Origin of the sequence: Pseudomonas sp. efr-133-TYG-5 (assembly GCF_030209175.1) — a bacterium.
In the GTDB taxonomy this organism is placed as follows: Bacteria; Pseudomonadota; Gammaproteobacteria; order Pseudomonadales; family Pseudomonadaceae; genus Aquipseudomonas.
The window spans coordinates 678,713-793,520 of sequence record NZ_JARVSM010000004.1 but is presented as its reverse complement, the minus strand read 5'-3'; the positions used below and the strand labels follow the sequence as shown (position 1 = coordinate 793,520).

The window sequence follows — 114,808 nt, the reverse complement described above, 5'->3', positions numbered from 1 at the left end:
CTCAAGGAGTTTTCCGTTTCGACTGCGCCGGAAGTGGGGCGAATTATAGACCTCTAGAATTCGCCGTCAACCCCTAATTTCAACTTTATTCAGATTTCAGCGTAATACGTGCAAATGCCTTCTTGCCGGCCTGGCAGACGTGGGTGGCGCCCAGTGCATATATAAAGGAGCGATCAACTACCTCGCCATCCACACGCACACCACCGGAAGCCAGCAGATCACGCGCGGCCGCCGAGTTCTTCACCAGACCTGCTTTATTAAGGACGGCCGCGATCGGCATGTCTTCGCCAGCACTCAGCTCGACCTCTGGCAGGTCATCCGGCAACTCGCCATCCTTCATACGATTGCCCGCCCCGCGATGAGCATTGGCCGCAGCCTCCTCACCATGGAAGCGAGCTACGATTTCTTCGGCCAACTTGATTTTGATATCGCGCGGATTGGCTCCTGCCTCTACATCGGCGCGGAACGCATTGATCTCATCCATCGAACGGAAGCTGAGCAGTTCGAAATAACGCCACATCAAGGCATCCGGGATCGAGACCAGCTTGCTGTACATGACGCCCGGTGCCTCCTGAATGCCGACGTAGTTGCCCAACGACTTGGACATCTTCTTCACGCCATCCAGACCTTCGAGCAGAGGCATGGTCAGAATGCACTGTGCTTCCTGGCCATAACCGCGCTGAAGCTCACGACCCATCAGCAAGTTGAACTTCTGATCGGTACCACCCAACTCGACGTCCGCACGCAGTGCCACCGAGTCATAACCCTGAACCAGCGGATAGAGGAACTCGTGAATGGCGATTGGCTGGTTGGTGGTATAGCGCTTGTCGAAGTCATCACGCTCGAGCATGCGCGCGACGGTGTACTGCGAAGTCAGGCGAATGAAGTCCGCCGGCCCCATCTGATCCATCCAGGTGGAGTTGAACGCTACTTCGGTTTTCGCCGGATCAAGAATCTTGAACACCTGAGTCTTGTAGGTCTCGGCATTCTCCAGAACCTGCTCACGAGTCAGCGGCGGACGAGTGGCGCTCTTGCCGCTCGGATCGCCAATCATCCCGGTGAAGTCTCCTATAAGGAAGATCACCTGGTGACCCAATTCCTGGAACTGCCGCAGCTTATTAATAAGCACGGTATGCCCCAGGTGCAGATCCGGCGCAGTCGGATCGAAGCCGGCCTTGATTCGTAGCGGCTGACCGCGCTTGAGCTTTTCGATCAGCTCGGACTCGACCAACAGTTCTTCCGCACCACGTTTAATCAGCGCTAGCTGCTCTTCAACCGACTTCATAACAGACCCGCAAGGCTCAGATTCAAAGGGAACCAACCATACAAGAACGCACACCAATTACAAGTTTTGCCCGGCGCACGGACACCAATCCACAGACAGGGTGTCTGTAGACTTGCCTCAGAGATGATTTGGTTATATTTTATACAGTTATTTCATCTTCATCATGTCATTCATCTTTTCCAATTCATCTTTTTTCAAAGTCAAAACTACTTATGACCACTGAACCGTCTAAAGCGCCACCGCTTTACCCGAAGACCCACCTGCTCGCCGCAAGTGGAATCGCCGCCCTTCTCAGCCTGGCGCTCCTGGTATTTCCTTCCAGTGATGTGGAAGCCAAAAAGACGACGCTGAGCCTTGAACTGGAAAGTCCTGCTGAACAACTGACACAAGATCAAGACGCTGCTGACGCCGTTCAAGCCACAAATGAACCCGCAGCCTCACCCTTCGCACAGATCGAAAACAGCGCAGAAGACACCACGCAGACCGCTCAGGCCGAGCCGGCACCCGCAGCAACACCGGCTGTCGAAGAAAAGAAGGCGCCCGGCCACCGGGAAGTGATCGTCGGCAAAGGCGATACGCTCTCGACACTGTTTGAAAAGGTCGGCCTTCCGGCTGCCACCGTGCATGAAGTGCTGGGCAGCGATAAACAAGCCAAGCAGTTCAGCCAGCTCAAGCACGGCCAGAAACTCGAATTCGAATTAAACCCGCAAGGCCAGTTGACCAGCCTGCACAGCAAGGTCAGCGACGTCGAAACCATTACCCTGACCAAGAACGACAAGGGCTATGCGTTCAACCGCGTCACCGCCAAACCGACCGTCCGCACCGCTTACGTGCACGGCGTGATCAACAGCTCCCTGTCCCAGTCCGCCGCCCGCGCCGGCCTGTCCCACAGCCTGACCATGGATATGGCCAGCGTGTTCGGCTATGACGTCGACTTCGCCCAGGATATTCGCCAGGGCGATGAATTCGATGTGATCTACGAACAGAAAGTGGTCAACGGCAAAGCGGTCGGCAACGGGCCGATCCTGTCCGCCCGCTTCACCAACCGCGGCAAGACCTACACCGCCGTCCGTTACACCAACAAACAAGGCAACAGCAGCTACTACACCGCCGACGGCAACAGCATGCGCAAGGCGTTCATCCGCACGCCGGTGGATTTCGCCCGGATCAGCTCGAAGTTCTCCATGGGCCGCAAGCACCCGATCCTGAACAAGATCCGCGCGCACAAGGGCGTCGATTATGCCGCGCCACGCGGGACGCCAATCAAGGCTGCCGGTGACGGCAAAGTGCTGCTGGCTGGCCGGCGCGGCGGCTACGGCAACACCGTGATCATTCAGCACGGCAACACCTACCGCACGCTGTACGGCCACATGCAAGGCTTCGCCAAGGGTGTGAAAACCGGCGGCACCGTCAAGCAGGGTCAGGTCATCGGCTACATCGGCACCACCGGCCTGTCCACCGGACCGCACCTGCACTACGAGTTCCAGGTCAATGGTGTACACGTCGATCCACTCGGCCAAAAGCTGCCGATGGCCGATCCGATTGCCAAGTCCGAGCGCGCTCGCTTCCTGGCGCAGAGCCAGCCGCTGATGGCGCGGATGGATCAAGAGAAGGCCACCATGCTGGCTTCGAGCAAGCGCTAAGCCATGGCTCTGTATATCGGCGTGATGTCCGGCACCAGTCTCGACGGGCTGGACATCGCCCTGATCGAGCAGACTTCGGCGATCAAGCTGATCGCCACCCACTACATCCCCATGCCCGACTCCCTGCGCGCCGAGCTGCTTGGCTTGTGCGCCAGCGGCCCGGACGAGATCGCCCGCTCGGCCATTGCCCAGCAGAACTGGGTGAAACTCGCCGCGCAGGGCATTCATACCCTCCTCGAACAACAGCAACTCCAGCCCCCAGCCATTCGCGCGATCGGCAGCCACGGCCAGACCATTCGCCACGAACCGGCACGCGGCTTCACCGTGCAGATCGGCAACCCTGCCCTGCTCACGGAGCTGACCGGCATCACCGTCGTCAGCGACTTCCGCAGCCGTGATGTCGCTGCCGGCGGCCAGGGCGCCCCGCTGGTGCCGGCCTTTCATGAGACGTTGTTCGAAGAGCGTCGCGGCCGCCGTGCGGTGCTCAATGTCGGCGGTTTCAGCAATCTCAGCCTGATCGAGACGAACAAGCCTGTAGCCGGTTTCGACTGTGGCCCCGGGAATGTGCTGATGGATGCCTGGATTCACCGGCAGCGCGGAGAGAATTACGACCGCGGCGGCCAATGGGCCGCCAGCGGCACCGTTGAGCCTGCGCTGCTCAAGGCGCTGCTCGGCGATCCGTTCTTCCTGACCAAAGGCCCGAAAAGCACGGGTCGCGAGGTGTTCAACCTGGCGTGGCTGGAGCAGCACCTGGCCCGCCTGCCAGGTTTCGCAGCGCAAAACGTGCAGGCGACGCTGCTGGAACTGACGGCGCTGACGATCATTGAATCACTGCAGAGTGCGCAGGCGGACACTGAGGAACTGTTGGTTTGCGGCGGCGGCGCGCATAACAATGCCCTGATGCAACGCTTGGCCAGCCTGCTGCCGAACGCCAAGGTGGCCAGCACCGCGACCTACGGCGTCGATCCGGACTGGGTCGAAGCCATGGCCTTCGCCTGGCTGGCTCACTGTTGCCTGGAAGGCATCGCCGCCAATCGCCCCAGTGTCACCGGCGCCAACGGCTTGCGCGTGCTCGGCGCGATCTACCCCAACTGAGCAAAACGCCGACAACAAAAAACGCCGCAGAACCGTGAGGTCCTGCGGCGTTTTCGTATTGGCCGTGACGTGCGATCAGATCGAGAACGAAGAGCCGCAACCACAGGTCGTGGTAGCGTTCGGGTTCTTGATCACGAAACGCGAACCTTCCAGACCTTCCTGATAATCCACCTCGGCACCGGCCAGGTACTGGAAGCTCATCGGATCAACCACCAGACTGACGCCTTCGCGCTCGACGATGGTGTCGTCTTCGGCCACATCTTCATCGAAGGTGAAGCCATACTGAAACCCTGAACAACCGCCGCCCGTAACGAATACGCGCAGCTTCAAGCGATCATTCCCCTCTTCATCGACCAGGCTCTTCACCTTGTGCGCGGCACCCTGGGTGAATTGCAAAGCCGTGGGGGTGAAGGATTCGACGCTCATGCTGACTATCTCCCGGCGTTACGCCGCCATAATGCGTGATGACGCGCATTATCCGCTTGTCCTAGAAAATCGGTCAACTATTGTTACGGTATATCAATAAACCCGATCAACTGCACAGAATGCAAAAAGGCCCGTTCGACGGGCCTTTTTGCTGTCCGGGATAACGCGTTACGGCAGCATGCCCGCATGGGACAGGCCCAGGCGCTCATCCAGACCGAACAGGATGTTCAGGTTCTGCACGGCTTGTCCCGACGCCCCTTTGACCAGGTTGTCGATCACCGACAGCACCACCACCAGATCGCCATCCTGCGGACGGTGCACGGCGATACGGCAGACGTTGGCACCACGCACGCTGCGGGTTTCCGGGTGGCTGCCGGCCGGCATCACGTCGACGAACGGCTCGTTGGCATAACGCTTTTCGAACAGCGCCTGCAGATCCACCGAACGATCAGCCACGGTCGCGTAGAGCGTGGAGTGAATGCCACGAATCATTGGCGTCAGGTGCGGGACGAAGGTCAGGCCGACGTCTTTACCGGCAGCGCGACGCAGGCCTTGGCGAATTTCCGGCAGGTGACGGTGACCTTTCACCGCGTAGGCCTTCATGCTTTCCGACGTCTCGGAGTACAGCGAGCCGACCGCGGCACCACGACCGGCACCGCTGACGCCGGACTTGCAGTCGGCAATCAGACGGGACGTATCGGCCAGGCCAGCCTCCAGCAGCGGCAGGAAACCCAGTTGCGTGGCCGTCGGGTAGCAACCCGGCACCGCGATCAGGCGGGCTTTCTTGATCTGCTCGCGATTGACTTCCGGCAGACCGTAGACCGCTTCGTCGAGCAGCGCTGGCGCGCCGTGCGGCTGGCCGTACCACTTGGCCCATTCCTCGGCGTCCTGCAGACGGAAGTCCGCCGACAGATCGATGACCTTGGTGCCCGCCGCCAGCAGCTCGCCGGCCAGGGCATGGGCGACACCGTGCGGCGTGGCGAAGAACACCACGTCGCAGGCGCCCAGGGTCTTGGTGTCCGGCACGCTGAACGCCAGGCCGTCGTAGTGGCCGCGCAGGTTCGGATACAGGTCAGCCACGGCCAGACCGGCCTCGGATCGGGAAGTGATGACAACCACTTCTGCCTGCGGATGCTGTGCCAACAGACGCAGCAGTTCGACACCGGTGTAACCCGTGCCGCCGACGATACCGACCTTGACCATAAACCTGCCCTCAACGAACCCACTGGAAAGCCGTCGATAATAGGGGCCGCGCGCGCCTGCGACAACCGTCAAGGTGACGTGCGGACGCTCAAGCCTCTACTATCCGGCCTACCGTGAACCTGGGAATAACCAAAATGCTCTATCTGTGGATCAAAGCGTTTCATATCGTCAGCGTCGTGTGCTGGTTTGCCGGCCTGTTCTACCTGCCGCGGCTGTTCGTTTATCACGCGCAAAGTGAAGACGCGATCAGCAAGGACCGCTTCAGCATCATGGAGCGCAAGCTGTATCGCGGCATCATGGGCCCGGCGATGATCGCCACGCTGATCTTCGGCGGCTGGCTGATCTACCTCAATCCGGGCATCTTCAGCATGGGTGGCTGGATTCACGCCAAACTGACCCTGGTCGTGCTGCTGATCGGTTATCACCACATGTGCGGCGCGCAGGTCAAACGTTTCGCCCGTGGCGAAAACACCCGCAGCCATGTCTTTTATCGCTGGTTCAATGAAGTCCCGGTTCTGATATTGCTGGCTATCGTAATTCTGGTCGTGGTCAAGCCGTTCTAACTCATACGCACAACTGCCTGGGGTACTTCCGATGTCGCTGCCCGCTCTGCTCGATCAACGCCTGCGCCTGCCCGTGGTGGCAGCGCCGATGTTTCTGATTTCCAACCCGCAACTGGTGCTCGCCTGCTGCCGTAATGGCGTGGTCGGCAGCTTCCCGGCGCTGAACCAGCGCGAAAGCAGCGGCTTCAAGGCCTGGCTGGAAGAGATCGAGGCCGGCCTGGCGGCACTGGAAAACCCTGCGCCGTACGCGGTGAACCTGATCGTGCACAACAGCAACCCGCGCCTGCAGGCCGATCTGGCGATCTGCGTCGAGCACAAGGTGCCGATCGTCATCACCAGCCTCGGCGCGGTGAAGGAACTGGTCGATGCCGTGCACAGCTACGGTGGTCTGGTATTTCACGACGTCACCACCCGCCGACACGCCGAGAAGGCCGCCGAGGCCGGTGTCGATGGCTTGATCGCCGTCGCGGCCGGCGCCGGCGGGCATGCCGGGACCTGGAGCCCGTTCGCGCTGATCGCCGAGATCCGTCAATTCTTCGATAAAACCCTGCTGCTTGCAGGATGTTTGAACCACGGCCATGAGATTCTTGCCGCCCAACTGCTCGGTGCGGATCTGGCCTACTTCGGCACGCGATTTATCGGCACCAGCGAAAGTCATGCGCCTGACGCCTACAAGCAGATGTTGCTGACTGCGAAAGCGGCCGACATCATTCATACTCCTGCCGTGTCCGGAGTACCGGCCAGTTTCATGCGCCAGAGCCTGCAAGCCGCCGGTTTCGACACGGCTGCGCTGCAAGGCCGGGGCGAAGTCAATTTCGGCGACAAACTGAAGCCGATCAACGACGAAGCCAAGGCCTGGAAAACCGTATGGTCCGCCGGCCAGGGCGTTGGCGATATCGATGATCTGCCGAGTGTCGATCAACTGGTCGCCCGCCTCGATACGGAGTATCGCCAGGCCCTGGTGCGCGCCGCCGAGCTGCCGAAACGCTGGCCGCGCTGAAAAAATCCGGCCAGTTTCACACTGGCCGGCCTTACACTGGCGCACTGCAACACTTTTGCTTTCAACTCAACTCGCGACAAGGATGCCTCGCCCATGAGCGAACCGCGCTACAAGATCGTTTTCGACGGAGCTCTACAGCCCGGTGTCGATATCACCACAGCCAAACTCAACCTGGCTGAACTGTTCAAAAGCGATGTCGCCGCCATCGAGCGCCTGTTCAACGGCCGCACCGTTGCACTGAAACGCGATCTGTCCCACAGCGATGCACAGACCTATCTGCAAGCCCTCGGCAAAACCGGGATCGATGCGCGAATCGAGACGGAAACCGCCATCGAGCTGAATCTGTCGGACGTTCACGACCACGCTCCCGCAGCCGCAGCTGCAGCCCCGGTCATGGAACCCAGCTCACCCTACGCGCCACCCCGGGCGCACGTCGGCGAGACCCAGGCCGAGTTTTCCATCCTCAAGCCATTCGGCGTCGAAGGCCGGATCGGCCGCCTGCGCTTCCTGGCGTGGTCGATGGTATTGAGCCTGGTGACCATGCCGATCATTGGCGTGTTTGCCCTGATCGGCCTCGGCCTGGTCAGCGCCGACTCCACCACCGGGCTGATCATCGGCGGCATCTTCGCCTTCTTCCTGTTCCTCGGCTTCATGATCGTCAGCATCATGTTCAGCGTGCAGCGCCTGCACGATATTGGCTGGTCAGGCTGGCTGTGGCTGCTCAACCTGGTGCCGTTCCTCGGCAGTTTCTTCCCGCTGGTGATGATGGTCGTCCCTGGCAGCAACGTCGCCAACCGCTACGGCCCGCCACCGCCGCCCAACAGCACCGCCGTCAAGGTTCTGTGCTCGTTGTGGATCGTGGTGATCGGGCTGTTTTTTGTCGGCGCGATGGTCGGCGGCATCTCGGCCATCCAGCAGGAATATGAAAGCAACCTGGAAAGCAGCTACGAAAGCGGGTCGGTGACCGCCGATGAAGTCGACGTCGAGACCGAGCCGGCGATTTCGCCGGACGAGGCAGCCGAAGAAGCCCAGCCCCCTGTAGACTCTGCGAAAGAATGAACAGCGCTTCCCGTCGCGACACCTGCGTCGACGACGCGCAGCTGTTGCGATGGAGAATTGCATGACCCGTTACGCTCTGATCACCGGCGCCTCCAGCGGCATCGGCCTGGCCATGGCCGAAGCCCTGGCACGCCGGGGTCGCAGCCTGATTCTGGTGGCCCGCCAGCGTGATCAGCTGGAAAGCATCGCGATCGAACTGACTCAGCGCTTCGGCGTCGAGGTGCTGTTTCGCGCCTGCGACCTCGGCGAACCGTTGCGCCTGTCCGGTTTCCTGCTGGAGCTGGAAGAAGGCGACCGGCAGATCGACCTGCTGGTCAATTGCGCCGGCATTGGCACCTGCGGCCCGTTCCTGGCCCAGGACTGGATGACCGAGCAGGATCTGATCGAAGTCAACATCCTTGCCCTGACGCGCCTGTGCCACGCCATCGGCAACAGCATGGCGCTGCAGGGCGGCGGGCAGATTCTCAACGTGGCCTCCGTCGCGGCCTTCAATCCCGGCCCGTGGATGAGCACTTACTACGCCAGCAAGGCCTATGTACTGCACTTCTCCGAAGCCCTGCGGGTGGAGCTGAAGAAATGTGCGGTAAAGGTCTCGGTGCTCTGCCCTGGCCCGACCCGTACCGCGTTCTTCCGCACCGCCCAAATGGACACCGCCAAGCTCGACACCAGCCGCTTGTTGATGAGCCCCGAGGAAGTGGCGCTGTACACCGTGCGCGCCCTGGACAAAAACCGCGCGATCATTATTCCCGGGCGACTGAATCGCTGGTTCGCCTTTCTGCCACGGTTCGGTTCGCGCTGGCTCAATCGCACCGTCGTGGGCATGGTCAACAAGGCGCATTGCCCGCGCTGAAGCAGTAAAACACTGGGCGGGCTCATCCCCCGTGAGTACACTCAGGCCAGCCCCCACAACGGAGAAAACAGCAGTGGATACTCTGTTCACCAAGATCATCAACCGGGAAATCCCGGCCAACATCATTTACGAGGACGACCAGGTTCTGGCGTTCCACGACATCGCCCCACAGGCACCGGTGCACTTCCTGGTGATCCCGAAGAAACCGGTGCGCACCCTCAACGACCTGACCGAAGATGACAAGGCACTGGCCGGGCACATCCTGTTCACCGCCCAGCGTCTGGCACTGGAACTGGGTTGCGAGGAAGGCTTCCGGGTCGTGATGAACTGCAATGAAAAAGGCGGGCAGACCGTCTACCACATTCATATGCACGTACTCGGGCAACGCCAGATGAACTGGCCGCCGGGCTGATTCACAGCAACCTGTGCAGGAGCCGCCGTCGGCAACTCCTGCATCCAGCGAACAAGCGCCACCCGGCCGCAAATGACCCAGCGCAAACCTTCCCCGGCCGATTCGGTTAAACTGGCCGCCGAGATTCTTCCCGGAGGTCAGCATGACTACCCAACGTCACTACTCGCCGATTGACCGTCTTCTGCTGCAAGCCGATGCCGCGATGCGCACTTTGCTGCCGTTCAGCGGCCAGCCGTACCGTCCGTCGCCGGCCATCGTCCAGCCGGATGTGCAGATGAGCGACGAGGACACCCGCCACGTCGCCGGCCTGATGCGCATCAACCATACCGGCGAAGTGTGTGCCCAGGCGCTGTATCAGGGCCAGGCGCTGACCGCCAAGCTGCCGCAGGTACGCGAGGCCATGGAGCACGCTGCCGAAGAAGAGATCGATCATCTGGTCTGGTGCGAACAACGCATCCATCAACTGGGCAGCCACACCAGTGTGCTCAATCCGCTGTTCTACGGCATGTCATTCGGTATCGGCGCGGTCGCCGGGCTGATCAGCGACAAGGTCAGCCTCGGTTTCGTCGCGGCGACCGAGCACCAGGTGTGCAAACACCTGAACGAACATCTCGAGCAGTTGCCGGCCGCAGACGAGAAGTCCCGGGCGATTCTCGAGCAGATGCGCATCGATGAAGAGCATCACGCGGAAAGTGCGCTGGATGCAGGTGGCTTCCGCTTCCCGGCGCCGGTGAAGTTCGGCATGAGCCTGTTGGCCAAGGTAATGACCAAGAGCACGTATCGAATCTGACCGATTGGGCACCTGACAGGGCGCCGTCGCTGGCAAGCCTGCTTCCTCAGACCCTGCGTTCTGGCAATAAAAAAGGCGACTACCGTGAGGTAGTCGCCTTTTTTGTGCCTGGATGTCTTAGCTCGGCATGTTGCGAGCGTAGAAGATTTCCAGCATTTCATGTTTCACACGCTCGGTCACCTGAGCACGCTGCTCAGCGGACAGATTGCTGGTGGCGTCGCCGAACAGGTAGTTATCCAGCTCGAAGTTCTTCAGCAGCATTTTGGTGTGGAACAGGTTTTCCTGGTACACGTTCACGTCGGTCATCTGGTACGCGTCGCGGGTGTCTTCGGAGAGGTAGTTCTGGATCGAGTTGATCTCGTGGTCGATAAAGTGCTTGTTGCCTTCAACGTCACGGGTGAAGCCGCGCACACGGTAATCCACGGTCACGATGTCCGAATCGAACTGGTGAATGAGGAAGTTGAGCGCTTTGAGCGGTGAAATGACCCCACAGGTCGACACGTCGATGTCCACACGGAACGTGGCAATACCGGCATCCGGATGGATTTCCGGATAGGTGTGCACCGTGATGTGGCTCTTGTCGAGGTGGGCCAGGATGATTTCGGGCAACGGGCCCGGGGACTCTTCGATCTGGCTGTCGGTCGGAGTGACCGGTTCTTCCGAGATCAGAATCGTGACGCTGGCACCCTGAGGCTCATAGTTCTGACTGGCAATGTTCAGAATGTTGGCACCAATGATTTCGACAACTTCCGTGAGGATCTGCGTCAGGCGTTCGGCGTTGTACTCTTGATTGATGTACTCGACGTAGGCCTGCTGGTCTTGCGGGGTTTCCGCGTAGCAGATGTCATAGATGTTGAAGCTCAAGGTCTTTGTCAGGTTATTGAACCCGTGGAGCTTGAGTTTGCTTTTCACCGTTAAAAACTCTCTATGTATGCGGCACAGCCGCGTGATCAAGCATGCCCGTCAAGTGCGAACAACGCACCTGCGTAGGACGGTTAACACCTCTTCGCGATGGCGATTTTGGTTATCTGTTCAGGCGGATGACCCGTCGGCTGACCGATCACTGCCCTGAAAAAAGTGGCGCATTATGCAGACGTCAGCGGGGGATCGCCAGAGTCTGCACTGCTTTTATGATAGTTGAATGTCGCTTCAACCGAGTTCGACGATTTCGTAGTCGTGGGTGATCGCGACACCGGCCGCGCCGAGCATGATCGAGGCCGAGCAATACTTTTCCGCGGAGAGTTCGATGGCGCGCTTGACCTGGGCTTCTTTCAGGCCGCGCCCCTTGACCACGAAATGCATGTGGATCTTGGTGAACACCTTCGGATCTTCGCTCGCGCGCTCGGCTTCGAGGAAGGCTTCGCAGCTCTCCACGGCCTGGCGGGACTTCTTCAGAATGCTGACCACGTCGAAATTGCTGCAACCGCCAACGCCGAGCAGGAGCATTTCCATCGGGCGAACCCCCAGGTTGCGACCACCCGCGTCCGGCGGACCGTCCATGACCACGACATGACCGCTGCCGGATTCGCCGAGGAACATGGCTTCGCCAGCCCATTGGATGCGTGCCTTCATCGCCAAGACTCCACTGTAGAAAAAAGGGTCGCCAGCTTAGCACAGGGCCCTGCTATGACAGCGAGCGACGTTCCTAGGACGCATGCCTTTGCAGCGTAGGTAATTTCTCGAATCTTCAAGGAAGTGTCTGGTAAGCTGGCGCCAATTCACTGGCGCCTGCCAGTTCCTGTAGCGATCGCCTCAGCGCCTCATAAAAAAATCACCCATTACCGTGCAGTCTTTTCGGGATACAACCATGGTTGGTATTACCCCTACACCCAAAATCAAGAACCTCGACAAACTGCTGATGCATTGCCAGCGTCGTCGCCATGCGGCCAAGAGCAACATCATTTGCGCAGGGGATCGCTCGGACACGCTGTATTTCATCATCAAGGGTTCGGTGACGATCCTGATCGAGGATGACGACGGCCGCGAAATGATCATCGCCTACCTCAACGCCGGCGATTTCTTCGGCGAACTGGGTTTGTTCGAGCAGGCCGGCCAGGAGCAGGAGCGCAGCGCCTGGGTACGGGCCAAGGTCGAGTGCGAGGTCGCCGAGATCAGCTACGCCAAGTTCCGCGAATTGTCACAGCAGGATCCAGACATTCTTTACGTCCTTAGCGGACAAATCGCACAACGGCTGCGCAACACCACGCGCAAGGTCGGCGATCTGGCGTTCTTCGACGTCACCGGCCGTGTCGCCCGTTGCCTGCTGGATCTGTGCAAGCAGCCGGACGCCATGACGCACCCGGACGGCATGCAGATCAAGGTGACCCGTCAGGAAATCGGCCGGATTGTCGGTTGTTCGCGGGAGATGGTCGGTCGCGTGCTCAAGGATCTCGAGGAACGCAACCTGGTCGATGTGAAAGGCAAGACCATGGTGGTCTTCGGTACGCGCTGAGCCCGTAGACTCAGGCGCTGTAGACCTGCGCCAGCATCAGACGAAACAACTCATCAAGACGCGCCAATGCCGTTGGCGCGACGAACTTCTCATGCAGGGCGATGTGGCTTTCGGCCCGCACTCGCTGCTCCAGACCGCAAGCCTCGTTGAAGCGATTGACCGCTGCAACCATCGACTCGCGCTCGTTATCCATCAGCATCGCCCCGTGCACCAGCCCCACCGGACGCTGACCGCCCTGGCTCTGGCGCCAGCGCTGAGCGGTACCGACCAGCTTGCGGCCGTCGAGATTGACGTTGAAGCGACCGTCGCAGAACGCACCGTCGATTTCGCCCAACGACGACGTGCCACCCAATTCATCGAGCAACTCACAGATCGGATCGCACAGGCGCCGATAGCCGGTTTCAATGCGATTCAGATCACCCTCGCTGCGGGGTGGGGCGTAGACCAATGCGATGTTGATCGTTGAGGCGGATTGCGGGACCGGTTCACCACCGGTTTCGCGCAGCAAGACTGGCCAACCGGCGGCGGCGGAGACTTCGCAGGCATGCTCGAAGTCGGGCAGGCGATTGAGACGGCGCGGCATGACCAGGGCACGGTCGCTGGGCTGCCAGAACAGCAGGCCGAATTCGGCGTCGCCCGCGCAAACCGACGCGAGCAGATCCTGTTCGGCTTGCAGGCCGGCTTCGATGGTGAGGGAGACTGGCAGCGACATGACGAACTCCGGCAGACCTGGAATCTGTAGGGAACTGACTGGCCTCTTCGCGGGCGGGCCCGCTCCCACAGGGGACGCGGGCGCCCGCAAAGACTCGATCAGTCGAGGGTCGAACCACTGACCGGCACGCCACGCTCCGGGAAGAACAGACGCTGCAGCTCAATGCCCGGGCTCTCGGCGCGCATGAAGGCTTCGCCGACCAGGAACGCGTAGACGTCGCTGATCTCCATCAACTCGACATCGGCGCGGTTGAGGATGCCGCTCTCGGTGATCACCAGGCGATCGCGAGGAATGCGTGGCAGCAGGTCAAGGGTGGTTTCCAGACTGACGTCGAAGGTGTGCAGGTTGCGATTGTTGACCCCGACCAGCGGCGTGTCGAGGGTCTTCAACGCGCGCTCCAGTTCGTCGCCGTCATGGACTTCCACTAGCACGTCGAGGCCGACATCCTTGGCCACCGAAGCCAGTTCGGCCATTCTCACGTCGTCCAGCGCCGAGACGATCAACAGCACGCAGTCGGCACCCAGCGCGCGGGCTTCGACGATCTGGTACGGATCGATCATGAAGTCCTTGCGGATCACCGGCAGCTGGCACGCGGCACGCGCCTGTTGCAGGTAGATGTCGGCGCCCTGGAAGTAATCGATGTCGGTCAGTACCGACAGACAGGTCGCCCCGCCCTTCTCGTAGCTCTTGGCGATGTCGGCAGGCACGAAGTCCTCGCGGATCACGCCTTTGCTTGGCGAAGCCTTCTTGATTTCGGCGATCACCGCCGGTTGCTTCTTTTTCGCCTGCGCCAGCAATGCCTGGGCAAAGCCACGGGGTGCATCGGCCGCCTTGGCCAGACTTTCCAGCTCGCTCAGGCTGACCCGGGCACTGCGCTCGGCGACTTCCTGAACCTTGCGCGCCAGAATGTTTTCCAGAACCGTCGGTACACTCATCCCTCATTCTCCACTTTGAATACCGCGGTAAAGGCACCCAACTCCTCGAGTTTTTCCCGAGCAAGGCCGGTATGCAGGGCGTCGTGCGCAAGCGCCACGCCTTCTTTGAGACTGCTCGCCAGGTCAGCGGCGTACAACGCCGCACCGGCATTGAGCACGATCATTTCGGCGGCTTTCTGGCCGTTCTCGGTCTTGCGCTTGCCCAGCGCGTCGCGGATCAGCGCCAGCGATGCTTCCGGACCTTCGACCGACAGACCGTGCAGGCTCTGGCTCTTCATGCCGAGATCTTCCGGCTCGACCCAGTATTCAGTGATTTGGTCGTCTTTGAGTTCGGCGACAAAGGTCGGCGCGGCGAGGCTGAATTCGTCCAGGCCGTCCTTCGAGTGCACCACCAGAACGTGCTTGCTACCCAGGCGCTGCAAGACTTCGGCCAATGGCCGGCACAGCGCGGGAGTGAACACACCCACTACCTGATGTTTCACACCGGCCGGATTCGTAAGCGGGCCAAGCATGTTGAACAGGGTCCGCAGGCCGAGATCGCGACGCGGCCCAGCGGCGTATTTCATGGCTTTGTGGTGGGTCTGGGCAAACATGAAGCCGATGCCGACGTTGTCGATGCAACGGGCGACCTGGACCGGCGTCAGGTTCAGGTAGATACCGGCCGCCTCGAGCAGGTCGGCGCTGCCGCTCTTGCCCGAAACCGCGCGGTTGCCGTGCTTGGCCACGGTGCAACCGGCCGCGGCGACGACAAACGAAGACGCAGTCGAGACGTTGAAGATGTTCGCGCCATCACCGCCGGTGCCGACCACATCGACCACGCGATCGAGGGTCCGCAGTTCGACTTTGTCCGCCAGCTCGCGCATCACCGATACGGCGCCGACGATTTCGTCGATGCTCTCGCTCTTCATGCGCATGGCCATCATGAACGCGCCGATCTGCGCGTCGGTGCATTGGCCGGTCATGATTTCGCGCATCACATCGCGCATTTCATCGGTGCTGAGGTCGAGGTGATCGACGATACGGCTCAGGGCTGTCTTGATGTTCATGCAAAGTCCTTAGCGCGTGCCGCCGGTTTGTTTGAGGAAGTTGGCAAACAGTTCATGGCCCTGCTCGGTGAGGATCGACTCAGGGTGAAACTGCACGCCCTCGATGTTCAGGGTCTTGTGCCGCAGGCCCATGATCTCGTCGACCGAGCCGTCGTCGTGCTGGGTCCAGGCGGTCAGCTCCAGGCAGTCGGGCAGGGTCTCGTGCTTGACGATCAGCGAATGATAGCGGGTAACGGTGAGCGGATGGTTGAGGCCGGCGAACACGCCCTTGTCCTCGTGGAATACCGGGCTAGTCTTACCGTGCATCACCTGCCGGGCGCGGATCACGTCACCACCGAATGCCTGGCCGATGGACTGATGGCCGAGGCAGACGCCGAGGATCGGCAGCTTGCCGGCGAAGTGCTTGATGGCGTCGATGGAAATACCGGCTTCGGTCGGTGTGCACGGGCCTGGGGAAACCACAATGCGCTCCGGGTTGAGCGCTTCGATTTCGCCGATGGTCAGCTCGTCGTTGCGCACGACCTTGACGTCGGCACCCAGTTCGCCGAGGTATTGCACGACGTTGTAGGTAAAGGAGTCGTAGTTGTCGATCATCAGCAACATGGCGTTTCGAACCTCTTGAATTCTGACTGGGAGACAGCCTTCAGATGACTTGCCCGCAGGGCGCTGCACGATGTCGAGCGCACGGGTGGCGACGGCAAAGCGGCATTTCAGACAGGCAAGGAAGGCAAAGCGATACAGATCCGGCCGGGCCGGCAGAGAAAATTCAGGCGCGCCAACGCCAACGGGCGTGTGCCTTGATGACTTGATCCAGAAGTTTGCTGACGATCAACACGGGGAAGGTCTCGTTCATACGTTCCGGCACAGTAACTTAGCTGGGCGGGGCGTGCAATATGGCCGGGCTTGCCCGGGGGTAAAACTCAGCAGACGAACAAAAGATGCACGGGGAAAGCGACCGATGGCAAAAGGCCGGAAGTTTTTGGTACTGTCGTTTCGTTCACCTACAACAATAAATAAACGGACTTGCTCATGATCAAACAGACGTTGTTTGTACCGCTCGCCGGATGCCTGCTCGCGATGGCGTGCGCCCAGGCCTACGCAGCACCCAATCCCTATTCGAATTTCGTCGTCTTCGGCGACAGCCTCAGCGACGCCGGGACCTTCACCGACAGCGGCGGACCGGCCGGCTCGGGCAAGCGCTTCACCAACCGCACCGGTCCGAACTACCAGGATGGCAGCGGCGAGTTCTACTCACTGAACGCGACCCAGTTGCTCGGCGGACGCCTCGGTTTCACAGCGGACCAGACCGCTTCCGCCGCCTCGGCGGTTCGCGCCAGCGAAGGCCTGCCAGACGGCAATAACTGGGCCGTGGGCGGCTACCGCACCGACCAGATTCTCGACTCGATCACCGGCACGTCCGCCACCGGCGAACGCACCCGCGCCGGTTATCTGCCATCGAACGGTTTGCGTGCCGATCCAAACGCCCTGTACTACTTGACCGGGGGCGGCAACGACTTCCTGCAGGGGCGCGTCACCAGCCTCGCGCAGGCCAACGCCGCCGCCGACCGCCTGGTCGACAGCGTGCAGACCCTGCAAGGCACGGGCGCGCGCTACATCATGGTCTGGCTGCTGCCGGACATCGGTCTGACCCCGGCCATCAACGGCTCGCCATTGCAGGCCTTCACCTCGCAGCTCAGTGCGCAGTTCAACAGCGAACTGGTCAGCCAGCTGCAAGGCGTCAATGCCAACGTCATCCCGCTGAACATTCCGGTGCTGCTCAACGAGGCGTTCGCCAACCCGGCGCAGTTCGGCCTGGCCACCGATCAGAATCTGATCGCCACCTGCTTCAGCGGTAACGGTTGCACGGAAAACGCGCGCTACGGCATCAACAGCGCCACCCCGGATCCGACCAAGCTGATCTACAACGACTCCGTGCACCCGACCGAAGCCGGCCAGCGCCTGATCGCCGACTACGCCTACTCGCTGCTGGCGGCGCCCTGGGAGCTGACCCTGCTACCGGAAATGGCCCAGGGCACGTTGCGCGCGCATCAGGACGAACTGCGCAGCCAGTGGCTGGCCGACTGGCAGAACTGGCAAGGCATCGGCCAGTGGCGCGCCATTGTCGCCGGCGGCGGCCAGCACCAGGATTTCGATGACCAGCGCAGCGCGGCGAGCGCCGACGGTAACGGCTATAACCTCAACATCGGCGGCAGCTATCGCCTCGATGAAGCCTGGCGCATCGGCCTGGCGGCAGGCCTCTACCAGCAGAAACTCGAAGCCGGCGACGCCGACTCCGAGTACAAGCTCAACGCATACATGGGCACGGCATTCGCCCAGTACCAGCAGAATCGCTGGTGGGGTGACCTGGCGCTGACCGCCGGTAAACTCGACTACGACAGCCTCAAGCGCAAATTCCAGCTGGGCGTGAATGAGCGCGGGGAAAAAGGCGACACCGACGGCTACGTGCTGGCCATCAGCGGTCGCGTCGGCTACGACATCGCGCCGCAAGCGAGCAGCCCGTGGCACCTGTCGCCCTTCGTCAGCGCCGATTTCGGCAAGACCGAAGTCGACGGCTACTCGGAAAACGGCGCCGACTCCACCGCGCTGACCTTCGACGACCAGTCGCGCAACTCGCGGCGCCTGGGCGTGGGTATCCAGGGCAAGTACCAGATCACCGCGCAGACCGAAGTGTTCGGCGAGTTCGCCCACGAGCGTGAGTACAACGACGACAGGCAAGACCTGACCATCAACCTCAACAGCCTGCCGAACAACCGCTTCACCCTCGAAGGCTACGAGCCGCAGACCAACCTCAACCGTCTGAACCTGGGCGTGAGCCACAAGCTGACTCAGGACCTGGCCCTGCGCGCCAGCTACAACGTGCGCAAGGATGACGACTTTACCCAGCAAGGGGTCAACCTCGGGGTCAGTCTCGACTTCTGATCTGCAGCCATGAAAAAACGCGGCGCCCTCACGGGCGCCGCGTTTTTTTATGCCTGAACATACAGCCCATGTGGGAGCGAGCCTGCTTGCGAAGCGGTGTATCAGCCAACCTCTACAGCGACTGGTACGCCCACTTCGCGAGCAAGCTCGCTCCCACAGGGGACAATGTGAATCAGGCGTCCGGGGTTTGCTCGGCCAGGGCCACGGCGCGGAACATTGCCCGGCGCTTGTTGATGGTTTCTTCCCATTCCAGCGCCGGCACCGAGTCGGCGACGATGCCACCACCGGCCTGCACGTGCAGTTCGCCGTTCTTGATCACCGCGGTACGAATCGCAATCGCGGTGTCCATGTTGCCGTTCCAGGCGAAGTAACCGACCGCGCCGCCGTACACGCCACGCTTGACCGGCTCCAGCTCGTCGATGATTTCCATCGCACGGATCTTCGGCGCGCCAGACAAAGTACCCGCCGGCAGGATCGCCCGTAGCGCGTCCATCGCCGTCAACCCGGCCTTCAACTGCCCGGTCACGTTGGAGACGATGTGCATCACGTTGGAATAGCGTTCGATGACCATTTTCTCGGTGAGCTTCACCGAGCCGATTTCCGAGACGCGGCCCGTGTCGTTGCGCCCCAGATCGATCAGCATCAAGTGCTCGGCGATCTCCTTGTCATCCGACAGCAGGTCTTCTTCCAGCGCCAGATCCGCCTCTTCGGTGGCGCCGCGCGGACGCGTACCGGCAATCGGGCGCACGGTGATCAGGTTGTCTTCGACCCGCACCAGCACTTCCGGCGAACTGCCGACGACGTGGAAGTCGCCGAAGTTGAAGAAATACATGTACGGCGTCGGGTTGAAGCAACGCAGGGCGCGGTACAGGTCGATCGGTGCGGCCTTGAAGTCGATCGACATGCGCTGCGAAGGCACGACCTGCATGCAGTCACCGGCAAGGATGTACTCCTTGATGGTATCGACGGCTTTTTCATAGTCGGCCTGGGTGAAACTGGAGCGGAACAGCGGCTCAGCGGCTTGCTGCTTGCTGAAGTCCAGGCCTCGGCGCGGGGTGATCGGCTGGCGCAGTTTCTCCAGCAGCGCCTGCAACTGCGCCTGGCCCTGCTCGTAGGCATCGGCCTGCGCCGGGTCGGCGAGGACAATCGCATGCATCTTGCCGGCGAGGTTGTCGAACACCACCACCGCGTCGGACACCATCAGCAGGATGTCCGGCACGCCCAGCGGATCCGGGTTCGGGCATTGGCCCAGGCGTTTCTCGACGTAGCGCACGCAGTCGTAACCGAAGTAACCGACCAGGCCACCGTTGAAACGCGGCAGACCGGCGATGGTCGGCACGTTGTAGCGGGCCTTGAAGGTTTCGACGAAGGCCAGCGGGTCTTCGACGTCATGGCTTTCGGTCTCGACGCCGTCGACGGTCACGCTGACGTGATGGTCGTGAACCCGCAGCACGGTGCGGCACGGCAGGCCGATGATCGAGTAACGCCCCCATTTCTCGCCGCCCTGCACCGACTCGAGCAGGTAGGAGTTGGGTTGGTCGGCCAGTTTCAGGTAGATCGACAGCGGCGTGTCGAAGTCGGCCAGGGTTTCGCAGGCCAACGGAATGCGGTTGTAGCCGTCAGCGGCCAGGCGCAGGAATTCTTCGCGAATCATGGGATGCCTCGTGGGGTGAGGAGCTGTCAGTCAGGTGTGCAAACGCGCCGGCAGGCCGGCCAGGAACAAGTCAGGCGCGCCAACGCCAGCGGGCCAGGGCCTTGATGACTTTCATCCAGAGTTTGCGGGTGACCACCACGATGGCGTTTCCAGAAGGGGATTGAGCAGCGTCGGCCAACGTTATCCCAGCGGCCGGATCCAGGCAACCGGGAATTAGCTTGCGCAGGTCGTCGATCACCAGCGCCGGCGATTCTTCGGCAATCGGTCGGCCATGGTTGTAGCCGTAGCTCAGCGCGACACATTTGACCCCCGCCGCTTTCGCCGCCAGCACGTCGCTGCGCGAGTCACCGACGAACAGCGATTGCGAGGCCGGGATGCCGGACATTTTCATGACGAAGAACAGCGCCGCCGGATCAGGCTTCTTCTGCGGCAGGGTGTCGCCGCCGATGATCCACTTGAAGTAGCGGCCGATTTTCATCTGGTCCAGCAACGGCGCGACGAAGCGCTCCGGCTTGTTGGTGATCAGCGCCATCGCCACGCCCTGCTTGTGCAGCCACTTCAGGGTGTCGCGCACGCCGGGATAGACCACGGTCAGCTCGTGGCTGGCCCCGTAGGCTTGCATGAAGATTTCCAGCGCATGCTCGGCCTCGGCGTCGTCCACCATCGAGTGATCGATGCCACCGGCCAGCGCGCGGCGCACCAGCACCGGCGCGCCGTTGCCGACCCACTCGCGCACCGACTCGATGCCGGCGGGCTTGCGGCCAAGGGAGAGCAGCATGGTGTCCACAGCCGCCGCCAGGTCGGGAACCGAATCGATCAGCGTGCCATCCAGATCGAACATCACCAACCGCGGCAGTTGCCCCGGGAACAGCTGCTCAAAACCGCTCATGGGCGCGCCAGCGCCAGTTCGGAGCGCATCTTGTCGATGACTTCCTGATAGTTCGGCGCGTTGAAGATCGCCGAGCCAGCGACGAAGGTGTCGGCACCGGCAGCGGCGATTTCGCGGATGTTGTTGACGTTGACCCCACCGTCGATTTCCAGACGGATGTCGCGGCCCGAGGCATCGATGATGGCGCGCGCTTCGCGCAACTTGTCGAGGGTGCCGGGGATGAACTTCTGCCCGCCGAAGCCTGGGTTGACGCTCATCAGCAGGACCATGTCGACCTTGTCGATCACGTACTTGAGCACGTCCAGCGGGGTCGCCGGGTTGAACACCAGGCCGGATTTGCAGCCGCCCTCGCGGATCAGTTGCAGCGAGCGGTCGACGTGCAGCGTGGCTTCCGGGTGGAAAGTGATGTAGGTGGCACCGGCCTCGATGAAGTCGCCGACAATGCGATCCACCGGGCTGACCATCAGGTGCGCGTCGATCGGCGCCGTGATGCCGTACTTGCGCAGCGCGGCGCAGACCATCGGGCCGATGGTCAGGTTCGGCACGTAGTGGTTGTCCATGACATCGAAATGGACGAAGTCGGCACCGGCGGCCAGGACGTTGTCCACTTCCTCGCCGAGGCGGGCGAAGTCGGCGGAGAGAATCGACGGGGCAATTACGAAGGGCTGCATGACGCACCTTTTCTGAGCTAAATCACGATGGCGCGCATTGTATACCTCAAGTTTCGGCGCGCGCACCGGGGCAGCGATGATTGGGTTGTGCCAGGCGCGGTGGCCGACCGCGCCTCAGAAAGCGGCGCGGTAGATCTTCTCGATGTCCGCAGCGCTGAGTTTGCGCGGGTTGTTGCGCATCAGGCGCTCGATCCCCGCGGCTTCCACGGCCATGGCCGGGATCGCCTCCTGCGGTACGCCGAAGCTACGCAGGCCGGCGGGAATTTCCACGGCGGCGCACAGTTCGGTCATGGCCCGCACGGCTTCATCCGCCGCCTGCGTGGCACTCAGATGCGCGGTCTTCACCCCCATGGCTTCGGCGATATCCTGCATGCGCTCGACGCAGGCCATCTTGTTCCAGGTCATGACATACGGCAGCAGCAAGGCGTTACTGACGCCGTGGGCGATGTTGAAACGCCCGCCCAGCGGATACGCCAGCGCATGCACCGCGCCAACCCCGGCATTGCCGAACGCCATGCCGGCCATCAGGCTGGCGGTGGCCATGTCTTCCCGGGCCTGCAGATTGGCACCGTTGGCGTAGGCCTTGGGCAGCGCCCTGGCGATCAGTCTGATGGCGCCGATGGCCAGGGAGTCGGTGATCGGCGAAGCGTTGACCGACAGATAGGATTCGATAGCGTGCACCAGGGCGTCGACACCACTGGCGGCGGTGACGCTGCGCGGGCAGGTCAGGGTCATCTGCGGGCTGACCAGCGCCACGTCCGGCAACAGATAGTCGCTGACGATGCCCTTCTTCAGCTGGGCGACCTTGTCGGACAGAATCGCCACGTTGGTAACTTCCGAACCGGTGCCGGCGGTGGTCGGGATGGCGATCAGCGGCGGGCCTTTGCGCGGCACCTGATCGACACCGAACAGATCTTCCAGCGCGCCGTGATAACCGGCGTACGCCGCCACGCTTTTGGCGATGTCGATGGCACTGCCGCCGCCCAGGCCGATCAGGCCGTCATGCCCGCCCTCGCGGTAGACGCGCATGCAGTCCTCGACGATGGCGATTTCCGGGTCCGGCAGCACCCGGTCGAAAATCTCGTGGTCGCGCCCGCCCAATTGGCACAGCGCCAGCTCCACGGTGCCGGACTTGACCAGTGCGGCGTCGGTGACGATCAGCGGGTTATCGATGTCCAGCCGTGTCAGTTCCGCCGCCAGTTGCTCGATGGCCCCGGCGCCGGTGATCAGTTTGTGAGCGATTTTGAACTGGGACAGACTCATCGTGCGCAGCCTCTTATAGATGTGGGAGCTGAGCACAAGCGTAGTCGGGGAATTGGGGTTGTCTGTCATTCAGCGCGTGAATGACTGCCTGCACACTGATCGTTCCCACGCTCCGCGTGGGAATGCAGCCAGGGACGCTCCACGTTCCATTCGGGAGCTGGAACGCGGAGCCTCCTTAGAGTTATTCCCACGCGGAGCGTGGGAACAATATCGGGCGTGGTTCAGACCTGCGCAGTACGCAGTTTCTCGCTACGCCCACGCAGCCATTCCAGGGTCAGCAACAGGATCACCGAGAACGCGATCAGCAAGGTGGCCGCCGCGGCAATCGTCGGGCTGAGGTTCTCGCGAATGCCGCTGAACATCTGCCGTGGCAACGTCGCCTGCTCGGGGCCGGCGAGGAACAGCGTCACCACCACTTCATCGAAGGATGTCGCGAAGGCAAACAGCGCCCCGGAGATCACCCCCGGCGCAATCAGCGGCAAGGTCACCCGGCGGAACGTGGTCAGCGGCGAGGCACCCAGGCTGGCTGCCGCCCGCACCAGGTTCTGGTTGAACCCCTGCAACGTCGCCGACACGGTGATGATCACGAACGGCACGCCCAGCACCGCATGCACCACGATCAGCGAGAAAAAGCTGTTGCCCAGGCCCAGCGGCGCGAAAAACAGATAACTGGCCACACCGATGATCACCACCGGCACCACCATCGGCGAAATCACCAGCGCCATCACCAGCGCCTTGCCGGGGAAGTCGCCACGGGTCAGGCCAATGGCCGCCAGCGTGCCGAAGATCATCGCCAGCACGGTCGCCGCCGGGGCGACGATGATGCTGTTCTTCAGTGAGCGCATCCATTCCGCCGAGGCGAAGAAGTCCTGGTACCAATGCAGCGAAAAACCTTGCAGCGGATACACCAGAAAACTGCCCGAGTTGAACGACAGCGGCACGATCACCAGCACCGGCAGGATCAGGAACAGCAGGATCAGGCCGCAGAGAATCCGCAAGCTGTAGAACCACACCCGTTCGATGGGCGACATGTAAGGACTCAGCATTTCAAACTCCCCTTAGCTCAGGCGCAGGCGACTGGCGCCCACCAGCCAGCTGTAGATCAGATAGAGCACCACGGTCGCCAGCAACAACAGCCCGCCAAGCGCGGTGGCCATGCCCCAGTTGATGCTGGTGTTGGTGTAGAACGCGACGAAGTAGCTGACCATCTGATCGTTCGGGCTGCCGAGCAGCGCCGGGGTGATGTAGTAGCCAATGGCGAGGATGAACACCAGCAGGCATCCGGCGCCGACACCGGCGTAGGTCTGCGGGAAGTACACCCGCCAGAAACTGGCGAACGGATGGCAGCCCAGCGAAATCGCCGCGCGCATGTAGGTGGGCGAGATGCCTTTCATCACGCTGTAGATCGGCAGGATCATGAACGGCAGCAGGATGTGCACCATCGAGATGTAGACCCCGGTGCGGTTGAACACCAGTTCCAGCGGTTTATCGATGATGCCCATGGCCATCAGCGCGCTGTTGATCAGACCGCCCGATTGCAGGAGCACGATCCACGCCGCCACCCGCACCAGGATCGAGGTCCAGAACGGCAGCAGCACCAGAATCATCAGCAGGTTGCTCTGCCGAGAAGGCAGGTTCGCCAGCAGGTACGCCAGTGGATAGGCCAGCACCAGGCAGATCACGGTAATGATCAGGCCCATCCAGAAGGTCCGCGCGAAGATGTCGAGGTAGATCGCCTGGTCCGGGGTCGCCGGGGCGAGTTCGCCGAGGTCGTCGATGCGGTGATCGACGGCCGCCAGCAGGTAATACGGGGTGATGCTGCTGGTGTTGCGGCGTACCGCTTGCCAGTAGGCCGGGTCGCCCCAGCGTTCATCGATACTTTCCAGGGCTTCTTTGTACGAAGCCGGCTCGGTGGCGAACGGCAGGCCCCGGGCAGTTTTGGTCAACAGGCTGCGATAGCCGGCCAACTCCATGTTCAAGCGCTTGGACAGATCGCCCAGCGTCTGGTTTTTGCGGGCTTCGGCGAGGTCTTCGCTGGCCGCCTTGTACACCGGCTCGGCAGGCAGGCCACGGCCGTCCCAACTGGCGATGGCCGCCACGGTGCGCGGCATGCCGCCGACCACTTCCGGGTTGCCGACGCTTTTGTAGAGCAGCGCCACAATCGGCACCAGGAACACCAGCAACAGAAACAGCACCAGTGGCGCGATCAGCGCCTGGGCCTTCCAGCGGTTGACCCGCTCGGCATGCTTGAGCCGTTGCTTCAAGGTGGGGCTGCTGCCCTCGTTCAGGGGAACGGCGATGGCCATGACGTACTCCGCAAATCTTTGATCGTTACAGAGGCGGCGAACCCCCTCTGTTGTGTTGAAACACAGCTGTCTGTAGGAGCGAGCCTGCTCGCGAAGAGGTCAGCACATTCAACATCTATGCTGGCTGATCTGCCGCTTTCGCGAGCAGGCTCGCTCCCACAGGGGTAGGCAAGCCCACCGTCACCAGGCCTTGCTTACTTCGCTGCCCAGGAGTTGAAGCGCTGCTCCAGTTGCTCGCCGTTGTCAGCCCAGAAGCTGACGTCGATCTGCACCTGGTTGGCGATGTTTTCCGGGGTGGTCGGCATGTCTTTCAGCACGTCCTTGCTCAGCAGCGGAACGGCTTGAGTGTTGGCCGGGCCGTAGGCGATGTTTTCCGAGTAGGTCTTCTGCTGCTGCGGCTGCACCGAGTAGGCGATGAATTTCTTCGCCGCTTCCGCACGTTTGGCGTCCAGGCCTTTCGGAATGGCCCAGGCGTCGAAGTCGTAGATGCCGCCGTTCCACACCACTTTCAGGTTGGACTCTTTCTGCACCGCGGCGATACGACCGTTGTAGGCCGAGCTCATGACCACGTCACCGGAAGCGAGGTATTGCGGCGGCTGGGCGCCCGCCTCCCACCACTGGATGCTTGGCTTGAGTTCATCGAGTTTCTTGAACGCGCGATCCTGACCGTCCTTGCCGGCCAGCACTTTGTAGACGTCCTTCGGCGCCACGCCATCGGCCATCAGCGCGAATTCGAGGGTGTACTTGGCGCCTTTGCGCAGGCCGCGCTTGCCCGGGAATTTCTTCGTGTCCCAGAAATCCGCCCAGCTGGTGGGCGCGGTTTTCAGCTTGTCGGCGTTGTAGGCCAGTACGGTCGACCAGACGAAGAAGCCCACGCCGCATGGCTGGATCGCACCCTTGACGTAGTCTTCGGACTTGCCGAACAGCGCCGGATCGAGCTGTTCGAACATGTCTTCGTCACAGCCACGGGCCAGTTCCGGCGACTCGACTTCGACCAGGTCCCACGACACGCTCTTGGTGTCGACCATGGCTTTGACCTTGGCCATTTCGCCGTTGTACTCACCCGCGACGATCTTGCCGTTACCCGCCGCTTCCCACGGTGCATAGAAGGCTTTGACTTGCGCCGCCTTGTTCGCCCCGCCAAACGACACCACGGTCAAATCCGGGCCAGCGGCCATTGCGCTGGCCGCACCCATCAGGCCCAGGGTCAGGGCGGTGAACTTCAGGGATCTCAACATTTATTGTTCTCTCCACGTGCAGGGTTGGTGTTGGTATTGCGGGGGCGATCAGTTCGCCTCTAACAGCGGGTCGAGTGCACGAACGTGCTCGACCTGCCAGCCAAGCGGAACCACGTCGCCGACCGCGAGCGCTGGATCGAGCTCGGCAATCGGTTGTTTCACGAAGAAGTCGGTCTTGCCGCAGACTTCCAGGCGCACCCGGACGTGGTCGCCCAGATAGATGAATTCCGCCACCCTCCCTGAGAAGCGGTTGACGCATTGATCGCTGGAGCCATTGAGGCTGACGCGCTCCGGGCGGATCGACAGGGTCACCCGCTCGCCGGTCTGGCCGACGTTGACCGCCAGCGCCTCGACCTTCTCGCCACGCCCCAGCTCGACCACGCAGCGCTCGCCGCTCTGGCTGAGCAAACGCCCGTTGAGACGGTTGTTCTCGCCGATGAAGTTGGCGACGAAGGTGTTTTTCGGTTCTTCGTAGAGGGTGCGCGGCGGCGCGATCTGCTGGATTTCGCCCTGGTGGAATACCGCGACACGGTCGGACATGGTCAGGGCTTCGCCCTGGTCGTGGGTCACGTAGACCACGGTCACGCCGAGGCGCTGGTGCAGGTGCTTGATCTCCATCTGCATGTGTTCACGCAATTGCTTGTCGAGTGCGCCCAGCGGCTCGTCCATCAATACCAGTTGCGGTTCGAACACCAGCGCCCGCGCCAGGGCCACACGCTGTTGCTGGCCGCCAGACAGTTGCGCCGGATAGCGCGAAGCGAACGCGTCGAGCTGGACCATGCTGAGGACTTTCTTGACCTTGTCGCTGACGTCGCTCTTGTTCAGGCCACGTACGGTCAGCGGGAAGGCCAGGTTCTCGGCCACGGTCATGTGCGGGAACAGCGCGTAGTTCTGGAACACCATGCCGATGTCGCGCTTATGCGGCGGCACGTTGTTGATGGCGCGACCGGCCAGAAGGATTTCCCCGGCGGTCGGCGTTTCGAAACCGGCGAGCATCATCAGGCTGGTAGTCTTGCCGGAGCCGGACGGCCCGAGCAGGGTCAGGAACTCACCCTTGCGGATATCCAGGTTGAGGTCTTTGACGATCAGGTTCTCGCCGTCGTAGCTCTTCTGCACTCCACGAAAGCTGACCAGCACATCACTGGCCCCTGCGTTTGAATCGACCTGGCTCATACCCACACCTTTGTTATTGGTAACTGCTGTGGATTAAGCCTAGTGGCTGCCGGCAGCCACGCAAATCGGGGCGCAGGAGAGAATCGCCTCAGCCGGATGGAAGGGCGGGGGTAGGGATTGCCCTACAAGGCTGACGCTAATAGATAGAGCAGTGGCGAGTGTTGAGCTGCAAGCTGCAAGAACAGGCAAAAGCGCGTGTCGCTAACAGATATGCCCACCATCCGGATCCAAAGCAGATCCCTTGTGGGAGCGAGCCTGCTCGCGAATGCGGTGGATCATCCAGCTTATTCGGTGACTGTTGCAGCGCTTTCGCGAGCAGGCTCGCTCCCACAGGAAAACAGTGCTGATCAGAGGAGTTTGTTTTCCATCGCGTATTTGACCAGCTCAGCCAGCGAAGTGATGTTGAGCTTCTGCATCAGCCGCGCCTTGTGGGTGCTGATGGTCTTGCTGCTCAGGGCCAATTGCTGGGCGATGTCATTGACGTTGGCGCCCTGGGCCAGGCGTTCGAACACCGAGAACTCGCGTTCGGACAGCAACGAATGCAGCGGCCGGGCATCGGTCAGGCCGACTTCGAAGACCATGCGGTCGGCCAGTTCCGGATCGATGTAGCGCCCGCCCGCCGCGACCTTGCGGATCGCCGTCAGCAGCAGCGCCGGATCGCTGTCCTTGGTCGCATAACCGGCGGCGCCGACTTTCAGCGCCCGGGCCGCCATCTGCGCCTCATCGTGCATCGACAGCACCAGGATCGCCGGCGGATTGTGCAGCGCGCGGATCCGCGGAATCGCCTCCAGGCCATTGACGCCGGGCATCGAGATATCCAGCAGCACCACTTCGCACGGCACGTTGCGCAGGGTTTCGAGCAACTGCTCGCCGTTGCTCGCCTCCCCCACCACTTGCAGATCCTTGGCCAGGCCGATCAATTGCTTGATGCCTTCGCGGACGATGGTGTGGTCTTCGGCTACCAGTACACGGATCACGGTGTTCTCCCTTGTTCTTGTTCATTGGCGAGCAGGCTCGCGGCCCCATTGGATTGCGGGTGGGAGCGAGCCGGCTCGCGAAGGCCAGCATCGACAGCACGACCATCAGACCTCGCTAACCGGCACCCGCACCACCAGGCTGGTGCCCTCCCCCGGCTCACTCTCAAGCAGCAACCGCCCGCCCATGATCAGCACCCGCTCGCGCATGCCGACCAGGCCAAAGGACGTCGGCCGATCCTCGGCGGTGACAAAGCCTACGCCATCATCGCTGACCGTCAGACACAATTCGTCGCCTTCCAGCGCCAGGGTCAATTCCACAGTATGCGCCTGGGCATGGCGCATGACGTTGGTCAGCGCCTCCTGAAGAATGCGGAACAGGCCGATGGCCTTGGCATCGCTGAGCGCGGGCAGATTGTCCGGCACCTGCACCAGGCACGGGATCTGCGTACGCGCCTCGAAGCGCCGCGCCTGCCACTCGATGGCCGAGGCGATCCCGGCATCGAGAATCGGTGGGCGCAGTGCCGTCGCCACATCGCGCACCAACTGGAACAACTGGGCGATCAGGCGCTTCATGCTGTTGAGCCGCTCGTGCAGTCCGGGGTCGAGTTGCGCGTAGGCCAGTTCGCACATCGAGGTTTCCAGTTTGAGCACGGTCAGCATCTGCCCCAGCTCATCATGAACCTCGCGGGCGATCCGCGCCTTTTCCTCCTCGCGCACGCTTTCCAGATGCGCCGACAGCTCGCGCAACTGCTCGCGGGACGCCGCCAGCTCGAGTTCGATGCGCTTGCTTTCGCTGATGTCCCAGACGATACCGTCCCAGACATAGGCGCCATCTTCCAGCTGGCGGGTAATGGCCTTGATCTCAGCCCAGCGCTGTTCGCCCTGACGGGTGACAATGCGCCCCTGCCACGACCAGTCACTGTCGGTGTCCAGGGCGTGATCCTGGGTCCGGTGATAACCGGCCCGGTCGTCCGGGTGCACCAGGCTGCGCAAGCCCATGTCACGATGAGCGATGGCCGCCGGGGCATAGCCGACCAGACTCTCGCTGCCCTCGCTGATGTAGGCAAAATCGATCTGCCCGGTCACCGGTGCCCGCTCGAGCCGGAACACCAGGCCCGGCACGTTGGCGGCGATGCCCTGCAGGCGCGCTTCGCTTTCCTGCAACGCGGCCAGGGCGCGACGCCGCTCGGTGACGTCGGTCAGGTAGACCACCAGGTATTCGCTGTCGCGAAAGCGCAGGAAACTCAACGACACATCCGCCGGCAACACGCTGCCGTCGGCGCGCACGCAATGGGTCTCGAAGCTCAGCGGGCCCTCCTCACTGGCCCGTGCGCGTTTCCACAGGTTGAGCCAGCGATCCATGTGCAGGCCCGGTTCGAAATCGATCAGCGGCCGTTCGATGAGACCGCCGGACGGATAACCGAGCATGTTTTCCGCCGCCCGATTGGCGTAGCGCACGTGGCTGTCCCAATTGACCCAGAGGATGCCCACGGTGCTCTGGTCGATGGAAAACTGGGTCAGGCGCAGGGCTTCCTCGCTGGCGGCGCGCAGAGCAATGTCCTCGCGAGCCGCGAGCAGGCGTTGCTCCAGGCTGTGCTGCTGCCGGCGCTGCCAGAGCACGATTGCCAGGCAACTGAGCAGCAGCACGGCGAACAACAGGCTGAGGTTCTGCCAGAACCCCGGCGACTCCGCCAGGCGCGGATATTTCGGTTGCAGCCACTGCGAGTGCAGGCGTTCGAGATCCTTGGCCGGGATCGCGCGCAAGGCGCTTTCGACGATGCCGGCCAGTTCCGGCCAATCGCGTCGGGTGGCCACCCGCAGCAGTTGCGGCAGGCCAATGTCACCGACCACCACCAGCCCAGCGAACTCCGGTTCCACCGACAGGCGCCCGAGCTGCGCTTCGTCGACCACGGCGAAGGACGCCTGCTGGCTCAGCAACAGCTGCAAGGCCTGGCGCTCCAGCGGCACGCCCTGCAGATTCAGATGCGGATAGTTGCCGCGCAGGTAATCGGCCGTGACGCTGGGCATGCGCACGGCGACGCGAGTCTGGCTGTCGAGTTTTTCCAGTTCCACCGCGGCGCTGGTCTTCTGGTCGCTGACCAGCAGTTGCGGCACGCGCATGTACGGGTCGGAGAATTGCCAGAGCCGCAGCGCGCCCGGGGTCTGGGTCAGGCCCGGAGCGATGTCGATTTCGCCGGCGCGCACGGCGGCTTCCAGTTGCGCCAGGTCCGCGAAGTTGCGCCAGCTGAGTTCGACCTTGAGTGCCCTGGCCAGCCATTTCATCAACTCGACGTTGGCCCCGGACAGGCGTTGCAGACGCCGGTCGTATTGCGCGTACGGCGCCTGCAACACCAGCCCGACGCGCAGCTCGGCGTGCTGCGCCAACCATTGCTGCTGCGCCGCCGACAGTTGCGCGACATGCGCCGGGGGCGCAGACGCCGCCCAGCCCATCAAGGGAAACCACAAACAGCCGATAACCCACAGGCGGCAAAATCGCTTCATTGACGTCTCATACACTGACAAATTCTGACCAACCCATTAGGCTGCCGGGATACTTTCTGGCCTGGAATAACCGATGCCCTCTGTCTACCGCCTGGCAATGCCAGCATTGTGCCTGTCGCTGATCCTGCCTTGGGCGTTTTCCGTCAACGCCGCCGATCCGGCGCCCGCTGCCGCCGAAAAGCCTGCCGATGACAAACCGGCGCAGCGCCAGCCACTGCCTGAGCGTAGTCAGGAAGAAGCCTCGGCACTCGAGCGCAAGGTGCCAGCGCAGGAACAACAACAGTTGCAGGCCGCCAGCGAGACCTTCCTCGCCCTGTGGAAACCGGCCAACACCGCCGACCCCAAAGGCGCGGTGATCATCATTCCCGGCGCCGGCGAAACCGCTGACTGGCCGCAGGCAATCGCGCCGCTGCGACGCAAGCTGCCGGATGCCCAGTGGAGCAGCCTGAGTATCACCCTGCCCGACCTGCAAAGCGATGCCATCGCCCCGCGCGTGGCCGAAGCCCCGGCCGCGCCGAAAGCCGCCGAACCCGCCAGCAAGGACTCCACCACGGCCCAACCGATCGAGCAGGCGGCGGGCGGTGAAGCCGACGTGGCCGACCAGGTCGTCGCCGAAACCGGCGAAGAACAGGCCAAGGCTGACGCCGAACGGATCTACGCACGCATCGACGCGGCGATTGCCTATGCCGAACAGCAAAGCGCGCGCAGCATCGTCATCCTCGGTCACGGCACCGGCGCCTACTGGGCGGCGCGCTATCTGAGCGAAAAGCAGCCCTCGCAAGTGGCCAGACTGTTGATGGTGGCCGCGCAGGCGCCCGCCAAGGCCACGCCGGAACTGGCGGAACTGACGCCGACCCTGAAGCTGCCGACCGCGGACATTTTCTACATGGACAAAGCCCTGGACCGCAATGCGGCGCTGGAGCGCATGCAGGCCAGCAAGCGCCTGAAGACTTCGGCATTCAGCCAGGTGGCGCTCAAGGCCCTGCCGGACAACAAGGCCGAGCAGGAGCAGCTGTTCCGCCGGGTACGTGGCTGGTTGAACCCGCAAAGCGCGGACTGACGGCGGGCAATAGATAGCAACCGGCGACAGCGCCTGCATCGAGCAGGCAACGGCGCCGGTCGCGATCTTTGTTATCCGCTAGCGAAAATCCCGACGCTCACGGATCAGCGTGTAGGCGCTGTGCAGTTCGCGGGTTTTCTCGGTGGCCTCGCGCACCTGCGCCGGGCTCGCGCCGCTGCCGGCGATCTTGTCCGGGTGATGCCGGCTGAGCAGGCGTCGATAGGCGCGTTTGATCTGCGCCGGTTCGCTGGTCGCCGAAACGCCGAGCAGGCGCATCGCCTCCTGATAGCTCACCGCCGCACTGACGATCGGCCGCTTCTGCGGTTCGTAGTCAGCCGCCAGCGCCTGGATCTGATGCGTATTCCAGCCCAGCCACTTGCCCCACTGCGCCAGGAGATCGCGCTCGCTGCTGCCAGCGCGGCCATCGGCCCAGACCATCCGCCAGCAAGCGCGCAGGACGCCCTCAGCGGCATGCGGCTGAGTGCTGAGGCGGCGCAGATAGCCGCGCAGGTTGTCGCTGCCGGACTTGCCGCGATTGAACGCGGCAATCGCCCGACGTTGCGCCGGCTCGCTCATTTCCAGCGAGCGCATTTCCACCCGCGCCTGCTGGATGTGGCCGTCCGTGACGCGCCCGTCGCTCTTGGCCAGACGCCCGAGCAGGACGAACAGCAATTCATCGTTGCGCAGCATCGGCCGGCCGCCGAGTTTTTCTCGCAGATGCCCCCAGCTCTGCAGATGCAGGCGCCGATCCAGTGCCTGCCCCAACAAAGCCCCAAGCATGGCCCCCGGAATGCTGGCAATCGCAAAACCCGCTCCGGCTCCAATCAGAGTCCCTGGCCACAACATATCAGCGACTCGCTTCTATCAAGGCTTCTGCATGCGCCAGACGCTCGTGGGTGCCGACATCGACCCATTGGCCCTTGAGGCGCTCGCCTGTTACCTGCCCGGCCGCCATCGCCTTGCGCAGCAGCGGCGCGAGTTTGAAGGCGCCGTCCGCACAGCCGTCGAACAACTGCGGGTGCAGCACGGCAATGCCGCTGTAGGTCAGGGTCGCGGCGCCCGGCTGGCCATCCTGCACCTGACCGTCGACCAGAACGAAATCGCCGCCCGGGTGATGGGCCGGGTTATCCGCCAGCACCAGATGCGCCAAGCCATTGATCGGCTGGTGCAGCACGCTGAAGTCGTAGTCGGTCCAGATGTCGCCATTGACCACCAGGAACGCTTCGTCATCGAGCAGGGGCAGAGCACGGAAGATCCCGCCGCCGGTTTCCAGCGGCTCGCCTTCGGCCGAGTATTGAATGCTCACGCCGAAGCGCGAACCGTCGCCCAGGTGATCTTCGATCTGCTGGCCGAGCCAGGCGTGATTGATCACGATCTGGTTGAAACCGGCAGCCGCGAGGGCGCGCAGGTGATATTCGATCAACGGCACGCCGCCGGCACGCACCAGCGGTTTGGGGGTGGTCAGGGTCAGCGGGCGCATACGCTCGCCTTTGCCTGCCGCCAGAATCATCGCCTTCATGCACTCGCTCCGCCACGCAGACTGGCGAGCAGCGCCTTTAACGGCGCCAGCTCCGGACGCCGGGCGACGACCGCGTCTATATATGAGAAGAACCGCGGCACGTCGGCCAGGTAACGCGGCTTGCCATCGCGGTGGCAGATGCGCGCGAAGATACCGATGACCTTCAGGTGCCGCTGGACGCCCATCAGGTCGCTGGCGCGCAGGAAGTCGTCGAAGTCCGGCTGCACCGGAATGCCCGCTGCCTGGGCCTGCTGCCAGTAGCGCTGCAGCCAGCCGTGGACACGTTCTTCAGGCCAGCTGAGGAATGCATCCTTGAACAGGCAGGTCACGTCATAGGTCACCGGCCCGTAGACCGCGTCCTGGAAATCCAGCACGCCGGGGTTAGGTTCGCTGACCATCAGGTTGCGCGGCATGTAGTCGCGGTGCACCAGCACTTTCGGCTGCGCCAGGGCGCTGTCGATCAGCAGCTCGCTGACCTGCTGCCATTGTTGTTGCTGGGTGGCATCGAACTCCACGGCCAACTCGCGCTTGACGTACCACTCGGGGAACAGCTCCAGCTCGCGGCGCAGCAGCGCGACGTCATAACTGGGCAGCGGCGCCACCATCGGCAACTGCTGAAAAGCCAGCAAGGCCTGCAGGGCATCGTCGAACAACGTGTCGGCGTTTTCGCCATCGATGACGTCCAGATAGGTCTTGTTGCCCAGGTCATTGAGCAAAAGAAATCCGCGTTCGAGGTCTTCGGCGTAAATTTTCGGCACATTTATTCCGGACTTCGCCAGCAAAAAGGCGATATCCACGAACGGTTTGCAGTTTTCCTGCGGCGGCGGTGCGTCCATCACGACGAAACTGCGACCCGCGCCTTCCCAGCGGAAATAACGACGGAAACTCGCGTCGCTGCTGGCCGCGGTCAACGTGGCCGGGGGCACGGCGCCCCAGCCCTGAGCGGCGAAAAGGTTTGTCAGCTGCTCATCGAGCCAAACTTTCAGGTGTTGCAAGCGTACATCTTGGTCAGGCATTGCAAGGGTCTCCGACGGCGCTAGCCGTCAAGCGGGTCATGCTTTATTATCCAGCATCTTTTTCAGACCATCGAGAGGCGTGCGGCCCACACCGCGGGCAGATGGCACGCAGGAAGCCCGGACTAATAAGATGGCATTGAAATCCCCCGCGTTTCGTAAAAAATTTCCGTTGTTGGTAACCGGCAGTCTGCTGGCTATGCAACCTCTGGCCAGTTCATTCGTTGTCGCAGCCGAGCAGTATGACTGCGCCGTCTCGCCTACGGGCGGCTGGGCCTGTGCGCCCAAGACGCCGGCGGCTGCATTGCCACCGCGTCCGGTGCATGACGGCAGTGCCGTCAGCGCCGCTGGCGAGGCCCCGGCCGAGAACGGCTCGACGGCCGACACGGCGCCCAAGCCTGTGCTCGTCACCGAGTCCAAGGGCCGTGGCCTGAAGTCCCGTAGCGAAGACTACAGTCACCTCGACTGGGTTCCGCGCGAGAAGCTCACCGCCGCCCAACTGGCCGAGACCGGTCCTTACTGCTCTGGTTCCTATATCGAACCGATTCGTCCTGGCATGAATGACAAGACGAATAAAAGTGACGCTCCGACCTTCATCGGCGCCAAGGCATCGCGTTACCAGCAGGATTCGCAGGTCGCGAGCCTGGCCGGTGACGTGGTCATGCGTCAGGGCAGCATGCAGGTCGAAGCCGACGAGGCCAACCTGTACCAGGCCGAGAACCGTGGCGAACTGGCCGGCAACGTGCGCATCCGCGACAACGGCGCGCTGCTCGTTGGCGACCACGCCGACGTCCAGCTCGACACCGGCGAGGCCAAGGTCGACAACGCCGAATACGTGATGCACAAGTCGCGCATCCGCGGTAACGCGCTGTACGCCAAGCGCGCCGAAAACGCGATCATCCGCTTGAAGGACGGCACGTACACCACGTGCGAACCGAACAGCAACGCCTGGCAGCTCAAGGGCAACAACATCACCCTGAACCCTGCCACCGGCTTCGGTACCGCGACCAACGTGACGCTGCGGGTCAAGGACATTCCGATCCTGTACACCCCGTACATCTACTTCCCGATCGACGATCGTCGTCAGTCGGGCTTCCTGCCGCCGACCATCGGCACCGGCAGCGACACCGGCTTCATGCTGGTCACACCGTACTACTTCAACCTGGCACCGAACTACGATGCCACGTTGTACCCGCGCTACATGGAAAAGCATGGCTTGCTGATGGAAGGCGAATTCCGCTACCTGACCAAGTCCAGCGAAGGCCAGTTCGGTGCCGCGTACCTGAACGACGAGAGCGACGAGCGCGACAAGCAGACCGACTCCAAGAAAACCCGTTACATGTACAACTGGCAACACACGGGTGGCCTGGATTCCCGCGTGCTTACGCAGGTCGACTACACCAAGATCAGCGATCCGTACTACTTCCAGGATCTGCAGACCGACCAGATCGGGGTGAAGTCCGCCGACTTCGTCAACCAGCAGGGCTCGATCTCCTATCGCGGTGACAGCTATGTCGCGCGCTTGAACGCCCAGGCTTATCAACTGGCTACAGTTTCAAACATCACGCCGTACGATCGCCTGCCGCAGCTCACCCTCAATGGTCAGTTGCCGTATCACCCGCAAGGCTTGAACTTCGACTACGAAACCGAGTTGGTTCGTTTCGATCGAGACCTGAAAACCGGCAACTATACCGATGAGGATGGCGGGCCATTCAACGCCGACGGCACTGTCGGCACTCCACGCCTGGACACCAACGTCTTCGGCCTGGCGCGCGCCACCGGTGATCGTCTGAATCTTGCGCCAACCGTCAGCCTGCCGCTGAACTGGACCTATGGCTTCATCAAGCCATCGCTCAAGTATCAATACACCCAGTACCAACTGGATCTGGATAGCAGAGGCAAGAGCCAGATCGCGACGCAGGGTCCTGACGCCGACAAGCTGCTGGGTACCTTTGGCACCAACCAGAGCCGTGCCATCCCGATCGCCAGCATCGACAGCGGCCTGTACTTCGACCGCAAGACATCCTGGTTCGGCAAAGGCTATACCCAGACCCTGGAACCGCGCCTGTTCTACCTCTATGTACCGGAGAAGGACCAGTCGGACATTCCAGTGTTCGATACAAGTGAAACCACGTTCAACTACTCCTCGCTGTTCCGTGACAACCGCTTCACCGGTTCCGACCGTGTCGGCGACGAGAACAAACTGTCGCTGGGCGTGACCAACCGCTGGATCGAGGACGACGGTTTCGAACGTCAGCGCATCAGTGTCGGCCAGGCGCTGTACTTCAAGGATCGTGAAGTACAACTGCCAGGTATCGATGCCAAAACCCGTGACGACGCACATGCCAATGTGTCGCCTTACGCGCTGGAATACGAATACCGCTGGAACCGCGACTGGCGCACCACTGCCGATTACAACTGGGACCCGGACAGCCGCAGCCCGCGTTCCGGCAGCGCGATGTTCCATTACCAGCCTGAAGACAACCCGAACAAAGTCATCAACGCCGGCTATCGCTATCGCAACGACCAGGTTCGTTACGACCAGAACACCGGTAAATGGACTGTCGGCGGTGGCGATTACGGCACCCCGGGCCAGCCTGGCTACGTGAAGGACTACTACAAGATCCAGCAGCATGATTTCTCGGTCATCTGGCCGATCGTTCCACAATGGAGCGCAATCAGCCGCTGGCAGTACGACTACAACCGCAATCGCACGCTGGAAGCCTTCGGTGGTTTCGAGTACGACAACTGCTGCTGGAAAATGCGCCTGATCAACCGTTACTGGGTTTCCTACGACGAATTCAGTCAGGAAGCTCCGCAAAACGAAAAAGGCGACCACGGCGTCTTCCTCCAAATTGTTCTGAAGGGACTCGGCGGCCTCACCGGCGCCAAAACCGAGAGCTTCCTCGACAAAGGCATCCAAGGTTATCGTCAACGTGAAGACCAAGCTTTCTGATTGTCTGCGCCCGCTGATGCTGGGCGCGCTGTTCCTGGGTACTGCGGCCAGCGCCGCAGTACAGTCCATCGATAAAGTGGTAGCGATCGTCGACAACGACGTGGTCATGCAGAGCCAACTGGACCAGCGTGTCCACGAAGTCCAGCAGACCATCGCCAAGCGCGGCGGCGGTACACCGCCGCCGGGCGTCCTCGAACAACAGGTGCTCGAGCGCCTGATCGTCGAAAACCTGCAACTGCAGATCGGCGAACGTTCCGGCATCCGCATCACCGATGAAGAACTGAACCAGGCTGTCGGCACCATTGCCCAGCGCAACAACATGACCGTGGACCAGTTCCGCGCCGCTCTGGCTCACGACGGTCTGTCCTATGACGATGCCCGCGAGCAGATCCGTCGCGAAATGGTCATCAGCCGTGTGCGCCAGCGTCGCGTGGCTGAACGTATCCAGGTGTCCGAGCAGGAAGTGAAGAACTTCCTTGCCTCCGACATGGGCAAAATGCAGCTGTCCGAGGAACTGCACCTGGCCAACATCCTGATCCCGACCCCGGAGAGCGCCAACTCTGAAGCGATTCAGAGCGCCGCGCGCCAGGCGATGGCGGTGTACCAGCAGCTCAAGCAAGGCGCTGACTTCGGTCAGATGGCCGTGGCCAAGTCGGCCAGCGACAACGCTCTGGAAGGTGGCGACATGGGCTGGCGCAAAGCCGCGCAACTGCCACCACCGTTCGACCGCGAGCTGAGCACGATGGCGGTAGGCGATATCACTCAGCCTGCACGTACGCCGGGTGGTTTCATCATTCTCAAGCTGCTGGCCAAGCGCGGCGGCGAGAGCCAGACCCGTGACGAGGTGCATGTGCGCCACATCCTGGTCAAGCCAAGTCCGATCCGTGACGAAGCCAAGACCAAGGCCCTGGTCCAGTCGCTGTACGACCGCATCGAGGCCGGTGAAGATTTCGCCACCCTAGCGAAGAACTACTCCGAAGACCCGGGCTCGGCGCTGAACGGCGGCGACCTGAACTGGATCGATCCGAACGCCCTGGTGCCGGAATTCCGTGCAGTGATGGCCGACACCCCGCAAGGCAAGCTGTCCAAGCCGTTCCAGACCCAATACGGCTGGCACGTACTGGAAGTCCTCGGCCGCCGCGCCACCGACAGCACCGAACAGGCCCGTGAACAGCAGGCCATGACCGTACTGCGCAACAAGAAGTACGACGAAGAGCTGCAAACCTGGCTGCGTCAGATCCGTGACGAAGCGTACGTAGAAATCAAACTCCCTGGCGCAGACCAGGCAGCGCAGTGAAACCCAAGCGTTTCGCGCTGACACCCGGCGAACCAGCCGGCATCGGTCCCGACCTGTGCCTGCTGCTCGCCTCGCAAGCCCAGCCACATCCCCTGATCGCCATCACCAGCCGCGACCTGCTCTCCGAGCGGGCCGCGCAACTGGGGCTGGCGGTCAGTCTGCTGCCGGTCGGCCCCGACCACTGGCCGGATGCTCCGGCACCCGCCAATAGCCTCTACGTCTGGGATACTCCGCTCAGCGCGCCGGTGGTGGCCGGGCAACTGGACAAGGCCAACGCCGCGTTCGTCCTGGAAACCCTGACCCGCGCCGGCAATGGCTGCCTGAACGGCGATTTCGCCGGGATGATCACCGCTCCGGTGCACAAGGGCGTGATCAACGAGTCGGGCATCGCCTTTTCCGGACACACGGAATTTCTCGCTGACCTGACCCACACCGCCCAGGTGGTGATGATGCTCGCCACCCGCGGCTTGCGGGTGGCGCTGGTCACCACCCACCTGCCGCTGCGCGAGATCGCCGATGCGATCACCCCGCAGCGACTGGAGCGAGTCACGCGAATCCTGCACGCCGACCTGCAAGACAAATTCGGCATCGCCCGGCCGCGCATCCTGGTTTGCGGGCTCAACCCGCACGCCGGTGAAGGCGGCCACCTGGGCCATGAAGAAATCGACATCATCGAACCGACATTAGAGCGCCTGCGCAGCGAGGGCATGGACCTCCGTGGCCCGCTGCCCGCCGACACTCTGTTTACCCCCAAATATCTGGAGCACTGCGACGCAGTGCTGGCGATGTACCACGACCAGGGCTTGCCTGTGCTGAAGTACAAAGGCTTTGGCGCGGCGGTCAATGTGACCCTCGGCCTGCCGATCATCCGCACCTCGGTCGACCACGGTACCGCCCTGGACCTGGCCGGCAGCGGCAAGATCGACACCGGCAGCCTGCAAGTCGCCCTGGAAACCGCCTACCAGATGGCCGAGACCCGTTTATGACCGAGCAATACCAACACAAGGCGCGCAAGCGCTTTGGCCAGAACTTCCTGCACGATGCCGGCGTCATCGACCGCATCCTGCGCTCCATCAGCGCCAAACCTGACGACCGCATGCTGGAAATCGGCCCCGGACAGGGCGCACTGACGGCTGGCCTGCTCAGCTCCGGCGCCCAACTGGACGTGGTGGAACTGGACAAGGACCTGATCCCGATCCTCAACCAGCAGTTCGCCGGCAAGAACAACTTCAACCTGCATCAGGGCGATGCGCTGAAGTTCGACTTCAACACGCTGAACGCCGCACCGAGCAGCCTGCGCGTGGTCGGCAACCTGCCGTACAACATCTCCACGCCGCTGATCTTCCACCTGCTGAACAACGCCGCGATCATCCGCGACATGCACTTCATGCTGCAGAAGGAAGTCGTCGAGCGCCTGGCCGCAGGCCCGGGTGGCGGTGACTGGGGCCGGCTGTCGATCATGGTCCAGTACCATTGCCGGGTGGAGCATCTGTTCAACGTCGGCCCGGGTGCGTTCAATCCGCCGCCGAAGGTCGACTCGGCCATCGTGCGCCTGGTGCCTCACGCCGTGCTGCCGCACCCGGCCAAGGATCATCGCCTGCTCGAACGCGTTGTCCGCGAAGCCTTCAACCAGCGCCGCAAAACCCTGCGCAACACCCTCAAGCAATTGCTCAGCAATGCCGAGATCGAAGCCGCCGGCGTCGATGGCAGCCTGCGCCCGGAGCAGCTGGACCTGGCCGCGTTCGTGCGCCTGGCCGACCAGCTCGCCGAACAGCCAGCGCAAAAGCCTGACGCCGACTGAGCGGCAATGAGCGCTATCGGGCGGGACGCCACTCTGGTCTACTGCCCGATACTTGCCTAGACTGAATCCTGTCAGCTACGCCCCGCGTCCCGCTTCGTTTTTAAGGCCTCTTGCATGTCCGATTCTCGTTACCAGGTCGACGTCAGTGTCGTTACCCACTATCTGGCAGACCAATCGCAACCCGAGCACGAGCGTTTTGCCTTCGCCTACACCATCACCGTGCAGAACAATGGCGAGCAGCCTGCCCGCCTGATGTCGCGGCACTGGGTCATCACCGACGGTGACGGGCATGTCGAGGAAGTGCGCGGCGCCGGCGTCGTCGGCCAGCAACCGCTGATCGCTGCCGGCAAAAGCCATACCTACAGCAGCGGCACGGTGATGACCACCAAGGTCGGCACCATGCAAGGCAGCTATGAAATGGTCGCCGCCGACGGCAAGCATTTCGACGCGATCATCAAACCCTTCCGCCTCGCCGTCCCCGGAGCCCTGCACTGATGGCGACGTACGCCGTCGGCGACCTGCAGGGCTGCCTCGAACCGCTCAAGTGCCTGCTCGAACAGGTCGCGTTCGATCCGGCGCTGGACCGCCTGTGGCTGGTCGGCGATCTGGTCAATCGTGGCCCGCAATCGCTGGAAACCCTGCGTTTCCTGTATGGCATGCGCGAGTCGCTGGTGTGCGTGCTCGGCAATCACGACCTGCACCTGCTGGCGGCCGCGAAGAACATCGAGCGTCTGAAAAAGTCCGATACCCTGCGGGAAATCCTCGACGCACCGGACTGTGCCGAGCTGATGCAATGGCTGCGTCAGCAGAAGCTGATGCACTACGACGAGCGCCGCGAAGTGGCCATGGTGCACGCGGGCATTCCACCGCAGTGGTCGCTGCGCAAGGCGCTGAAGTGCGCCGAGGAAGTCGAAAACGCCCTGCGCGACGACAATCTGTTCCCGGCCTTCCTCGATGGCATGTATGGCAACGAGCCGGCGAAGTGGGACAGTGAACTCAAAGGCGTCACCCGCCTGCGGGTGATCACCAACTATTTCACCCGCATGCGCTTCTGCACCGCCGAGGGCAAGCTCGACCTAAAGAGCAAGGAAGGCCTCGACAGCGCCCCGCCGGGCTACAAGCCCTGGTTCCTGCACAAGGAACGCAAGACCCGTGGCCTGCGGATCATTTTCGGCCACTGGGCGGCGCTGGTCGGTGATGTCCGCGAGCCGGGCATCTGCGCCCTCGACACCGGTTGCGTGTGGGGTGGCAGCCTGACCCTGATGAACGTCGACAGTGGCGAGCGACTGTCCTGCAAATGCGACGAGCATGGCGGTCTGCTACCACCCGTCGCCCCTGTTATTTCCGAACCATCGTCAGCCAGCGCCCCGCGCTAGACTGCGCTTTCAGCCGAGCCACAGGAGCCCGCCATGAGCGAATTCAAACGTATTCCCCCGGAACAGGCCCAGGCCCTGCGCGAGCAAGGCGCCGTGGTAGTCGACATCCGTGACCCGCAAACCTACGCCGCGCTGCACATCGCCGGCTCCCGGCATGTGGACAACCACTCCATTGCCGACTTCATCCGCAACGCCGATCTCGACGCGCCGCTGGTGGTGGTCTGCTATCACGGCAACTCCAGCCAGAGTGCAGCCGCCTACCTGATCAGCCAGGGCTTCTCCGACGTCTACAGCATGGACGGCGGCTTCGAGCTGTGGCGTACGACTTTTCCTGCGGAAACTGCGCAAGGCACTTCCGAATAATTTTTTTGCAGCGCGCAAGCCCCGGCTCCCGCGGGCCTGCGCGGGGCAGACGAACGGTCTGCCACAACTAATTACGTATCTCGCCTTTACCTGCCGAATTCCCAACTATCCTTAAGCCCAGGCCATCCAAAACAGGGGAGAGCCGGTACACCGGCGCACGGGTCATCGGGAGTGACTTTCAAGGTTGTCGACCGCGAAAGTGTTCTGGGGGGTAAACAAGCGGCCACGGCGGCTGCTTGCCAGCATCGACTGAGTGATCCGGCGTCGGCTCCACGTATCGAGCGAGGTGACGTCATGAGTATCTTTAGCCACTTCCAACAACGTTTCGAGTCCACACGCCAGGAAGAACTCTCGCTGCAAGAGTACCTGGAGCTGTGCAAGAAAGACCGAAGCGCCTACGTTTCCGCCGCCGAGCGTCTGTTAATGGCCATCGGCGAACCGGAACTGCTCGACACCTCGACCAACTCGAGGCTGTCGCGCATCTTCTCCAACAAGGTGATCCGCCGCTATCCGGCCTTTGAAGACTTCCACGGGATGGAAGAATGCATCGACCAGATCGTTTCGTATTTCCGCCATGCCGCCCAAGGCCTGGAAGAGAAGAAACAGATCCTCTACCTGCTCGGCCCCGTCGGTGGCGGTAAATCGTCGCTGGCCGAGAAGCTCAAACAACTGATGGAAAAGGTGCCCTTCTACGCCATCAAGGGTTCGCCGGTGTTCGAGTCGCCCCTGGGTCTGTTCAACGCCACCGAAGATGGCGCGATCCTCGAGGAAGACTTCGGCATTCCACGGCGCTACCTCAACACCATCATGTCGCCGTGGGCGACCAAGCGCCTGGCCGAATTCGGCGGCGACATCAGCCAGTTCCGCGTGGTCAAGCTGTACCCGTCGATCCTCAACCAGATCGCCGTGGCCAAGACCGAACCGGGTGACGAGAACAACCAGGACATCTCGGCGCTGGTCGGCAAGGTCGACATCCGCAAGCTGGAGGAATACCCACAGAACGACGCCGACGCCTACAGCTACTCCGGTGCGCTGTGCCGGGCCAACCAGGGCCTGATGGAATTCGTCGAAATGTTCAAGGCACCGATCAAGGTGCTGCACCCACTGCTGACCGCCACCCAGGAAGGCAACTACAACAGTACCGAAGGCCTGGGCGCGATTCCGTTCACCGGGATCCTGCTGGCGCACTCCAACGAATCGGAGTGGCACACCTTCCGCAACAACAAGAACAACGAAGCCTTCATCGACCGGATCTACATCGTCAAAGTGCCGTACTGCCTGCGGGTCAGCGACGAAGTGAAGATCTACGACAAGCTGCTGTTCAACAGTTCGCTGGCCAAGGCCCATTGCGCCCCGGACACCCTGAAGATGCTGGCGCAATTCACTGTGCTGTCGCGGCTCAAGGAGCCGGAAAACTCCAACATCTATTCGAAAATGCGCGTGTACGACGGGGAAAACCTCAAGGACACCGATCCGAAGGCCAAGTCGATTCAGGAATACCGCGACTCGGCCGGCGTCGACGAGGGCATGAACGGCCTCTCGACCCGCTTCGCGTTCAAGATCCTGTCCAAGGTGTTCAACTTCGATCCGCACGAAATCGCTGCCAACCCGGTGCACCTGCTGTATGTGCTGGAACAGCAGATCGAACAGGAACAGTTCCAGGCCGAAACCCGTGAGCGCTACCTGCGCTACCTGAAGGAATACCTGGCACCGCGTTATATCGAGTTCATCGGCAAGGAGATCCAGACCGCCTATCTCGAGTCCTACAGCGAGTACGGGCAGAACATCTTCGATCGCTACGTGCTCTACGCCGACTTCTGGATTCAGGATCAGGAATACCGCGATCCGGAAACCGGCGAAATCCTCAACCGCGTGGCCCTCAACGAGGAACTGGAGAAAATCGAGAAACCGGCCGGCATCAGCAATCCGAAGGATTTCCGCAACGAAATCGTCAACTTCGTGCTGCGCGCCCGGGCCAACAACAACGGCAAGAACCCGACCTGGCTCAGCTACGAAAAACTGCGAGTGGTCATCGAGAAGAAAATGTTCTCGAACACCGAAGACCTGCTGCCAGTCATCAGCTTCAATGCCAAGGCCAGCAAAGAGGATCAGCAGAAACACAACGACTTCGTCACACGCATGGTCGAACGCGGCTACACCGACAAACAGGTACGGCTACTTTCCGAATGGTACCTACGGGTCCGCAAATCGCAGTAAAAGCAGCTGCAAGCTTCTGGCGACAGGCTGCAAGAGAACAGCAAAGACCGGTCTCGGGAACGGCGCGAGCTTTCTCTTGCAGCTTGCAGCTTATGACTTGAAGCTCCCCGGAGGGGTCTATGAGCTATGTGATCGACCGACGCCTGAATGGCAAGAACAAGAGCACGGTGAACCGCCAGCGTTTCCTGCGGCGTTACCGTGACCACATCAAGAAGGCTGTCGAAGAGGCGGTCAGCCGGCGCTCCATTACCGACATGGAGCACGGCGAGCAGATCAGTATTCCCGGTCGCGACATCGACGAACCGGTGCTTCACCATGGCCGCGGCGGCAAGCAGACCGTGGTTCACCCGGGCAACAAGGAATTCACCGCCGGCGAGCACATCGCCCGGCCACCGGGGGGCGGCGGCGGACGCGGGCCGGGCAAGGCCGGCAATTCCGGCGAAGGCATGGACGAATTCGTCTTCCAGATCACCCAGGAAGAATTCCTCGAATTCATGTTCGAGGATCTCGAGCTGCCCAACCTGGTCAAGCGCAACCTCAGCGGCACCGACACGTTCAAGACCGTCCGTGCCGGGATCAGCAACGAAGGCAATCCGTCGCGGATCAACATCATCCGCACCCTGCGCTCGGCCCATGCGCGGCGCATCGCGCTGTCCGGCAGCAGCCGCGCCAAACTGCGCGAAGTCAAAGAGGAACTGGCGCGCATCAAGCGCGAAGAACCGGACAACTTCGGCGATATCCAGGAACTCGAGGCAGAAATCGAGAAACTCAGCGCGCGCATCCATCGCGTGCCGTTCCTCGACACTTTCGACCTCAAGTACAACCTGCTGATCAAGCAGCCCAATCCCAGTTCGAAGGCGGTGATGTTCTGCCTGATGGACGTGTCCGGCTCGATGACACAGGCCACCAAAGACATCGCCAAGCGCTTCTTCATCCTGTTGTACCTGTTCCTCAAGCGCAATTACGACAAGATCGATGTGGTGTTCATCCGCCATCACACCAGCGCCCGGGAAGTCGACGAGGAAGAGTTTTTCTATTCGCGGGAAACCGGCGGCACCATCGTCTCCAGCGCCCTGAAGCTGATGCAGGAGATCATGGCCGAGCGCTATCCGAGCAACGAGTGGAACATCTACGCCGCACAGGCCTCCGACGGCGACAACTGGAACGACGACTCGCCGATCTGCCGCGACATTCTGATCAACCAGATCATGCCTTTCGTGCAGTACTACACTTACGTGGAGATCACCCCGCGCGAACATCAGGCCCTGTGGTACGAATACGAACGCATCGCCGAAGCCTTTTCTGACACTTTTGCCCAGCAGCAACTGGTCTCGGCCGGGGATATCTATCCGGTCTTCCGTGAACTCTTCCAGCGCAGGTTAGTGACATGACCGCCAAAGAGCAGAAGCGCCAACCCATTTCCACCGGCTCCGAATGGACATTCGAGCTGATCCAGACCTACGATCGCGAGATCGCCCGGATCGCGGCCCGCTATGCCCTGGACACTTATCCCAACCAGATCGAAGTGATCACCGCCGAACAGATGATGGACGCCTACGCCTCGGTCGGCATGCCGCTGGGCTACCACCACTGGTCCTACGGCAAACACTTCCTCAGTACGGAGAAATCCTACAGTCGCGGGCAGATGGGCCTGGCCTACGAGATCGTGATCAACTCCGATCCGTGCATCGCCTACCTGATGGAGGAAAACACCATCTGCATGCAGGCGCTGGTAGTCGCGCACGCGTGCTACGGCCATAACAGCTTCTTCAAGGGCAACTACCTGTTCCGCACCTGGACCGACGCCAGTTCGATCATCGATTACCTGGTGTTCGCCAAGCAGTACATCATGCAATGCGAGGAGCGCCATGGCATCGATGCGGTGGAAGACCTGCTCGACTCCTGCCATGCCCTGATGAACTACGGGGTCGACCGTTACAAGCGCCCCTATCCGATTTCCGCCGAGGAAGAGCGGCGGCGCCAGAAGGACCGCGAAGAGCACCTGCAGAAGCAGATCAACGACCTGTGGCGCACCATTCCCAAAGGCGCAGACAAGTACAGCGACAAGGACAACGCACGCTTCCCGGCCGAGCCGCAGGAAAACATCCTGTACTTCATCGAGAAGCATGCGCCGTTGCTCGAACCGTGGCAGCGGGAGATCGTGCGCATCGTGCGCAAGATCGCCCAGTATTTCTATCCACAGCGCCAGACCCAGGTGATGAACGAAGGCTGGGCGACGTTCTGGCACTACACGCTGATGAACGACCTGTACGACGAAGGCCTGGTTACCGACGGGTTCATGATGGAGTTCCTCACGTCGCACACCAGCGTGGTGTTCCAGCCCGGTTTCGACAGCCCCTACTACAACGGTATCAACCCGTATGCGCTGGGTTTTGCCATGTATCGCGACATCCGTCGCATGTGCGAAGAACCCACCGAGGAAGATCGGCGCTGGTTCCCGGACATCGCCGGCTCCGACTGGCTGTCGACCATCAAATTCGCCATGAGCAGCTTCAAGGACGAGAGCTTCATCCTGCAATACCTGTCGCCGAAAGTGATCCGCGACCTCAAGCTGTTCAGCATTCTCGATGACGACCAGAAGGACGACCTGCTGGTACCGGCCATCCACGATGAGGGCGGCTACCGGATCATCCGCGAAACCCTGGCGGCGCAGTACAACCTGGGTAACCGCGAGCCGAACGTGCAGATCTACAGCATCGACCGTCGCGGCGACCGTTCGCTGACCCTGCGCCACCAGCAGCATGACCGCAAACCGTTGGGCGACTCCACCGAGGAAGTGCTCAAGCATCTGCATCGCTTGTGGGGCTTCGACATTCACCTGGAAACCCTGCAGGGCGACCAGATCATGAAAACCCATCACGTTCCTCCGCGCAGTGAACACGCCGAGGGTGATTACGGTCGGCTCGACCTGGCCGTCATTCATCTTTGATCCCGCTGCAGCCTCCGAAAGTCCGGCACAAGGGTTATCCTGTCGGGCCAACGGAGGTTTTTTATGCAGATTTATAAGGTCGGCGGCGCGGTACGCGATCGCCTGCTGGGGTTACCGGTCACCGATATCGATTGGGTAGTGGTCGGGGCGACCACCGAAGAGATGCTTGCCCAGGGATTTCGCCCGGTCGGCGCAGATTTCCCGGTGTTCCTCCACCCCAAAACCGGCGAGGAATACGCCCTCGCCCGCACCGAACGCAAAAGTGGACGGGGTTATGGCGGATTCACCTTTCATGCCAGCCCCGAAGTCACGCTCGAAGAAGACCTGATCCGCCGCGACCTGACCATCAACGCCATGGCCGAAGACGATCAGCACAATCTGACCGATCCGTATCACGGCCAACGCGACCTTGAAGCTCGCATCCTGCGCCACGTTTCCCCGGCTTTCGCCGAAGATCCCCTGCGAGTACTGCGCGTTGCGCGCTTTGCCGCACGCTATGCTGGCCTCGGTTTCCACGTCGCTCCGCCAACCCTGGAACTGATGCGCCAGCTCAGCGCATCCGGCGAATTGCAGGCGTTGACCGCCGAGCGCAGCTGGAAGGAAATTTCCCGCGCACTGATGGAAGATCAGCCACAGGTGTTTATTGAAGTGCTGCGCGATTGCGGGGCACTGAAGGAATTGATGCCGGAGGTCGACGCGCTGTTCGGCGTGCCACAACCGGAAATCCATCACCCGGAAATCGACAGCGGCGTCCACACCCTCAGCGTGCTTGAGCAGTCCGCCCTGCACAAACAACCGCTGACGGTGCGCTGGGCCTGCCTGCTGCATGACTTGGGCAAGGGTTTGACCCCGGAAGAAGAATGGCCACGCCACATCGCCCACGAACACAAAGGCCTGAAGCTGATCAAAGCAGTCAACGAACGCTTCAAGGCCCCGAAGGACTGCCAGGAACTGGCGCTACTCGTCGGCCAGTATCACACCCACGGCCACCGCGCCCTGGAGCTGAAGGCCTCGACGCTGCTGGAGTTGCTGCAGAGTTTTGACGTGTATCGCCGCCCGCAACGCTTCGAGGAGTTTATCGCTGCCTGCGAAATGGATGCTCGCGGTCGCAAGGGCCTGGAACAGCGCAGTTATCCACAGGCGGATTATCTGCGCGGCGCGGCCAGTGTGGCGCGCGGCGTCGCGGTGCAGCCGTTGCTGGAGAAGGGTTTCAAGGGCCCGGAACTGGGCGAAGCGCTCAAGCGTGAACGGCTCAAGGCGTTGAAGGCGTACAAGGAAAACCAGTAGGGCAAGATCAGAAGAGCGCCGCCGGCGACCGCTCCTGCAAAGCAACGCTGATTTTCTTTGCAGGAACTGCCGCTGGCGGTGATCGTTTGTTTCAAAGACTCGGCGGGGTCAATTGCTCGCCGCGCCACTCGAAAGCCACCGGCGCCAGGACCTGATTGATCTGCGCTTCGGCCCACAGCGTTGCGAAGCTTTTTCCCACACCCGGATGCACCCGATCCGGCGCAATCAGCGACAGCGGCCACAACACAAAGGCGTTTTTCAGGATTTCCGCACGCGGCAGGATCAAGCCGTCGAAGTTGCCTGTCAGATCGCCGTACAGCAGCACGTCGATGTCCAGCGGCAAGCCCTTGCGATCCGGGGCATAGCGGCCATTGTCCGCCTCGATGAATTTCAACCGGCGATCCAGTTCCATCAACGGCAGATCGGTATAAGCCGATACCACGAAATTGAAGAACGGCCCGCTCTTGATTCCCACTGGCTGGCTCTCGAACACCGGCGAGCAGCGAATATCCACCAGAAACGTGGCCAGGGCATCCAGACCGGCCTGCAAATGGCGTTCGCGCTCGATATTGCTACCGAGCCCGAGGTAGACCTGAGTCAGCGACATCCGCGCTCGATCTCCACACCCACGCCACCCTTGGCGGCCGGGACTGCGCCAGGCTTGGTCAGCTTCAGGCGCACCCAGGTGATCTTGAATTCGGTCATCAGCACTTCGACCAGGCGCTCGGCGAAAGTCTCGACCAGCTGGAACTGCGCCTGCTCGGCAAACGCCTGAATGCGTGTGGAAACGCTGGCGTAGTCGAGTGCCAGCGTCAGATCGTCACCGGCGGCGGCCGGGCGATTGTCCCAGGCGAAGCTCAGATCAAGGCGCAGGCACTGTCGGATGCCGCGCTCCCAGTCGTAGGCACCGATCACGGTGTCAACTTCCAGGCCCTCGATAAACACTCTGTCCAAGCACTTCTCTCCGCTGCACGACAAGGGCGCAATGCGCCGTTAGAATCAGGGCGTCCTCGCCCGGAATAGTTAGCATGTTTTGGTTACTGGCGATCCTCGCCTACCTGCTCGGCTCGCTGTCCTTCGCCATTTTGCTCAGCCGCCTGACCGGAAACCCGGATCCGCGAATGAGTGGCTCGGGTAATGCCGGCGCCACCAACATGCTGCGCCTGGCCGGCCGCAAACTGGCGGTCCTGACCCTGCTCGGTGATCTTTGCAAAGGCCTGCTGCCGGTGCTGATCGCTTCGGCAATGGGCCTGTCGCTGCAGGATCAGGCGTGGATCGGCGTCTGCGCCGTGATCGGCCACCTGTTCCCGCTATACTTCCGCTTTCGCGGCGGCAAAGGCGTCGCCACGGCCGCCGGCATGCTGCTGGGGCTGTATCCCCCTGCCGCACTGCTGGCGGTGTGTGCCTGGCTGCTGACGTTCTACCTGACCCGCACCAGCTCGCTCGCCGCGCTGATCGCCACGCCTCTGACCCTGCCGTTGCTGGCCTGGCAGGCGCCGGCCGCGCTGTTGCCGATGAGCACGCTGACCCTACTGATCGTCTGGCGCCACCGGGGCAATCTACGCGACCTGTTTGCCGGGCGCGAACGGCATTTTTAAATAACCTGCCCGAGCAACGCTCAGCCCAGCGCCGACAGCTGCTCCATCGGCCAGCGCGCCTGCACGCTGATCGCCAGACTTTCCTGTTGACCGGCCTGCAAGCGCTGGCAACCGGCGAACGCGATCATCGCGCCGTTGTCGGTGCAGAACTCAGGGCGGGCGTAAAACACCTCGCCTTTCATGTCGCCGAGCATTTTCTCCAGGGAAAGGCGCAAGGCCCGGTTGGCGCTGACGCCACCGGCGATCACCAGGCGCTGCATGCCGGCCTGCTTGAGGGCACGCTTGCACTTGATGGTCAAAGTCTCTACCACGGCCTGCTGGAACGCCAGCGCGATGTCGCAACGGGCTTGCTCGCCGTCGTCCCCGGCGCCGACACACTGCTGCCAGGTATTGAGGGCGAAGGTTTTCAAGCCACTGAAGCTGAAATCCAGCCCCGGACGATCACACATCGGACGCGGGAAGGTAAAACGTCCGGCGACGCCCTTCTCGGCCAACTTGGCGATTTCCGGCCCGCCCGGGTAATTCAGGCCCATCATTTTCGCGGTCTTGTCGAACGCTTCGCCAGCCGCATCGTCGAGGGTCTCGCCGAGCAGGCTGTATTGGCCGATGCCATCGACCTGAACCAGTTGCGTATGACCGCCGGAAACCAACAAAGCGACGAACGGGAACTCCGGTGGTTTTGGCTCGAGCATCGGCGCCAGCAAGTGACCTTCCATGTGATGCACGCCGAGCGCCGGAATGCCCCAGGCAAACGCCAGCGCCTGGGCGCAGGAAGCCCCCACCAGCAGCGCGCCGACCAGGCCAGGACCCGCGGTGTAGGCGATCGCGTCGATCTCGGTCGGCACGCAGTCGGCTTCGGCCAACACCTGACGAATCAAGGGCAGCATGCGCTTGACGTGATCGCGCGAGGCCAGCTCCGGCACCACACCGCCATAGACGCGGTGCAGGTCGATCTGACTGAACAGCGCGTCGGCCAGCAGACCGCGTTCGCTGTCATATAATGCGACGCCGGTTTCGTCGCAGGACGTTTCTAATCCCAGTACTAGCATGGGTTTGCGCCTTGTTTAGGCTGAATTCGAAGGCGCGCATAATAGTCGTCGCGGGATGCCCCGACCAGCGGTTTTCGATCAGAGGCTTTGCATTCCGAGCGATGAGGGGTTAACATCCGCAACCCTTAAAAACCGACGTCTTCAAGTGCTCTTTTGCCGCGAGGATGTTGACCCCGGTAATGAATGAAGGTAGCTCTGGATGCCAGCCGTCAAAGTTAAAGAGAACGAACCCTTCGACGTAGCTCTGCGTCGTTTCAAGCGCTCCTGCGAAAAAGCCGGTGTACTGGCTGAAGTTCGTAGCCGCGAATTTTACGAGAAGCCAACTTCTGAGCGTAAGCGCAAGGCAGCTGCTGCTGTTAAGCGTCACGCCAAGAAAGTTCAGCGCGAACAGCGCCGCGCCGTTCGTCTGTACTAATACACAGACGTTCGTAGCAAGCTTCTGCCAAGCCCGGCCCTCAGCCGGGCTTATGGCATTTGCGGAAAACGCTTGATGCTTCACCGTCGACGCCGCAGACGCGACCGAGACAACCCGCTTCACCGCGTCAGGCCTGGCTCTTTTGCCAGCGGTGCACGTCTTTTCTGACGAGCCTTTCAAGGCTACTGACGAGCACACCCACTGATTCCTCTTACGACGATCAGCCCAAGGCACCTGCTTGCGTGCCCGCTTCATTGAGCTATCCGGGGCCCTCGACTGGCCACAGCGGATTCAGCGCAACACTTTCACATGGTCGAAGACTGATTGGTACTAACGTCAGTGGATTTTCGGCAGATACACTTCCCGACAGCGATTACGCAGACGACCCTGGTCGAGCCGCCCTTGGTGCGCGCATCAGACATTGACCCGCGTCCGGCCGCCCTTCGCATCGGATCCATTACAGCGCAGACGACGAGAACGCCATGGCCGGGCTGATTCCGCAGAGCTTCATTGACGACCTTCTGAACCGCACCGACATCGTCGACGTGGTCAGCTCGCGCGTGCAATTGAAGAAGGCCGGCAAGAACTACACGGCCTGCTGCCCGTTCCACAAAGAGAAAACCCCGTCGTTCAGCGTCAGCCCCGACAAGCAGTTCTATTACTGCTTCGGTTGCGGTGCCGGTGGCAACGCCCTCGGTTTTCTCATGGACCACGACAACTTGGACTTCCCCCAGGCCGTCGAGGACCTGGCCAAGGCTGCCGGCATGGAAGTGCCGCGCGAAGAAAGCGGCCGCGCGCACAAACCGCGACAGCCGACCGATTCGCCGCTGTACCCACTGCTGAGCGCGGCCGCCGACTTCTATCGCCAGGCGCTCAAGAGCCACCCGGCGCGCAAGGCCGCCGTGGACTACCTCAAGGGCCGTGGCCTGACCGGCGAGATCGCCCGCGACTTCGGCCTCGGCTTCGCCCCGCCAGGCTGGGACAACCTGTTCAAGCACTTGAGCAGCGATACCCTGCAGCAGAAAGCCATGATCGACGCCGGCCTGCTGATCGAGAACGCCGAAACCGGCAAGCGCTATGACCGCTTCCGCGACCGCGTGATGTTCCCGATCCGCGATACCCGCGGGCGCATCATTGCCTTCGGCGGCCGGGTACTCGGCGACGACAAGCCGAAATACCTCAACTCGCCGGAAACCCCGGTCTTCCACAAGGGCCAGGAACTCTACGGCCTGTACGAAGCACGCAAGAACAACCGCAACCTCGACGAAATCATCGTCGTCGAGGGCTACATGGACGTCATCGCCCTGGCCCAGCAAGGCCTGCGCAATGCCGTCGCGACACTGGGCACCGCCACCAGCGAAGAACACCTCAAGCGCCTGTTTCGCGTGGTGCCGAACGTGCTGTTCTGCTTCGACGGCGACCAGGCCGGGCGCAACGCCGCCTGGCGAGCACTGGAAGCAACGCTGAGCAGCCTGCAGGACGGGCGCCGGGCACGCTTTCTGTTTCTACCCGAAGGCGAAGACCCGGACACACTGATCCGCGCCGAAGGCACCGACGCTTTCCGTGCCCGGATCAATCAGCATGCACAGCCGTTGGCGGACTATTTCTTCCAGCAGCTGACCGAGGAAGCCGACCCGCGCTCGCTCGAAGGCAAGGCGCACATGGCGACACTTGCGGCGCCGCTGATCGACAAAGTGCCCGGAGCCAACCTGCGGACCCTGATGCGCCAGCGCCTGAGCGAAATCACCGGCCTGAGCAGCGAAACCGTCAGTCAGCTGGCCCAGAGCGCGCCGCAAGAGGCACCGCCGGCCTACGATCCGGGCATCGATTACGACGCAATGCCGGACTACAGCGACTACCATCAGCCGCAGGCACAGGACATGTATGTGCCGCAACAGGAGTGGACGCCGAAGAAAAGCGGCGCCGGCGGCAAGAAATGGGACAAGAAACCCTGGGACAAGAACGGCAAGCGCGGGGGTGATCGCGATCAGCCACGTGCCCCGCGCGTGCCGGCCGCCGTCGAACCTCCCACACTGGCCGCCCTGCGCACCTTGCTGCACCACCCGCAACTGGCGGAAAAAGTCGAGGACGCCGGGCACTTCGCGGCCGAGGACCACACCAACACGCAACTGCTGGTGGCACTGCTCGAAGCCGTACAGAAGAATCCCAAGCTAAACTCATTTCAGTTGATCGCGCGATGGCACGGCACTGAACAGGGTCGCCTGCTCAAGGCACTGGCGGAAAAGGAATGGCTGATTGACGGAGATAACCTTGAACAACAGTTTTTCGACACCATTACTAGCTTGTCAGCCCGCCAACGCGAGCGAAATCTGGAACAACTGCTCAGGAAAGCCCGTCAAAGCGAACTGAGCGCCGACGAAAAAAATCAACTGCGCGACCTTTTAAGTCGCAATGTTTCCGCATCAAACCCGACCTCAACTGGCGCGTGAGGTCATAGCTCAGGTATAATCCTCGGCTTGTTTTTTGCCCGCCAAGACCTTCAGTGGATAGGGTGTTATGTCCGGAAAAGCGCAACAGCAGTCTCGTATTATTGAGTTGATCAAACTGGGTCGTGAGCAGAAGTATCTGACTTACGCCGAGGTCAACGACCACCTGCCCGAGGATATTTCAGATCCGGAGCAGGTGGAAGACATCATCCGCATGATTAACGACATGGGGATCCCCGTACACGAGAGTGCTCCGGATGCGGACGCCCTTATGTTGGCCGACGCCGATACCGACGAGGCCGCAGCGGAAGAAGCCGCCGCCGCGTTGGCCGCGGTGGAGACCGATATCGGTCGCACCACTGACCCGGTGCGCATGTACATGCGCGAAATGGGTACGGTCGAGCTTCTGACTCGTGAAGGCGAAATCGAAATCGCCAAGCGTATCGAAGAAGGCATCCGTGAAGTGATGAGCGCCATCGCGCACTTCCCTGGCACGGTTGACCACATTCTCTCCGAATACACGCGTGTCACCACCGAAGGTGGCCGCCTGTCCGACGTTCTGAGCGGCTACATCGACGCAGACGACGGCATTGCGCCGCCCGCTGCCGAAGTGCCACCGCCGATCGACGCGAAAGCCGCCAAGGCCGACGACGATTCCGACGACGATGACGCCGAAGCTTCGGATGACGAAGAAGAAGCCGAAAGCGGTCCGGATCCGGTCATCGCCGCCCAGCGTTTCGGCGCTGTCGCCGATCAGATGGAAATCACCCGCAAGGCCCTGAAAAAGCACGGTCGTCACAACAAGGCGGCAATTGCCGAGCTGTTGGCCCTGGCCGAGCTGTTCATGCCGATCAAACTGGTGCCGAAGCAATTCGAAGCCCTGGTCGAGCGTGTCCGCAGCGCCCTGGATCGTCTGCGTCAGCAAGAGCGCGCGATCATGCAGCTGTGCGTACGTGATGCACGTATGCCGCGCGCCGATTTCCTGCGCCAGTTCCCGGGCAACGAAGTCGACGAAAGCTGGTCCGACGCCCTGGCCAAAGGCAAGAGCAAGTACGCCGAAGCCATCGGTCGCGTGCAGCCGGACATCATCCGTTGCCAGCAGAAACTGATCGCGCTGGAAACCGAAACCGGTTTGACCATCGCTGAAATCAAGGACATCAACCGTCGCATGTCGATTGGTGAGGCCAAGGCCCGCCGCGCGAAGAAAGAGATGGTTGAAGCCAACCTGCGTCTGGTGATCTCGATCGCCAAGAAGTACACCAACCGCGGCCTGCAATTCCTCGATCTGATCCAGGAAGGCAACATCGGCCTGATGAAAGCGGTCGACAAGTTCGAATACCGTCGTGGTTACAAGTTCTCGACTTATGCCACCTGGTGGATCCGTCAGGCGATCACTCGCTCGATCGCCGACCAGGCCCGCACCATCCGTATTCCGGTGCACATGATCGAGACGATCAACAAGCTCAACCGTATTTCCCGGCAGATGCTGCAGGAAATGGGTCGCGAACCGACCCCGGAAGAGCTGGGTGAGCGCATGGAAATGCCTGAGGACAAGATCCGCAAGGTATTGAAGATCGCCAAAGAGCCGATCTCCATGGAAACCCCGATCGGTGATGACGAAGACTCCCATCTGGGTGACTTCATCGAAGACTCGACCATGCAGTCGCCAATCGATGTCGCCACCGTCGAAAGTCTGAAAGAAGCGACCCGCGAAGTGCTGTCCGGCCTCACTGCCCGTGAAGCCAAGGTACTGCGCATGCGTTTCGGTATCGACATGAACACCGACCATACGCTCGAAGAAGTCGGCAAACAGTTTGACGTGACCCGCGAGCGGATCCGTCAGATCGAAGCCAAGGCGCTGCGCAAGCTGCGCCACCCGACGCGAAGCGAGCATCTGCGCTCCTTCCTCGACGAGTGATACCAGAACCCCCGGCCCAGGCCGGGGGTTTTGTTTACAGGCAGATTAAATTCTTCGCACCACCCCTCCCCTGCGTACCCCGTCTACACTCGAAACAATCACCCCCGAGCCATAACGAGACCGTTATGCCCAGACTGGCGTCCGTGCTTTTTTTGCTGTCACTGATGATCTGGACCGCAACGGCTGACGCGCTGACTCTGACCGACGAAGAACGTAGCTGGCTGGCGGCTCACCCGGACTTGCGCCTGGGTGTCGATGCGTCGTGGCCACCGTTCGAGTTTCGTGACGACCAGAGCCGCTACCAAGGGCTGGCGGCCGACTACATTGACGTGATTCGCCAGCGCCTGGCGATCAAACTCACACCCATCGAACCGGTGAGCTGGACGGTGGTGCTGGATCAGGCCAGGCAAGGCACCATCGATTTGCTCCCGGGCATCATGTCGACCCCCGAGCGCCAGTCGTATCTGTCGTTCACCCGCCCCTATCTCGATTTCCCCATCGTCATCCTGGCCCACGTCGGCGGCCCGCAACCGCGCAAACTCGAGGACCTGTACGGCCTGAAAATCGCCGTGGTGGAAAACTACGCGCCCCACGAACTGCTGCGCACCCACCATCCCGACCTGAATCTGGTGGCCATGCCCAACGTCAGTTCGGCCTTGCAGGCGCTGGCCACCGACGAAGTGGACGCGGTGGTCGGCGACCTCGCCTCCAGTGTCTGGAGCCTGCGTCAGCTCAAGCTCGACGGCCTGTACGTCAGTGGCGAAACGCCGTATCGCTACCAATTGGCGATGGGTGTGCCGCGCGACAACAAAATGCTCGTGGGCATTCTCGATAAAGTCCTGGCGGACATGAGCCCCGAGGAAATCAGCGCCATCCAGGAGCATTGGGTGGGCAACGTCCTCGATCATCGGACATTCTGGTCGGATCTGCTGGTGTACGGCCTGCCCGGCCTGGTCTTGCTGGTGATCGTGCTGGCGGTGGTGATCCGCATCAACCGGCGCCTGAGTTCGGAGATCTCGCGGCGCATCGATCTCGAACAGGAACTGCGCAGCAGCGAGTACCACTACCGCGGCCTGGTGGAGAGCCTGTCCGCCATTGCCTGGGAAGCGCGTATCAGCGATTTCACCTACAGCTACGTATCGCCCCACGCCGAAGACTTGCTCGGTTATCCACTGTCGCACTGGCTGATCCCCGGCTTCTGGCGCAACATCATCCACCCCGCCGACCTGACCCGCGCGCAGAGTTTCTGCGATCACGAAGTGCTGGCCGGGCGCGATCACAGCCTCGATTACCGGGTGATTACCGCCGACGGCCGCTGCCTTTGGGTACGCGACATCGTCAGCCTGATCGAACACGGCCACGAGCCGGTCATGCGCGGCCTGATGATCGACATCAGCGAAACCAAGCGCACCGAAGAGGCGTTGCGCCAGTCCGAGCAGAAATTCGCCTCGGTGTTCCAGCAATGCCCGGACATTCTGGTCATCGCAAGACTGTCGGACGGCTGTCTGCTGGAGGTCAACGAGGCCTTCGAGGAGCAGATCGGGCTCAAGGCCGAGGAAGTCATCGGCCAGACCGCCACCGAGCTCAATATCTGGGGCATTCCCGGCGTCGGCCCGGGCCTGTTGCAGCGCTTGCAGGCCGGCAGCATCCGCAACCTGGAGATGCCCTTTCGGCGCAACAATGGCCAGGTGTTCACCGGCCTGATTTCCGCCGAACCGTTCGACCTCGACACGACTCCGGCACTGGTGGTGGTGGTGCGCGACATCACCCAGCTCAAGGAAACCCAGCAGCAACTGCAGACTTCCGAAGAGAAATTCGCCAAGGCCTTCCACGCCTCGCCGGACGGCTTGCTGCTGTCGCGCCAGAGCGACGGCCTGCTGCTGGAGGTCAACGAAGGTTTCAGCCGCATCACCGGCTTCAACAGCGCCATGTCGGTGGATCGCTCGGCGCTGGACCTGGGGATCTGGGTCAACCTCAACGAACGCAAGCAGATGCTCGATCTGCTCCACCGCGACGGCTTCGTCCGCGATTTCAGCTGCCATATCCGCCGCAGCGACGGGCAGATCCGCCTCTGCGAAGTGTCCAGTCGTCCACTGCCGATCGGCGATGAAGACTGCATGCTGACCATCGCCCGCGACATCACCGAACGCCACCTCATGCAGGAAAAACTGCAACAAGCCGCGACCGTGTTCGAGAGCACCGCCGAAGGTGTGTTGATTACCGATACCCAGCAGCACATCAGCGCGGTCAACCGGGCGTTCACCGAAATCACCGGTTACAGCGAAAGCGAAGCCCTCGGCCACACCCCGCGCCTGCTGGCCTCGGGCCTGCACGACAGCGCGTTCTACGCCGCGATGTGGCATCAGCTGACCGCCGAGGGTCACTGGCAGGGCGAGATTTCCAACCGGCGCAAGAACGGCGAACTGTACCCGAGCTGGCTGACCATCAGCGCCGTGCGCAACCGCGACAAATTCATCACCCATTTCGTCGCGGTGTTCGCCGACATTTCCAGCCTCAAGCACGCCCAGGCCCGGCTCGATTACCAGGCGCACCACGACCCGCTCACCGGCCTGCCCAACCGCACGCTGTTCGAGAGTCGCCTGCTCATGGCGCTCAACAGCCAGCAGGAAAACGGCGGTCAGGGCGCGGTGCTGTTTCTCGACCTCGACCGCTTCAAACACATCAACGACAGCCTCGGCCATCCGGTCGGCGACCTGCTGCTCAAGGGCATCGCCGTGCGCCTGAAGGAACAACTGCGCGACATCGATACCGTGGCGCGCCTGGGCGGCGACGAATTCATCATCTTGCTGCCCGGCCTGCAACAGGCCAGCGACGCCGACAACATCGCCACCAAACTGCTGAACTGCTTCAGCGCGCCGTTCCAGGCCGGCGAACACGAGTTTTTCATCAGTGCCAGCATCGGCACCAGCCTTTACCCGCGCGACGGCTGCGACGTCGCCACCCTGGTGAAAAACGCCGACGCGGCGATGTACCGCTCCAAGGCCAAGGGCCGCAACCGGGTCGAGAGCTATACCCGCGACCTCACGGCCCAGGCCAGCGAACGGGTGGCGCTGGAACACGAGTTGCGCCGCGCCATCGAACGCGACGAACTGTTCCTCTATTACCAGCCGAAAATCAGCCTCGACGACCACAGCCTGGTCGGCGCCGAAGCGCTGATCCGCTGGCGTCATCCGACCTTCGGCGAAGTGCCGCCCGAGCACTTCATTCCATTGGCCGAAGAGAACGGCATGATCCTGCAAATCGGCGACTGGGTGCTGGAGACCGCATGCCGGCAAATGTTCGAGTGGCACCAGATCTACGAATCCCTCGGCCCGCTCTCGGTCAACCTCGCCGGCGCGCAGTTGCGTCAGCCGAACCTGCTCGGCCGCATCGAGCAACTGCTCAAGGAAAACCGCCTTAGGCCGGATCTGCTGCAACTGGAAATTACCGAAAACTTCATCATGAGCCAGGCCGAAGAGGCCCTGGCGGTGCTGCACCAGCTCAAACACCTCGGCGTGCAACTGGCCATCGACGACTTCGGCACCGGGTACTCCTCATTGAGCTACCTCAAGCGCCTGCCGCTGGACATCCTCAAGATCGACCAGTCCTTCGTCCGTGGCCTGCCCGACGATCCGCACGACGCCGCAATCGTGCGCGCCATCATCGCCCTGGGCCGCAGCATGCAGTTCACCGTGATCGCCGAGGGCGTGGAAACCCAGGCCCAGCAGCAATTCCTCGCCGCCGAGGGCTGCGAACAGATCCAGGGCTACATCGTCAGCCTGCCACTGCCCCCTGAGGAATTCGCCGCGACGTTTCTGCGCATCGCCGTATCCGATTTTTCGGATAGCACAGCCGAGAAACCGTCGCTATAATCCGCGGCCTACTGAGGGCCTATAGCTCAGTTGGTTAGAGCAGAGGACTCATAATCCTTTGGTCCACGGTTCAAGTCCGTGTGGGCCCACCACCTTGAAAGCCGCGCATTGCGCGGCTTTTGCACATATCCCCTTCACGTTCAAACATCGCTGACAGCCTCAGCAACACCCAAAGTGTCCACAAAGTGTCCACACCTGGTCTTTTCAGCGAATCGGTTTCGTGTGTCCGCGAAGCGCGCAAGGCCTGGCCGAACTCACCACTGCCCAACACTGGCGTGCTCACCCCCACGACACCCCGAGCCACGTCACCGTCGTGCACTTGAAAGACGTCGCCGGCAGTGATGAGGGCTTGTTTGAAGTGCGCTGTGACTGGCAGCCGATCTACACCGCCACTCGATTGCACCAGGCTTAAAAAAGCATCACGGCGCGAAAACAATAAGGGCGCCATTGCGCCCCTATTGTTTGCATATCGCTGCATATAACCGCGCTATGTTTCGCCGAACATTAAAAACACAGCTCGCCCTATATGACCGACAACACGTAGGAAACTTCATAAATTGCGACAGACAAGTTACCAAAGCCAACCACCAAAAATCGCTAAGCATTAAAAACCTTGACGCAAAACTTTAAACATAAATAAACTCGCCGCCGACGGCATATAAACAAGGAGTTAAATAATGTCCAAGAACAAAGACGTCCTGGAAATCCGCGAAAAGTTCGAAGAGTGCGGCCACGCACTGTCACTGTTCATCGATCTATCCACCAGCGACGTCGCCTTCACCGAGCGCAGCAAACTGGCCCTGATCGAGTACGGCATACAGCAAATGCAGGTGTTCGAAACAGCCGAGCGTCAGCTCAGCGCTGCAGTCCAATCACGTGCGGGACACGCCAGGTCGACGGCACCGGCGACTCGCCCTCGGCGTCACCGCCCGCGCAAGCCACGCCCCTCCCAACAGCCCCATGGCCGCCGTTCAAGCACCACGACACGACCTGTTCCGTCAGCTATTTCTCCAGTTACAGGCTGCGGTTTAACACCACTGGAAAACGATGTTTAAGGACACGCCGTGATACGTCCCAAAGCCCACAAAACCTTGCGCCGCTGCCTACGCGTGCGCCAGAATCCGCCGGCTTGTGCTCCCTAGAGGCCATCGGTAACTTGAGTCGTGTCACTGATTCCCAGTGATCGGGTTTAGTAGCCCGAGGTAATTGAAGAGCACAAGCGTTTGTCAGAACAGGTAGCAATTACCTGAGCTTGATGGCGGCTGTGCGTAGGGTGCCCTCGGGCACGCCGGCTTTCTTCTTTTCCCCGGTCTACTAACCTGCGTACGGCTGCCTCCACCCTCGTTTAGTAGCCAGGGTCTTGGCCGCATAACATAGGGAAAAAGAAGAATGTTCAAGGTAACGCCTAATCCGCCGGATATTGACCCGGCATCCCCCTACGCATGTCCCGGCTCAAAGCAATTCAACGAAGCCGCCGAGCGCGCCCTCGACCATCACCTGGGCCCGTTGTCCGCCCACATGATGGCCGTGCCCTACGCGCCCAACCGCTTCTACCAGGTCAACCCGGCCATCGCCAGCGAACCGTTACTGGTCGACGTCTGCGAAACCCTCGGCTCGGCCACCGTCATGCTCAACGACTTCGCCGGCGTACTCGAAGGCTCCCACCGCAAAACGGCGCAAGGCATCGCCCAGATCGTCATGGTCGCGGAAATCGCCGCCAATCGACTGCTCGATAAACTAGTCCCGACTGAATAGTCGTCACCTGTGGCGAGGGCCCCTCGCCACAGCCCCAGCAGCACCCTCAGGAAACCGCCCCCAACTGATCGAACAGATCACGCTGCTCGTTGCGCGACAACGTGCGCAAACGGTCGAACAACAATCGATCGACCGCCTGCGCCGAGGGGCTCAACGTATGAGAAAACGTGAGATTCGCCACCCACGTGTGGCCACATTTTACTGAAGAGCACTGGCAGTATAATCGGGCGAACTCCAACGAAAGTTCATCTCGCGAAACTATGCGACCTTTTTCCGTACACATATTGCAATAAACACGCATCACTTCTCTCCAGAAGGCTCCGTGTTCATTTTATCACTATAACTACAAATTATCCCTTCACTCCGTTAACAACAAATCTTCATACAACAGATACATCCCTGGTTCTAACCGAACTCTAGGCGTTTGCGCCATTTTTGGAGCAGACGGGTCATACTCAACCGTCGCGACTCTCTCTGCATTTATATTGTATGAAACGACGCGACGGAGAGTTGCTTTAAAGAAATCGCTTTCAAACTTTTCTTTCGAGATCCCTACAGGCATATTCCGAACAGAAACACCAAGTTCTTTCATAACCATGATCATGACTCCGGCGAATAGAAAGTTTAAAACACTTCAAACGAAGCTGAAATTTATCGTGCCCATTACAAACTTCCACGACCACTGTCAGATCTGACAGTTTTTCAGATCAATTACGCATATAAATTATTACGAGAAGCCATATCGCCAGGAGTGGCAACCGTGCTCAGTCGCGCCAACAGACCCGCCGATCACTTCGTAAATGCTCATTCACTTGCAAAAACAGCTGATTTATCGGCCGTATCTCATTGTTCGAATACACCCGGTCGATCTTCTCGATATCCCCAAACCCCGCCGCGTTCTCTGGCATCACCCCCGCTAACGCCGGGTTCATTCGCCAGGCCGCGATCACGTCGTTGCGCGTGATGTTCTTGATCCGCTCAAACTCATCCTTCGTCGCAATGTCCCCCACGGGAATAATTTGAATCGCCCGGTCGCTGCCCCCGGGAATGTTCACGAACAGCGAGCGGAAGTTACCCACGCCCTTGCTCCCGGCAATCTTCGCCTGCAGCGCCTGCTCATCCTCTTCCGACAGGTTCGGGTCGTTGGTGTAGAACACAAAGCCTGCATGCGCGCCGTTGTTGAAATAGCGGCGCCGGAACAAGGCTCTATATCCCACCGGCAGAGCCTGTAACATGCGCTGGTCCACGATCCGCGCCAATGGAGCCGCCCCTTGCCAGACACCCGCCCGCCCGTGCTTGATGAAATCGACCGCCAGCTAATCGCCGCCCTGCAGATCAACGCCCGCGAAAGCGTGGCGATGCTTGCCCGGCAGCTCGGGATCGCGCGCACCACCGTCACTTCGCGGTTAGCACGATTGGAAAAGGCCAAGGTGATCACCGGTTATGGCGTGCGCCTCGGCCAGCGCGTGGTGGATGGCGGATTGCAGGCTTACGTCGGGATCAAGGTGCAGCCGCGATCCGGCAAAGAGGTGCTGCGCCGCTTGAGCGCCATGGCCCAGGTCCAGCAACTGTGTGCGGTGAGTGGCGAATTCGATTACGTGGCGTGGCTGCGCACCGATTCGCCGGAGCAACTGGATCAGTTGCTGGATCAGATAGGCAGCGTCGACGGTGTCGAGAAAACCACCACCTCAATCATCCTCAGCAGCAAGATCGATCGCGGGCATCCGGTTTAAGCGCCAGGCCGGCGTCGGTCAATTTGAAACATCACCTTGTCACTTTGCTTGGTCAAATGGCAAAACGACGACACTTTGCGTCTTATTAACGTGTTCCACGCTCCCTAGAATGGCTGGCATCTTTTCCTATACTCAGACGCGCATCCGGCGTCGGGTCGCCAGCAAGGTCAGCCATGAACAAGAACAATCGCCATCCTGCAGACGGTAAGAAGCCGATCACTATTTTCGGCCCGGACTTTCCTTTCGCGTTCGACGACTGGATCGAACACCCGGCCGGCCTGGGCAGCATTCCCGAGCAGCACCACGGCGCCGAGGTGGCGATTGTCGGCGCCGGTATCGCCGGGCTGGTGGCCGCTTACGAACTGATGAAGCTGGGCCTGAAACCGGTGGTCTACGAAGCGTCGAAGCTCGGCGGGCGCCTGCGCTCGCAGGCGTTCAACGGCACCGACGGCATCGTCGCGGAACTGGGCGGCATGCGCTTTCCGGTGTCGTCCACGGCGTTCTACCACTATGTCGACAAGCTCGGCCTGCAAACCAAACCCTTCCCCAACCCGCTCACCGCAGCCTCCGGCAGCACCGTGATTGATCTGGAAGGCAAAACCCATTACGCACAGAAACTGGCCGATCTTCCTGCACTGTTCCAGGAAGTTGCTGACGCCTGGGCCGATGCCCTGGAGGCCGGTTCGCAGTTCTCCGAGATCCAGCAAGCCATTCGCGACCGCGATGTGCCACGCCTCAAAGCGCTGTGGAACACCCTGGTGCCGCTGTGGGACGACCGCACGTTCTATGACTTTGTCGCCACCTCGAAAGCCTTCGCCAAGCTGTCGTTCCATCACCGCGAAGTGTTCGGCCAGGTCGGTTTCGGCACCGGTGGCTGGGACTCGGACTTCCCCAACTCGATGCTGGAAATCTTCCGCGTGGTCATGACCAACTGCGACGATCACCAGCATCTGGTGGTGGGTGGCGTCGAGCAGGTTCCGCAAGGCATCTGGCGCCATGTACCGGAGCGCTGCGTGCACTGGCCAGAGGGCACCAGCCTGAAATCCCTGCACCGTGGCGCGCCGCGCTCGGGGGTGAAGAAAATCGCCCATGCGCCGGACGGTCGCTTTGCGGTCACTGACAACAATGGCGACACCCGCGAATACGCCGCCGTGCTGACCACTTGTCAGAGCTGGCTGCTGACCACGCAGATCGAATGTGACGAAACCCTGTTCTCGCAAAAGATGTGGATGGCCCTCGACCGCACGCGCTACATGCAGTCGTCGAAGACTTTCGTCATGGTCGACCGGCCGTTCTGGAAGGACAAGGATCCGCAGACCGGCCGCGACCTGATGAGCATGACCCTCACCGATCGCCTGACCCGCGGCACCTATCTGTTTGACAACGGCGACGACAAGCCAGGGGTGATCTGCCTGTCCTACTCGTGGATGAGCGACGCGCTGAAAATGCTCCCGCATCCGGTGGAAAAACGCGTTGAACTGGCGTTGAACGCGTTGAAAAAGATCTACCCGAAAGTCGACATCGCCGCGCGGATCATTGGCGATCCGATCACCGTGTCGTGGGAGGCCGACCCTTACTTCCTCGGTGCGTTCAAGGGTGCCCTGCCCGGCCACTACCGCTACAACCAGCGCATGTATGCGCACTTCATGCAGGACGACATGCCGGCGGAGCAGCGCGGGATCTTCATCGCCGGCGACGACGTTTCGTGGACGCCGGCGTGGGTCGAAGGCGCGGTGCAGACATCGCTCAACGCGGTGTGGGGAATCATGAAGCACTTCGGTGGGTCGACACATAAAGAGAACCCAGGCCCGGGTGATGTGTTCAAAGACATCGGCCCTATCGCCCTGCCCGAGTAAGAGGAATCCCCGATGCGTGTAGCCCTTTACCAATGTCCGCCGCGGCCCCTGGAACCTGCCGCCAACCTGCAGCGCCTGCATCAACTGGGGATGGAGGCCAAGGGCGCCGACCTGCTGGTGGTGCCGGAAATGTTCCTGACCGGCTACAACATCGGCAAAGAAGCGGTCAGCACATTGGCCGAGGTCTACAACGGTGAATGGGCGCAGCAGATCGGCCGCATCGCCAAGGCTGCCGGCCTGGCGATCCTGTACGGCTACCCGGAGCGCACCGCCGACGGCCAGATCTACAACGCCGTGCAACTGATCGACGCCCACGGCGAGCGCCTGTGCAATTACCGCAAGACCCACCTGTTCGGCGATCTCGATCGTTCAATGTTCAGCCCAGGCGAGGGCGACTTTCCCATCGTCGAGCTCAACGGCTGGAAGCTCGGTTTCCTGATCTGCTACGACCTGGAGTTCCCGGAGAACGCCCGGCGCCTGGCCCTCGAAGGTGCCGAGCTGATTCTGGTGCCGACCGCCAACATGATTCCGTTCGATTTCATCGCCGATGTGTCCGTGCGCGCCCGTGCCTTTGAAAACCAGTGCTACGTGGCGTACGCCAACTATTGCGGTCATGAAGGCGATATCCATTACTGCGGGCAAAGCAGCATCGCCGCGCCGGATGGCAGTCGCATCGCCCAGGCGGGACTCGACGAAGCGTTGATCGTCGGTGAGCTGAATCGCCAGTTGATGCTCGACTCGCGCGCCGCCAATCGCTACTTCAACGACCGGCGCCCCGAACTATACGACGCGCTGAACAAGCGCTAATCCGCTAGCATTGGCACTTCACTGTTCTGGAAGTGCCCATGCCTGCGCCGACTCACCCCCGCCCCCACACTGAAACCCTGGCCAACGGCTTGCGCGTGACCCTGCGTCACGTGCCCGGCCTGAAGCGCAGTGCCGCCGCGTTGCGGGTGGCTGCCGGCAGCCATGACGTGCCGTTGGCGTGGCCGGGGCTGGCGCATTTCCTCGAACATCTGCTGTTTCTTGGCACCGAGCGTTTTCCTGCCCGCGAAGGACTGATGGCCTACGTGCAAAGTCACGGCGGACAGGTCAATGCCAGTACCCGCGAACGCAGCACCGATTTCTTTTTTGAATTGCCGCCGCTGGCCCTCAGCGCCGGCCTGCAGCGTTTGTCAGACATGCTCGCCCACCCGCGCATGAATGCCGACGATCAACGGCGTGAACGGGAAGTGTTGCAGGCGGAATTTGTCGCCTGGTCGCAGGATGTTGCGGCGCAGCAGCACCAGGCATTGTTCGACGGTCTGGCGCCGGCGCATCCATTGCGTGGTTTTCACGCCGGCAATCGCGACAGCCTGCCGGTGGAGCAGGCGGCGTTTCAGCAGGCACTGAGGGCTTTTCACCAACAGTTCTATCGCACCGGGCAAATGACGTTGAGTCTGGTGGGTCCGCAAAGCGTGGCCGAATTGCGCGAACTGGCCGAACAGTTCGCCGCCGTGCTGCCGGCTGGGGATAACTTGGCGCAATCTGCGCCGCCGCGCCTGCTGGACGGGTCATCGTCAAGTTATCAACAGGTCGGCGAGCAGGCATGCAGCCTGCTGTTTGCCCTGGAGGCGCTGCCGGAATCCTCGGCCGAAGCATTGGCCTTCCTCTGCCACTGGCTGAACAGCAGCAAACCCGCCGGACTGCTCGCGCTGTTGCAGCAACAAGGCCTGGCTGCCGGTCTGCACGCCACGGTGCCGTACCAGTTTGGAGGGCAAGCGCTGTTGCAGGTGCAGTTCAGCGCCCAAGCGGAATCGATCAACAGCCTGCGCGAACAGACGCTCGACTGGCTGAGCTTCTTCGCCGCCCAACGCGACTGGCCGGCGCTGCGCGCGGAATACGCAGCCCTGCTGCAGCGCCAGCAGCAGGCCAGCAGTCCGCTGCAACAGGCCCGGCGCGACGTTGAACAACGCGAGCCCGGCCTCGGCGAATCGGCTGTCGCCGCGCTGCAGTACATCCTCGGCAAACTCGGTGTTGTGGATAACTTCAGCAGCCACTGGCAATTGCCTGCCGCCAATCCGTTTCTGCGGGCTGCCGAGCCTCTGGCCAATGCCGGGCTGATCCGCGGCCAGACCAGCGCTCACCGCGGCTTGCGCACGTTTGCCCAGGATCGCTCGCGCAGCCGCCGCGAACGTTCGCCGATGCAATTCAGCCAGGCGCTGCCGGACAACACTGACGCAGGCGCGGTGTTTCTGCGCTGGCAGACAACGGCAGGGGCGACGACCGACCTGCAGGCACGCCTGCAACGCAGCCTGCGGGAAGTGACGGAAGACGCGCGTCAGGCCGGGGTCGAGGTGTCACTCGATACCAGTGCGAATCAATGGCTGCTGAAATTGACCGGCCTGCAGGAGCCGCTGCCGGTTGTCCTCGAGCATGCGCTGAAATCTCTGACGCAAGTCGACGCCGATTCCCCACGCGGCGAGCCGCCGGCAGCGTTGCTGCCGATCCGCCAGTTGCTCAAGGCCTGGCCCGAACGCAGCCTGCCGGCGTTGGCGCCTTGCGACGACATCACCCAGCTGTGGACAACTTCGCGCTGGGACGGCCTGGCCCTGGGCCTGAATGCTCAGACCCAAGCGGCGATGGGCCTGGCCCTGAGCCGTATTCCCGGGACGCCGGACAACCAGTTGCCAGCACCGGCCGCGGTCAACCGTGGCTACCTCTGGAGCCAGATCGGCAGCGCCTGCGGCGAACACGCCTTGCTGTTGTTCTGTCCGACCGCCGGCCCGGACCTCAGCGCTGAAGCCGCCTGGCGGTTTCTTGCGCACCTGTGCCATACGCCGTTCTATCAGCGACTGCGCGGCGATTTGCAGCTGGGCTACGCGGTGTTCAGCGCGTTCCGCCAGGTACACGGGCAAAGTGGCTGGATGTTCGGCGTGCAATCGCCAACGGTCAGCGTCGAGACGTTGCTCGGCCATATCCGACAGTTCATCGAAGCCATTCCGGCGCTGATCGAAACATTCGATGAGAGAAGTTTCGACGAGCAACGCCAGATCCTGGCGATGCATCTGGACGCCAGCGTCCTGTCCAGCAAAGACGCCGCCGAACTGCTGTGGCAGGCCCGACTGGCTGGCCATTCGTCGGATTATCTGGCGCAACTGTCCAGCGCCATCAGGCAACTCGAGCCCTCGGCCTTGCTGGTCGCCGCGCAACGCCTGATCCGCGCCGAGGCCGGCTGGCACTGCCTGGCAAATGCCCCGGCGCCGGATGCGTCCTGGCAAGCGGCAAAATGATCATTACCGAGGCTGCAAGGAGCTTTCTCAAAGATTCATGGGCCAAGCCGTGGAAATTTTGAGTAACATAGCAGCCTAACTATTTGGAACATCCCTGCGCTGCCGTGGACTATACCTATGGACAGCGCTATCCCTTCCACCGCACCACCTACTTGAAGGAGTCACCTCATGGCTTGGACCAAACCGGCTTACACCGACCTGCGTATCGGCTTCGAAGTCACCATGTACTTCGCCAGCCGCTGAGTTCTGCCCCGGCAGAACACTGCAGTGCAACGCCTCGGCTCGCCGGGGCGTTTTATTTTCAGCGTTGAAATGATGGAGCGCTCATGTTTGTCCAGATTCTGGGTTCGGCCGCAGGTGGCGGTTTTCCGCAGTGGAACTGCAATTGCGTCAATTGCGCCGGTTTCCGCGACGGCAGCCTGAATGCCAAGGCCCGCACCCAATCGTCCATCGCCATTTCCGACGACGGCGTGAACTGGGTGTTGTGCAACGCCTCGCCGGATATCCGCGCGCAACTGCAGAACTTCGCCCCGATGCAACCGGGCCGGGCGCTGCGCGACACCGGCATCAGCGCGATCATCCTGATGGACAGCCAGATCGACCACACCACCGGCCTGCTCAGCCTGCGCGAGGGCTGCCCGCATCAGGTCTGGTGCACGGACATGGTCCACGAAGACCTGAGCAGCGGTTTCCCGCTGTTCAACATGCTGACCCACTGGAACGGCGGGCTGGACTGGAACCGCATCGAGCTCGACCAGAGCTTCAGCGTCGCGGCCTGCCCGAACCTGCGCTTCACCCCGCTGCCATTGCGCAGCGCGGCGCCGCCCTACTCACCACACCGCTTCGACCCGCACCCTGGCGACAACATCGGCCTGATCGTCGAGGACCTCGCCACCGGCGGCAAACTGTTCTACGCCCCGGGCCTGGGCAAGGTCGACGAGGCGCTGCTGGAGATCATGGCCGGCAGCGACTGCCTGCTGGTGGACGGCACGCTGTGGGACGACGACGAAATGCAGCGCCGCGGCGTCGGAACCCGCACCGGTCGGGAGATGGGCCACCTGGCGCAGAATGGTCCCGGCGGCATGCTCGAAGTGCTGGCGCAGTTGCCCGAGCAACGCAAGGTACTTATCCACATCAACAACACCAACCCGATTCTCGATGAAGATTCGCCGGAACGAGCAGAACTGGCCCGGCGTCATGTTGAAGTGGCGTTTGATGGCATGAGTATCGTGCTGTAGCGGATGGCCTCTTCGCGAGCAAGCCTGCTCCCACATTGGATCTGTGGCGTTCACAAACCCTGTGGGAGCGAGCTTGCTCGCGAAGGCGTCCGAATAGACACCCAGGATTCCAACGGTTGTTCCCCGGAGAACCGCAATGACCGACACCCCGATGTCCCCCGCCGAATTCGAAGCGGCCCTGCGCGCCAAGGGCGCCTACTACCACATCCATCACCCGTACCACGTGGCGATGTACGAAGGCCGGGCCAGCCGCGAACAGATCCAGGGCTGGGTCGCCAACCGCTTCTACTATCAGGTGAACATTCCCCTCAAGGACGCGGCGATCCTTGCCAACTGCCCGGATCGCGAGATCCGTCGCGAGTGGATCCAGCGTCTGCTCGACCACGACGGCGCGCCCGGTGAAGACGGTGGCATCGAAGCCTGGCTGCGTCTCGGCCAGGCGGTCGGCCTCGATCCGGAGCAGTTGCGCTCCCAGGAACTGGTGCTGCCCGGGGTGCGTTTCGCCGTCGATGCCTACGTCAACTTCGCCCGCCGCGCCAGTTGGCAGGAAGCCGCCAGCAGCTCGTTGACCGAACTGTTCGCGCCGCAGATTCATCAGTCGCGCCTCGACAGCTGGCCGCAGCATTACCCGTGGATCGACCCGGCCGGCTACGAATATTTCCGTACTCGCCTCGGCCAGGCGCGGCGCGATGTCGAACACGGTCTGGCGATCACGCTCGAGCACTACAAGACGCGCGAAGGCCAGGAGCGCATGCTGGAAATTCTCCAGTTCAAACTGGACATTCTTTGGAGCATGCTCGACGCCATGAGCATGGCTTACGAACTGCACCGCCCGCCGTATCACAGCGTCACCGCGCAGCGGGTCTGGCACAAAGGAATCACGTTATGAGTTTCGACCGCAGCAAAACCCCGACCTGGCGTCCCGGTTATCGCTTCCAGTACGAACCGGCGCAAAAAGGCCACGTGCTGCTCTATCCCGAGGGCATGATCAAGCTCAACGACAGCGCTGCGCTGATCGGCGGGCTGATCGACGGTGAACGGGATGTCGCAGCGATCATCGCCAAACTCGACGAGCAGTTCCCCGGCGTGCCCGAGCTCGGTGACGACATCGAGCAATTCATGGAGGTTGCCCGTGCGCAGCACTGGATCACCCTTGACTGAGCTGCCGCCCAAGCCTGAGGTCGGCCTGCCGCTGTGGCTGCTCGCCGAGCTGACCTACCGCTGCCCGCTGCAATGCCCGTACTGCTCCAACCCGCTGGATTTCGCCGAGCAAGGCAAGGAGCTGAGCACCGCGCAATGGATCAAGGTGTTTCGCGAGGCGCGGGAGATGGGCGCAGCGCAACTGGGCTTCTCCGGCGGTGAACCGCTGGTGCGCCAGGACCTCGCCGAGCTGATCGGCGAGGCGCGGCAGTTGGGGTTCTACACCAACCTGATCACCTCCGGCATCGGCCTTACCGAGCAGAAAATCAGCGATTTCAAGAAGGCCGGGCTCGATCACATCCAGATCAGTTTCCAGGCCAGCGACGAGCAAGTGAACAACCTGCTCGCCGGCTCGAAGAAAGCCTTCGCGCAAAAGCTGGAAATGGCCCGGGCGGTAAAGGCCCACGGCTATCCGATGGTGCTGAACTTCGTCACCCATCGGCACAACATCGACAGGATCGACCGCATTATCGAGCTGTGCATCGCGCTGGAGGCCGACTTCGTCGAACTCGCCACCTGCCAGTTCTACGGCTGGGCGCAGCTCAACCGCGTCGGCCTGTTGCCGACCAAAGAGCAGCTGGTGCGCGCCGAACGCATCACCAACGAATACCGCGCCAAACTGCAGGCCGAAGGGCATCCGTGCAAGCTGATCTTCGTCACACCGGACTACTACGAAGAACGCCCGAAAGCCTGCATGAACGGCTGGGGCAGCCTGTTTCTGACGGTGACACCGGACGGCACCGCCCTGCCCTGCCATGGCGCCCGACAGCTGCCGGTACAATTTCCCAACGTGCGCGAGCACAGCATGCAGCACATCTGGTACGACTCGTTCGGCTTCAACCGCTTTCGCGGTTACGACTGGATGCCCGAGCCGTGCCGCTCCTGCGACGAAAAGGAGCAGGACTTCGGCGGCTGCCGCTGCCAGGCCTTCATGCTGACCGGTGACGCCAGCAATGCCGACCCGGTGTGCAGCAAGTCCGAACATCACGGCGTGATCCTCAAGGCCCGCGAAGAAGCCGAGCACGCCACCCAGACCATCGAACAACTGGCCTTTCGCAATGAACGAAACTCGCGCCTCATCGCCAAGGGCTGAGCCTTTCAGCGCCGCCCAGGCCGTCGCCGCCGGCGTGGATTTCGCCGAATTGCAGCTCGGCGCCCAGGGTCTGTTCTGGAATGAATATCGCCCGGAAGATGCCGCGTGCCGGATCTGGCAGTGGCGCGACGGCGTGGCGAAATGCCTGACGCCTGCGGCGTTCAGCGTGCGCAGTCGAGTGTACGAATATGGCGGCGGTGCGTTTTGTCTGACCCCGGACGGGGTGGTTTTCGTCAATGAGACAGACCAGCAGCTCTACCACCAGGCGCTGGATGGCGAGCCTCGCGCACTGACGGCTGGCGACTGCCGCTACGGTGATCTGCACTTCGCCGCGGGCCAGGTGCTTGCGGTGGAGGAACAGCGCGAGCGGCATCGGCTGGTGGCGATTGATCTGGCTGACGGCACGCGGCACTTACTGGCTGAAGGCGCGGATTTCTATGCTGCGCCGCTCCTCAGCCCGGACGGCTCGCGACTGGCCTGGATCGAGTGGAGCCGGCCGCATCAGCCGTGGACGTCGACGCGGTTGATGGTGGCGCAACGTGCGGCCGAGGGCGCTTTCGCCGCCCCGCGCTGCGTCGCCGGTGACGCCTTTGAAGAGTCGATCCAGCAACCGCGCTTCGACGCCCAGGGACGCCTGTACTGCCTGAGCGATCGCGGCGGCTTCTGGCAGCCGTGGGGCGAAACGGCCGACGGCTTGCATCCTCTGCCCAGCGCCAAGGCCGACCATGCCCCCGCGCCCTGGCAATTGGGCGGCTGCACCTGGTTGCCGGTGGGCGATTCGTTCCTGGCGAGCTGGAGCGAAGACGGTTTTGGCCGCCTGGCACTCGACGGCGACGACTTCAGCGGCGCCTACAGCCGCTTCCGGCATCTGGCGCTGGATCAGCAATACATCTACTGCATCGCCGCGTCACCGATCAGCCCGGCGGCGGTCATCGCCATTGATCGCGCCAGCCGCGAAGTCAGCGTGCTGGCCGGTGGCGTGGCGCCCTTGCCCGCCGAACGCATCAGCCGTCCGCAAACCCTGCGTTATCCCAGCGGTGCAGGTGAGGCGCACGGGTTCTTTTATCCGGCGATGAACGACGACGCCAGGCCACCGCTGGTGGTGTTCATCCACGGCGGCCCGACCTCGGCCTGCTACCCGATCCTCGACCCGCGCATCCAGTACTGGACGCAACGCGGCTTCGCCGTCGCCGACCTCAACTATCGCGGCAGCAGCGGTTATGGCCGCGCCTATCGCCAGGCCTTGCATTTGAGCTGGGGCGTGGTGGATGTCGAAGACGCCTGCGCGGTGGTCACCTATCTGGCCGGACAAGGCCTGATCGATGGCGAACGCGCCTTCATTCGGGGCGGCAGCGCCGGCGGCTACACCACGTTGTGCGCGCTGGCGTTTGCCCAGGTATTCCGCGCGGGTGCCAGTTTGTACGGGGTCAGCGACCCGGTGGCACTGGCCCGGGCAACGCATAAGTTCGAAGGTGATTACCTCGACTGGCTGATCGGCGATCCCGCGCAGGACGCCGAGCGCTACGCTGCCCGCACACCGTTGCTGCACGCGAGCAACATCCGCGTGCCGGTGATTTTCTTCCAGGGCGAACTGGACGCCGTCGTCGTGCCACAGCAGACCCGCGACATGGTGACGGCGCTGGAGCGCAATGGCATCGCGGTCGAGGCGCACTACTACGCGGACGAGCGCCATGGCTTTCGCCGGGCGGTGAATCAGGCGCACGCGCTGGAGCACGAGTGGCAGTTCTATCGGCGGGTGATGGGGCTGACGGACTGACGTGCGCCGTCATTGCGCAAAAAAACGCCGCCTCGATCGCCGGCAAGGCAATCGAGGCGGCGCTGCATTCAACGCTTGGCGATGATGTACACCGCGTGCACGATCCCAGGAATGTAGCCGCACAGCGTCAGCAGAATATTCAGCCAGAACGCGCCGCCGAACCCGACCTGCAGAAACACACCCAGTGGCGGCAACAGAATGGCGATGATGATGCGGATAAAGTCCATGGGGCAGCTCCTGATTGGGGGTTGGCTCAGTTGAGCCACACAAGCTAATCGACCCGTGCCGTTCGTCAGGGTTCACTGCTTTCATGCTTCAGGGCACGATCGCCGACTCAAGCGAGAATTTGCAGCCCGTGTTTCTCCACGATGCTCAGCAGTTTCAGTGCCATCCCGCTGGGGTGCTTGTCCCCTGACTCCCACTGTTTGACGGTCGAGGCACTGGTATTCAAATACCGTGCAAACACCGGCTGGCTGACATTGTTGCGCTCACGTAGCGCCTTGATCTGCGCCGCCGGGATGGCGTCAGGCACCGATGCCAAACATGAATCATCGAACTCGCGCATCGTCGCCTTGCTGATTGCCCCGACTGTCAGCAGAGCATTGGCCGACTCATGTACCGATTCAAACACCGCACTCTTGAATTTCTTACTCATGGGATATCTCCACAAACTCCTGCAACGCCAGCAATGCCTTGATTTGCTCGTCCGTGAGTTGCGCATAGGCCTTTGCCAGCTTGCGCAATTGCATCAACTCCATGGGGCTGATGTTGCTCCGATCCTGCTTGGCGAACAGCACTTGATAAATCCAGTGCTGCCCACCCTTGGCCAGCACGATCGAGCGATGGCGATTGGCATTCAGACGTTTCTTCCAGACCCCGCCGCCGAGATTGTCGGCCTGCCCCTTGAGCATCTCGGCAAAGGCCTCTCGGAGCTCCTGGTCAGTGATCCATGCCTTGCTCGCTTGTACCGCAAACCCCTTGGTCTTGAACAACCTGAACGACATCGGCATCCCTTCCGAAAACATACCACCCAGTGGTATAGATAAGCCAGTCTTTGGCCGCCTCGGCGCCGACACTCCCTGTCGACGCTTTCTAAAAAAGCATTGGCCCAGCCGTCACTTCAAGCGCTAATACGCGCCGGGCAAAACCCCGCGACAAAAAAAACGCCCCACGCCAAAAGAATCAGGCGTGAGGCGTGCGTTATACCGCGAGACGGTTCTTCAATTCGGGTAGGAAACTTCCGCTCAGACGGCAATCCCTTTGCGGCATTGCAGTTGTGCAGTGCGCACGCGGGCGAAGGCCCGGGCCAGGCGCAGGAGCATTTCGTCGATGTTGGCCTTGCTCACGGTCAAGGCCGGGGTGAAGCGCAGGCAGTCGGCCTGCGGAGCGTTGAGCAGCAGCCTCTCGTGCAGTGCAGCATTGACCACGGCCTGGGCTGAATCGTCTGACAGGGTCAGTCCCCAGAACAGGCCTTGGCCGCGCAGCTCGCCATGACCATAGCGGTGCGCCAGCCGCGCCAGGCCTTCGCGCAGATGCTGGCCGTTGTCGCGCACCTGCTCGAGGAAGGCGCGATCCTGCACGCTGTCGAGCACCACCAGGCCAGCAGCGGTCATCAAGGCGTTGCCGTGGTGGGTGCCACCAAGTTCGCCGGGGGCGAAACAGCAGGCCTTGCCGCGCGCCAGCAGTGCCGCCAGCGGCACACCACCGCCGAGGCCTTTGCCGAGCACGAGAATATCGGCGCGCACACCGTAGGACTGTTCGGCAAGCAAAGTGCCACAGCGACCGATGCCGGTCTGCACCTCGTCGAGGATCAGCAGAATGCCCAGTTCGCGGCACAGGCGCTCGACACCTTTGAGATAGTGTTCGCTGGCCGCAATCACCCCGGCGTCGCTCTGGATCGGTTCGAGCATGATTGCCACGGTTTGCGCGTCGACAGCCGCGTGCAGCGCTGGCAAGTCGTTGAACGGCACGAGATCGAAACCCGGCAACTGCGGGGCAAAACGGTTATGCAGGTTGCAGCTGTCCGACGCCGACATGGTTGCCAGACTACGACCGTGGCAGCCTTGTCGGGCGACGATGATCCGCGACGCGCCGCCGCGATGCAGCTGGCCCCACTTGCGCGCCAGTTTGATTGCCGCTTCGCAGGCCTCGCTGCCGCTGTTGAGCAAGTACGCCTGATCGCTGCCGGTACTGGCGCACAGACGTTCGGCGAGGCTGAGCATGCCGCGATTGTGCAGGTTGAAACCGGGATTGATCAGGGCCTGGGCCTGACTGGCAATGGCTTTGACCAGTGCCGAAGGACTATGGCCGAGGCTGTTGGCGCCGCCCGCCTGGGAAAAGTCCAGGTAGGCACGGTCGTTGCTGTCCCACAGCCAGGAGCCCTGACCGCGAACAAACACCTGCTGCGGGCGTTCGACACTGGGCATCAGGCGTTGGGTGTTGAGGTTGTCGCCGGGATCCGCCTCGGCCGTTTCGAAGGCCAGGTCATCGAGGCTCGGCGCCGAGCGCCGCAGACTGAACAGATTCATTGGAAAAAACCTCGCTGGAGGTTTTTTGAACTGCCTATGTAAAGCTTTTCCACGCAAACGCTGGTCATTGCCATTTCCGGGCCTGTAAGCCTTGTGAATGCGGTTAGACTAGGCCCAGCGACGGCCAAGAGCCATTTCGATTTCCCAGCATTTTCGATAAGCATTACTTATGGATTTCAAGCAACTGCGTTATTTCGTCGCGGTCTACGAGGAAGGGCATGTCGGCCGTGCTGCCGAACGCCTGTCGATCTCACAGCCGGCACTGTCGCAACAGATCCGCCAGCTCGAACAGAACCTCGATGTGACCCTGTTCGAGCGGAGCAACAAACGCCTGCTGCCGACCCTCGCTGCGCACACCTTGTACAACCATGCGCTGCCGTTGCTCGACGGGCTGCAACGGGCGCGCGAAGCATTGGGCAATTTCAAGGGGCAGGCCTTGCGGACCCTCGCAATCGGCGTGCTGCAAACGGTGCATACCAGCCTCGTGCCGCAGATGCTCGAGCGCGTGCGCAAGGCGCAACCGCACCTGGTGGTGCAGATCTACGAACTGACCGGGCTGGAGATCGAGCGGCGCCTGCTCAACGGTTCGCTGGACATCGGCATCGGCTATCTGCCTCCGCGTCAGCCGGGCCTGCACGGTGTGATGCTGTACGAAGATGAACTGACCCTGGTCATCCCGGCGGATCATCCGTTGCGTGAATTCAAGAAGGTGTCGATGCGCCAGGCGGCCGAATTGCCGATGCTGCTGCTCGGCGAAGAATTTCAGATCCGCCAGATCTGGCAGGCGCAATTGGCCAGCCTCGGCCGCCGCCCGCAAGTGCAGGCCGAACTGAACAATATGCTGGGGATTCTCGACAGCCTGCCGCACACCCGGCTGGCGACGGTGTTGCCGGGACGCTCACAGAAGGAATACGACGAGCAGGACCTGCTGTGGAAGCCGCTGAGCGAACCCCGGGTGCCACTGAAAGTAGGTCTGGTGTGTCGCGACGTACAACGCCAGCAGGCGTCATTGGCCCTGTTGCGGACGCTGCTCGAAGAGGTGCTGGAGCGCGAAGACAAGCCACTGAAGGGCTCGTCGCTGCTGGATCCGCTGAGCTGAAAACTTTTCTGCGGGCATAAGAAAACCCCGCCGAAGCGGGGTTTTGCAGACTGTTTCCCTGACATCCATTTCACTCCGCCACCCTGGCAGAATCCTACGTGTCCGTGTTGTTACTTTGCGCTTCCTGCGCGACGTCCATGGAAAGTAGATTAGCTCTGGATCCAATCTGCGCCTATGGGAGAACAGCAGCACGTCATGTAAGAGATTGCTTACATGACGTTACATCCTCAGAACTGCGCCGCATCCAGCAGGAACAACGACTCGCTGCCGGCCTTCACCGATGCGCTCAACGAGTGAATCCGCGGCAGCAGGCGGGCGAAGTAGAACCGCGCGGTGCCGAGTTTGCTCGCGTAGAAATCGTCCTGCGCTTCCTTGCCCAGGGCCGCCCTGGCCATCAGCGCCCACATGTAGGCGTATGCGGTGTAGCCGAACGCTTGCAGATACTCGACCGACGCCGCGCCGATCTCGTTCGGATTGGTTTTCGCCCGGTCCAGCAGCCACGATGTGAGTTCGTCGAGGGTATCGAGCGCCGCGTTCAGCGGCTTGGTGAACTCGCCGAGATCTGCACTGGCCGTCGCGGTGAAATGGCGGATCTCGTCGGCGAACAGCTTGTAGAACGCCCCGCCGCTGCCGACGATCTTGCGCCCCACCAGGTCCAGCGCCTGGATGCCATTGGTGCCTTCGTAGATCTGGGTGATGCGCACGTCGCGCACCAGTTGTTCCTGACCCCACTCGCGGATGTAGCCGTGGCCGCCGAAAATCTGCTGGCCGTGGACGGTGGTTTCCAGACCGAGGTCGGTGAGGAACGCCTTGGCCACCGGCGTCAGCAGCGCGACCAGATCTTCCGCGCGTTTGCGGGTGGTGGCGTCTTCGCTGAACTTGGCGGTGTCGAGTTGCATCGCCACGTAGGTGGAAAACGCCCGGCCGCCTTCGTTCGAGGCTTTCATGGTCAGCAGCATGCGGCGCACGTCCGGATGGACGATGATCGGGTCGGCAACTTTGTCTTTGTTCTGCGCGCCGGTCGGCGAGCGGCTCTGCAGACGGTCGCGAGCGTATTCGATTGCGTTCTGGTACGAGCGCTCGCCGCTGGCCAGGCCCTGGATACCGACGCCCAGGCGCTCGTAGTTCATCATGGTGAACATCGCCGCGAGGCCTTTGTTCGGCTCGCCAACCAGGTAACCGACGGCTTCGTCGAAGTTCATCACGCAGGTCGCGGACGCCTGGATGCCCATCTTGTGTTCGATCGAACCGCAGTTCGCCGGGTTGCGCGCGCCCAGGCTGCCATCGGCATTGACCAGGAACTTCGGCACCAGGAACAGCGAAATGCCTTTCGGCCCGGCTGGCGCGTCCGGCAGTTTGGCCAGCACCAGGTGAATGATGTTTTCGGTCAGGTCGTGCTCACCGCCGGTGATGAAGATCTTGGTGCCGCTGATCTTGTAGGAACCGTCGGCCTGCGGTTCGGCCTTGGTCCGGATGATGCCCAGGTCGGTGCCGGCGTGCGGCTCGGTCAGGCACATCGAGCCGGCCCAGATGCCGGCATACATGTTGGGCAGATAAGCGGCTTTCAGCGCTTCGCTGGCGTGAGCGTTGATCGACAGACAGGCACCGGCGGTCAGCATCGGGTACAGACCGAAGGACAGGCTGGCGGAGTTGACCATTTCTTCGACCTGAGCCGACACGGCCTTGGGCATGCCCATGCCACCGTAGGCCGGATCACCGCCGACGCCGACCCAGCCGCCTTCGGCGTAAGTCTGATAGGCCTGTGGGAAACCGGCCGGAGTGGTGACGGCACCGTCCTTCCAGTGGCAGCCTTCTTCGTCAGCCGCACGGCTCAGGGGCGCGATGCTTTTGCTGGTGACCTTGCCGGCCTCTTCGAGAATGGCTTCAACGGTTTCGGCGTCGACAGTCTCGGCCAGTGCCGGCAGCTCGGCCCAGAGTTTGGCGACCTCGAACACTTCATTGAGGACGAAGCGCATATCGCGCAGCGGCGCTTTGTAGTCAGCCATGGCAAACCTCGCAGGATCTAAACAGGTGATTCGTGAAGGGTGGTTTCGTTGAGTCCGAGTGTACCTCAACAACTTTTGCGACACATAGGGTCAACCGGTGACCGTTTTGTTATTTTTAGTCACCGGCGAAAACAGCGCAGCCTTTACCCGCGCCTGACCCCCTGCAGGCATTGGTAAAGGCTGCGCTGTCTGGCTGTTGCGCTACAGGGCAAACGACTCTGCCGGCAGCGTCATCAAGCAATCACTGCCCGCTTCGATCGCCGCCCGATGCGCCGCCGTACGCGGCAGCAGCCGCTTGAAGTAAAACTCGCACGTCGCCAATTTGCCCCGACAGAAATCCGCCTCCCCCGCGCCCGCGTCCAGTTGCGCCTGCGCCACCAGCGCCATGCGCAACCACAGGTAGCCGAGAATGATGTAACCGCTGTACATCAAGTAATCCACCGACGCGGCTCCGACTTCGTCGGGGTTCTTCATCGCCGCCAGGCCAACCTTCATGGTCAGGTCGCCCCACTGCTGGTTGAGTTCATTGAGTTGCGCGACAAACCCGGCCAATTGCGCATGCCCGGCGTTGGCCGCGCAGAACTTGTGCACGATCTTGGTGAAGTTGCGCAGCAATTTGCCCTTGCTGCCCAGCACTTTGCGGCCGAGCAGGTCCAGCGCCTGAATGCCGTTGGTGCCCTCGTAGATCGGCGCGATGCGGCAATCGCGCACCAGTTGCTCCATGCCCCATTCGCGGATGAAACCGTGACCGCCGAACACCTGCATGCCGAGGTTGGTCACCTCCAGCCCGGTATCGGTCATGAACGCCTTGCAGATCGGGGTGAGGAACGCCAGCAGGTCCTCGGCCTCCTGACGCGCCTCGGCATCCGCACTCAAGTGCGCGACATCGAGCATCTGCGCGGTGAAGTAGGTCAGCGCGCGGTTGCCTTCATTGAAGGCTTTCATGGTCAGCAGCATGCGGCGCACGTCCGGGTGGACGATGATCGGGTCGGCCGGTTTGTCCGGGGCCTTGGCACCGGTCAGGGCGCGCATCTGCAAGCGTTCGCTGGCGTACTTGATCGCACCCTGGAAGCTCGCCTCGCCCAGGCACAGGCCCTGCATGCCGGTGCCGAGCCGCGCATGGTTCATCATGGTGAACATGCAATTGAGGCCCTTGTTCGGCTCACCGATCAGGAAGCCCTTGGCCCCGTCGAAGTTGAGCACGCAGGTGGCCGACGCCTTGATGCCCATCTTGTGTTCGATCGAGCCACACGACACGCCATTGCGCTCGCCCGCATCGCCGGAGGCGTCCGCAAGGAATTTCGGCACGATGAACAGGGAAATGCCCTTGGTTCCGGCCGGCGCATCCGGCAGCTTGGCCAGCACCAGGTGAATGATGTTGTCGCTCAGGTCGTGCTCGCCGGCGGAGATGAAAATCTTGCTGCCGCTGACCGCGTAGCTGCCGTCGGCCTGGGGCACGGCGCGGGTCTTGATGATGCCCAGGTCGGTGCCGCAATGGGCTTCGGTCAGGCACATGGTGCCGGTCCACTGGCCGGCGGTGAGTTTGCTCAGGTAGGTGGCTTTCTGCTCGGCGGTGCCGTGGGCGTGGATCGCCGACATCGCGCCGTGGGTCAGGCCCGGGTACATGCCCCAGGAGGTGTTGCTGGAGCCGACCATTTCGCTGATCACCAGCCCCAGCGAACTCGGCAGGCCCTGGCCGCCGTAAGCCGGATCCGCCGCCAGCCCGTGCCAGCCGCCCTCGACGTATTGAGCGAAGGCCTGCTTGAAGCCTGCCGGGGTCGTCACCACGCCATTGGCGAAATGGCAGCCCTCTTCGTCACCGCTGCGATTGAGCGGTGCCAGCACGTTCTCACAGAATTTTGCGCCCTCCTCGAGGATCGCGCCGATCATGTCCGGGCTGGCGTCATGGGCGCCGAGAGCGGCGTAGTTGGCGTGGAAGTCGAAGACGTGATCGATCAGAAAGCGCATGTCGCGCAGGGGAGCTTTGTACTCGGGCATGGTGGCTTCTCCGTCAGCAGGTCGGTCCAACCTACTGCCGGCCACCCGGCGTCGACAATCACTGTGCAGACGCTGAATGCGCCGTCATCACTCAACCTGCGGCCGTGTCCATGCGTACCGCCCCACGGCGGTTCTGGCCGAACGCCATGACGCAGTTGCGCCCGGCGCCCTTGGCGCTGTACAGCGCCTGGTCGGCGGACTTCAGCACCTCTTCCGGCGTGCGCTGCTCGACCCGTTCGGCAACGCCGATACTGACCGTGACCGACACACTCGACGCGCCGGCACCGCCACGGCGCTGGCGCCCCTGCTGGTCGTCCTGCGGTCGGTTTTCCTGGTTGCGCAGCTGGATGTTGTAGGACGCGATCGACTCGCGAATCACTTCCAGGTGCGGCATGCACTCTTCAAGGGTCTTTCCGGCAAACACCAGGGCGAATTCCTCCCCGCCATAGCGATATGCCCTGCCGCCGCCGCTGATTTTCGACAGCTTGCTGGCCACCAGGCGCAACACCTGGTCACCGACGTCGTGGCCATGGGTGTCGTTGAATTTCTTGAAGTGATCGACGTCGCTCATCGCCAGCACATAGTTGCGGCCCAGGCGCTGCATGCGTTCGTTGAGGGCGCGGCGCCCCGGCAGACCGGTGAGCTCGTCGCGGAAGGCCATCTGGTAGGCCTCGTGTGCCACCGCCGCCGCAATCATCAGCATCACCTGACTGCACATGATGTTCAGGGTGAACGGCAGGATGAAGGTTTTCGGCAACATCCAGAACACCCCGAGCAATCCCACCAATTGCGCCGCGTGCAGCGGCCGCGGATTGCGCCAGTACTGCCAGGCCAGCAACAGGAACGCCGAGAGGAACACCGGATAGGACATCTGGATCAGGCTCATCCACGCGCCGTGCAGCGCCGGCCAGCGGATTTCCGACAGCCACAGCAGCAGCGCCTGTGGGTAACTCTGCTCGAGGCCCAGCGCGACACTGCCGAAGGCCAGCAGCACGGCGAACCGCGCCACCATGTCCTGGAACAGATGCGTGCGCTCCTGCCACGCCGCGAACAGACCGAACAGCAGTGGCAGCAGCAGGCACACCAGATGGAACACCACGGCGGCATCTTCACGGACCTTGCCGTTGTCGCGGTAATAGTCGGTCTGGGTATCGAGCAGGAAGTAGGCGATGTACACCGTGAGCATCAGAAACAGTTCGCGCTGACGTCGGTAAACCGCGCAATAGGCACCACCGAGCAGCAGCACCAGGGTCGGCAGCACGTTGAACAGCGAGGTGAAGAATACGTTGAGGTCTTTGACGTACGCAGCCGCCAACCCCGCAAGCAACAACAGCAGTGAAGGTAGGAAATGGCTGAAACGTACAGCGGAAGAACGCGGCAAGGGTAAAGCTCCGACCCGTCATGGCTAAGAGATGGCATTGTGCCTGCAATGTGGCCAGTTAAGCACACACAATGTGATCCAGATCACAGGCAGTCTCTTTAACGGCAGAAGAGCCGAGTTGCTGAGGCAATCGGCAAGGTTTTTTGCCCTGACGGACGCCGGGCGCCAGCCATGGCCATCATTGGTGCTGGCCATGGCTGCAAAGCGTACTCACAGGTCGTTGTAGAACGGCAGCAACGGCCCCTCCTCCGGGCGCCGTCCCTCGGCGCCATAAGGCTTGAGATTGATCAATGCATCCGCCGCCTGGCGGGTGGTGACTTTGGGGCTGGCCGGGCGCTGGGTCACGGCGTTTTCGTCACCGACGTGGCCTTGCGGGATCGCCAGGGAAGGATGATCGAACGGCGCTCGCTCCCAGGCGACACGCGGATCGGTCAGGCCCACTTCCATGAATTTCACCAGCGCATCGATCTCATCCGGGGTCAGGTTCAGCGCGGTCATGTCCGGATCGAGGTTGGAGCTGTTGTGCTGGTTCACCGCCGGGTGCTCGAAACCGCTGGTGTTGTTCGAGTCTTCCCCGCGCCGGTCGCCGCCACGGTTGTAGAACTCCATGACCTGCCTGAGCGTCGCCCGGCTGCCGTTGTGGAAGTACGGGCCGGTCAGGGCGATGTTGCGCAGGGTCGGGGTCTTGAAGGCGCCGTCGACGGCGTCGCGGAAACCGACATTCGGCTTGAGCGTGGCGTCGCAGGGCTGTGCTGCGCTGAGCGGCGCTTCGAAGGTGCAGACGTCGACGTCCAGCGGATCGGGAATGTTGCCGCCCTGCAGGACTTTGTTGTACTGGCGGGTGAATGACCACGGGTTGCCCCAGGCATCCGCGCCGCCGAGGGCGAGGTCTTCGGCGGTCGGGCGCACGCCGGTGTTGTAGAAACCGTTGTCGTAGAGGGTGGTCAGGTTGTCGGCCATGACCATGCGCTCGATGCGCTCACGCGGATGCATCAGCAGGCGGCTGGCGGCATTGGTCAGTTCCGCGCCACCGTGGCAGTTGACGCATTTGCCTTTGCCGAGGAACAGGTTCATGCCCTCGACCTGCTGCGCGTTCAGCGCCGATTGATCGCCTTGCAGGTAAGCATCGAGCGGCGCCTGATCGGACACCAGCGTGGCTTCATACAACTGGATCGCCAGCCCGAAGAACAGCGGGAAATTGGCTTCCATCTGGGTGTACGGCGCACCGCCCACCGAAACGTTTTGCGTGGCGTTCCACAGCCGTGGCTGGAAGGCGTTCTTGATCAACTCGCGATAGGTCGGCCGGCGAGCGCCGGACACCGGGGCCAGCACGGAGTCGGTGGAGGAAATCCGCTGCTGCTTGAGCATCAGCGTGTCGAGCATGCGCCGGCCGATGTCGGCGAAAGTGCGTCCGCCGCAGGACATTTCCACCGCGCTGCCGGGCGGGCCCACGGCTTGCGAGGCGGCAGAAGCATCGTTGAGCGCCAGGCGCACTTTCTGCGCGACGCCGCTGCGGTCGCTGGTCACGTAGATGCCGGCGTCCGGATCCCGGTTGCCGAACGGCGAGAAACCGTTGAACACGTTGTTGGCCCGGCCGTCCCAGAAATTGCGCACGTTGAACGCGGCGTTGATCACCGAAGGCGCGTTCCGCCCGGTGCTGCGCCGCACATTGATGCCGCCGACCTGAAAGATGCCGTCCGGCTGCTGCGTGCACTTGTCGAAACGCGCCTGATTGGGTTTGACGAAGTTGGCATCGAACACGCCTTGCGAGCCGACCACATCGTCCGTCGAATAAATGATGGGCGAGTTGCGCTCCAGCGGGTTGCTCAGCACATGGGTCGGGAAGTCGGTTTTCTTCAGCGTGTAGTTCGGCCCGCCCTTGCCGCCGGACAGGGTGGTGTAGGACGCCACGTCACCGGGGATGTCGGCCGCCACGAACGGCTTGTTGAAAATCGACGCGACGTTGGCATTGGTGTGGGCCTGGCCGGGGTTGAGCTGGTTGGTGATGCGATGGTCGACACCGGCGTGGTAATGGCAGGACGCGCAAGCGGTGGCGCCGTCGCTGCCGACTTCCATGTCCCAGAACAACGCCTTGCCCAGCAGGATCGCGGCGGAGCGGTTGAGCACGTAGTCGCTCAGGTCGACCTTGCGCCCAGCCTCGAAGCCGGACGGATCCGGCGGCACCAGGCCGTGCAGCGTTTGCAGGCTGGGCACCTCCGGCACCGGGATCGGCACATCGGCGGCGATGGCGACAATCGACGCCAGGACACACGTCACGAGGCAGATCAAACGCATCACCACAGAACTGTTCATGAGTTTCACCCTGCTGGCCTGTCATTTTTATAGGCAGTCACCGGGCTGGAGGCGTGGTTGCGCAGCTCACGAGTCGTCTCTGTCGCCGGTTATCAGCGGCGGTGCAATTAATTTGCCATGCCGTTGCCGGCCGTCTGCGACGGCGCTGCGGTGGCTTTGCGGGTGAGGAAGAATTGCTTTGGTTGGGGCACCCGCCCCAATAGTGGGGAGGCATGGCGGGCATAAAAAAACCGCTGCCCCAAGGGGCAGCGGTTCGAGGAACCCGCCTCGAGGCTTAGTAGCCCAGGGCGAAGTTCTCTTCTTTCATATCCATCAGGTTGTTGGCACCCGACAGCATGGTCGCCACGTGCGTACGGGTACGCGGCAGGATGCGCTGGAAGTAGAAGCGCGCGGTTTGCAGCTTGGCGGTGTAGAACGCCTCGTCCGAAGTACCGGCGGCCAGTTTCTCGGCAGCCAGGCGCGCCATGTCAGCCCAGAAGTAGGCCAGGCAGGCGTAACCGGAGTACATCAGGTAGTCCACGGAAGCCGCGCCGACTTCTTCGCGATCCTTCATGGCAGCCATGCCGACCTTCATGGTCAGCTCGCCCCATTCCTTGTTCAGCGCAGCCAGTGGCTCGACGAACTCTTTGACCGCTTCGTTGCCTTCGTTGCTCTGGCAGAACTTGTGGACGATCTTGGTGAAGCCCTTCAGAGCCTCGCCTTGGGTCATCAGCACTTTGCGGCCCAGCAGGTCGAGTGCCTGGATGCCGGTGGTGCCTTCGTACAGCATCGAAATGCGGCTGTCGCGTACGTTCTGCTCCATGCCCCACTCGGCGATGAAGCCGTGGCCGCCGTAGATCTGCACGCCGTGGTTGGCGGCTTCGAAACCGACTTCGGTCATGAACGCCTTGGCGATCGGCGTCATGAAGGCCAGCAGTGCGTCGGCTTTCTTCTTCTCTTCTTCATCGACGCCGTACTTGACGATGTCGACCTGTTTGGCGGTGAAGTACACCATTGCCCGGTTGCCTTCGGCGAAGGCCTTCATGGTCAACAGCATGCGACGTACGTCCGGGTGGACGATGATCGGGTCAGCAGCCTTGTCCGGCGCTTTCGGGCCAGTCAGGGAGCGCATTTGCAGACGGTCGCGAGCGTATTTCAGGCCGCCCTGGAAGCCGATCTCGGCGTGGGCCAGACCTTGCAGCGCGGTACCCAGGCGTGCGGTGTTCATGAAGGTGAACATGCAGTTCAGGCCTTTGTTCGCCGGGCCGATCAGGAAACCGGTGGCACCATCGAAGTTCATCACGCAGGTGGCGTTGCCGTGAATGCCCATCTTGTGTTCCAGCGAGCCGCAGCTCACGGCGTTGCGCGCACCGATGGTGCCATCGGCGTTCGGCAGGAACTTCGGCACGATGAACAGGGAAATGCCTTTGGTGCCCGCCGGAGCGTCCGGCAGGCGGGCCAGAACGATGTGGACGATGTTGTCGGCCATGTCGTGTTCACCGGCCGAGATGAAGATCTTGGTGCCGGAGACTTTGTAGGAACCGTCGGCCTGAGGTTCGGCCTTGGTGCGCAGCATGCCCAGGTCGGTGCCGCAGTGCGGTTCGGTCAGGCACATGGTGCCGGTCCATTCGCCGGAAACCAGTTTGGTCAGATAGGCTTCCTGCTGCTCAGGGGTGCCGTGCTCGGAGATGGTGTTCATCGCGCCGTGCGACAGGCCTGGGTACATGCCCCACGACCAGTTGGCTTCACCGACCATTTCGCTGACCGCCAGGCCCAGCGATTCCGGCAGGCCCTGACCGCCGTGCTCGACGTCGTGGGCCAGGCTTGGCCAGCCGCCTTCGACGAATTGCTTGTAAGCCTCTTTGAAGCCAGTCGGGGTTTTCACGCCGGACTCGCTCCAAGTGCAGCCTTCAATGTCACCCACGCGGTTCAGCGGAGCCAGCACCTGCTCACAAAACTTGGCGCCTTCTTCGAGAATGGCGTCAACCATGTCCGGAGTTGCCTCCGCACAAGCCGGAAGGCTCTGATAGTGCGCTTCGTAGCCGAGCAGTTCGTCACGAACGAAGCGAATATCACGCAAGGGGGCCTTGTAGTCAGGCATAGCGATAAACCTCTGCTGATGTAACCGGGAATGAACGACCGCATGGATTTGTTGTGACGGTCAAACAGTTGTTTGAAACATACGTTTACGCCGAAATCTTGTCAAGCGTCGATCTTTTGCCGTTCGTCTTCGCTGCGTGCCGACAGCGCGCACAACAAACCGCCATGCGCTTGAACGAGCCATGGCCACTGCAAAAAGATTAGTTGAGGGAGAAGGACTTACAACGAAAAACGCCGCGACAAGGCGCGGCGTTGAGCAGGCTCAGCGTGGTGCAAATCAGGCAAAGGTGTCGATGATCGTACCGAGCACTTCGTCGGAAGCCTTGGCAACTTTCACCCCCAGCTCCACCTGAAACTTGCCCTGGGCCATCTGCATCAGGTCACTGCCCAGGTCCATTTGCTGGCTGCGATCGACACTGCGCAGACGATCGACCTGCGCCTCGGAAGACTGGCTGGTCACCGCCCGCTCGATGGTGTTGCTGGCGATCTGACCGGCCGCCTGATCGACGCGGTTCTGCCCGGTCTGAATGGTGCTCAGGCCGGCATAAAAAGCTGTGCTTCCAGAAATTTCCATGGTCACTCTCATCCTTGGCAAGGATCAATGGCAGCCATTGAATCAGAGGCGTCAGAAAAACACCCGTCAAAAACACTAATGGCACAGTGCCTGTTCATAGGCAAAAGCTTAGTCGAGCAGGTCCAGCTGCAAATGCGCCGCCACCGCCTCGGCGCTCAGCGTCTTGAGTTTCGGCACCCGTCCCAGGCACGGCGCGGGAATCCGCTCGGCCAGGGTCGCGAGGTTTTCTTCCAGCCGCGAGGTTTTCGGGTCGATGATGTTCGCCACCCACCCGGCCAGTTGCAGGCCATCGCGGGCAATCGCTTCTGCTGTCAGCAGGGCATGACTGATGCAACCCAGGCGCACGCCGACCACCAGGATCACCGGCAACCGCAGGGCGATGGCCAGATCCGACAGATTGTCCTGGTCCGCCAGCGGCACCCGCCAGCCACCCGCCCCTTCGATCAGGGTGAAGTCGGCCTTCATGGCGAGAATCTCGCGCATCGGTGCCAGCAACGATTGCACCGTGAGCGCCACGCCGGCCTCGCGTGCCGCCAGGTGCGGGGCAATGGCCGGTTCGAACGCGACCGGATTGACCTGTTGATAGGTCAGCGGCAGCGAGCACTCGGCCTGTAGCGCCAGCGCATCGGCATTGCGCAGACCGCGCGGCGTCACCACGCAGCCGGACGCCACCGGCTTGCCCGCCGCCGTGCTCAATCCCGCCGAACGCGCCGCGTGCAGCAGGCCGGCGGCGACGGTGGTCTTGCCGACATCGGTGTCAGTCCCGGTGATGAAATAGGCTGCGCTCATAAAGGCTTCTCCAACACGGCATAGACCACCTGATAAGTCGCCGGCAGTCCCGCGCACTGGCGAAACTGCTCGTAGGCCTCGACCAGCCGCAGAATCCGCGCCCGTCCGGTCAACCCGCCGGGACGGCCGGGATTGAGATTGTGCGCACCCAACGCCTTGAGTTCATGGGTCAGGCTGCGCACATCCGGGTAGTGCAATACGTGCGGTCGATTCTCCAGGCTCACTGTGCGCAAGCCACTGGCCGCGCACAACTGCTGATAACGGGCGAACTCGCGGAAACGGTTGACGTGGACCAGGCCATCGACCTGACGCCAGCTGTCACGCAATTCGTACAGTGTCCCTACACAGAGACTAGCAAACGCGAAAATGCCCCCCGGTTTCAGCACCCGGAACGCTTCACCGAGCACCGCTTGGAAATCCGCGCACCATTGCACGGCGAGGCTGGAAAAGATCAGATCGCAGGTCGAATCCTGCAACGGCAGACGTTCGGCATCACCGGCGATAAAGTGCGTGGCGCCGCCCAACGGCCGGGCGTGGTTGAGCATGCCCTCGGCGATATCCAGCGCCAGGCCTTCACTGTCGGCGAAACGCGTGCCCAGCGCGCGGGTGAAGTGCCCGGTGCCACAGCCCAGGTCCAGCCAGCGCGGCGCGCCGAACCCTGGCGGCAAACGCTGCAGCAACTGGTTGCCGACATCGCGCTGCAGCGCAGCCACACTGTCGTAACTGGCCGCTGCGCGGGAGAACGAGGCCGCCACCTGGCGCTTGTCGGGCAAGCCGCCGGGCAGCGCCACTAGAGATAAATCAGTCATCGCCGCACTCATGTAGAAAAGCCTGGATCGCGCCCGCCACTCCATGCGGGTCTTCCAGAAGAAACGCATGGCTGGCCTGTTCGATCAGGCCCACCTCGACATCCGCCACCAGCGTGAACAACGCCCCTGCCGCTTCGGCCGGCACCAGGCCATCCAGGCCGGCAAACAGATGCAATTGCGGCCCGCCGAACGCCTGCAAGGCCTCGCGTGTGTCGATCCTGGCGAGCAGCTCGAGCCCGGCCATCAACGCCGGCGGCGCCGTAGGCGGTGCGCCGCCGAGCAGCAGCCGCGCCAGGCCACGCGGATCCTGCGCGCCTTGTGCGCACAGCAGGGAAAACCGTTTGAGGGTCAGGCGCGGGTCGGCATTGCAGCCGGCCAGGAACGCATCGAAGGCGGGCGCGGGCATCGCGCTCGGCCATTGGTCATGGGCGACAAACGAAGGATTGCTGGCCAGGGTCAGCAAGCCGCAGCAATGTTCGCCGCGGCGCGCCGCCAGCTCGCTGGCGAGCATGCCACCGAGCGACCAGCCACCGAGCCAGACGTCCTGGGGAATACGCTCGCCGAGTTCGTCGAGCCAGTCCTGCACATCGCTGGAATCGAGGTCCGGCAGCGGTTCGATTGCCACCTGCAGGTGTTCGTCGAGCCCGCGCAATGCAACGGCCAGCGGTTCCAGCGGCGAAACGCCGAGGCCCCAGCCGGGCAGCAGAATCAGGCGATTACGCATGGCTTGGCTCCGACTTCAGGTGGGCAAAGCAATCGGCCAGTCCCTCTAACAATAGCTGCACCTGCGCCTCGCTGTGGGCGGCGGTCAGCGTCACGCGCAACCTGGCGCTGCCGGCGGGCACGGTCGGCGGGCGGATCGCGGTCACCAGCAAGCCGCGTTCGCGGAGCATCTGCGACAGCCGCACAGCACGGCCGGCATCGCCAACCAGGATCGGCTGGATCGGCGTGAAGCTGTCCATCAATTCCAGCCCGATCTGCTCGGCGCCGTGGCGGAACTGGCGGATCAGCGTCTGCAAATGCTCGCGGCGCCAGTGTTCGCTGCGCAGCAGTTGCAGGCTTTTCAAGGTCGCGCAGGCCAGCGCTGGCGGTTGGCTGGTGGTGTAAATGTAGGGCCGGGCGAACTGGATCAGGCTTTCGATCAGCTCTTCACTGCCGGCGACGAACGCGCCCGCCGTGCCGAACGCCTTGCCGAGCGTGCCGACCAGCACCGGCACGTCCTCCTGGCTCAGGCCGAAATGCTCGACGATACCGCCACCGTTCGCCCCCAACGGGCCGAAACCATGGGCGTCGTCGACCATCAGCCAGGCGCCTTTGGCCTTGGCCTCTCGGGCCAGCGCCGGCAGGTCGGCGAGATCGCCGTCCATGCTGAACACGCCGTCAGTGACCACCAGGGTATTGCCGCTGGCTTTCTCCAGGCGCTTGGCGAGGCTGCCGACGTCGTTGTGCAGATAGCGATTGAAACGCGCGCCGGACAACAACCCGGCGTCCAGCAACGAAGCGTGATTGAGGCGATCTTCGAGCACGGTGTCGCCCGGCCCGACCAGTGCGGTCACTGCGCCGAGGTTGGCCATGTAGCCGGTGGTGAACAACAGCGCACGCGGTCGCCCGGTGAGATCGGCCAACGCCTCTTCCAGCGCATGGTGCGGGCCGCTATGGCCGATCACCAGGTGCGAGGCACCGCCACCGACACCCCAGCGCTCGGCACCGGCGCGCCAGGCCTCGATCACCTGCGGGTGATTGGCCAGGCCCAGGTAATCGTTGTTGCAGAACGCCAGCAGCGGCTGGCCGTCGACCAACACCTGCGGCCCCTGCGGAGACTCGAGCAGCGGACGCTGGCGGTAGAGGTTTTCGGCACGACGGGCAGCCAGGCGTGCGGCGAGATCGAAAGACATGCAAGCCTCGAACAGCAAATCACATGAATCAGGATGGACACCGATCCTGTGGGAGCTGGCTTGCCAGCGATGGCGGCACCACATTCAACATCAGTGTCGACTGTCAGTCCGCTATCGCTGGCAAGCCAGCTCCCCACAGGGGGAGTGTTCCTTCAGCAAAATCGGGGCGAGTTTCAGACCGCCGCGTTGTAGAACTGCTCGCTGCTCTTCTGCTCCACCAGCGCCTGCTCGATGGCGGCCTGGTGCACTTCGTCCGAATGTTCTTCGCGGGCTTCCGGCTGGATGCCCAGGCGCGCGAACAGTTGCATGTCCTTGTCGGCCTGCGGGTTGGCGGTGGTCAGCAGCTTGTCGCCGTAGAAAATCGAGTTGGCACCGGCAAAGAACGCCAGTGCCTGCATCTGTTCGTTCATCGCTTCGCGGCCGGCGGACAAGCGCACGTGGGACTGCGGCATGAGGATACGGGCCACGGCGAGCATGCGGATGAAGTCGAACGGATCGACGTCTTCGGCGTTTTCCAGCGGCGTGCCGGCGACCTTCACCAGCATGTTGATCGGCACCGATTCCGGGTGCTCGGGCAGGTTGGCCAGCTGGATCAGCAGGTTGGCGCGGTCATCGAGGGACTCGCCCATGCCGAGGATGCCGCCGGAGCAGATCTTCATCCCGGCGTCACGCACGTAGGCCAGGGTCTGCAGGCGCTCGCTGTAGGTGCGCGTGGTGATGATGCTGCCGTAGAACTCCGGCGAGGTATCGAGGTTGTGGTTGTAGTAGTCGAGGCCGGCCTTGGCCAGCGCTTCGGTCTGCTCCTGGTCGAGGCGGCCGAGGGTCATGCAGGTTTCCAGGCCCATGGCTTTCACGCCTTCGACCATCTTCAGCACGTAGGGCATGTCCTTGGCCGACGGGTGCTTCCACGCCGCGCCCATGCAGAACCGGGTCGAACCGATGGCCTTGGCACGGGCCGCCTCTTCGAGGACCTTCTGCACTTCCATCAACTTCTCTTTTTCCAGGCCGGTGTTGTAGTGACCGGACTGCGGACAATATTTGCAATCTTCCGGGCAGGCGCCGGTCTTGATCGACAGCAACGTGGAAACCTGGACGCGGTTGGCGTCGAAATGCGCGCGGTGCACGGTCTGCGCCTGGAACAGCAAGTCGTTGAATGGCTGTACGAAAAGGGCTTTGACTTCGGCCAAAGACCAGTCGTGACGCAGGGTGGCAGAGGTGCTGGCGCTCATGGGCGATTCCTTGGTTATGCTTGGCAAGCGCCTGCGGAACACGGAATAACCACAGGCACGACACGGATGTTCGGCATATTTAAGGAAGAGTCATGCGCTGTCAACCACACTACGAAGGACAGGTTTACATCTGTTTAAAAAACATCCAATCGTGTTTGCTCTGCGAAGAACCGTCAGACACCGACACGCCGATCTGTGTGCCCTGCGAACGTGAGTTGCCCTGGCTCGGCGACCAGTGCACTACCTGCGCACTGCCGTTGCCAGCGCCGGGCCTCACGTGTGGCGAGTGCCTGCAAGCGCCACCCGCGTTCACCCAGGTGGTCGCGCCCTGGCGCTACGACTTCCCGCTGGACAGTCTGATTACGCGTTTTAAACACAACGGTAAATGGCCCTTTGGACACCTGCTCGCCGACGTTGCCGGACAATACCTGCAACATCGCTTCGACGAAGGCTTGCCGCGCCCCGACGTGCTGGTCCCCGTGCCATTGGCGAACAAACGCCTGCGTCAACGCGGCTTCAATCAAGCCGCCCTGTTGGGGCGATGGTTGAGCAAACAGCTGGATCTGCCTTTTGCAGAACATGCTGTACGGAGGATTCACGACACCAGCGCCCAGCAGGACCTCGACGCCCGGGCGCGCAAGCACAATTTGCGTCACGCCTTCGCCCTGGCCCCGGAGACAGACTTACAAAGTCGGCACTGCGCCTTGATCGATGACGTGCTGACCACCGGCGCTACCGCACAGGCCCTGGCGCGACTGTTAAAAGATGCAGGTGCAGCGCGGGTTGACGTGTATTGCCTGGCGCGCACACCAAAGCCGGGGACTTGAGAATCAGCACAATCCCATTGTGGGAGCGGGCTTGCTCGCGAAGGGGCCTGTACATTCAGCATCTATGGCGACTGACACACCGCCTTCGCGAGCAAGCCCGCTCCCACCGGGGTGACAACGTATGGCTTGACTCTTGTGGTGCAAGCCGCCAACTTCACTTCCCACCGCCACTGTGAAAAAGCCCCCATCCATGTCCCTGCCCTCCCTGTTGTCCCAGCACATCGTCCGCCGTCCGCAGCGCATCGCCCTGCTGCAACACATCGCCGAACAGGGCTCGATCACCCGCGCTGCGAAAAGCGCCGGGCTGAGTTACAAAGCGGCGTGGGATGCCATCGATGAGCTGAACAACCTTGCGCAGAAGCCGCTGGTCGAGCGCGCGGTCGGCGGCAAGGGCGGCGGTGGCGCCAGATTGTCCAGCGAAGGCGAACGGGTGCTGCGGCTTTATCAAAAGCTGCAGGCCTTGCAGGCACAAGTGCTGGAAGCCGCCGAAGACGCCAGCGATCTCGACCTGCTCGGCCGGCTGATGCTGCGCACCAGTGCGCGCAATCAGTTGCACGGCAAAGTCGTGGCGATCGAAAGCCAGGGCCGCAATGACCGGATCCGCCTGGAGCTTGCCGAAGGCCTGCACCTCGACGCGCAGATCACCCACGACAGTACCGTGCACCTGGAGCTGCAAGCGGGCACCGAAGTGGTGGCACTGATCAAGGCTGGCTGGCTGGAACTGCTGGCCCCGGAGCAAGTTGCAACATCTGGTCACAATCTTCTGCACGGCAGCATCGACGCGATTCTCGATGCCGAGGACGGTCCCAGCGAAGTGCGCATCGCCCTGCCCAATGGCCAGACGCTCTGCGCCCTGGCCGAGCCGCTGGACCTGCGCACGCGGGGCCTCGCGCTCGGGCAAGCGGTGCAGGTGCAGTTTTCCCCGTCCAATGTGCTGATCGGCACCCCGCTGTAACCCGGCGCCCTGCAACGAAAGCGTCATCGACCCTGATTAAGGTGGCTGCCAAAACCATGCAGGGAGCCTGATGTGAGCCTATTAGAAGAAAACCAATCCACTGACCTGGAAAAAATGGTCGGCATGAGCCGCCGCGGTTTCATCAGCGCCGGCGCGCTGTGCGGCGCGGCGATGTTCCTCGGTGGCAATCTGTTGAGCCGCAGCGTGCTGGCCGCCAGCGTCAGTGCCGGCAACAGCCGCCTGCTCGGTTTCGACAGCATTGCCGCAGCCACCAGCGACACCATCAGCCTGCCCAAGGGCTACACCTCGTCGGTGCTGATCAGCTGGGGCCAGCCGCTGCACAGGAACGGCCCGGCCTTCGACCCGAGTGGCAATGGCACCGCCGCCGCACAGGAAGTGCAGTTCGGTGACAACAACGATGGCATGAGCCTGTTCGAATTCCCCGGGGAAAAGAATCGCGCGCTGATGGCGATCAACAACGAATACACCAACTACCGCTACCTCTACCCGCACGGCGGCCAGCCGCAGTCGGCGGAAGACGTGCGCAAGGCCCTGGCCTGCGAAGGCGTGTCGGTGATCGAAGTGCAGCGCCGCAACGGCCAGTGGCAGTTCGTCCAGGGCTCGCGCTACAACCGCCGCATCCACGGCAACTCGCCGCTGCGCATCAGCGGTCCGGCCGCCGGTCATGAGCTGATGAAAACCAGCGCCGACAAACACGGCCGCAAAGCCCTCGGCACCTTCCAGAACTGCGCCAACGGCAAGACGCCGTGGGGCACCTATCTGACCTGCGAAGAGAACTTCACCGACTGCTTTGGCAGCAGCAACGCCCAGCAGCAGTTCGACCCGGCGCAGAAACGCTACGGTGTGACGGCCGCCAGCCGCGAGATCAACTGGCACCCGTTCGATCCGCGTTTCGACATGGCGAAGAATCCCAACGAGCTCAACCGGCACGGCTGGGTGGTCGAGATCGATCCGTTCGATCCGCAATCGACCCCGGTCAAGCGCACCGCCCTCGGCCGCTTCAAGCACGAAAACGCCGCACTGGCCGAGACCGATGACGGTCGCGCCGTGGTGTACATGGGCGACGACGAGCGTGGCGAGTTCATCTACAAATTCGTCAGCCGCGACCGCATCAACCACCGCAACCCCAAGGCCAACCGCGACATCCTCGACCACGGCACCCTGTACGTGGCGAAGTTCGATAACGGCGACAACCACCCCGATCACCCGAAAGGCCAGGGTCAGTGGATCGAACTGACCCACGGCAAGAACGGCATCGACGCCAGCAGCGGCTTCGCCGACCAGGCCCAGGTGCTGATTCACGCCCGTCTGGCCGCCAGTGTGGTCGGCGCCACGCGCATGGACCGTCCGGAATGGATCGTGGTCAGTCCCAAAGACGGCCAGGTCTACTGCACCCTGACCAACAACGCCAAGCGCGGCGAGGACGGGCAACCGGTGGGCGGGCCGAACCCGCGCGAGAAGAACGTCTACGGGCAGATCCTGCGCTGGCGCACCGACCGCGACGATCACGCGGCAAAAACCTTCACCTGGGACCTGTTCGTGGTGGCCGGCAACCCCGGCGTGCACGCCGGTACGCCAAAGGGCGGCTCCTCCAACATCACCCCGCAGAACATGTTCAACAGCCCCGACGGTCTCGGTTTCGACAAGGCCGGGCGCCTGTGGATCCTCACCGATGGCGACTCCAGCAACGCCGGGGACTTTGCCGGGATGGGCAACAACCAGATGCTGTGTGCCGATCCGACGACCGGCGAAATCCGCCGTTTCATGGTCGGGCCGATTGGCTGCGAAGTCACTGGCATCAGTTTCGCGCCGGATCAGAAAACCCTGTTTGTCGGGATCCAGCACCCGGGCGAGAACGGCGGTTCGACCTTCCCCGAGCACCTGCCGAACGGCAAGCCGCGCTCGTCGGTGATTGCGATCACCCGTGAAGACGGCGGAATCGTCGGCGCCTGATACAGCGCTTTCGCGAGCAGGCTCGTTTCCACAGGGAATCGCATTCCAGATGTGGGAGCGAGCCTGCTCGCAATGGCGTCAGCGCAGACACCAACCACCTCCCCCACTGCCATCTGCGCTACCATGCTGGGCCGGACGCGGCAGCCTGCCGCGCGCAGGAGTCAGCATGGCCCACCCGTTTGAAACCCTCACCCCCGACCTCGTGCTCGATGCCGTCGAAAGCATCGGCTTTCTCAGCGACGCGCGCATCCTGGCGCTCAACAGCTATGAAAACCGCGTCTATCAGGTTGGCATCGACGACGGCGAACCGCTGATCGCCAAGTTCTACCGCCCGCAGCGCTGGAGCAACGAGGCGATCCTCGAAGAACACCAGTTCACCTTCGAGCTGGCCGACGTCGAGATTCCGGTGGTGGCGCCGTTGATCCACAACGGCCAGACTCTGCACGAACACGCCGGTTTTCGTTTCACCCTGTTTCCCCGGCGCGGTGGCCGCGCCCCGGAGCCAGGCAATCTCGATCAGCTGTATCGCCTCGGCCAGTTGCTGGGGCGCATTCACGCGGTCGGGGCGACCAGGCCGTTCCAGCACCGGGAAGCGCTGGCGGTGAAAAACTTCGGCCATGATTCGCTGAGTACCCTGCTGGACGGCAACTTCATTCCGAAAAGCCTGCTGCCGGCCTACGAATCGGTGGCCCGCGACCTGCTCAAACGTGTCGAGGACGTCTACGCCGCCACGCCGCACCAGAACATCCGCATGCACGGCGACTGCCACCCCGGCAACATGATGTGCCGCGACGAGATGTTCCACATCGTCGACCTCGACGACTGCCGCATGGGCCCGGCGGTGCAGGACATCTGGATGATGCTCGCCGGCGACCGTCAGGAATGCCTGGGGCAGTTGTCGGAATTGATGGACGGCTACAACGAGTTCCACGATTTCGATCCACGCGAGCTGGCGCTGATCGAACCGCTGCGCGCCCTGCGCCTGATGCACTACAGCGCCTGGCTGGCGCGGCGCTGGGATGACCCGGCGTTCCCGCACAGTTTTCCGTGGTTCGGCACCGAGCGCTATTGGGGCGATCAGGTGCTGGCATTGCGCGAACAGCTGTCGGCACTGAATGAAGAACCGCTGAAGTTGTTCTGATTCAAAGATCAGAAGGATCGCCGCCTGCGCCAGCGCCTACACCGGTTCGACTTCATCCGGTAGGCGCTGGCGCCGGCGGCGATCTTTTTGCTTTCTGACACGACACACCTAGACAACCTCCTTACAATCCGTTCTTTGTTAGCTGCCTAAGCAAGGACTCTGCATGCAAGCCGCCAACCCGCGTCGCGGGTACATTCTGGGCCTGAGCGCCTACATCATCTGGGGCCTGTTCCCGCTCTACTTCAAAGCCATTGCCGAAGTCCCGGCGGTGGAAATCATTATCCATCGCGTGCTGTGGTCGGCGCTGTTCGGGGCCTTGCTGTTGCTGGTGTGGAAACACCCGGGCTGGTGGCAGGAGCTGCGCGACAACCCCAGGCGCCTGGCGATCCTGGCGTTGAGCGGCACGCTGATCGCGGCCAACTGGCTGACTTACGTCTGGTCGGTGAACAACGGACGCATGCTCGAAGCGAGCCTGGGTTACTACATCAACCCGCTGGTCAACGTGCTGCTGGGCATGCTGATTCTCGGCGAGCGCCTGCGCCGCCTGCAGTGGCTGGCGGTTGGCCTGGCGGCGGTCGGCGTGGCGCAGCAGGTGTGGCAGGTCGGCAGCCTGCCGTGGGTGTCGCTGGTGCTGGCGCTGACCTTCGGCTTCTATGGCCTGATCCGCAAACAGGCGCCGGTCAAGGCGCTGCCGGGGTTGGTGGTGGAAACCTGGATGCTGGTGCCGATTGCCGTCGCCTGGTTGCTGTTCAATCCAACGGCAAGCAGTGCCCAGGCGGCGTTCTGGACCACCTCGCAAGCGTGGTGGCTGGTGGCGGCCGGTCCGGTCACGCTGATCCCCCTGGTGTGCTTCAACGCCGCCGCGCGGCACCTGCCCTACACCACGCTCGGCTTCCTGCAATACCTGGCGCCGACCCTGGTGCTGCTGCAGGCGGTGCTGTTGTTCGATGAGCACCTGTCGTCCAGCACCTTGATGGCGTTCATCTTCATCTGGGCCGGTCTGGCGGTGTACAGCGTCGATGCCTGGCTGAGCCTGCGCCGTCGCAGCTGATCAGAAAACGTACAAACCTCTGCAGGCCACGGTTCTCGTGGCCTGCACCGTTCCTTCCCAAGGTTATCCACAGCGTGATCCCCGCCGTTTGTGCGCAAGTCACTGAATCCTGGCGATTTTTTGATCAAGTCTGGCAAAGCTGCGGCTGACCTGGCGTAGCGGCCGGTCTCTACAGGTTATCCACAGGCAGGTGCACGTTAATACTGGATAACCGCCGGGCGCTTCACACGTCGGTGCGCAGCACCAATTCCACCATCAGGTCATCGGCCAGGGTTTCCAGGCGCGATTGCAGGACATCCAGCGACAGCGTCAGTGGCACCGCGAGAATCGCCTCGGCGTGGAACAACGGTTCGCTGCTCATCGGCGCCGGCCGCACTTCGGTCACCAACCGCTCGAGGTTGACGCCCTGCTCGCTCAGCAGTCGGGTGATGTCCCGCATAATCCCCGGGCGATCGTTGCCCACCAGCTCCATGGCAATCGGCTTCCAGGTGCAGGCCTGCTCGATGCCGCTTTCGGCGATCAGCACCCGGATGCCATGTGCCGACAGTCCCTGTAGGGCATCGACTAATTCGTCGTAAGCCTCCGCTGGCACCCCCACCCGCAGAATCCCGGCGAACTGCCCGGCCATCCGTGACATGCGGCTTTCTAGCCAGTTGCCGCCGTGTTCGGCAATGCATTGGGCGATGCGCTCGACCTGTCCCGGTTTGTCGGGCGCGAAGACAGTGAGTACGAGATGGTCCATGGCGCAGCCCTCTTGTCATGACTTTTGTTATAGAAAGGCAAAGTATAGGCAAGGCACGGACAGCCGCCTCAGACGCGCGAAACAACGAATCGTGTACAACTTTTTATATTTAACTGGAACAATCTCATGGTTTTTTGAGAACATCCCGTTCCGCGCCGTGACCGCAATGCGTCATGGGGTCGCAGAACGACGTAATTAGTCTGATTTTCACAACCGCAACGCATCATGTAGTATGCCGCAGCGCGCACTACATAACGTTGAACCGATGTCTGCCCAAGGCACGTTCGCAACCCTGAAAGCCCTGTCAGCAAGGCCCTCAAGCCGTTGATCGGTCCCCACCCAGCCGCCAGCAATGGCATGTACTGGTCGCAGGGTTTGTGGTTTAAATGGCCAGAGGCTTCATTGTCAAAATTGAAGAGCTGAAAAGCGAAATAGCTGAGCAGAGTGAGGCAAGCAATGACTGAACACGTTCAAGTCGGTGGCCTGCAGGTCGCCAAAGTCCTGTTCGACTTCGTGAACAACGAAGCCATTCCCGGTACCGGCCTCACCGCCGAAAAATTCTGGGAAGGCGCCGACAAGGTCATTCACGACCTGGCGCCGAAGAACAAAGCCCTACTCGCCAAACGCGACGACTTCCAGGCCCGTATCGATGGCTGGCACCAATCCCGTGCCGGTCAGCCACACGACGCCGTGGCCTACAAAGCCTTCCTGCAAGAGATCGGTTATCTGCTGCCAGAAGCGGCTGATTTCCAGGCAACGACGCAAAACGTCGATGACGAAATCGCCCGTACCGCCGGCCCGCAACTCGTGGTGCCGGTGATGAACGCCCGCTTCGCCCTCAATGCCTCGAACGCCCGCTGGGGTTCGCTGTACGACGCCCTCTACGGCACCGATGCGATCAGCGAAGAAGGCGGCGCGGAGAAAGGCAAAGGCTACAACAAGGTGCGCGGCGACAAAGTCATTGCCTTCGCCCGCGCTTTCCTCGACGAAGCCGCGCCACTGGCTGCCGGCTCCCACGTCGACGCCACCGGCTACAAGATCGCTGACGGCAAACTGCAGGTCGCGCTCAAGGGCGGCAGCAATACCGGCCTGCGCGACGATGCCCAACTGATCGGTTTCCAGGGCCCGGCCGATGCGCCGATCGCCGTCCTGCTCAAGCACCACGGCCTGCACTTCGAAATCCAGATCGACGCCAGCACCCCGGTCGGCCAGACCGACGCTGCCGGCGTCAAGGACATCCTGATGGAAGCGGCGCTGACCACCATCATGGACTGCGAAGACTCCGTGGCCGCCGTCGACGCCGACGACAAAGTGGTGATCTACCGCAACTGGCTCGGCCTGATGAAGGGCGACCTGGCGGAAGAAGTCGCCAAGGGCGGCCAGACCTTCACCCGCACCATGAACCCGGATCGCACCTACACCACCGCCAACGGCGGCGAAGTGACCCTGCACGGTCGCTCGCTGTTGTTCGTGCGTAACGTCGGGCACCTGATGACCATCGACGCCATCCTCGACAAGGACGGCAACGAAGTACCGGAAGGCATCCTCGACGGCCTGGTGACGTGCCTGGCGGCGATGCACAACCTCAACGGCAACACCTCGCGCAAGAACACCCGCACCGGTTCGGTGTACATCGTCAAACCGAAAATGCATGGCCCGGAAGAAGCGGCGTTCACCAACGAGCTGTTCGGTCGCATCGAAGACGTGCTGGGCCTCAAGCGCAACACGCTGAAAGTCGGGATCATGGACGAGGAGCGCCGCACCACGGTCAACCTCAAGGCCTGCATCCAGGCTGCCAGCGAGCGCGTGGTGTTCATCAACACCGGTTTCCTCGACCGCACCGGCGACGAAATCCACACCTCCATGGAAGCCGGCCCGATGGTGCGCAAGGCCGACATGAAGGCTGAAAAGTGGATCGGCGCCTACGAGAACTGGAACGTCGATATCGGCCTGAGTACCGGCCTGCAAGGTCGGGCGCAGATCGGCAAGGGCATGTGGGCCATGCCTGACCTGATGGCGGCCATGCTCGAGCAGAAAATCGCCCACCCGCTGGCCGGTGCCAACACCGCTTGGGTGCCGTCGCCGACCGCCGCTGCGCTGCACGCGCTGCACTACCACAAGGTCGACGTGTTCGCCCGTCAGGCCGAACTGGCCAAGCGTGCCCGTGCCTCGGTGGACGACATTCTGACCATCCCGCTGGCGGTCAACCCGAACTGGACCCCGGAGCAGATCAGGAACGAACTGGACAACAACGCCCAGGGCATTCTCGGTTACGTGGTGCGCTGGATCGACCAGGGCGTGGGTTGCTCGAAAGTGCCGGACATCAACGACGTCGGCCTGATGGAAGACCGCGCGACCCTGCGCATCTCCAGCCAGCACATTGCCAACTGGCTGCGTCACGGCATCGTCAGCCAGGCGCAAGTGATGGAAAGCCTCAAGCGCATGGCGCCGGTGGTCGACCGGCAGAACGCCAACGACCCGCTGTACCGCCCACTGGCCCCGGACTTCGACAGCAACATCGCCTTCCAGGCGGCGGTCGAACTGGTGATCGAGGGCAGTAAGCAGCCGAACGGCTACACCGAGCCGGTGCTGCACCGTCGTCGTCGCGAGTTCAAGAAGGCCAACGGCCTGTAACCTGCGCTGAATGCCGGACCTGAAAAAGCCCTGATCGAACGATCAGGGCTTTTTTGTTTGTGCGGTGCGGGGTGACTTCTGTGCTGGATTTGAGATCCATCCCCCTCACCTCTTGGGAGAGGGGCTCTCAGGGTTCGATACCCAATTCGTGTCTGACCAGACCGAGCAGCTTGGTCGTGTCGATCGGCTTGAGCAGAAAATCCACCACGCTCAGATGCATCGCCGCGATGGCGTCCTTCACGTCGGCATCGCCGGAGACAATGATGATCGGCATCGCTGCCCGCACCGATTCGCGCACCTGACGGATCAGGTCCAGGCCGCCGACATTGCCCATGCGCAGATCGGTGATGACCAGGCCGATCGACGGCTTTTCCTCGAGCATTTTGAGCGCGGTTTCACCGCTGGCCGCCGTCATGCAGCGGATGCCGTCCAGACCGAGGATTTCCGCCAGCAGTTCGCGGGCATCCTTGTCGTCATCGACGATCAGCACGCGCTGTGGCGGCAGGTCAGGTTCGAGCATCACGGCGCTGAGCGCTTCCCGCTCGGCGTCGCTCAAAATATCGTGGTCGGACATGGCGTTCTCTACGTATTCAATTCAATCCCCTAGCACAGTGGTCAGACATCGCTAAGCAGAGCTTCAATGTGCACTTCGTCGGATTTTTTTCCAAGGGGCGAACCGCAGAATTTCCGAGCATTTGTGTAGGGCATCTCCGAAAACTCCCCAACGGCAGGCCAATCCTAGACTTACGTCCAATGGGCACCCCGCGCGATGGAGCCGACCATGACGGCAACGCTCCGACAACAACAATTCGAAAAAGACTGCGGTAATGGTTATGAGTAAAGCGGACGCCTTCATCCAGGCAGGGAAAACCGCGGTGTTGCAGAACATTCAGGGCACTTTGCAATTCCTCCAGCGCTTCCCCCCTTTCAATCAGATGGAACACGCCCACCTGGCCTATCTGGTGGAGCAATGCCAGCTGCGTTTCTACGGCCAGGGCGAGAGCATCATCAAACCCGCCGACGGGCCGGTCGAACACTTCTACATCGTCAAGCAGGGCCGCGTGGTCGGCGAGCGCCCGCACACCGCCAAGGGCGGCACGGAAACCACCTTCGAGATCACCACCGGCGAGTGCTTTCCCCTCGCCGCGCTGCTCGGCGAACGAGCGACCCGCACCGAACACCTGGCCGGCGAAGACACCTTCTGCCTGCAATTGAACAAACTGGCGTTCATCAAGCTGTTCGCGCTTTCCAACACCTTTCGCGATTTCGCCCTGCGCGGGGTCAGCAGCCTGCTCGACCAGGTCAACCAGCAGGTCCAGCAGAAAGCCGTGGAAACCCTCGGCACCCAATATTCGCTGAACACCCGCCTGGGCGAGCTGGCGATGCGCCATCCGGTGACCTGCAGCCCGGCCACGCCACTGCGCGAAGCGGTGAAGCTGATGCACGAACAGCAGGTCGGCAGCATCGTCGCGGTGGATGAGCACAAGGCGCCGCTGGGCATTTTCACCCTGCGCGACCTGCGCCATGTAGTCGCCGCAGGCGTCGGCGATTTCAGCGAGCCGATCGAACGCCACATGACCCTTTCACCGTTCTACCTGTCGCCGGATCACAGTGCCTTCGACGCCGCGATTGCCATGACCGAACGGCACATTGCCCACGTCTGCCTGGTCAAGGACCAGCGCCTGTGCGGCGTGGTGTCCGAGCGCGACCTGTTCTCGCTGCAACGGGTCGACCTGGTGCACCTGGCGCGCACCATCCGCAGCGCGCAGCGGGTCGAGCAACTGGTGACCCTGCGCGGCGAGATCGGGCAACTGGTCGAGCGCATGCTGGCCCACGGCGCCTCGTCGACGCAGATCACCCACATCATCACCCTGCTCAACGACCACACCGTGTGCCGCGTGATCGAACTGACCCTCGCCGAAAAAGGCGACCCCGGCGTGCCGTTCAGCTGGCTGTGTTTCGGCAGCGAGGGCCGACGCGAGCAGACCCTGCACACCGACCAGGACAACGGCATTCTGTTCGATGCCCGGGACGCGGCCCATGCGGCGGAGATTCGCGGCAAACTGCTGCCGCTGGCCCAGCAGATCAACCAGAGCCTGGCGCAGTGCGGCTTTACCCTGTGCAAAGGCAACATCATGGCCGGCAATCCGCAGCTGTGCCTGTCCCGCGCCGAATGGGCCCGGCGCTTTGCCGCGTTCATCCGCGAGGCGACCCCGGAGAACCTGCTGGGCTCGAGCATCTATTTCGACCTGCGCGTCGTCTGGGGCGATGAGCAGGGTTGCGAGCAATTGCGCCGGGGCATTCTCGAGCAGGTCGGCGACAACCGTCTGTTCCAGCGCATGATGGCCGAGAACGCCCTGCGCAATCGCCCGCCCGTGGGGCGCTTCCGCGAATTCGTGCTGGCGCGCAAGAACGGCGAGAAAGCCACGCTCGATCTGAAAACCCAGGGCCTCACGCCCTTCGTCGATGGCGCCCGCTTGCTGGCGCTGGCCAATGGCATCGACGCCAACAACACGCTTGAACGCTTCCGCCAACTGGTCGACAAAGCAGTGATCGACCGGCTGGACGGCGCAGCGTACGAAGAGGCCTACCACTTCATCCAGCAGACCCGCATGCAGCAGCACCAGCTCCAGACCCGGGAGAACCAGGCGTACTCGAACCGGGTCGATCCCGACAGCCTCAATCACCTCGACCGGCGCATCCTGCGTGAGTCCCTGCGCCAGGCCCAGCGCCTGCAAAGCAGCCTGACCCTGCGGTATCAGCTATGAGCCTGTTCTCCTGGCTGCGTCCGGCCGGCCCGGTCATACCGGATGAGTGGCAGCGGCGCCTGGCGACGTTGCCCGCGGTGCGCGAACTGAGTGATTGCAGCCTGCGCGAACAGCGCTGGGTGGTGCTCGACCTGGAAACCACCGGACTGAACCTGAGCAAGGACCGCGTGCTGTCGATCGGTGCGGTGGTCATCGAGGACGGCGCGATCGATTTTGCCCAGCAGTTCGAACGCACCCTGCAATGTCGGCAGCTCAAACTCAGCCCCAGCGTGCTGATCCACGGTCTGGGACCGAGTGCGATTGCCGCCGGCAGCGAACCGGCCGAGGCGTTGCTGGAGTTCATGGAGTTCGTCGGCGACAGCCCGCTGCTGGCGTTTCACGCGCCGTTCGATCAGCACATGCTCGGACGCGCCTTGAAGGAGCACCTGAGCTACAAGCTGCAGCATGTGTTTCTCGACGTTGCTGAAATGGCCCCGCTGCTCTGCCCGCAGGCGAACATCCGCGAGGCCGGGCTGGACGAGTGGATCGACTGGTTTCGCCTCGAAGTATTCGAGCGCCACAACGCCAGCGCCGATGCGTTGGCCACCGCTGAGCTGGCGTTGATCCTGTTCAGTCGGGCGCGGCAGCAGCAGATTCACAGTCCGCTGAATCTGCAGCAGCGCTTGAGCCAGTGGAAGCGCCGGCAGCAGGCGCCATCCTTCTAAGCACTTGCTGACGGCGATAGCACCTCCCCCCCAGCCCTCTCCCCGGAGGGGGCTGAATGGCTCGTGCCTCGGTGAAACCCGACCGATGGCCAATTGCTAACCATTCCCACCTCTGCCAGAATCGCGAACAATTCTCGTTAGTTAACATTTCCCAATCGGTGATGTCCGGTGTCGTCAGTTCCAAGCCCCCAGAGTGAGCTCGTCGGTGCGATGTATCGCGACCATCGCGGTTGGCTGCTGGCGTGGCTGCGGCGCAACGTGGCCTGCCCACAGCGTGCCGAGGATCTGAGCCAGGACACCTTCGTGCGCCTGCTCGGCCGGGACGCGTTGCCGGCACCGCGCGAGCCGCGCGCGTTTTTGCTGGCGATCGCCAAGGGCCTGTTGTTCGATTACTTCCGCCGCGCCGCGCTGGAACAGGCCTACCTCACCGAGTTGCTGCTGATTCCCGAGGGTGAGCAACCATCGGTGGAAGAGCAGCAACTGATCCTCGAAGACCTCAAGGCCATCGACCGCCTGCTCGGCAAGCTGTCGAGCAAGGCCCGCGCCGCGTTCCTCTATAACCGCCTCGACGGCCTCAGCCATGCCGAGATCGCCGCGCAACTCGGAGTCTCGGTGCCGCGGGTGCGGCAGTACCTGGCCCAGGGCATTCGCCAGTGCTACATCGCGCTGTACGGTGAGCCGACATGAGCCCGGCCAGTTCGCGGCCGGTACCGGCCCACGTGCTGGACGCGGCGATTGCCTGGCAACTGACCCTCGATTCCAGCAGTCCGCTGGAACGCGAGGAGTTCGCCAAGTGGCATGCCGCCAACGAAGAGCACGCGCGGGCCTGGCGTCAGTTGGGCATGCTCGACCAGCGTTTCAGCGTGGCCACCGGCCCGGCGCGCACGGCCCTGCTGCAATCGCGCAGCGGCGTTCGCCGGCGGCTGCGCAAGCTGGGCAGTGGCCTGGCAAGCATTGTGGTGCTCATCGGTCTGGGTCTGTTCGCCAGCGAACGGTATTTGCCGCTGGACTACTGGCTCGCCGATCAACGCACCGCCACCGGCGAGCAGCGCACGGTACGACTGGCCGACGGCACCCTGCTCAACCTCAACACCCACAGCGCCGTCGATGTGCGTTTCGATGACAAGCAACGGCTGATCGTGTTGCAGGAAGGCGAAATTCTCGTCGAGACCGGCCACGGCGATGCCCGGCCATTCATCGTCGAGACCCGCGAAGGCAGCATGCGGGCGCTGGGCACGCGGTTTCTGGTCAAGCGCGAAGAACAGGGCACGCGCCTGAGCGTGTTGCAGTCAGCCGTGGCCGCGCACCCGCAGGCCGATCCCCACGAGCAGATCCTGCATGAAGGCCAGCAAGTGTTGATTCGCAATGACGGCCTCGACAGCGTCGCCGCCCTCACACCCGGCGCCGATGCCTGGACCCGCGGCATGCTGGTGGTGGACAACGCGCGGCTGGAGGACCTGGTGCACGAACTGGGCCGCTACCGCCGCGGGCACCTGGGCGTCGCCGCGGAAGTCGCCAACCTGCGAATCACCGGCAGCTTCCCCCTGCACGATACCGACAAGGCTCTCAACGCCCTGCTGCCGACACTGCCGGTGCAGATCGAACAGCGCACGCCCTATTGGGTCACGGTGGCGAAGGCTGATACCAGGCCCTGAGTGAGCCGCTGCCCGATCCATCGCGTTCGCGAGCAGGCTCGCGCCCACGGGGAATGCACTCCGTGTGGGCGCAAGCCTGCTCGCGAATGCGCCATCGGCATCACCCGGGAACAAGAGTCTGCCTACGACTTCACCCGCCTGATTTATCAGTGGATGGAAATTATTTTCATCCCGCCCTATCACTTTTCAATTCTCGTCCGGCACACAGGCAATTGAGAAATATTTCCATTCAGGAGCCGCTGTATGTCCCGTTCGCTAGACACCTTGTTGCGCCCCAGTTTGCTGGCGGTTGCCATCGCCCTCTGCTCCCCGCTGGCCAGCAGCCAACTGATCGCCGCGGAACAGGCCTCCAGCGTGCGCGCCTACAACCTGCCGGCGGCACCGCTGTCGACCACGCTGAACCAGATCGCCAGCCAGGGCGGCCTCGCTCTGTCGCTCAATCCCGCGCTGGCGGCGGGCAAAACATCGGCGCCGGTCAACGGTCAGTACGACGCCGCTGGCGCTCTGCGCGCAGCGCTGCAAGGCACCGGCCTGCAACTGGAACAGAGCAGCGCCGGCACCTACACCCTGGTCGCCGTGCCGGAAGGCGTGATGGCCCTGCCGGAAACCTCAGTGATCGGCGTGGAAAACCTGGAAACCGCCTGGGGCCCGGTCGAAGGCTATACCGCCACCCGTACCGCTGCCGGCACCAAGACCGACACCGCGCTGGTCGAAGCCCCGCGTTCGATCTCCGTCGCCACGCGCCAGCAGATGGACGACCGCAGCGTGCACAGCCTCGACGATGCCGTGCGCTACATGCCGGGCATCACCGCCAGCAGTTACGGCAGCGACACCCGCGCCGACTGGCTGCGCGTGCGTGGCTTCGAGCCGACCCAGTTCCTCGACGGCCTGCCGCTGCCCAAAGGCGTGTACGCCAACCCGAAACAGGAAACCTGGAACCTCGACCGCCTCGCCCTGCTGCGCGGCCCGGCCTCGTCGGTCTATGGCCAGACCCCGCCGGGCGGCCTGCTGGACATGGTCAGCCGTCGTCCCAGCGCCGAGGCCAGCAGCGCCATCCAGTTGCAGTACGGCAGCGACAACCATCGCCAGATCAACTTCGCCAGCACTGGCAGGATCGACGACGCCGGCCAGTTCCTCTACGGCATCAGCGGCGTGGTGCGTGACAGCGACACGCAGATCGACCACATCGAAAACAAGCGCTACAACCTCGCGCCGAGCCTGACCTGGAACATCGACGACGACACGAAATTCACCCTGCTGAGCCAGTTCACCCGCGACGATACCGGCATCACCAGCCAGTTCCTGCCGATCCAGGGGACCAAGATCCGTTCGCCGCTGGGGGATATTTCCCATCACAAGAACCTGGGTGATCCGGACTGGGAATACTACGACCGCACCTACTACGCGCTGGGCTATGCGTTCGAACATCGGCTCAACGATGTCTGGCAGTTCCGGCAGAACCTGCGCTACACCAAGTCCGACCTGTCGTTCCAGGCGCTCACGGTCGGTGCCTATGCGTACAACCCGGTCGATGCCGCGGGCAACGTGGGCCGTACCAGCACCTCGGTTGACGAAGACATCAGCCAGTTCGCCGTCGACAACAACTTCCAGGCCGATTTCGCCACGGGCGAGGTTCGCCACACCCTGTTGCTGGGCCTGGATCACCAGCGCAACAACGCCAATTTTCTCTCGATCTATGGCGATGGCCTGAAAACCAACGTCAACAACCCGATCTACGGGCAACCGATCGTGCGCCCGGATCGCTCCAGCGCCTATCTGGACTACAACCAGAAGATCAACCAGACCGGCCTGTACGTGCAGGATCAGATGGCCCTCGATCAATGGCGCCTGACCCTCGGCGGTCGTGAAGACTGGGTCCACACCAGCACCCTGTTCAACAAGACCGATGCAACCAACACCGATCGCGACAGGCACTTCAGCGGCAACGCGGCCATCAGCTATGTGTTCGACTCCGGTTTCGTGCCTTACCTGTCGTACGCCGAGTCGTTCCAGACCACGGCCGGTGCGGACGCCAGCGCTACCGGTTCGCTCAAGCCGACCGAAGGCAAGCAGTGGGAAATGGGCATCAAGTATCAGCCGCCGGGCAGCAAGACCCTGCTGACCGCGGCCGTGTATGACCTGACCCAGAAAAACGTCGCCGTCACGACCACCATCGGCAACACCCCGATCACCAGCCAGACCGGTGAAGTGAAGGTCAAAGGCCTGGAGCTGGAAGCCACCTCGGACGTCACCGACAACCTGAAAGTGATCGCCGCCTACACCCTGGCCAAATCCGAAGTGCAGAAAGGCGACTTCAAGGGCAACCGGCTGCAACTGATGCCCAACCAGCAAGCCTCGCTGTGGACGGACTACACCTGGCACACCGGCGTGCTCGACGGTTTCGGCGTCGGCGCGGGCGTGCGCTACACCGGCAATACCTATGGCGACCAGGCCAACACCTGGCTGGGCAAGGCTGACGCGTTCACCGTGTTCGACGCCGCCGTGCATTACGACCTCGGGCGGCTGGACAACAGCCTCAAGGGCGCGTCGCTGGCACTCAACGCCACCAACCTGTTCGACAAGGATTACATTTCCACCTGCGACAGCTACAACTGCTACTACGGCGACCAGCGCAGTGTCGTCGCCAGTGCCACCTACAAGTGGTAGGCGCGTGAGCTGAAACAGGTCCTGTTACCAGGCCGTCCCCCGTGGACGGCTTTGGTGTTTTTTAAGGTCATGAAATGAAAAGTAAAACAATTCGCCGCTGGTCGTTCATCCACACCTGGACCAGCCTGGTCTGCACGGTGTTTTTGCTGTTGCTGGCCTTGACCGGGCTGCCGCTGATCTTCCATCACGAGATCGAGCACCTGCTCGGCGATGCACCGCAGCTGCGCGAGATGCCGGCGGACACCCCGCACCTGAACCTGGCGCAACTGGTGCAGGCCGCCGAACGGCATCGGCCGGGGGATGTCGTGCAGTATTTCGGTTTCGACGATGACGAACCGAATGCGGTGCTGACGATCATGGCGAAAACCGCCGGCACCGAGCCGAATGCCTCGCACACCTTCATGCTCGATGCGCGCACCGGCGAGGCGCTGGAAACACCCCAGGCCAACGGTGGCCTGATGCTGTTCATCCTGCGCCTGCATGTCGACATGTTCGCCGGGCTGCCGGGCAAGTTGCTGCTGGCGTTCATGGGCGTGCTGTTCGTGCTGGCGATCATTTCCGGCACGGTGCTGTACCTGCCGTTCATGCGCCGCCTGCAGTTCGGCACGGTGCGTCACGACAAATCGACCCGCCTGCGCTGGCTCGACCTGCATAACCTGATCGGCGTCGTGACCCTGACCTGGGCCCTGGTGGTCGGTGTCACCGGGGTCATCAGCGCCTGCGCCGACCTGCTGATCGCGGCCTGGCGCAACGATGCCCTGACGGCCCTGGTCGCGCCGTACCGCGATGCCCCGCCGCTGACGCAACTGGCTCCCGCCACGCGCCTGCTGGACATCGCCGCAGAAGTCGCCCCGGGGATGAACCCGGACTTCATCGCCTTCCCCGGCACGCGGTTTTCCAGCGAACACCACTACTCGGTGTTCATGAAGGGCGGCACCCATCTGACCTCGCACCTGCTGACGCCGGTCCTGATCGACGCCAGTACCCTGCAAGTCACCGCCGTGGCCGAACGGCCGTGGTACATGGACGCCATGGGCATGTCGCAGCCGCTGCACTTCGGCGACTACGGCGGCATGCCGATGAAAATCCTCTGGGCCACCCTCGACGTGCTGACCATCATCGTCCTCGGCAGCGGCGTCTACCTGTGGCTGGTGCGCCGTAAAGCCGCCCAGCCTGTGCCGTCAATCAGGGAGGCCGGCGCATGAGGCCGCGTCAGTCGAACTTCTGGAAAGTCTTTAGCACGCCACTGGTGCTCGCCCTGCTCAGCGCGGCGGGCCTGTTTGCCGCGTTGCTGGGCGATGGCGTGTGGGATGCGCTGAGCTGGATCGGCCTCGGCATCCCGGCCATTCTGGCGCTGAGGGGCTTGCTGCAGCGCCGCTGACTTCAGTGCTGGCGGGGCGCTTCGCATGCAACCTTGCGGCGCCTGCAACGCCGGGCCAGCCGGGCAGGTGCCGATTAGGCTAATCTGCTGCTCTTCGACGACCACCGAGGCTCACCCATGTCCGCCCCCAGCATGACCCTGTTCCACAACCCCCTGTCGCCGTTCGTGCGCAAAGTCATGGTGCTGCTGCACGAGACCGGCCAGCAGGATCGCGTCGCCCTGCAGGACTGCGTGCTCACTCCCGTCAGCCCGGATGCCGCGCTAAATCAGGACAACCCGCTGGGCAAGATCCCGGCCCTGCGCCTGGCCGACGGCACGGTGATCCATGACAGCCGGGTGATCCTCGATTACCTCGACCACCAGCACGTCGGCAACCCGCTGATCCCACGCGAAGGATCGGCCCGCTGGCGGCGCCTGACCCTGGCCTCGATGGCCGACGGGATCATGGACGCCGCGGTGCTGGTGCGCTACGAGCAAGCCCTGCGCGCCCCGGAAAAACACTGGGACGAATGGCTCGAAGCCCAGCGCGAGAAAATCCGCCGCGGCCTGGCCGTGCTCGAGCGCGAGGCGATTGCCGAACTGACCAGCCATTTCGATGTGGCCGCGATCAGCGTGGCCTGTGCCCTGGGCTACCTCGACCTGCGCTTCCCGGACCTGGGCTGGCGCGACGCCAATCCGCGACTGGCCAACTGGTACTTCGAGGTCAGCCAGCGGCCGTCGATGATTGCGACCCAGCCCAAGGTCTAGCGCTGCGCCGCGCGGTCCGGTTCTGTCGCTGAGCGCACTGGCGCGCAGAACCGGTAGCCGTCGGCCTGCCGGTGATCACGCCAGCACGGTTGCGCCGGCAGGGACGCGATGATCAACCTCATCAACACGTCTGCCTGACGTTGATCCTCACGCAGCCCCAGCGACCGGCTCATTGCACCGCTCCGATGTCGAACGCCAGCGGCTTGGCCGGTTTCTGCGCAAGCGTGTACCAGTCGAGCTTGCGCGTCAGCATCATGAACACACCGAGCAGGCCGAACAGCAGCAGCGACCCCATCAGCAGCGCGTAGTCCTCGGCGCTGAGCAAGCCGTACAACAGGCCATACAACGCTGCGAGCCCCGCCGAAAAACTCACGCCGTGACGCACACTGCGCAGCACATGGCAGACGTAGAAGCCGATCAACAGCACACAGCCGCTGGCCGACAGCAGATACGCCAGGGCAAACCCGATGTGCTCGGACAACGACAACAGCAACAGGTAGAACAACGCCAGCGCCACGCCCACCAGCGCATATTGCACCGGGTGCACCGCAAGGCTCTTCAATACTTCGAAGAGGAAGAAACCGGCGAACGTCAGGACGATGAACAGCAGCGCGTATTTGATCGCCCGGTCACTCTTGAGGTACTGGTCCACCGGATCGATGAAGCTGACACCGAAGCTGCGCCCGTTGAAGCCGGCACATTCGCCGGACACACAGCGGTTCATCGCCTCTTGCAGGTTGGTGGAGAAGAACGAGGTCTGCCAGTCGGCGGTGAAACCCTGTTCGTTGATGTCGCGTTTGGCCGGCAGGAAGTTGCCGATGAAGCTGGGGTGCGGCCAATTGGCGGCGAGGTTGACGCTGCTGGTCTTGCCCACCGGCACTACCCGCAATGATCCCGTGCCTTGCAGACGCAGGTCGAAACCGAACGGCAGCTCCGTCGCCTTGCTGGTGTCGAGCAGCGGCAGCGTCACCCGCACGCCTTCGCCGAGCCAGGCCACCTGGGTGCCCGGCACGAAGTCCAGGCGCTGGCTGCCGAGTTCCAGTTTCAGCACGTTCTCGATGCCGCGAATATCGCTGATGCCGACCGCGAGAAACGGCGCATCGAACTGATAGTCGGCAAAGTCTTCCTTGATGCCCAACTGCGCCGGCAGCGAGAAATGCCCGCTGATGCGGTTGTCGGCATGAAACAGCCGCGCCTCATAAATGCCGCGGGCTCGCAGTTCGGTCTGCACCTGACCATCGAGCTCGAAGCGCTCCGGCAGGAAGTACAGGCGCCCACGGGTTTCGCTGAGCTCCTCATAACGCTTGTTGGTTTTTTCGTTGGTCTTCCAGACATGCAGGGTCTTGCGATACGGCACCACCAGCACCGGCCCGCTCAACTGCTGGCTGGCGCTGGAGCTGCGGGCAATGTCTTCGAGCACGCCGTCGCGCAGTTGCTGGCGTTCGTCGATCATGCCGTCGATCATCAGCAACGGCACCAGCAACAGCAGGATCAACAGAGCAATCGCCCCGAGCTTCGATATCAGATTCTTGTTCATGGGACTCTCCCTGGTTCGATGGGCAGAGTCTGCGCGGCGCGTGTGGGGGTTTTGTGGGGCGAATGTGGAGTTTGTGTGGAGCGCGGAAAGCTTACAGCCTGCGGTCGTTCCTAGCGACAGACAGCAACACCCGCAGAGGCTGGCAAAACTGCGCTGTGCTGCGCATTCAAGGCAGGCGCAGCGTCACTTGCACCCCCGCCTCGACATTGCGGATCGCCATCGAGCCGCCATGCAGCTTGACCACCTCCTCGACAAAGTTGAGCCCCAGCCCGGTGCTTTTGCGCCCGCTGTCCGGGCGCGGCAGCGAATAGAAGCGTTCGGTCAGGCGCGGCAATGCGTAGTCGGGAATCGGCGCGGCTTCGTTGAACAGGCGCAGCTCGATCTGCTCGCCAAACCGCTCGGCAGAGAGGCGCAGCAGGCCCTGCACCGGGGTGAAATCCAGGGCGTTTTCAAGCAGATTGGCCAGTGCCTGACGCAGCAGAAAGGGCTCGCCGATCAGCAGCAGATCCGCCGCGATGGCCTGCTCGATGCGCAACTGGCGGCCTTCGATCCGTGCCGCCTGCGCCTGTAGCAACGCCTCGACCAGCGCTGCCAGGGGCACCGCGACACGCTCTTCCAGCCCCTGGCGCTGTTCGACCTGGGCCAGGTTCAACAGGCGCTCGATCAACTGCTGCATGCGCGCGCTTTCGCTGTCGATGTTGCCGATGAAGCGCAGCCGCTGGAGCGCCGGCATTTCGCCCTGCAACAGTTCCGCCGCGCCGCGAATCGCCGCCAGCGGACTCTTCAGTTCATGGGTCAGGGTGTGCACGTAGCGCTCGACGTAGGCCTTGCCTTCGAGCTGGGTGCGCATCTGCTCCACCGCCGTGGCCAATTGCGCCAGTTCGCCGCCGCGATAGTGCGGCACTTCCACCCGGCGGCCTTCGCTGACCGCCTGGGCGTAACCGGTCAGGCGATGCAGCGCGCGGCTCAGCCACCACGACAACAACGCGCCGAACGCCAGGCCGAGGCCGATCAGCCCGGCACCGTACGCCAGCAGGCGATGTTCAGTGCGGTCGACGTAGGGCTGCAACGAACTATTGGGCTTGGCCACGGTGACCACGCCGATGATCTGCCCGTTGTCGCGGATCGGCGCGCCAACGTGCATCACCGAGGAATTGGGGTCGTCCGCATCGCTGCGGC

Annotated in this window: 101 protein-coding genes, 1 tRNA gene and 1 pseudogene (1 of these 103 only partly in view); 56 read left to right on the top strand and 47 right to left on the bottom strand. The window is 62.3% G+C overall.

Annotated features, from left to right (window positions below):
- Positions 1-85: 85 nt before the first annotated feature.
- Positions 86-1,285 (bottom strand): tyrosine--tRNA ligase, encoded by a 1,200-nt coding sequence (gene tyrS / locus QRN70_RS18435; protein WP_285419357.1) that lies wholly within the window; start codon positions 1,283-1,285, stop codon positions 86-88.
- A 212-nt stretch (positions 1,286-1,497) separates the two neighbouring features.
- On the opposite strand from tyrS, the gene QRN70_RS18430 reads away from it, so the two are divergent.
- On the top strand, positions 1,498-2,928 hold the full coding sequence (locus tag QRN70_RS18430) for a peptidoglycan DD-metalloendopeptidase family protein (protein WP_285419375.1): 1,431 nt from the start codon (positions 1,498-1,500) through the stop codon (positions 2,926-2,928).
- 3 nt (positions 2,929-2,931) lie between these two features.
- Positions 2,932-4,023 (top strand): anhydro-N-acetylmuramic acid kinase, encoded by a 1,092-nt coding sequence (locus QRN70_RS18425; RefSeq protein ID WP_285419356.1) that lies wholly within the window; start codon positions 2,932-2,934, stop codon positions 4,021-4,023.
- A gap of 75 nt (positions 4,024-4,098) precedes the next feature.
- Here QRN70_RS18425 and erpA read toward each other — a convergent pair whose 3' ends face one another.
- Together erpA and argC are read right to left on the bottom strand one after the other, a co-directional pair.
- Entirely contained in the window at positions 4,099-4,449 is a 351-nt protein-coding gene (gene erpA, locus QRN70_RS18420) for an iron-sulfur cluster insertion protein ErpA (protein WP_003228776.1), read from the bottom strand.
- Positions 4,450-4,617: 168 nt separating this feature from the next.
- A complete protein-coding gene (gene argC / locus QRN70_RS18415) occupies positions 4,618-5,652 on the bottom strand; it encodes an N-acetyl-gamma-glutamyl-phosphate reductase (RefSeq protein WP_285419355.1) in 1,035 nt (344 codons plus the stop codon).
- A gap of 134 nt (positions 5,653-5,786) precedes the next feature.
- Between argC and hemJ the strand changes: the two genes are divergently transcribed.
- From hemJ to coq7, 6 genes are all read left to right on the top strand, one after another.
- Positions 5,787-6,215 (top strand): protoporphyrinogen oxidase HemJ, encoded by a 429-nt coding sequence (gene hemJ / locus QRN70_RS18410; protein ID WP_285419354.1) that lies wholly within the window; start codon positions 5,787-5,789, stop codon positions 6,213-6,215.
- A 31-nt stretch (positions 6,216-6,246) separates the two neighbouring features.
- Entirely contained in the window at positions 6,247-7,215 is a 969-nt protein-coding gene (locus tag QRN70_RS18405; protein ID WP_285419353.1) for an NAD(P)H-dependent flavin oxidoreductase, read from the top strand.
- Between the two features lie 93 nt (positions 7,216-7,308).
- Positions 7,309-8,274, top strand: a complete 966-nt coding sequence (locus tag QRN70_RS18400; protein ID WP_285419352.1) for a DUF805 domain-containing protein — start codon at positions 7,309-7,311, stop codon at positions 8,272-8,274.
- Between the two features lie 61 nt (positions 8,275-8,335).
- On the top strand, positions 8,336-9,124 hold the full coding sequence (locus tag QRN70_RS18395) for an SDR family NAD(P)-dependent oxidoreductase (protein ID WP_285419351.1): 789 nt from the start codon (positions 8,336-8,338) through the stop codon (positions 9,122-9,124).
- Positions 9,125-9,197: 73 nt separating this feature from the next.
- Complete coding sequence (locus tag QRN70_RS18390) at positions 9,198-9,536, top strand: histidine triad nucleotide-binding protein (RefSeq protein WP_122594836.1); 339 nt, start codon at positions 9,198-9,200, stop codon at positions 9,534-9,536.
- A gap of 142 nt (positions 9,537-9,678) precedes the next feature.
- Positions 9,679-10,326: a 2-polyprenyl-3-methyl-6-methoxy-1,4-benzoquinone monooxygenase gene (coq7, locus tag QRN70_RS18385; protein ID WP_285419350.1), complete on the top strand. Its 648-nt coding sequence runs from the start codon at positions 9,679-9,681 to the stop codon at positions 10,324-10,326.
- A gap of 117 nt (positions 10,327-10,443) precedes the next feature.
- Here coq7 and speD read toward each other — a convergent pair whose 3' ends face one another.
- On the bottom strand, positions 10,444-11,238 hold the full coding sequence (gene speD, locus QRN70_RS18380; protein WP_285419349.1) for an adenosylmethionine decarboxylase: 795 nt from the start codon (positions 11,236-11,238) through the stop codon (positions 10,444-10,446).
- A gap of 237 nt (positions 11,239-11,475) precedes the next feature.
- Entirely contained in the window at positions 11,476-11,898 is a 423-nt protein-coding gene (locus QRN70_RS18375) for an OsmC family protein (protein ID WP_285419348.1), read from the bottom strand.
- A 235-nt stretch (positions 11,899-12,133) separates the two neighbouring features.
- Between QRN70_RS18375 and crp the strand changes: the two genes are divergently transcribed.
- Positions 12,134-12,778: a cAMP-activated global transcriptional regulator CRP gene (gene crp / locus QRN70_RS18370; RefSeq protein WP_285419347.1), complete on the top strand. Its 645-nt coding sequence runs from the start codon at positions 12,134-12,136 to the stop codon at positions 12,776-12,778.
- Between the two features lie 10 nt (positions 12,779-12,788).
- On the opposite strand, the gene QRN70_RS18365 is transcribed toward crp, so the two are convergent.
- The 4 genes from QRN70_RS18365 to QRN70_RS18350 all read right to left on the bottom strand — a co-directional run bounded on the left by QRN70_RS18365 (position 12,789) and on the right by QRN70_RS18350 (position 16,074).
- Complete coding sequence (locus QRN70_RS18365) at positions 12,789-13,490, bottom strand: lipoate--protein ligase family protein (RefSeq protein WP_285419346.1); 702 nt, start codon at positions 13,488-13,490, stop codon at positions 12,789-12,791.
- 98 nt (positions 13,491-13,588) lie between these two features.
- On the bottom strand, positions 13,589-14,425 hold the full coding sequence (gene trpC, locus QRN70_RS18360) for an indole-3-glycerol phosphate synthase TrpC (RefSeq protein ID WP_285419345.1): 837 nt from the start codon (positions 14,423-14,425) through the stop codon (positions 13,589-13,591).
- Complete coding sequence (gene trpD / locus QRN70_RS18355) at positions 14,422-15,471, bottom strand: anthranilate phosphoribosyltransferase (RefSeq protein WP_285419344.1); 1,050 nt, start codon at positions 15,469-15,471, stop codon at positions 14,422-14,424. The genes trpC and trpD overlap by 4 nt, the downstream gene beginning before the upstream one ends.
- 9 nt (positions 15,472-15,480) lie before the next feature.
- Positions 15,481-16,074, bottom strand: coding sequence for an aminodeoxychorismate/anthranilate synthase component II (locus tag QRN70_RS18350; protein ID WP_285419343.1), 594 nt, complete (start codon positions 16,072-16,074; stop codon positions 15,481-15,483).
- A 426-nt stretch (positions 16,075-16,500) separates the two neighbouring features.
- On the opposite strand from QRN70_RS18350, the gene estP reads away from it, so the two are divergent.
- Positions 16,501-18,411 (top strand): esterase EstP, encoded by a 1,911-nt coding sequence (gene estP / locus QRN70_RS18345; RefSeq protein WP_285419342.1) that lies wholly within the window; start codon positions 16,501-16,503, stop codon positions 18,409-18,411.
- A 172-nt stretch (positions 18,412-18,583) separates the two neighbouring features.
- Here estP and trpE read toward each other — a convergent pair whose 3' ends face one another.
- The 10 genes from trpE to QRN70_RS18295 all read right to left on the bottom strand — a co-directional run bounded on the left by trpE (position 18,584) and on the right by QRN70_RS18295 (position 31,084).
- Entirely contained in the window at positions 18,584-20,065 is a 1,482-nt protein-coding gene (gene trpE / locus QRN70_RS18340; RefSeq protein WP_285419341.1) for an anthranilate synthase component I, read from the bottom strand.
- A gap of 70 nt (positions 20,066-20,135) precedes the next feature.
- Positions 20,136-20,954, bottom strand: a complete 819-nt coding sequence (locus tag QRN70_RS18335; RefSeq protein WP_285419340.1) for a phosphoglycolate phosphatase — start codon at positions 20,952-20,954, stop codon at positions 20,136-20,138.
- Positions 20,951-21,625: a ribulose-phosphate 3-epimerase gene (gene rpe / locus QRN70_RS18330; protein WP_003228808.1), complete on the bottom strand. Its 675-nt coding sequence runs from the start codon at positions 21,623-21,625 to the stop codon at positions 20,951-20,953. The genes QRN70_RS18335 and rpe overlap by 4 nt, the downstream gene beginning before the upstream one ends.
- A gap of 114 nt (positions 21,626-21,739) precedes the next feature.
- Positions 21,740-22,888 (bottom strand): iron-containing alcohol dehydrogenase, encoded by a 1,149-nt coding sequence (locus QRN70_RS18325; RefSeq protein ID WP_285419339.1) that lies wholly within the window; start codon positions 22,886-22,888, stop codon positions 21,740-21,742.
- A gap of 221 nt (positions 22,889-23,109) precedes the next feature.
- The gene (locus QRN70_RS18320; RefSeq protein WP_285419338.1) at positions 23,110-23,934 is read right to left on the bottom strand and encodes an ABC transporter permease; all 825 of its coding nucleotides are present in this window, start codon (positions 23,932-23,934) and stop codon (positions 23,110-23,112) included.
- Positions 23,935-23,946: 12 nt separating this feature from the next.
- Entirely contained in the window at positions 23,947-25,194 is a 1,248-nt protein-coding gene (locus QRN70_RS18315) for an ABC transporter permease (RefSeq protein ID WP_285419337.1), read from the bottom strand.
- A gap of 194 nt (positions 25,195-25,388) precedes the next feature.
- Entirely contained in the window at positions 25,389-26,432 is a 1,044-nt protein-coding gene (locus tag QRN70_RS18310; RefSeq protein WP_285419336.1) for an ABC transporter substrate-binding protein, read from the bottom strand.
- A gap of 48 nt (positions 26,433-26,480) precedes the next feature.
- A complete protein-coding gene (locus QRN70_RS18305; protein WP_285419335.1) occupies positions 26,481-27,605 on the bottom strand; it encodes an ABC transporter ATP-binding protein in 1,125 nt (374 codons plus the stop codon).
- A 347-nt stretch (positions 27,606-27,952) separates the two neighbouring features.
- On the bottom strand, positions 27,953-28,582 hold the full coding sequence (locus QRN70_RS18300) for a response regulator (protein ID WP_285419334.1): 630 nt from the start codon (positions 28,580-28,582) through the stop codon (positions 27,953-27,955).
- Positions 28,583-28,687: 105 nt separating this feature from the next.
- On the bottom strand, positions 28,688-31,084 hold the full coding sequence (locus tag QRN70_RS18295) for a PAS domain-containing sensor histidine kinase (RefSeq protein ID WP_285419333.1): 2,397 nt from the start codon (positions 31,082-31,084) through the stop codon (positions 28,688-28,690).
- A 73-nt stretch (positions 31,085-31,157) separates the two neighbouring features.
- On the opposite strand from QRN70_RS18295, the gene QRN70_RS18290 reads away from it, so the two are divergent.
- A complete protein-coding gene (locus tag QRN70_RS18290) occupies positions 31,158-32,144 on the top strand; it encodes an alpha/beta hydrolase family protein (RefSeq protein ID WP_285419332.1) in 987 nt (328 codons plus the stop codon).
- 78 nt (positions 32,145-32,222) lie between these two features.
- Here QRN70_RS18290 and QRN70_RS18285 read toward each other — a convergent pair whose 3' ends face one another.
- From QRN70_RS18285 to QRN70_RS18275, 3 genes are read right to left on the bottom strand one after another with little or no spacing between them, the layout of a single operon-like run.
- Complete coding sequence (locus tag QRN70_RS18285) at positions 32,223-32,990, bottom strand: TerB family tellurite resistance protein (protein ID WP_285419331.1); 768 nt, start codon at positions 32,988-32,990, stop codon at positions 32,223-32,225.
- A gap of 1 nt (position 32,991) precedes the next feature.
- Positions 32,992-33,663 carry an N-acetylmuramate alpha-1-phosphate uridylyltransferase MurU gene (gene murU / locus QRN70_RS18280; RefSeq protein WP_285419330.1) on the bottom strand — a complete coding sequence of 224 codons (672 nt, stop codon included), beginning with the start codon at positions 33,661-33,663 and terminating at the stop codon, positions 32,992-32,994.
- Positions 33,660-34,679, bottom strand: coding sequence for an aminoglycoside phosphotransferase family protein (locus tag QRN70_RS18275; protein ID WP_285419329.1), 1,020 nt, complete (start codon positions 34,677-34,679; stop codon positions 33,660-33,662). Before QRN70_RS18275 ends, murU begins: the two co-directional genes overlap by 4 nt.
- 130 nt (positions 34,680-34,809) lie before the next feature.
- Between QRN70_RS18275 and QRN70_RS18270 the strand changes: the two genes are divergently transcribed.
- From QRN70_RS18270 to QRN70_RS18220, 11 genes are all read left to right on the top strand, one after another.
- A complete protein-coding gene (locus tag QRN70_RS18270; RefSeq protein ID WP_285419328.1) occupies positions 34,810-37,632 on the top strand; it encodes an LPS-assembly protein LptD in 2,823 nt (940 codons plus the stop codon).
- A complete protein-coding gene (surA, locus tag QRN70_RS18265; RefSeq protein WP_285419327.1) occupies positions 37,613-38,929 on the top strand; it encodes a peptidylprolyl isomerase SurA in 1,317 nt (438 codons plus the stop codon). The genes QRN70_RS18270 and surA overlap by 20 nt, the downstream gene beginning before the upstream one ends.
- Positions 38,926-39,915: a 4-hydroxythreonine-4-phosphate dehydrogenase PdxA gene (gene pdxA / locus QRN70_RS18260; RefSeq protein WP_285419326.1), complete on the top strand. Its 990-nt coding sequence runs from the start codon at positions 38,926-38,928 to the stop codon at positions 39,913-39,915. The genes surA and pdxA overlap by 4 nt, the downstream gene beginning before the upstream one ends.
- Positions 39,912-40,730 (top strand): 16S rRNA (adenine(1518)-N(6)/adenine(1519)-N(6))-dimethyltransferase RsmA, encoded by an 819-nt coding sequence (rsmA, locus tag QRN70_RS18255; protein WP_285419325.1) that lies wholly within the window; start codon positions 39,912-39,914, stop codon positions 40,728-40,730. The genes pdxA and rsmA overlap by 4 nt, the downstream gene beginning before the upstream one ends.
- A gap of 114 nt (positions 40,731-40,844) precedes the next feature.
- Positions 40,845-41,225 carry a Co2+/Mg2+ efflux facilitator ApaG/CorD gene (gene apaG, locus QRN70_RS18250; RefSeq protein WP_285419324.1) on the top strand — a complete coding sequence of 127 codons (381 nt, stop codon included), beginning with the start codon at positions 40,845-40,847 and terminating at the stop codon, positions 41,223-41,225.
- A complete protein-coding gene (locus tag QRN70_RS18245) occupies positions 41,225-42,106 on the top strand; it encodes a symmetrical bis(5'-nucleosyl)-tetraphosphatase (protein WP_285419323.1) in 882 nt (293 codons plus the stop codon). The genes apaG and QRN70_RS18245 overlap by 1 nt, the downstream gene beginning before the upstream one ends.
- Positions 42,107-42,139: 33 nt before the next feature.
- Positions 42,140-42,469 carry a thiosulfate sulfurtransferase GlpE gene (glpE, locus tag QRN70_RS18240; RefSeq protein WP_285419322.1) on the top strand — a complete coding sequence of 110 codons (330 nt, stop codon included), beginning with the start codon at positions 42,140-42,142 and terminating at the stop codon, positions 42,467-42,469.
- Positions 42,470-42,763: 294 nt separating this feature from the next.
- Positions 42,764-44,686 (top strand): PrkA family serine protein kinase, encoded by a 1,923-nt coding sequence (locus tag QRN70_RS18235; RefSeq protein ID WP_003228848.1) that lies wholly within the window; start codon positions 42,764-42,766, stop codon positions 44,684-44,686.
- A gap of 119 nt (positions 44,687-44,805) precedes the next feature.
- The gene (locus QRN70_RS18230; protein ID WP_285419321.1) at positions 44,806-46,077 is read left to right on the top strand and encodes a YeaH/YhbH family protein; all 1,272 of its coding nucleotides are present in this window, start codon (positions 44,806-44,808) and stop codon (positions 46,075-46,077) included.
- Positions 46,074-47,636 (top strand): SpoVR family protein, encoded by a 1,563-nt coding sequence (locus QRN70_RS18225; protein WP_285419320.1) that lies wholly within the window; start codon positions 46,074-46,076, stop codon positions 47,634-47,636. Before QRN70_RS18230 ends, QRN70_RS18225 begins: the two co-directional genes overlap by 4 nt.
- A gap of 63 nt (positions 47,637-47,699) precedes the next feature.
- A complete protein-coding gene (locus tag QRN70_RS18220) occupies positions 47,700-48,923 on the top strand; it encodes a multifunctional CCA addition/repair protein (protein WP_285419319.1) in 1,224 nt (407 codons plus the stop codon).
- A 91-nt stretch (positions 48,924-49,014) separates the two neighbouring features.
- Here the strand turns inward: QRN70_RS18220 and folK are convergent, their stop codons facing one another.
- Positions 49,015-49,530: a 2-amino-4-hydroxy-6-hydroxymethyldihydropteridine diphosphokinase gene (gene folK, locus QRN70_RS18215; RefSeq protein ID WP_285419318.1), complete on the bottom strand. Its 516-nt coding sequence runs from the start codon at positions 49,528-49,530 to the stop codon at positions 49,015-49,017.
- Positions 49,521-49,877: a dihydroneopterin aldolase gene (folB, locus tag QRN70_RS18210; protein WP_056786656.1), complete on the bottom strand. Its 357-nt coding sequence runs from the start codon at positions 49,875-49,877 to the stop codon at positions 49,521-49,523. Before folB ends, folK begins: the two co-directional genes overlap by 10 nt.
- Positions 49,878-49,951: 74 nt before the next feature.
- Here folB and plsY point away from each other — a divergent pair, with 74 nt between their 5' ends.
- Positions 49,952-50,521 carry a glycerol-3-phosphate 1-O-acyltransferase PlsY gene (gene plsY, locus QRN70_RS18205; protein ID WP_285419317.1) on the top strand — a complete coding sequence of 190 codons (570 nt, stop codon included), beginning with the start codon at positions 49,952-49,954 and terminating at the stop codon, positions 50,519-50,521.
- Between the two features lie 20 nt (positions 50,522-50,541).
- On the opposite strand, the gene tsaD is transcribed toward plsY, so the two are convergent.
- Complete coding sequence (gene tsaD / locus QRN70_RS18200) at positions 50,542-51,570, bottom strand: tRNA (adenosine(37)-N6)-threonylcarbamoyltransferase complex transferase subunit TsaD (protein ID WP_285419316.1); 1,029 nt, start codon at positions 51,568-51,570, stop codon at positions 50,542-50,544.
- A 199-nt stretch (positions 51,571-51,769) separates the two neighbouring features.
- Between tsaD and rpsU the strand changes: the two genes are divergently transcribed.
- From rpsU to QRN70_RS18160, 8 genes are all read left to right on the top strand, one after another.
- Positions 51,770-51,985 (top strand): 30S ribosomal protein S21, encoded by a 216-nt coding sequence (gene rpsU / locus QRN70_RS18195; RefSeq protein WP_002551877.1) that lies wholly within the window; start codon positions 51,770-51,772, stop codon positions 51,983-51,985.
- Between the two features lie 482 nt (positions 51,986-52,467).
- Positions 52,468-54,435: a DNA primase gene (gene dnaG / locus QRN70_RS18190; RefSeq protein WP_285419315.1), complete on the top strand. Its 1,968-nt coding sequence runs from the start codon at positions 52,468-52,470 to the stop codon at positions 54,433-54,435.
- 67 nt (positions 54,436-54,502) lie between these two features.
- Entirely contained in the window at positions 54,503-56,350 is a 1,848-nt protein-coding gene (gene rpoD, locus QRN70_RS18185) for an RNA polymerase sigma factor RpoD (RefSeq protein ID WP_285419314.1), read from the top strand.
- 125 nt (positions 56,351-56,475) lie between these two features.
- The gene (locus tag QRN70_RS18180; protein WP_285419313.1) at positions 56,476-60,222 is read left to right on the top strand and encodes a bifunctional diguanylate cyclase/phosphodiesterase; all 3,747 of its coding nucleotides are present in this window, start codon (positions 56,476-56,478) and stop codon (positions 60,220-60,222) included.
- A gap of 15 nt (positions 60,223-60,237) precedes the next feature.
- A tRNA-Ile gene (locus tag QRN70_RS18175) sits at positions 60,238-60,314 on the top strand.
- 128 nt (positions 60,315-60,442) lie between these two features.
- Complete coding sequence (locus QRN70_RS18170) at positions 60,443-60,634, top strand: hypothetical protein (RefSeq protein WP_285419312.1); 192 nt, start codon at positions 60,443-60,445, stop codon at positions 60,632-60,634.
- A 265-nt stretch (positions 60,635-60,899) separates the two neighbouring features.
- Positions 60,900-61,277, top strand: a complete 378-nt coding sequence (locus QRN70_RS18165) for a hypothetical protein (RefSeq protein WP_285419311.1) — start codon at positions 60,900-60,902, stop codon at positions 61,275-61,277.
- A gap of 334 nt (positions 61,278-61,611) precedes the next feature.
- Positions 61,612-61,977, top strand: coding sequence for a DUF6124 family protein (locus tag QRN70_RS18160; RefSeq protein ID WP_285419310.1), 366 nt, complete (start codon positions 61,612-61,614; stop codon positions 61,975-61,977).
- A 46-nt stretch (positions 61,978-62,023) separates the two neighbouring features.
- On the opposite strand, the gene QRN70_RS18155 is transcribed toward QRN70_RS18160, so the two are convergent.
- The 3 genes and pseudogenes from QRN70_RS18155 to QRN70_RS18145 all read right to left on the bottom strand — a co-directional run.
- Positions 62,024-62,278, bottom strand: coding sequence for an ogr/Delta-like zinc finger family protein (locus QRN70_RS18155; protein WP_285419309.1), 255 nt, complete (start codon positions 62,276-62,278; stop codon positions 62,024-62,026).
- 57 nt (positions 62,279-62,335) lie between these two features.
- The gene (locus QRN70_RS18150; protein ID WP_285419308.1) at positions 62,336-62,575 is read right to left on the bottom strand and encodes a hypothetical protein; all 240 of its coding nucleotides are present in this window, start codon (positions 62,573-62,575) and stop codon (positions 62,336-62,338) included.
- A gap of 166 nt (positions 62,576-62,741) precedes the next feature.
- Positions 62,742-63,209 (bottom strand): annotated as a pseudogene (locus QRN70_RS18145) (phage portal protein); the annotation flags it as partial.
- Positions 63,210-63,248: 39 nt separating this feature from the next.
- On the opposite strand from QRN70_RS18145, the gene QRN70_RS18140 reads away from it, so the two are divergent.
- The 10 genes from QRN70_RS18140 (at position 63,249) to QRN70_RS18095 (ending at position 74,146) form a co-directional block, all read left to right on the top strand.
- Complete coding sequence (locus QRN70_RS18140) at positions 63,249-63,710, top strand: Lrp/AsnC family transcriptional regulator (protein WP_285419307.1); 462 nt, start codon at positions 63,249-63,251, stop codon at positions 63,708-63,710.
- 173 nt (positions 63,711-63,883) lie between these two features.
- Positions 63,884-65,566, top strand: coding sequence for a flavin monoamine oxidase family protein (locus QRN70_RS18135; protein ID WP_285419306.1), 1,683 nt, complete (start codon positions 63,884-63,886; stop codon positions 65,564-65,566).
- 12 nt (positions 65,567-65,578) lie between these two features.
- Positions 65,579-66,373 (top strand): carbon-nitrogen hydrolase family protein, encoded by a 795-nt coding sequence (locus QRN70_RS18130; RefSeq protein ID WP_285419305.1) that lies wholly within the window; start codon positions 65,579-65,581, stop codon positions 66,371-66,373.
- 38 nt (positions 66,374-66,411) lie between these two features.
- On the top strand, positions 66,412-68,838 hold the full coding sequence (gene pqqF / locus QRN70_RS18125; protein ID WP_285419304.1) for a pyrroloquinoline quinone biosynthesis protein PqqF: 2,427 nt from the start codon (positions 66,412-66,414) through the stop codon (positions 68,836-68,838).
- A gap of 168 nt (positions 68,839-69,006) precedes the next feature.
- The gene (gene pqqA, locus QRN70_RS18120; RefSeq protein WP_003444522.1) at positions 69,007-69,081 is read left to right on the top strand and encodes a pyrroloquinoline quinone precursor peptide PqqA; all 75 of its coding nucleotides are present in this window, start codon (positions 69,007-69,009) and stop codon (positions 69,079-69,081) included.
- 83 nt (positions 69,082-69,164) lie between these two features.
- Positions 69,165-70,076, top strand: coding sequence for a pyrroloquinoline quinone biosynthesis protein PqqB (gene pqqB / locus QRN70_RS18115; protein ID WP_285419303.1), 912 nt, complete (start codon positions 69,165-69,167; stop codon positions 70,074-70,076).
- A gap of 136 nt (positions 70,077-70,212) precedes the next feature.
- Entirely contained in the window at positions 70,213-70,965 is a 753-nt protein-coding gene (pqqC, locus tag QRN70_RS18110; protein ID WP_285419302.1) for a pyrroloquinoline-quinone synthase PqqC, read from the top strand.
- The gene (pqqD, locus tag QRN70_RS18105) at positions 70,962-71,237 is read left to right on the top strand and encodes a pyrroloquinoline quinone biosynthesis peptide chaperone PqqD (RefSeq protein ID WP_025108597.1); all 276 of its coding nucleotides are present in this window, start codon (positions 70,962-70,964) and stop codon (positions 71,235-71,237) included. The genes pqqC and pqqD overlap by 4 nt, the downstream gene beginning before the upstream one ends.
- Positions 71,230-72,369: a pyrroloquinoline quinone biosynthesis protein PqqE gene (pqqE, locus tag QRN70_RS18100; RefSeq protein ID WP_502941613.1), complete on the top strand. Its 1,140-nt coding sequence runs from the start codon at positions 71,230-71,232 to the stop codon at positions 72,367-72,369. The genes pqqD and pqqE overlap by 8 nt, the downstream gene beginning before the upstream one ends.
- Positions 72,335-74,146: an alpha/beta hydrolase family protein gene (locus QRN70_RS18095; RefSeq protein ID WP_285419300.1), complete on the top strand. Its 1,812-nt coding sequence runs from the start codon at positions 72,335-72,337 to the stop codon at positions 74,144-74,146. The genes pqqE and QRN70_RS18095 overlap by 35 nt, the downstream gene beginning before the upstream one ends.
- Before the next feature lie 68 nt (positions 74,147-74,214).
- Here the strand turns inward: QRN70_RS18095 and QRN70_RS18090 are convergent, their stop codons facing one another.
- The 4 genes from QRN70_RS18090 to QRN70_RS18075 all read right to left on the bottom strand — a co-directional run bounded on the left by QRN70_RS18090 (position 74,215) and on the right by QRN70_RS18075 (position 76,674).
- Positions 74,215-74,373 (bottom strand): YqaE/Pmp3 family membrane protein, encoded by a 159-nt coding sequence (locus QRN70_RS18090; protein WP_003228885.1) that lies wholly within the window; start codon positions 74,371-74,373, stop codon positions 74,215-74,217.
- 107 nt (positions 74,374-74,480) lie between these two features.
- Complete coding sequence (locus QRN70_RS18085; protein ID WP_285419299.1) at positions 74,481-74,801, bottom strand: helix-turn-helix domain-containing protein; 321 nt, start codon at positions 74,799-74,801, stop codon at positions 74,481-74,483.
- On the bottom strand, positions 74,794-75,150 hold the full coding sequence (locus QRN70_RS18080; protein WP_285419374.1) for a type II toxin-antitoxin system RelE/ParE family toxin: 357 nt from the start codon (positions 75,148-75,150) through the stop codon (positions 74,794-74,796). The genes QRN70_RS18085 and QRN70_RS18080 overlap by 8 nt, the downstream gene beginning before the upstream one ends.
- A 240-nt stretch (positions 75,151-75,390) precedes the next feature.
- Complete coding sequence (locus tag QRN70_RS18075) at positions 75,391-76,674, bottom strand: aspartate aminotransferase family protein (RefSeq protein ID WP_285419298.1); 1,284 nt, start codon at positions 76,672-76,674, stop codon at positions 75,391-75,393.
- 169 nt (positions 76,675-76,843) lie between these two features.
- On the opposite strand from QRN70_RS18075, the gene QRN70_RS18070 reads away from it, so the two are divergent.
- A complete protein-coding gene (locus QRN70_RS18070; protein ID WP_285419297.1) occupies positions 76,844-77,773 on the top strand; it encodes a LysR family transcriptional regulator in 930 nt (309 codons plus the stop codon).
- Positions 77,774-78,000: 227 nt separating this feature from the next.
- Here QRN70_RS18070 and QRN70_RS18065 read toward each other — a convergent pair whose 3' ends face one another.
- From QRN70_RS18065 to bioB, 11 genes are all read right to left on the bottom strand, one after another.
- On the bottom strand, positions 78,001-79,779 hold the full coding sequence (locus QRN70_RS18065) for an acyl-CoA dehydrogenase C-terminal domain-containing protein (RefSeq protein WP_285419296.1): 1,779 nt from the start codon (positions 79,777-79,779) through the stop codon (positions 78,001-78,003).
- A gap of 201 nt (positions 79,780-79,980) precedes the next feature.
- Complete coding sequence (locus QRN70_RS18060) at positions 79,981-81,777, bottom strand: acyl-CoA dehydrogenase C-terminal domain-containing protein (RefSeq protein ID WP_285419295.1); 1,797 nt, start codon at positions 81,775-81,777, stop codon at positions 79,981-79,983.
- Between the two features lie 91 nt (positions 81,778-81,868).
- A complete protein-coding gene (locus QRN70_RS18055; protein WP_285419294.1) occupies positions 81,869-83,158 on the bottom strand; it encodes a GGDEF domain-containing protein in 1,290 nt (429 codons plus the stop codon).
- A gap of 210 nt (positions 83,159-83,368) precedes the next feature.
- Positions 83,369-85,471, bottom strand: coding sequence for a cytochrome-c peroxidase (locus tag QRN70_RS18050; RefSeq protein ID WP_285419293.1), 2,103 nt, complete (start codon positions 85,469-85,471; stop codon positions 83,369-83,371).
- A gap of 274 nt (positions 85,472-85,745) precedes the next feature.
- Positions 85,746-87,551, bottom strand: a complete 1,806-nt coding sequence (locus QRN70_RS18045) for a phenylacyl-CoA dehydrogenase (RefSeq protein ID WP_285419292.1) — start codon at positions 87,549-87,551, stop codon at positions 85,746-85,748.
- A gap of 276 nt (positions 87,552-87,827) precedes the next feature.
- A complete protein-coding gene (locus QRN70_RS18040) occupies positions 87,828-88,124 on the bottom strand; it encodes a pyrroloquinoline quinone biosynthesis protein PqqE (protein ID WP_285419291.1) in 297 nt (98 codons plus the stop codon).
- A gap of 108 nt (positions 88,125-88,232) precedes the next feature.
- Positions 88,233-88,913, bottom strand: coding sequence for a dethiobiotin synthase (gene bioD, locus QRN70_RS18035; RefSeq protein ID WP_285419290.1), 681 nt, complete (start codon positions 88,911-88,913; stop codon positions 88,233-88,235).
- Positions 88,910-89,722, bottom strand: a complete 813-nt coding sequence (gene bioC / locus QRN70_RS18030; protein ID WP_285419289.1) for a malonyl-ACP O-methyltransferase BioC — start codon at positions 89,720-89,722, stop codon at positions 88,910-88,912. The genes bioD and bioC overlap by 4 nt, the downstream gene beginning before the upstream one ends.
- On the bottom strand, positions 89,715-90,446 hold the full coding sequence (locus QRN70_RS18025; protein WP_285419288.1) for an alpha/beta fold hydrolase: 732 nt from the start codon (positions 90,444-90,446) through the stop codon (positions 89,715-89,717). Before QRN70_RS18025 ends, bioC begins: the two co-directional genes overlap by 8 nt.
- On the bottom strand, positions 90,439-91,617 hold the full coding sequence (gene bioF, locus QRN70_RS18020) for an 8-amino-7-oxononanoate synthase (protein ID WP_285419287.1): 1,179 nt from the start codon (positions 91,615-91,617) through the stop codon (positions 90,439-90,441). The genes QRN70_RS18025 and bioF overlap by 8 nt, the downstream gene beginning before the upstream one ends.
- Before the next feature lie 173 nt (positions 91,618-91,790).
- Entirely contained in the window at positions 91,791-92,846 is a 1,056-nt protein-coding gene (gene bioB / locus QRN70_RS18015) for a biotin synthase BioB (protein WP_285419286.1), read from the bottom strand.
- Positions 92,847-92,938: 92 nt separating this feature from the next.
- Between bioB and QRN70_RS18010 the strand changes: the two genes are divergently transcribed.
- The 5 genes from QRN70_RS18010 (at position 92,939) to rarD (ending at position 98,794) form a co-directional block, all read left to right on the top strand.
- Positions 92,939-93,673 (top strand): ComF family protein, encoded by a 735-nt coding sequence (locus QRN70_RS18010; protein WP_285419285.1) that lies wholly within the window; start codon positions 92,939-92,941, stop codon positions 93,671-93,673.
- A 190-nt stretch (positions 93,674-93,863) separates the two neighbouring features.
- The gene (locus tag QRN70_RS18005) at positions 93,864-94,628 is read left to right on the top strand and encodes a TOBE domain-containing protein (protein WP_285419284.1); all 765 of its coding nucleotides are present in this window, start codon (positions 93,864-93,866) and stop codon (positions 94,626-94,628) included.
- A 72-nt stretch (positions 94,629-94,700) separates the two neighbouring features.
- The gene (locus QRN70_RS18000) at positions 94,701-96,602 is read left to right on the top strand and encodes a PhoX family protein (RefSeq protein WP_285419283.1); all 1,902 of its coding nucleotides are present in this window, start codon (positions 94,701-94,703) and stop codon (positions 96,600-96,602) included.
- 166 nt (positions 96,603-96,768) lie between these two features.
- On the top strand, positions 96,769-97,743 hold the full coding sequence (locus QRN70_RS17995) for a serine/threonine protein kinase (RefSeq protein WP_285419282.1): 975 nt from the start codon (positions 96,769-96,771) through the stop codon (positions 97,741-97,743).
- Between the two features lie 163 nt (positions 97,744-97,906).
- Positions 97,907-98,794, top strand: coding sequence for an EamA family transporter RarD (rarD, locus tag QRN70_RS17990; RefSeq protein ID WP_285419281.1), 888 nt, complete (start codon positions 97,907-97,909; stop codon positions 98,792-98,794).
- 223 nt (positions 98,795-99,017) lie between these two features.
- On the opposite strand, the gene QRN70_RS17985 is transcribed toward rarD, so the two are convergent.
- Complete coding sequence (locus tag QRN70_RS17985) at positions 99,018-99,536, bottom strand: glycine cleavage system transcriptional repressor (RefSeq protein ID WP_285419280.1); 519 nt, start codon at positions 99,534-99,536, stop codon at positions 99,018-99,020.
- Positions 99,537-99,992: 456 nt separating this feature from the next.
- Here QRN70_RS17985 and QRN70_RS17980 point away from each other — a divergent pair, with 456 nt between their 5' ends.
- Entirely contained in the window at positions 99,993-102,170 is a 2,178-nt protein-coding gene (locus tag QRN70_RS17980) for a malate synthase G (protein WP_285419279.1), read from the top strand.
- A 127-nt stretch (positions 102,171-102,297) separates the two neighbouring features.
- Here QRN70_RS17980 and QRN70_RS17975 read toward each other — a convergent pair whose 3' ends face one another.
- Positions 102,298-102,744: a response regulator gene (locus tag QRN70_RS17975; RefSeq protein WP_285419278.1), complete on the bottom strand. Its 447-nt coding sequence runs from the start codon at positions 102,742-102,744 to the stop codon at positions 102,298-102,300.
- 253 nt (positions 102,745-102,997) lie between these two features.
- On the opposite strand from QRN70_RS17975, the gene QRN70_RS17970 reads away from it, so the two are divergent.
- The 8 genes from QRN70_RS17970 (at position 102,998) to QRN70_RS17935 (ending at position 112,092) form a co-directional block, all read left to right on the top strand.
- On the top strand, positions 102,998-104,938 hold the full coding sequence (locus QRN70_RS17970; protein WP_285419277.1) for a DUF294 nucleotidyltransferase-like domain-containing protein: 1,941 nt from the start codon (positions 102,998-103,000) through the stop codon (positions 104,936-104,938).
- Complete coding sequence (locus QRN70_RS17965) at positions 104,935-105,642, top strand: 3'-5' exonuclease (RefSeq protein ID WP_285419276.1); 708 nt, start codon at positions 104,935-104,937, stop codon at positions 105,640-105,642. The genes QRN70_RS17970 and QRN70_RS17965 overlap by 4 nt, the downstream gene beginning before the upstream one ends.
- Before the next feature lie 210 nt (positions 105,643-105,852).
- Positions 105,853-106,329 (top strand): RNA polymerase sigma factor, encoded by a 477-nt coding sequence (locus QRN70_RS17960; protein WP_285419275.1) that lies wholly within the window; start codon positions 105,853-105,855, stop codon positions 106,327-106,329.
- The gene (locus QRN70_RS17955; RefSeq protein ID WP_285419274.1) at positions 106,326-107,297 is read left to right on the top strand and encodes a FecR domain-containing protein; all 972 of its coding nucleotides are present in this window, start codon (positions 106,326-106,328) and stop codon (positions 107,295-107,297) included. The genes QRN70_RS17960 and QRN70_RS17955 overlap by 4 nt, the downstream gene beginning before the upstream one ends.
- A gap of 243 nt (positions 107,298-107,540) precedes the next feature.
- Positions 107,541-109,964, top strand: a complete 2,424-nt coding sequence (locus tag QRN70_RS17950) for a TonB-dependent siderophore receptor (protein WP_285419273.1) — start codon at positions 107,541-107,543, stop codon at positions 109,962-109,964.
- A 74-nt stretch (positions 109,965-110,038) separates the two neighbouring features.
- The gene (locus QRN70_RS17945; protein ID WP_285419272.1) at positions 110,039-111,169 is read left to right on the top strand and encodes a PepSY-associated TM helix domain-containing protein; all 1,131 of its coding nucleotides are present in this window, start codon (positions 110,039-110,041) and stop codon (positions 111,167-111,169) included.
- Positions 111,166-111,345, top strand: a complete 180-nt coding sequence (locus QRN70_RS17940) for a hypothetical protein (RefSeq protein ID WP_285419271.1) — start codon at positions 111,166-111,168, stop codon at positions 111,343-111,345. Before QRN70_RS17945 ends, QRN70_RS17940 begins: the two co-directional genes overlap by 4 nt.
- A gap of 117 nt (positions 111,346-111,462) precedes the next feature.
- Positions 111,463-112,092, top strand: coding sequence for a glutathione S-transferase (locus QRN70_RS17935; RefSeq protein ID WP_285419270.1), 630 nt, complete (start codon positions 111,463-111,465; stop codon positions 112,090-112,092).
- A 169-nt stretch (positions 112,093-112,261) separates the two neighbouring features.
- Here QRN70_RS17935 and creD read toward each other — a convergent pair whose 3' ends face one another.
- Both creD and creC read right to left on the bottom strand, forming a co-directional pair.
- Complete coding sequence (gene creD / locus QRN70_RS17930; protein WP_285419269.1) at positions 112,262-113,629, bottom strand: cell envelope integrity protein CreD; 1,368 nt, start codon at positions 113,627-113,629, stop codon at positions 112,262-112,264.
- A gap of 166 nt (positions 113,630-113,795) precedes the next feature.
- Positions 113,796-114,808: the 3' portion of a two-component system sensor histidine kinase CreC gene (gene creC, locus QRN70_RS17925; RefSeq protein WP_285419268.1), read on the bottom strand. It continues 406 nt past the right edge of the window; only the last 1,013 of its 1,419 coding nucleotides appear in the window; its start codon lies beyond the right edge, outside the window; the stop codon is at positions 113,796-113,798.

Coding starts and splice junctions, on each gene's coding strand:
- creD (WP_285419269.1), bottom strand. CDS start 113,629: ATGAACAAGAATCTGATATCGAAGCTCGGGGCGATTGCTCTGTTGATC.
- QRN70_RS18305 (WP_285419335.1), bottom strand. CDS start 27,605: ATGAGCCAGGTCGATTCAAACGCAGGGGCCAGTGATGTGCTGGTCAGC.
- QRN70_RS18225 (WP_285419320.1), top strand. CDS start 46,074: ATGACCGCCAAAGAGCAGAAGCGCCAACCCATTTCCACCGGCTCCGAA.
- QRN70_RS18075 (WP_285419298.1), bottom strand. CDS start 76,674: ATGAATCTGTTCAGTCTGCGGCGCTCGGCGCCGAGCCTCGATGACCTG.
- argC (WP_285419355.1), bottom strand. CDS start 5,652: ATGGTCAAGGTCGGTATCGTCGGCGGCACGGGTTACACCGGTGTCGAA.
- QRN70_RS18325 (WP_285419339.1), bottom strand. CDS start 22,888: ATGAGTCTGTCCCAGTTCAAAATCGCTCACAAACTGATCACCGGCGCC.
- bioC (WP_285419289.1), bottom strand. CDS start 89,722: ATGACTGATTTATCTCTAGTGGCGCTGCCCGGCGGCTTGCCCGACAAG.
- QRN70_RS17940 (WP_285419271.1), top strand. CDS start 111,166: ATGAGGCCGCGTCAGTCGAACTTCTGGAAAGTCTTTAGCACGCCACTG.
- QRN70_RS18060 (WP_285419295.1), bottom strand. CDS start 81,777: ATGCCCGAGTACAAAGCTCCCCTGCGCGACATGCGCTTTCTGATCGAT.
- QRN70_RS17975 (WP_285419278.1), bottom strand. CDS start 102,744: ATGTCCGACCACGATATTTTGAGCGACGCCGAGCGGGAAGCGCTCAGC.
- tyrS (WP_285419357.1), bottom strand. CDS start 1,285: ATGAAGTCGGTTGAAGAGCAGCTAGCGCTGATTAAACGTGGTGCGGAA.
- erpA (WP_003228776.1), bottom strand. CDS start 4,449: ATGAGCGTCGAATCCTTCACCCCCACGGCTTTGCAATTCACCCAGGGT.
- trpC (WP_285419345.1), bottom strand. CDS start 14,425: ATGAGTGTACCGACGGTTCTGGAAAACATTCTGGCGCGCAAGGTTCAG.
- QRN70_RS18315 (WP_285419337.1), bottom strand. CDS start 25,194: ATGGCCATCGCCGTTCCCCTGAACGAGGGCAGCAGCCCCACCTTGAAG.
- QRN70_RS18235 (WP_003228848.1), top strand. CDS start 42,764: ATGAGTATCTTTAGCCACTTCCAACAACGTTTCGAGTCCACACGCCAG.
- QRN70_RS18425 (WP_285419356.1), top strand. CDS start 2,932: ATGGCTCTGTATATCGGCGTGATGTCCGGCACCAGTCTCGACGGGCTG.
- murU (WP_285419330.1), bottom strand. CDS start 33,663: ATGAAGGCGATGATTCTGGCGGCAGGCAAAGGCGAGCGTATGCGCCCG.
- QRN70_RS18050 (WP_285419293.1), bottom strand. CDS start 85,471: ATGAACAGTTCTGTGGTGATGCGTTTGATCTGCCTCGTGACGTGTGTC.
- QRN70_RS18405 (WP_285419353.1), top strand. CDS start 6,247: ATGTCGCTGCCCGCTCTGCTCGATCAACGCCTGCGCCTGCCCGTGGTG.
- QRN70_RS18375 (WP_285419348.1), bottom strand. CDS start 11,898: ATGAAGGCACGCATCCAATGGGCTGGCGAAGCCATGTTCCTCGGCGAA.
- QRN70_RS18085 (WP_285419299.1), bottom strand. CDS start 74,801: ATGAGTAAGAAATTCAAGAGTGCGGTGTTTGAATCGGTACATGAGTCG.
- QRN70_RS18320 (WP_285419338.1), bottom strand. CDS start 23,934: ATGCTGAGTCCTTACATGTCGCCCATCGAACGGGTGTGGTTCTACAGC.
- QRN70_RS18335 (WP_285419340.1), bottom strand. CDS start 20,954: ATGAGCGGTTTTGAGCAGCTGTTCCCGGGGCAACTGCCGCGGTTGGTG.
- crp (WP_285419347.1), top strand. CDS start 12,134: ATGGTTGGTATTACCCCTACACCCAAAATCAAGAACCTCGACAAACTG.
- dnaG (WP_285419315.1), top strand. CDS start 52,468: ATGGCCGGGCTGATTCCGCAGAGCTTCATTGACGACCTTCTGAACCGC.
- QRN70_RS18045 (WP_285419292.1), bottom strand. CDS start 87,551: ATGCCTGACTACAAGGCCCCCTTGCGTGATATTCGCTTCGTTCGTGAC.
- QRN70_RS18070 (WP_285419297.1), top strand. CDS start 76,844: ATGGATTTCAAGCAACTGCGTTATTTCGTCGCGGTCTACGAGGAAGGG.
- folK (WP_285419318.1), bottom strand. CDS start 49,530: ATGTCGCTGACTCAGGTCTACCTCGGGCTCGGTAGCAATATCGAGCGC.
- QRN70_RS17980 (WP_285419279.1), top strand. CDS start 99,993: ATGACTGAACACGTTCAAGTCGGTGGCCTGCAGGTCGCCAAAGTCCTG.
- glpE (WP_285419322.1), top strand. CDS start 42,140: ATGAGCGAATTCAAACGTATTCCCCCGGAACAGGCCCAGGCCCTGCGC.
- coq7 (WP_285419350.1), top strand. CDS start 9,679: ATGACTACCCAACGTCACTACTCGCCGATTGACCGTCTTCTGCTGCAA.
- QRN70_RS18290 (WP_285419332.1), top strand. CDS start 31,158: ATGCCCTCTGTCTACCGCCTGGCAATGCCAGCATTGTGCCTGTCGCTG.
- QRN70_RS18430 (WP_285419375.1), top strand. CDS start 1,498: ATGACCACTGAACCGTCTAAAGCGCCACCGCTTTACCCGAAGACCCAC.
- pqqC (WP_285419302.1), top strand. CDS start 70,213: ATGACCGACACCCCGATGTCCCCCGCCGAATTCGAAGCGGCCCTGCGC.
- rpsU (WP_002551877.1), top strand. CDS start 51,770: ATGCCAGCCGTCAAAGTTAAAGAGAACGAACCCTTCGACGTAGCTCTG.
- QRN70_RS17955 (WP_285419274.1), top strand. CDS start 106,326: ATGAGCCCGGCCAGTTCGCGGCCGGTACCGGCCCACGTGCTGGACGCG.
- QRN70_RS18270 (WP_285419328.1), top strand. CDS start 34,810: ATGGCATTGAAATCCCCCGCGTTTCGTAAAAAATTTCCGTTGTTGGTA.
- QRN70_RS18090 (WP_003228885.1), bottom strand. CDS start 74,373: ATGGACTTTATCCGCATCATCATCGCCATTCTGTTGCCGCCACTGGGT.
- QRN70_RS18130 (WP_285419305.1), top strand. CDS start 65,579: ATGCGTGTAGCCCTTTACCAATGTCCGCCGCGGCCCCTGGAACCTGCC.
- QRN70_RS17970 (WP_285419277.1), top strand. CDS start 102,998: ATGGTTATGAGTAAAGCGGACGCCTTCATCCAGGCAGGGAAAACCGCG.
- trpD (WP_285419344.1), bottom strand. CDS start 15,471: ATGAACATCAAGACAGCCCTGAGCCGTATCGTCGATCACCTCGACCTC.
- pqqB (WP_285419303.1), top strand. CDS start 69,165: ATGTTTGTCCAGATTCTGGGTTCGGCCGCAGGTGGCGGTTTTCCGCAG.
- bioF (WP_285419287.1), bottom strand. CDS start 91,617: ATGTCTTTCGATCTCGCCGCACGCCTGGCTGCCCGTCGTGCCGAAAAC.
- bioB (WP_285419286.1), bottom strand. CDS start 92,846: ATGAGCGCCAGCACCTCTGCCACCCTGCGTCACGACTGGTCTTTGGCC.
- QRN70_RS18275 (WP_285419329.1), bottom strand. CDS start 34,679: ATGCCTGACCAAGATGTACGCTTGCAACACCTGAAAGTTTGGCTCGAT.
- tsaD (WP_285419316.1), bottom strand. CDS start 51,570: ATGCTAGTACTGGGATTAGAAACGTCCTGCGACGAAACCGGCGTCGCA.
- QRN70_RS17965 (WP_285419276.1), top strand. CDS start 104,935: ATGAGCCTGTTCTCCTGGCTGCGTCCGGCCGGCCCGGTCATACCGGAT.
- hemJ (WP_285419354.1), top strand. CDS start 5,787: ATGCTCTATCTGTGGATCAAAGCGTTTCATATCGTCAGCGTCGTGTGC.
- QRN70_RS17985 (WP_285419280.1), bottom strand. CDS start 99,536: ATGGACCATCTCGTACTCACTGTCTTCGCGCCCGACAAACCGGGACAG.
- QRN70_RS18005 (WP_285419284.1), top strand. CDS start 93,864: ATGTCCCTGCCCTCCCTGTTGTCCCAGCACATCGTCCGCCGTCCGCAG.
- QRN70_RS18285 (WP_285419331.1), bottom strand. CDS start 32,990: ATGTTGTGGCCAGGGACTCTGATTGGAGCCGGAGCGGGTTTTGCGATT.
- QRN70_RS18010 (WP_285419285.1), top strand. CDS start 92,939: ATGCGCTGTCAACCACACTACGAAGGACAGGTTTACATCTGTTTAAAA.
- QRN70_RS18395 (WP_285419351.1), top strand. CDS start 8,336: ATGACCCGTTACGCTCTGATCACCGGCGCCTCCAGCGGCATCGGCCTG.
- pqqF (WP_285419304.1), top strand. CDS start 66,412: ATGCCTGCGCCGACTCACCCCCGCCCCCACACTGAAACCCTGGCCAAC.
- QRN70_RS18025 (WP_285419288.1), bottom strand. CDS start 90,446: ATGCGTAATCGCCTGATTCTGCTGCCCGGCTGGGGCCTCGGCGTTTCG.
- QRN70_RS17960 (WP_285419275.1), top strand. CDS start 105,853: ATGTATCGCGACCATCGCGGTTGGCTGCTGGCGTGGCTGCGGCGCAAC.
- QRN70_RS18245 (WP_285419323.1), top strand. CDS start 41,225: ATGGCGACGTACGCCGTCGGCGACCTGCAGGGCTGCCTCGAACCGCTC.
- QRN70_RS18220 (WP_285419319.1), top strand. CDS start 47,700: ATGCAGATTTATAAGGTCGGCGGCGCGGTACGCGATCGCCTGCTGGGG.
- QRN70_RS18310 (WP_285419336.1), bottom strand. CDS start 26,432: ATGTTGAGATCCCTGAAGTTCACCGCCCTGACCCTGGGCCTGATGGGT.
- QRN70_RS18040 (WP_285419291.1), bottom strand. CDS start 88,124: ATGGAAATTTCTGGAAGCACAGCTTTTTATGCCGGCCTGAGCACCATT.
- trpE (WP_285419341.1), bottom strand. CDS start 20,065: ATGATTCGCGAAGAATTCCTGCGCCTGGCCGCTGACGGCTACAACCGC.
- QRN70_RS17995 (WP_285419282.1), top strand. CDS start 96,769: ATGGCCCACCCGTTTGAAACCCTCACCCCCGACCTCGTGCTCGATGCC.
- QRN70_RS18095 (WP_285419300.1), top strand. CDS start 72,335: ATGAACGAAACTCGCGCCTCATCGCCAAGGGCTGAGCCTTTCAGCGCC.
- apaG (WP_285419324.1), top strand. CDS start 40,845: ATGTCCGATTCTCGTTACCAGGTCGACGTCAGTGTCGTTACCCACTAT.
- QRN70_RS18135 (WP_285419306.1), top strand. CDS start 63,884: ATGAACAAGAACAATCGCCATCCTGCAGACGGTAAGAAGCCGATCACT.
- QRN70_RS18080 (WP_285419374.1), bottom strand. CDS start 75,150: ATGTCGTTCAGGTTGTTCAAGACCAAGGGGTTTGCGGTACAAGCGAGC.
- QRN70_RS18160 (WP_285419310.1), top strand. CDS start 61,612: ATGTTCAAGGTAACGCCTAATCCGCCGGATATTGACCCGGCATCCCCC.
- rarD (WP_285419281.1), top strand. CDS start 97,907: ATGCAAGCCGCCAACCCGCGTCGCGGGTACATTCTGGGCCTGAGCGCC.
- plsY (WP_285419317.1), top strand. CDS start 49,952: ATGTTTTGGTTACTGGCGATCCTCGCCTACCTGCTCGGCTCGCTGTCC.
- estP (WP_285419342.1), top strand. CDS start 16,501: ATGATCAAACAGACGTTGTTTGTACCGCTCGCCGGATGCCTGCTCGCG.
- rsmA (WP_285419325.1), top strand. CDS start 39,912: ATGACCGAGCAATACCAACACAAGGCGCGCAAGCGCTTTGGCCAGAAC.
- QRN70_RS18295 (WP_285419333.1), bottom strand. CDS start 31,084: ATGAAGCGATTTTGCCGCCTGTGGGTTATCGGCTGTTTGTGGTTTCCC.
- QRN70_RS18065 (WP_285419296.1), bottom strand. CDS start 79,779: ATGGCTGACTACAAAGCGCCGCTGCGCGATATGCGCTTCGTCCTCAAT.
- QRN70_RS18400 (WP_285419352.1), top strand. CDS start 7,309: ATGAGCGAACCGCGCTACAAGATCGTTTTCGACGGAGCTCTACAGCCC.
- QRN70_RS18150 (WP_285419308.1), bottom strand. CDS start 62,575: ATGGTTATGAAAGAACTTGGTGTTTCTGTTCGGAATATGCCTGTAGGG.
- rpoD (WP_285419314.1), top strand. CDS start 54,503: ATGTCCGGAAAAGCGCAACAGCAGTCTCGTATTATTGAGTTGATCAAA.
- QRN70_RS17945 (WP_285419272.1), top strand. CDS start 110,039: ATGAAAAGTAAAACAATTCGCCGCTGGTCGTTCATCCACACCTGGACC.
- QRN70_RS18350 (WP_285419343.1), bottom strand. CDS start 16,074: ATGTTGCTGATGATCGACAACTACGACTCCTTTACCTACAACGTCGTG.
- rpe (WP_003228808.1), bottom strand. CDS start 21,625: ATGCAGCCCTTCGTAATTGCCCCGTCGATTCTCTCCGCCGACTTCGCC.
- pqqD (WP_025108597.1), top strand. CDS start 70,962: ATGAGTTTCGACCGCAGCAAAACCCCGACCTGGCGTCCCGGTTATCGC.
- QRN70_RS18155 (WP_285419309.1), bottom strand. CDS start 62,278: ATGCGTGTTTATTGCAATATGTGTACGGAAAAAGGTCGCATAGTTTCG.
- QRN70_RS17935 (WP_285419270.1), top strand. CDS start 111,463: ATGTCCGCCCCCAGCATGACCCTGTTCCACAACCCCCTGTCGCCGTTC.
- QRN70_RS18365 (WP_285419346.1), bottom strand. CDS start 13,490: ATGTCGCTGCCAGTCTCCCTCACCATCGAAGCCGGCCTGCAAGCCGAA.
- QRN70_RS17950 (WP_285419273.1), top strand. CDS start 107,541: ATGTCCCGTTCGCTAGACACCTTGTTGCGCCCCAGTTTGCTGGCGGTT.
- QRN70_RS18165 (WP_285419311.1), top strand. CDS start 60,900: ATGTCCAAGAACAAAGACGTCCTGGAAATCCGCGAAAAGTTCGAAGAG.
- QRN70_RS18230 (WP_285419321.1), top strand. CDS start 44,806: ATGAGCTATGTGATCGACCGACGCCTGAATGGCAAGAACAAGAGCACG.
- QRN70_RS18180 (WP_285419313.1), top strand. CDS start 56,476: ATGCCCAGACTGGCGTCCGTGCTTTTTTTGCTGTCACTGATGATCTGG.
- bioD (WP_285419290.1), bottom strand. CDS start 88,913: ATGAGCGCAGCCTATTTCATCACCGGGACTGACACCGATGTCGGCAAG.